The 92,930-nt window shown below is 69.6% G+C and carries 81 protein-coding genes; 30 read left to right on the top strand and 51 right to left on the bottom strand.

Features of this window, described 5'->3' with window-relative positions; genetic code table 11:
- Positions 1–1,347 precede the first annotated feature (1,347 nt).
- Positions 1,348–2,889 (top strand): Rossmann-fold NAD(P)-binding domain-containing protein, encoded by a 1,542-nt coding sequence (locus AW272_RS38940; RefSeq protein WP_066375984.1) that lies wholly within the window; start codon positions 1,348–1,350, stop codon positions 2,887–2,889.
- A gap of 141 nt (positions 2,890–3,030) precedes the next feature.
- Here AW272_RS38940 and AW272_RS38935 read toward each other — a convergent pair whose 3' ends face one another.
- Positions 3,031–3,531, bottom strand: a complete 501-nt coding sequence (locus AW272_RS38935; RefSeq protein WP_066375981.1) for a hypothetical protein — start codon at positions 3,529–3,531, stop codon at positions 3,031–3,033.
- A 198-nt stretch (positions 3,532–3,729) separates the two neighbouring features.
- On the opposite strand from AW272_RS38935, the gene AW272_RS38930 reads away from it, so the two are divergent.
- Both AW272_RS38930 and AW272_RS38925 read left to right on the top strand, forming a co-directional pair.
- Entirely contained in the window at positions 3,730–4,656 is a 927-nt protein-coding gene (locus tag AW272_RS38930; RefSeq protein ID WP_066375977.1) for an alpha/beta hydrolase, read from the top strand.
- Entirely contained in the window at positions 4,653–5,708 is a 1,056-nt protein-coding gene (locus tag AW272_RS38925; protein WP_083959145.1) for a lysylphosphatidylglycerol synthase transmembrane domain-containing protein, read from the top strand. Before AW272_RS38930 ends, AW272_RS38925 begins: the two co-directional genes overlap by 4 nt.
- A 141-nt stretch (positions 5,709–5,849) precedes the next feature.
- Here the strand turns inward: AW272_RS38925 and AW272_RS38920 are convergent, their stop codons facing one another.
- Entirely contained in the window at positions 5,850–6,065 is a 216-nt protein-coding gene (locus AW272_RS38920) for a 2TM domain-containing protein (protein WP_066375973.1), read from the bottom strand.
- A gap of 102 nt (positions 6,066–6,167) precedes the next feature.
- On the opposite strand from AW272_RS38920, the gene AW272_RS38915 reads away from it, so the two are divergent.
- Positions 6,168–8,303 carry an MMPL family transporter gene (locus AW272_RS38915; protein ID WP_066375972.1) on the top strand — a complete coding sequence of 712 codons (2,136 nt, stop codon included), beginning with the start codon at positions 6,168–6,170 and terminating at the stop codon, positions 8,301–8,303.
- A 4-nt stretch (positions 8,304–8,307) separates the two neighbouring features.
- Here the strand turns inward: AW272_RS38915 and AW272_RS38910 are convergent, their stop codons facing one another.
- The 3 genes from AW272_RS38910 to AW272_RS38900 all read right to left on the bottom strand — a co-directional run bounded on the left by AW272_RS38910 (position 8,308) and on the right by AW272_RS38900 (position 12,339).
- Positions 8,308–11,559 carry an ATP-binding protein gene (locus AW272_RS38910; protein WP_066375970.1) on the bottom strand — a complete coding sequence of 1,084 codons (3,252 nt, stop codon included), beginning with the start codon at positions 11,557–11,559 and terminating at the stop codon, positions 8,308–8,310.
- A gap of 113 nt (positions 11,560–11,672) precedes the next feature.
- Complete coding sequence (locus tag AW272_RS38905; RefSeq protein ID WP_066375965.1) at positions 11,673–11,897, bottom strand: helix-turn-helix transcriptional regulator; 225 nt, start codon at positions 11,895–11,897, stop codon at positions 11,673–11,675.
- A 13-nt stretch (positions 11,898–11,910) separates the two neighbouring features.
- Positions 11,911–12,339 carry a hypothetical protein gene (locus AW272_RS38900; RefSeq protein ID WP_066375958.1) on the bottom strand — a complete coding sequence of 143 codons (429 nt, stop codon included), beginning with the start codon at positions 12,337–12,339 and terminating at the stop codon, positions 11,911–11,913.
- Between the two features lie 975 nt (positions 12,340–13,314).
- Here AW272_RS38900 and AW272_RS44635 point away from each other — a divergent pair.
- Positions 13,315–14,208: a hypothetical protein gene (locus AW272_RS44635; protein WP_218011216.1), complete on the top strand. Its 894-nt coding sequence runs from the start codon at positions 13,315–13,317 to the stop codon at positions 14,206–14,208.
- A gap of 44 nt (positions 14,209–14,252) precedes the next feature.
- On the top strand, positions 14,253–14,468 hold the full coding sequence (locus AW272_RS44630; protein WP_218011215.1) for a hypothetical protein: 216 nt from the start codon (positions 14,253–14,255) through the stop codon (positions 14,466–14,468).
- Positions 14,469–14,609: 141 nt separating this feature from the next.
- Here AW272_RS44630 and AW272_RS38890 read toward each other — a convergent pair whose 3' ends face one another.
- On the bottom strand, positions 14,610–15,428 hold the full coding sequence (locus AW272_RS38890) for an NAD(P)-dependent oxidoreductase (protein ID WP_066375952.1): 819 nt from the start codon (positions 15,426–15,428) through the stop codon (positions 14,610–14,612).
- Between the two features lie 49 nt (positions 15,429–15,477).
- On the opposite strand from AW272_RS38890, the gene AW272_RS38885 reads away from it, so the two are divergent.
- Positions 15,478–15,849, top strand: coding sequence for a MerR family transcriptional regulator (locus tag AW272_RS38885; RefSeq protein ID WP_066375950.1), 372 nt, complete (start codon positions 15,478–15,480; stop codon positions 15,847–15,849).
- On the opposite strand, the gene AW272_RS38880 is transcribed toward AW272_RS38885, so the two are convergent.
- A complete protein-coding gene (locus tag AW272_RS38880) occupies positions 15,837–16,565 on the bottom strand; it encodes a GbsR/MarR family transcriptional regulator (protein WP_066375943.1) in 729 nt (242 codons plus the stop codon). The genes AW272_RS38885 and AW272_RS38880 overlap by 13 nt on opposite strands.
- Before the next feature lie 231 nt (positions 16,566–16,796).
- On the opposite strand from AW272_RS38880, the gene AW272_RS38875 reads away from it, so the two are divergent.
- Genes AW272_RS38875 through AW272_RS38865 form a run of 3 tightly spaced genes read left to right on the top strand, consistent with a single transcriptional unit; the run spans position 16,797 to position 19,101 of the window.
- Positions 16,797–17,408 (top strand): DUF4097 family beta strand repeat-containing protein, encoded by a 612-nt coding sequence (locus AW272_RS38875; RefSeq protein WP_066375941.1) that lies wholly within the window; start codon positions 16,797–16,799, stop codon positions 17,406–17,408.
- Positions 17,409–17,410: 2 nt separating this feature from the next.
- A complete protein-coding gene (locus AW272_RS38870; protein ID WP_066375939.1) occupies positions 17,411–18,337 on the top strand; it encodes an ATP-binding cassette domain-containing protein in 927 nt (308 codons plus the stop codon).
- Positions 18,334–19,101, top strand: a complete 768-nt coding sequence (locus tag AW272_RS38865; RefSeq protein WP_066375937.1) for an ABC transporter permease — start codon at positions 18,334–18,336, stop codon at positions 19,099–19,101. Before AW272_RS38870 ends, AW272_RS38865 begins: the two co-directional genes overlap by 4 nt.
- 57 nt (positions 19,102–19,158) lie before the next feature.
- Here the strand turns inward: AW272_RS38865 and AW272_RS38860 are convergent, their stop codons facing one another.
- The 3 genes from AW272_RS38860 to AW272_RS38845 form a co-directional block, all read right to left on the bottom strand.
- Positions 19,159–22,473: an NB-ARC domain-containing protein gene (locus AW272_RS38860; RefSeq protein WP_169807723.1), complete on the bottom strand. Its 3,315-nt coding sequence runs from the start codon at positions 22,471–22,473 to the stop codon at positions 19,159–19,161.
- 319 nt (positions 22,474–22,792) lie between these two features.
- Complete coding sequence (locus tag AW272_RS38850) at positions 22,793–24,160, bottom strand: protein kinase domain-containing protein (protein WP_066375929.1); 1,368 nt, start codon at positions 24,158–24,160, stop codon at positions 22,793–22,795.
- Between the two features lie 7 nt (positions 24,161–24,167).
- A complete protein-coding gene (locus tag AW272_RS38845) occupies positions 24,168–25,547 on the bottom strand; it encodes a DUF4407 domain-containing protein (protein ID WP_066375926.1) in 1,380 nt (459 codons plus the stop codon).
- A gap of 197 nt (positions 25,548–25,744) precedes the next feature.
- Here AW272_RS38845 and AW272_RS38840 point away from each other — a divergent pair, with 197 nt between their 5' ends.
- The 3 genes from AW272_RS38840 to AW272_RS38830 are packed head-to-tail and all read left to right on the top strand — an operon-like array spanning position 25,745 to position 30,464.
- A complete protein-coding gene (locus AW272_RS38840; RefSeq protein WP_157519291.1) occupies positions 25,745–27,163 on the top strand; it encodes a hypothetical protein in 1,419 nt (472 codons plus the stop codon).
- An 8-nt stretch (positions 27,164–27,171) separates the two neighbouring features.
- Entirely contained in the window at positions 27,172–28,137 is a 966-nt protein-coding gene (locus tag AW272_RS38835; RefSeq protein ID WP_066375921.1) for an ATP-binding protein, read from the top strand.
- On the top strand, positions 28,134–30,464 hold the full coding sequence (locus AW272_RS38830; protein ID WP_066375919.1) for a hypothetical protein: 2,331 nt from the start codon (positions 28,134–28,136) through the stop codon (positions 30,462–30,464). The genes AW272_RS38835 and AW272_RS38830 overlap by 4 nt, the downstream gene beginning before the upstream one ends.
- Here AW272_RS38830 and AW272_RS38825 read toward each other — a convergent pair whose 3' ends face one another.
- The 22 genes from AW272_RS38825 to AW272_RS44625 form a co-directional block, all read right to left on the bottom strand.
- Positions 30,465–31,112 carry a response regulator transcription factor gene (locus AW272_RS38825; RefSeq protein WP_066375912.1) on the bottom strand — a complete coding sequence of 216 codons (648 nt, stop codon included), beginning with the start codon at positions 31,110–31,112 and terminating at the stop codon, positions 30,465–30,467.
- Entirely contained in the window at positions 31,090–32,238 is a 1,149-nt protein-coding gene (locus tag AW272_RS38820; RefSeq protein ID WP_066375911.1) for a sensor histidine kinase, read from the bottom strand. Before AW272_RS38820 ends, AW272_RS38825 begins: the two co-directional genes overlap by 23 nt.
- 68 nt (positions 32,239–32,306) lie before the next feature.
- A complete protein-coding gene (locus AW272_RS38815) occupies positions 32,307–32,942 on the bottom strand; it encodes a response regulator transcription factor (protein WP_066375908.1) in 636 nt (211 codons plus the stop codon).
- Positions 32,939–34,123 carry a sensor histidine kinase gene (locus AW272_RS38810; protein WP_066375905.1) on the bottom strand — a complete coding sequence of 395 codons (1,185 nt, stop codon included), beginning with the start codon at positions 34,121–34,123 and terminating at the stop codon, positions 32,939–32,941. The genes AW272_RS38815 and AW272_RS38810 overlap by 4 nt, the downstream gene beginning before the upstream one ends.
- Positions 34,102–34,824, bottom strand: a complete 723-nt coding sequence (locus tag AW272_RS38805; RefSeq protein WP_066375902.1) for an ABC transporter permease — start codon at positions 34,822–34,824, stop codon at positions 34,102–34,104. Before AW272_RS38805 ends, AW272_RS38810 begins: the two co-directional genes overlap by 22 nt.
- Complete coding sequence (locus AW272_RS38800) at positions 34,821–35,738, bottom strand: ABC transporter ATP-binding protein (protein ID WP_066376010.1); 918 nt, start codon at positions 35,736–35,738, stop codon at positions 34,821–34,823. The genes AW272_RS38805 and AW272_RS38800 overlap by 4 nt, the downstream gene beginning before the upstream one ends.
- The gene (locus tag AW272_RS38795) at positions 35,738–36,031 is read right to left on the bottom strand and encodes a hypothetical protein (protein WP_066375896.1); all 294 of its coding nucleotides are present in this window, start codon (positions 36,029–36,031) and stop codon (positions 35,738–35,740) included. Before AW272_RS38795 ends, AW272_RS38800 begins: the two co-directional genes overlap by 1 nt.
- A gap of 114 nt (positions 36,032–36,145) precedes the next feature.
- Positions 36,146–36,457, bottom strand: coding sequence for a hypothetical protein (locus AW272_RS38790; RefSeq protein ID WP_066375893.1), 312 nt, complete (start codon positions 36,455–36,457; stop codon positions 36,146–36,148).
- A gap of 103 nt (positions 36,458–36,560) precedes the next feature.
- On the bottom strand, positions 36,561–37,883 hold the full coding sequence (locus AW272_RS38785; RefSeq protein WP_066375891.1) for a SagB/ThcOx family dehydrogenase: 1,323 nt from the start codon (positions 37,881–37,883) through the stop codon (positions 36,561–36,563).
- Positions 37,880–40,120 carry a TOMM precursor leader peptide-binding protein gene (locus AW272_RS38780; RefSeq protein WP_066375888.1) on the bottom strand — a complete coding sequence of 747 codons (2,241 nt, stop codon included), beginning with the start codon at positions 40,118–40,120 and terminating at the stop codon, positions 37,880–37,882. The genes AW272_RS38785 and AW272_RS38780 overlap by 4 nt, the downstream gene beginning before the upstream one ends.
- Positions 40,121–40,141: 21 nt before the next feature.
- Positions 40,142–43,276: a type 2 lanthipeptide synthetase LanM gene (lanM, locus tag AW272_RS38775; RefSeq protein ID WP_083959140.1), complete on the bottom strand. Its 3,135-nt coding sequence runs from the start codon at positions 43,274–43,276 to the stop codon at positions 40,142–40,144.
- Positions 43,276–45,795 (bottom strand): ATP-binding cassette domain-containing protein, encoded by a 2,520-nt coding sequence (locus AW272_RS38770; RefSeq protein ID WP_066375883.1) that lies wholly within the window; start codon positions 45,793–45,795, stop codon positions 43,276–43,278. The genes lanM and AW272_RS38770 overlap by 1 nt, the downstream gene beginning before the upstream one ends.
- The gene (locus AW272_RS38765) at positions 45,792–47,957 is read right to left on the bottom strand and encodes a cysteine peptidase family C39 domain-containing protein (protein ID WP_157519289.1); all 2,166 of its coding nucleotides are present in this window, start codon (positions 47,955–47,957) and stop codon (positions 45,792–45,794) included. Before AW272_RS38765 ends, AW272_RS38770 begins: the two co-directional genes overlap by 4 nt.
- Positions 47,950–48,663 (bottom strand): biotin/lipoyl-binding protein, encoded by a 714-nt coding sequence (locus AW272_RS38760; RefSeq protein WP_066375878.1) that lies wholly within the window; start codon positions 48,661–48,663, stop codon positions 47,950–47,952. The genes AW272_RS38765 and AW272_RS38760 overlap by 8 nt, the downstream gene beginning before the upstream one ends.
- On the bottom strand, positions 48,660–48,944 hold the full coding sequence (locus AW272_RS43680) for a hypothetical protein (protein WP_066375876.1): 285 nt from the start codon (positions 48,942–48,944) through the stop codon (positions 48,660–48,662). Before AW272_RS43680 ends, AW272_RS38760 begins: the two co-directional genes overlap by 4 nt.
- 94 nt (positions 48,945–49,038) lie before the next feature.
- Positions 49,039–49,326: a hypothetical protein gene (locus tag AW272_RS38750; RefSeq protein ID WP_066375873.1), complete on the bottom strand. Its 288-nt coding sequence runs from the start codon at positions 49,324–49,326 to the stop codon at positions 49,039–49,041.
- Between the two features lie 142 nt (positions 49,327–49,468).
- On the bottom strand, positions 49,469–50,218 hold the full coding sequence (locus AW272_RS38745) for a hypothetical protein (protein ID WP_157519287.1): 750 nt from the start codon (positions 50,216–50,218) through the stop codon (positions 49,469–49,471).
- 102 nt (positions 50,219–50,320) lie between these two features.
- Complete coding sequence (locus AW272_RS38740) at positions 50,321–50,635, bottom strand: thiocillin family RiPP (RefSeq protein WP_066375867.1); 315 nt, start codon at positions 50,633–50,635, stop codon at positions 50,321–50,323.
- A 228-nt stretch (positions 50,636–50,863) separates the two neighbouring features.
- On the bottom strand, positions 50,864–51,178 hold the full coding sequence (locus tag AW272_RS42880) for a thiocillin family RiPP (RefSeq protein ID WP_066375865.1): 315 nt from the start codon (positions 51,176–51,178) through the stop codon (positions 50,864–50,866).
- Between the two features lie 236 nt (positions 51,179–51,414).
- Entirely contained in the window at positions 51,415–51,705 is a 291-nt protein-coding gene (locus AW272_RS38730; protein WP_066375863.1) for a hypothetical protein, read from the bottom strand.
- Positions 51,706–51,934: 229 nt separating this feature from the next.
- Positions 51,935–52,243 (bottom strand): hypothetical protein, encoded by a 309-nt coding sequence (locus AW272_RS38725; RefSeq protein WP_066375857.1) that lies wholly within the window; start codon positions 52,241–52,243, stop codon positions 51,935–51,937.
- A gap of 354 nt (positions 52,244–52,597) precedes the next feature.
- The gene (locus tag AW272_RS44625) at positions 52,598–53,836 is read right to left on the bottom strand and encodes an ice-binding family protein (RefSeq protein WP_083959150.1); all 1,239 of its coding nucleotides are present in this window, start codon (positions 53,834–53,836) and stop codon (positions 52,598–52,600) included.
- Between the two features lie 406 nt (positions 53,837–54,242).
- Between AW272_RS44625 and AW272_RS38715 the strand changes: the two genes are divergently transcribed.
- Positions 54,243–55,061, top strand: coding sequence for a L,D-transpeptidase (locus AW272_RS38715; protein ID WP_245657946.1), 819 nt, complete (start codon positions 54,243–54,245; stop codon positions 55,059–55,061).
- 10 nt (positions 55,062–55,071) lie between these two features.
- Here AW272_RS38715 and AW272_RS38710 read toward each other — a convergent pair whose 3' ends face one another.
- The 4 genes from AW272_RS38710 to AW272_RS38695 form a co-directional block, all read right to left on the bottom strand.
- Positions 55,072–56,100 carry a hypothetical protein gene (locus AW272_RS38710; RefSeq protein ID WP_066375852.1) on the bottom strand — a complete coding sequence of 343 codons (1,029 nt, stop codon included), beginning with the start codon at positions 56,098–56,100 and terminating at the stop codon, positions 55,072–55,074.
- A 52-nt stretch (positions 56,101–56,152) separates the two neighbouring features.
- Positions 56,153–56,989, bottom strand: a complete 837-nt coding sequence (locus AW272_RS38705; protein WP_066375850.1) for a geranyl diphosphate 2-C-methyltransferase — start codon at positions 56,987–56,989, stop codon at positions 56,153–56,155.
- An 18-nt stretch (positions 56,990–57,007) separates the two neighbouring features.
- On the bottom strand, positions 57,008–58,171 hold the full coding sequence (locus AW272_RS38700) for a family 2 encapsulin nanocompartment cargo protein terpene cyclase (RefSeq protein ID WP_066375848.1): 1,164 nt from the start codon (positions 58,169–58,171) through the stop codon (positions 57,008–57,010).
- Positions 58,172–58,346: 175 nt separating this feature from the next.
- Positions 58,347–58,928: a TetR/AcrR family transcriptional regulator gene (locus AW272_RS38695; RefSeq protein WP_157519283.1), complete on the bottom strand. Its 582-nt coding sequence runs from the start codon at positions 58,926–58,928 to the stop codon at positions 58,347–58,349.
- A gap of 78 nt (positions 58,929–59,006) precedes the next feature.
- Between AW272_RS38695 and AW272_RS38690 the strand changes: the two genes are divergently transcribed.
- A complete protein-coding gene (locus AW272_RS38690) occupies positions 59,007–59,654 on the top strand; it encodes a DUF4386 family protein (protein WP_066375840.1) in 648 nt (215 codons plus the stop codon).
- Here AW272_RS38690 and AW272_RS38685 read toward each other — a convergent pair.
- The 7 genes from AW272_RS38685 to AW272_RS38655 all read right to left on the bottom strand — a co-directional run bounded on the left by AW272_RS38685 (position 59,597) and on the right by AW272_RS38655 (position 64,408).
- Positions 59,597–60,781 carry a HesA/MoeB/ThiF family protein gene (locus AW272_RS38685; RefSeq protein ID WP_066375838.1) on the bottom strand — a complete coding sequence of 395 codons (1,185 nt, stop codon included), beginning with the start codon at positions 60,779–60,781 and terminating at the stop codon, positions 59,597–59,599. The genes AW272_RS38690 and AW272_RS38685 overlap by 58 nt on opposite strands.
- Positions 60,778–61,053: a hypothetical protein gene (locus tag AW272_RS43675; RefSeq protein WP_066375837.1), complete on the bottom strand. Its 276-nt coding sequence runs from the start codon at positions 61,051–61,053 to the stop codon at positions 60,778–60,780. Before AW272_RS43675 ends, AW272_RS38685 begins: the two co-directional genes overlap by 4 nt.
- 4 nt (positions 61,054–61,057) lie before the next feature.
- Complete coding sequence (locus AW272_RS38675) at positions 61,058–62,008, bottom strand: Mov34/MPN/PAD-1 family protein (protein WP_066375834.1); 951 nt, start codon at positions 62,006–62,008, stop codon at positions 61,058–61,060.
- An 8-nt stretch (positions 62,009–62,016) separates the two neighbouring features.
- Entirely contained in the window at positions 62,017–62,634 is a 618-nt protein-coding gene (locus AW272_RS38670; protein WP_066375831.1) for a ubiquitin-conjugating enzyme family protein, read from the bottom strand.
- Entirely contained in the window at positions 62,625–62,900 is a 276-nt protein-coding gene (locus AW272_RS38665) for a hypothetical protein (RefSeq protein WP_066375829.1), read from the bottom strand. Before AW272_RS38665 ends, AW272_RS38670 begins: the two co-directional genes overlap by 10 nt.
- Positions 62,901–62,924: 24 nt before the next feature.
- On the bottom strand, positions 62,925–63,626 hold the full coding sequence (locus AW272_RS38660; protein WP_066375826.1) for a hypothetical protein: 702 nt from the start codon (positions 63,624–63,626) through the stop codon (positions 62,925–62,927).
- Between the two features lie 131 nt (positions 63,627–63,757).
- On the bottom strand, positions 63,758–64,408 hold the full coding sequence (locus AW272_RS38655) for a type 1 periplasmic-binding domain-containing protein (protein WP_218011214.1): 651 nt from the start codon (positions 64,406–64,408) through the stop codon (positions 63,758–63,760).
- 161 nt (positions 64,409–64,569) lie between these two features.
- Here AW272_RS38655 and AW272_RS38650 point away from each other — a divergent pair, with 161 nt between their 5' ends.
- The 5 genes from AW272_RS38650 (at position 64,570) to AW272_RS38630 (ending at position 70,160) form a co-directional block, all read left to right on the top strand.
- Positions 64,570–65,751 carry a HupE/UreJ family protein gene (locus AW272_RS38650; protein WP_066375818.1) on the top strand — a complete coding sequence of 394 codons (1,182 nt, stop codon included), beginning with the start codon at positions 64,570–64,572 and terminating at the stop codon, positions 65,749–65,751.
- 89 nt (positions 65,752–65,840) lie between these two features.
- Positions 65,841–67,784, top strand: a complete 1,944-nt coding sequence (locus AW272_RS38645) for a purple acid phosphatase family protein (protein WP_066375815.1) — start codon at positions 65,841–65,843, stop codon at positions 67,782–67,784.
- Positions 67,785–67,846: 62 nt separating this feature from the next.
- Positions 67,847–68,875, top strand: coding sequence for a COG1470 family protein (locus tag AW272_RS38640; RefSeq protein ID WP_066375809.1), 1,029 nt, complete (start codon positions 67,847–67,849; stop codon positions 68,873–68,875).
- 21 nt (positions 68,876–68,896) lie between these two features.
- Positions 68,897–69,172, top strand: coding sequence for a CATRA system-associated protein (locus tag AW272_RS38635; RefSeq protein WP_066375806.1), 276 nt, complete (start codon positions 68,897–68,899; stop codon positions 69,170–69,172).
- A 139-nt stretch (positions 69,173–69,311) separates the two neighbouring features.
- Positions 69,312–70,160: a CATRA conflict system CASPASE/TPR repeat-associated protein gene (locus AW272_RS38630; RefSeq protein WP_369408845.1), complete on the top strand. Its 849-nt coding sequence runs from the start codon at positions 69,312–69,314 to the stop codon at positions 70,158–70,160.
- On the opposite strand, the gene AW272_RS38625 is transcribed toward AW272_RS38630, so the two are convergent.
- A complete protein-coding gene (locus AW272_RS38625; RefSeq protein WP_157519281.1) occupies positions 70,148–72,910 on the bottom strand; it encodes a CHAT domain-containing protein in 2,763 nt (920 codons plus the stop codon). The two genes, AW272_RS38630 and AW272_RS38625, sit on opposite strands and share 13 nt — an antisense overlap.
- Before the next feature lie 89 nt (positions 72,911–72,999).
- Between AW272_RS38625 and AW272_RS38620 the strand changes: the two genes are divergently transcribed.
- Positions 73,000–73,620: a pyridoxamine 5'-phosphate oxidase family protein gene (locus AW272_RS38620; protein ID WP_218011213.1), complete on the top strand. Its 621-nt coding sequence runs from the start codon at positions 73,000–73,002 to the stop codon at positions 73,618–73,620.
- Positions 73,621–73,639: 19 nt separating this feature from the next.
- Complete coding sequence (locus tag AW272_RS38615) at positions 73,640–74,368, top strand: class I SAM-dependent methyltransferase (protein WP_066375798.1); 729 nt, start codon at positions 73,640–73,642, stop codon at positions 74,366–74,368.
- On the opposite strand, the gene AW272_RS38610 is transcribed toward AW272_RS38615, so the two are convergent.
- Positions 74,365–75,183 carry an MBL fold metallo-hydrolase gene (locus AW272_RS38610; RefSeq protein WP_066375796.1) on the bottom strand — a complete coding sequence of 273 codons (819 nt, stop codon included), beginning with the start codon at positions 75,181–75,183 and terminating at the stop codon, positions 74,365–74,367. The two genes, AW272_RS38615 and AW272_RS38610, sit on opposite strands and share 4 nt — an antisense overlap.
- On the bottom strand, positions 75,177–75,773 hold the full coding sequence (locus AW272_RS38605) for a dihydrofolate reductase family protein (RefSeq protein WP_066376001.1): 597 nt from the start codon (positions 75,771–75,773) through the stop codon (positions 75,177–75,179). Before AW272_RS38605 ends, AW272_RS38610 begins: the two co-directional genes overlap by 7 nt.
- A 75-nt stretch (positions 75,774–75,848) precedes the next feature.
- Between AW272_RS38605 and AW272_RS38600 the strand changes: the two genes are divergently transcribed.
- Positions 75,849–76,340, top strand: coding sequence for a winged helix-turn-helix transcriptional regulator (locus AW272_RS38600; RefSeq protein WP_066375794.1), 492 nt, complete (start codon positions 75,849–75,851; stop codon positions 76,338–76,340).
- A 68-nt stretch (positions 76,341–76,408) separates the two neighbouring features.
- Here AW272_RS38600 and AW272_RS38595 read toward each other — a convergent pair whose 3' ends face one another.
- The 4 genes from AW272_RS38595 to AW272_RS38580 form a co-directional block, all read right to left on the bottom strand.
- Positions 76,409–76,966, bottom strand: a complete 558-nt coding sequence (locus tag AW272_RS38595; protein ID WP_066375792.1) for a hypothetical protein — start codon at positions 76,964–76,966, stop codon at positions 76,409–76,411.
- 93 nt (positions 76,967–77,059) lie between these two features.
- Complete coding sequence (locus AW272_RS38590; RefSeq protein ID WP_169807722.1) at positions 77,060–82,756, bottom strand: ThuA domain-containing protein; 5,697 nt, start codon at positions 82,754–82,756, stop codon at positions 77,060–77,062.
- Between the two features lie 217 nt (positions 82,757–82,973).
- A complete protein-coding gene (locus AW272_RS38585; RefSeq protein WP_245657944.1) occupies positions 82,974–84,251 on the bottom strand; it encodes an ROK family transcriptional regulator in 1,278 nt (425 codons plus the stop codon).
- Between the two features lie 197 nt (positions 84,252–84,448).
- A complete protein-coding gene (locus AW272_RS38580; RefSeq protein WP_066375788.1) occupies positions 84,449–85,273 on the bottom strand; it encodes a helix-turn-helix transcriptional regulator in 825 nt (274 codons plus the stop codon).
- 96 nt (positions 85,274–85,369) lie between these two features.
- Here AW272_RS38580 and AW272_RS38575 point away from each other — a divergent pair, with 96 nt between their 5' ends.
- From AW272_RS38575 to AW272_RS38545, 7 genes are all read left to right on the top strand, one after another.
- Positions 85,370–86,725: an aldehyde dehydrogenase family protein gene (locus tag AW272_RS38575; protein WP_245657943.1), complete on the top strand. Its 1,356-nt coding sequence runs from the start codon at positions 85,370–85,372 to the stop codon at positions 86,723–86,725.
- Positions 86,726–86,758: 33 nt separating this feature from the next.
- The gene (locus AW272_RS38570) at positions 86,759–87,163 is read left to right on the top strand and encodes a MerR family transcriptional regulator (protein WP_083959137.1); all 405 of its coding nucleotides are present in this window, start codon (positions 86,759–86,761) and stop codon (positions 87,161–87,163) included.
- A complete protein-coding gene (locus AW272_RS38565; protein WP_066375786.1) occupies positions 87,160–88,134 on the top strand; it encodes an aldo/keto reductase in 975 nt (324 codons plus the stop codon). Before AW272_RS38570 ends, AW272_RS38565 begins: the two co-directional genes overlap by 4 nt.
- 69 nt (positions 88,135–88,203) lie before the next feature.
- Positions 88,204–89,031, top strand: coding sequence for a helix-turn-helix transcriptional regulator (locus AW272_RS38560; RefSeq protein WP_066375785.1), 828 nt, complete (start codon positions 88,204–88,206; stop codon positions 89,029–89,031).
- Positions 89,032–89,083: 52 nt separating this feature from the next.
- Positions 89,084–90,046 (top strand): quinone oxidoreductase family protein, encoded by a 963-nt coding sequence (locus AW272_RS38555; RefSeq protein WP_066375782.1) that lies wholly within the window; start codon positions 89,084–89,086, stop codon positions 90,044–90,046.
- Between the two features lie 106 nt (positions 90,047–90,152).
- Entirely contained in the window at positions 90,153–91,277 is a 1,125-nt protein-coding gene (locus AW272_RS38550) for a serine hydrolase domain-containing protein (protein ID WP_066375780.1), read from the top strand.
- 179 nt (positions 91,278–91,456) lie between these two features.
- Positions 91,457–92,527, top strand: coding sequence for a virulence RhuM family protein (locus tag AW272_RS38545; RefSeq protein ID WP_066375778.1), 1,071 nt, complete (start codon positions 91,457–91,459; stop codon positions 92,525–92,527).
- Between the two features lie 47 nt (positions 92,528–92,574).
- On the opposite strand, the gene AW272_RS41505 is transcribed toward AW272_RS38545, so the two are convergent.
- The coding region (locus tag AW272_RS41505; protein WP_174551892.1) for a cellulose binding domain-containing protein at positions 92,575–92,930 on the bottom strand (356 nt) is incomplete at its 5' end.

The raw sequence follows: 92,930 nt of genomic DNA, 5'->3' as shown, positions 1-92,930 counted from the left end.
CCCCGAAGAGTTCAACACCATCTACCGGCCATCGGCCGGTTCTCTGTTTTCCGCGTCCGCCCTGCTGTGCGGCGGAGATGCGGGGATCGCAAATGCGTGACCGGAGACCACCTGCCTATCTGTGGAACCGCGGTACCCGAGCGGCGAGACACAGCCTGCAACGGGCGATCCTGATGGCGTTCAACACTCCCTTCGTCTCTATCTCCGCGACCTACTGTCTGACTTCTGTCTGACTTCACCTGCGGCAGCGCGTCCACGATCAGGACCCCCAGCACCGCACTGGCCCCTCACGTCCGACCTTCTGCCTGACTGCTACTGCAACTTCACCTGCGGCAGCGCGTCCACGACCAGGGCCCCCAGCACTGCACCGGCCCCTGTCGTCCGACCTTCTGCCATAACGACTACTGCGACTTCACCTCTGGCAGCGCGTCCACGGCCGGGCCCCTTACTACTGCGTGGCCCGTCACGTCCGACCTTCTGCCGTCAATCCACTTCGTGTTGCTCCGGGCGGTTCCTCGTGATGCTCGTACTTCCGCCACCCGGTCGATCCGTCCTTGCGATGTGAGAAACATTAGCTCCGACGCCCGCGAATGTCTACTCCAGCGAGTACAGATTTTTGATGTCAGGTGCGGCAGTCTTCGAGCGGTGCCGTGACCAGCGGGAACGCCGCATCACTGCCACCGGCCGGGGCCGGCCCCGCTGCGGCGGAGGACCAACAAGGGCCCGCACGACATGTGGGCCCCTGGCGTTGGCAGCGATTCGTCGCGCGCCAGAGGCCGCCGCGGTGTGCCACGACTGCTCTATCGGTCTGGCTTGCCGCTATGGGTGAGGAGTTCGGGGAATCCATCCGCACCATCTCCACCAGCGTGAAGGTCTCCATCGGCGCCGTCTGTTCGCGTAAGGGCTGGGCGGCCATCGTCAGCTGGGCACTTCATCGCGCTGAGACTGAGACGCGGAACGAAGACGGAGACACTTACGGACTGCGGCAGCAGCTGCATGCGATCAGCGTGTCGGCACCAGGCAGGAGCGCGCCGAACGCTCCCGCCAGGCCCGTCGATGAGTGCGTTCTGCGGCGGGATACCACGGATGGCGATGATGGCGGAATCAGGCCGTGCTGGCTGGCGGCACGGCCCTGCCCGGGTGCGAAGGCGCCGAGATTCTCATCTCGGGTGGGTTCGGTCACGGCTCGTACCGGGGCCAGGTGGGCGAGGCTCACACGGGGATCCTTCAGTCGGAGGCCCACATCGCGGCTGAGCGTGGGCGGATCCGTGGAGCAGAGGATGTCGTCTACTGCCGATGGTGATGACCTGGCCTCCCTTGGAGATCGCTGGGTTAGCGTGGCCGTCCATGGAATGGGATGGTTCGGCGCCGGACATGGTCCGGTCGCATCTGGCGGGCTTTCCCGTGGTCTGTGCCGATGATGACGTCGCTGAGATCGTCGAGGGCCTGCTGGACAGGGTCGCGGCGGTGGCGGGTGTGGATCGTTCGCGTGGCGTCCGTCGGGCAGGGCCCGGGGAATGGGTCCTGAGCGGCGGCGACGGGACGGTCGTCCGGGTGTCGGCGGGGCGTCCGGCGGTGCCGCGGAGGTTTCCGGCGGCAACCCTGCTGCTGGGGGTCGTCATCGAGCCGGGACCGGCCATGACTGCCGGGCGTCGTGAGCGGCTCGCCGGAGCTCTGGAGGAGGTGGCCTTCACCCGCCGGGAGCTGGCACGGCTGGCAGAGGAGTTGCCGCTGCTGTCGGGGCTGCCGGAGGTCCTGCCGGAGAAGGTGTTCGAGGACACCGCGCTGATGGTCATGGGACATTTCATGAGCGACCTGGTCGTCCAGGTCGAGACGGCGCTGGCGCTGGGCGCGCGGGCCGAGACGCTCACGGTCATCGACAAGGGCTATGCCTACCGGCTGCGGCACCGCGTCACCGCGCACCTGCGCCGGCTCGGGGTGACCGTGTTCCCCGCCGGGCAGATCGTGGCGGCCGCCGAGTCGCATGCGCACCGGTCGAAGGCACACGGCTGCGGGCGGACGATCGCGGTCGACGACGGCGGCTACGTGCTTCCCGCGCTGCTGGACGAGCGGCCCGACCTGGTCGAGAGCTACGACGGCCTGGTCGAGCAGACGATGTCGGGGATCTACCGGCTGGAGAAGTACGGCGACCGGATCCCGGTGCCGATCCTGTCGGTCGCGCAGTCACGGCTGAAGGGCACGATCGAGTCCTACTGGATCGCCGAGGCGGCCGTCGCGAACCTGCTGCGGCTGATGCCGGGTGAGAAATGGGAAGGGCGTCCCGCGCTCGTCATCGGTTACGGCCAGATCGGGTCGGAGATCGCGCGGCTGTTGCAGCAGCGCCGGATGCGCGTCGCCTGCCATGACCGCGATCTGCTGCGCCTGGTCAGCGCCCACGAGAACGGCCACCACACCGGCCGGGACCTGTCCCGGCTGCTCGGCGAACACCGGCCGTGGCTCATCATCGGCGGCACCGGACGCACCAGCATGGGCCGGCCCGAGTTCGACGCGTTGCGCCGCGACTGCGTGCTGGCGAGTGTCACCAGCCGGACGATCGAGTTCGATGTGGACGCCCTGGCCGCCGCGGCCATCGGGATCGAGGATCTCGGGGTGCGGGGCAGGCGGTTTTCTCTGCCGCGGGGAATCGCCGTCGACCTGCTGGCCGACGGCTATCCGGTCAACTTCCATCACGCCGAGAGCATCCCGAACCGCCAGTCCGACCTTGTCATGGCCGGGCTCCTGATGGGCGCCGCCGCACTCGCGGAGCCACGGCACCCCTTCCGGCCGGGGCACAACGTCGCGCTCAGCGACCAGGTCCTGGAATCCAGCGGCCTGCTCGCCGAGTTCTACCGTCTCTACGGCCCTGACTCCGACCACGGCTCGCCGTGATTCTCCCGATCGTTCAGGAGGACTCGAAGAACGGCCACAGGGTTTCAAGGTGCTGGGGAAATTCCGTCAGGTCGGCTTCCACGGCGAAGCGGTGGTCGGCGTAATCGCCGCGGTGACGGGTGCCGCCGGACCGGCGGCGGATCAGGCGGACGCCTGTAACTTGCGGAGCTTGCGCATGATGTCTGCGGCGAACAGGACGGTCTCCTCTTCGCAGTGCCGGCGGATGAACAGGCCCAGCACGATCGTGCGTGCCAGGACCGCCAGCACGGGAGGCAGGATCACCTCGACGGAGCAGGCGAACGTGGACGACGTCGCCGAGGTCGGCGTGGTCGTGAGCGTCCATCGCACCGCGCCGATCACCGGGATGAGATGGAACAGATAGATGCGGCTCGCGGCCGAGTACATTTCGACGAACGACTTCTCCGCCCGCACGACCCGGTAGTGCTGGATGATGAGATTCCCGCCCACCGACTCGGTGTTGACCATGCCGCGGCCTTTTTCGTCGATGAAGGTGCCCGCACCGTGGTGGCCTCGTGCACAGGCCCGATATTCGTCGTCGGAAAGGCCGAAGAGCCAGCTTTCCAGGTCGATGTCCGGGGTGGGCGCGTCCACCGTCGCATATGCGGTGTGGCTGATGGTCATGGTGAGGCCCTTCGTCGACGAAGCCTGCGGCTGAAATCCATCGGCGATTTCCTTGGCGCTTCAACTCTTCGCCGATCTCAATTCTCAGAGGCTAGGTCGAGGCACTTGATTTCGAGTGAATCGGGTCGTCCAGTGGTCGTCAATTGCCCGGGATTTACATTGGCGCCAAAGACCCCCCTTCTCCGCGAGGTGGAACTCATGGCTCTGGACGAAGCCACGGCCCAATTCTTGAAGCAACTGGGCGAGACGGGCGTCAGCCCCCTGCACGAGCTGTCCCTGGCAGCGGCCCGCACCATGTACGCGCAGTTGCACAGCATCGCCGGCCAGGGCCCGCCCATGACCCGCGTCGAGGATGTCACCGTCGAATCGGAGGACGGCGCCTGGTTCCCGGCCCGCCTCCTGACCCCGACGCCGGCCCCGCACGGCGTGATCGTGTACTTCCACGGCGGCGGCTGGACCGTCGGCGGCATCGACGACGTCGAGGCCGTGGGCAGGCATCTGGCCGAGCGCACGAACTGCACCGTCGTCCTGGTGGGCTACCGGCTGGCCCCCGAACACCGCTTCCCGGCCGCGCCCCGCGACGCCTACGCCGCCCTGTGCTGGGCCGCCGCCGCGCTGCCCGGACAGCCGATCGTCGTGGCGGGCGACAGTGCGGGCGGCAATCTGTCGGCCGTCGTGGCCCGGCGTGCCAGGGACGAGGGCGGCCCGGCCATCGACCTGCAGGTGCTCATCTACCCGGCCACCGACTGCGACCTGGACAGGGCCTCCTACCACGACCCGGCCAACCAGCTGCTGCTCGATCGGCACGCGATGGTCTGGTTCTGGGACCACTACGTGCCCGATCCGGCCCAGCGGGCTGACCCGGACGCCTCTCCCCTGCGGGTCGCCGACCTGTCGGGGTTGCCGCCCGCCGTCTTCGTGCTCCCCGAGCACGACGTGCTGAGTGAGGAGGGCGAGGCCTACGCCGAACGGTTGCGCCAGGCGGGCGTGCCCGTCCAGCTCCAGCGCGCCGGCGGCCAGATGCACGCCTTCTTCCCCCTGGTCGCCGCGCTGCCCGGCAGCGCGGCAGCGCTCACCCGGGTCGCGGAGTCCATAGACGCGGCCCTGCACGCCCGTACGAGATGAGCAGTCCCGTTGTCCAAACCGTCGGCTACACGAGGACCCGCGTTCACTCACGACGCGCCTGGGTGCGGGGCTCGGCTGTGGCGGCGCTGCTGGCCCTGTTCGCCGTGGAACTGACCCTGGCCTGGCCGTCTCTGACAGCGGCCCTGGCACAACTCCAAACCCCCGACCTTCGCTGGCTCACCGTCGCGGTGGCCGCGGAGGTGGCCGCGATGAGCGCCTACGCCCAGATGCAGCGCCGCCTGCTGCGCTCGGCCGGGGTGAAGGCGCCGATCCGCCGGCACCTCGCCCTGGCCTATGCCGCCCACTCCCTCAGCGTCACCCTCCCGGGAGGCCCGGCGTTCTCCACCCAGCTCAACTACCAGCAGATGCGCCGCTTCGGCGCGACCCCCGCCATCGCCTCCTGGTGCATCGCCCTGTCGGCCATCCTGTCGGCCACCGCGCTGGCCATCCTCACCGCCGCCGGCGGGCTGGCCGCCAACGGCGCCCCCCAATGGCACACCGTCGCGGGCCTCGGTGTGGCCACCCTGCTCCTCCTCCTGGGGATCCGCCAGGTCACCCGGCGCCCCGAGGCGCTGGAGCCGGCCACCCGCGCCACACTCGCCCGGATCAACCGGCTGCGTCATCGCCCCGCCACTCAGGGCCTGGACGGGATACGCGGGTTCGTCGACCAACTGCGCCTGGCCCGCCTCACCCCCACGCACGCGGCGGCGGCAGTGGCCTACGCCGTCCTGAACTGGCTGCTGGACGCGGTCTGCCTGGGCGCGTGCGTGCTGGCGTTCGGAGGCAGCGTCGGCGTCACCGAACTGCTGCTCGCGTTCTGCGCCGGCATGGCCGCCGCCACCATCAGCCTCATCCCGGCCGGACTGGGCGTCATCGACAACGCCCTGGTCCTCGGCCTGCTGGCCGGTGGCACCGACACCACCACCGCGATCACGGCCGTCGTGCTCTACCGGATCATCAGCTTCGGTTTCATCATCGGCGTCGGCTGGATCTCGTGGCTGGTCATCCGCCGGAACACGACCGAACGCGCCCACTTCCCAGAAGTGCGGTGAACGCTGGGCTCCTGAACCCGTCAGGCTCCCACCACAGACCTAACGAAGAATGTGAACCTCTGCACGCCTTTGTAAAGCGCTCGATGAGGACGTCCGGGCCACCGCACGGGCCCGGACGCCGGAATGTGAGGCGCGGCCGGCTCAGCGGACGGCTTTCGATCGGGGCGGGGAATAGACCGCCCAGACGTGGAAGGCCACTCCGATTCCCCAGAAGACCAGTGACCACATGGGCCAGAAGAATTGCTCCGGGGTGTAGATCCACCACGTGATGATTTGGGCCACGTTGGACACGACGTAGAACAGCAGGTGGACCCGCAGGTCCCATTTCTTGGCGGCTTCGCTCTTCGTTGATCGCATATTCGGAGGCTAGGTCGGGGCACTTTATGACGAGTGACTTCGCTCGTCCAGTGGCCGTCAACTGACCCGGATCTACATTGACACCGGAAGAAAGGGGACGCGATGTTCGAACGATTAGGGCGGACGATGGTCCGCCGCCGGTGGTGGGTGGTCGGCCTGGCGCTGGCTTTCATGGCGTTCGGCGGGCTCTGGGGTACGCAGGTCTTCGGTTCGCTGACGAGCGAGGGATTCAACGACCCGGCCAGTGAGAGTTCCCGTGCGGTCGAGCGCGCCGAGGCGGCGCTGGGCCGGACCGGCAACGACGTGGTCGTGCTCTACACCGGTCGCGACATGACGGTCGACGACCCGGCGTTCCGCCAGGCCGTCACCGGCACGCTCGAAGCGCTCCCCGCCGACGTGGTGACCGGGACCGCCAGCTTCTGGAGCACTGACAGCCCGGCTCTGGTCAGCCAGGACCGGCACGCCACCTACGCGGTGCTGACCCTGGCCGGTGACGACGAGACCGAGCGCGGCGAATCGCTGGAGAAGATCAAGGACGATCTCGCCGCGCCCGGCCTGCAGACCCAGGTCGGCGGCATCACCGTGGTCAACCGCGACATCCGCGACCGGGTCGCGGCCGACATCGCCTTCGCCGAGACGATCTCCATCCCGGTGCTGCTCGTGCTCCTGGTGCTCGTCTTCGGCAGCGTGGCCGCGGCCAGTCTTTCGCTCGCGATCGGCGGCCTGGCCATTCTCGGGGCGTTCACCGCGCTGCGCGGGATGAGCTACCTGACCGACGTCTCGGTCTTCTCGATCAACGTGGTGACGATCCTCGGGCTGGGCCTGGCCATCGACTACGGCCTTTTCATGGTCGGCCGGTTCCGGGAGGAACTCGCCCGGGGGCTCGGCGTCGAGGACGCGGTCGCCCGCACGATGGCCACCGCCGGTCGTACCGTGGCGATCTCCGGCGTCACCGTCGCGGTCTCACTGGCCGGGCTGCTGATCTTCCCGATGACCTTCCTGCGTTCGATGGGGCTGGGCGGTCTGTCGGCCGTCGTGGTGGCCATGGTGGCGGCGCTGACCGTGCTGCCGGCCCTGCTCGGCATCCTCGGCCCCCGTGTGGAGGCACTCTCGGTACGTCGCCAGAAGCCACCCCAGGATCACGGGTTCTGGTACCGCCTCGCGCACAGCATCATGCGCCGGCCGATCGTCTACACGGTCGGGGTGCTGGCGATCCTGCTCCTGGCCGGTGCGCCGTTCCTGCGCGTGGAGTTCGGCGGCATCGACCCCCGGGTGCTCCCGGCGGGCACCGAGAGCCGGGTGGTCTCCGAAGCCGTCGACCGCGACTTCGTCCAGAACAGTCAGTTGCCGATCGAGGCGATCGTGACCTTCTCCGACCAGGCCGATCTGGAGCGTTACGTCACCGCGGTCCGCGACGTCGAGGGCGTGACCGGAGCCGAGATCACCGGGGTGTCCGGCGACGTGGCCCGGCTCACGACCTTCTATCTGGACGACCCCATCTCGGCCGAGGCGCGGAGTCTGGTGGACCGGATCCGGGCCGTGCCCGCGCCGCCGGGTGGCGAGGTGCTGGTGAGCGGTCTGACCGCGCGGCTGGACGACCAGCTGAAATCCGTCGGCGACCTGCTGCCCTGGATGGCGCTGATCATCATCGGCGCGACGTTCATCCTGCTGTTCCTCGCCTTCGGCTCGGTCGTGCTGCCGATCAAGGCGATCGTGATGAACATCCTGTCCCTCGGCGCCTCGTTCGGCGCCCTGGTCCTGATCTTCCAGGACGGCCATCTGTCCGGCCTGCTGAACTTCACCTCCACCGGCACCCTGGAAGCGACCCAGCCAATCTTGGTGCTCGCCGTCGTCTTCGGGCTGTCGATGGACTACGAGGTCTTCCTCATGTCCCGGATCCGTGAGGAGTACGACCGCACCGGCGACAACACCACAGCGGTCGCGGTCGGGCTGCAGCGCAGCGGCCGGGTCATCACCAGCGCCGCGCTGCTCATCCTGGTCGTGATCGGGCTGTTCTCCATCTCCGGGATCACGTTCATCAAGCTGATCGGCGTGGCGATGCTCATCGCCGTTCTGGTGGACGCGACCATCGTCCGCGCGCTGCTGGTCCCGGCCACGATGCGCCTTCTCGGGGAGGCGAACTGGTGGGCGCCCGCGCCCTTGCGGCGCTTCTACTCCCGCCACGGCCTCCACGAAAGCCAGGAGCCGGAAGGGGTGTCAGCGCCGGCCGCCGTGTAGCCGGCTACTGGTCGAGGTCGGCCAGGAACCGTTCGGCGCGGTGGGCGAAGAGGTGGGCCCCGCGTTCGTGGGATCGGGTGCGGGCCGCTTCGGCGGCGGCCCGTACGACGTCGGCGGGTTCGCCGCGAGCGTGCAGCAGGCGCGCGCGCAGCAGCAGGAGAAGTCCTTCGACATAGCGTTGGCCGAGGTCCTTGATGGCCTGCTCGGCCCGGTCGAGGGTGGCCGCGGCCTTGTCGGGCATCTCGGCTGCCAGCCACATCTCGGCGATCATCCCGTGGTGGTAGGCGAGGCCCCATCGCGGCGGATCGAGCAGGGTCGCGGCCAGGTGCTGTTCGGCCTTGGCCGCGTTGCCGGCCGGGTCGTCGCCGGTGAGGGCGCGGGCCCAATACCAGTCCAGCCGTATATAGGCTTCCTGCGCGACACCGGGAAGGTCGGCGCCGGCCGCGACCCACCGCTCGGTCGCGCGCATCGCCCAGGCCGCGTCACCGGCCATCGAGGCGGCCATGGTCTGGTAGCGGACCCAGCCGGACATCTCGAAAGGGTCCCCCTCGGCCTGGTACACCGTGCCGAGCAGGGATCGCGCCGTCTCGACATCGCCGTGCAGCGCGGTGATCACGGCCAGATATCCGACCCACTCGTCCGGGATCCGCCAACGTCCGAGGTCGCCGCGGCGTCGAACCGGGGCACCTCCGAGCTTGTCGGCGAGGTGGTGCAGGCTTTCCTGAGCGGGCCCTGGGTGCGGGTCGGCCGAGTTCGCGAGCAGCGAGGCGACGCCGTCCGCAGTGGTACGGCCCAGCCAGCTGAAACACTGATACGCCGCGCCGATGTCGCCGATGCACCATTGGTGCAGGCCCCAGGCCTGCCGGCCGTACGCCTGGATGATCGGGTCGGCGGACGCCCGGCCCTGCTCATACAGCCGGCGAGCCCACATCCCACGGTCTTTGTCGGTGTTGACGTGGGCCCCGGTCATCCGGACGTAGAGAAACTCGGCGGCGGCCGTCTCGCGGCCGAGTTTGCGGGCGAGATACGCGCCCCGTTCCAGCAGATCGAACGTCGAGCCGCCGAATCCCGGGGGCTCGACGGCGAGGAGGTTGAGCAGCGACAGGATGGACAGCTCCACCTCCGGCAGCCCTGCCGTCCGGGCGATCTGGATGGCCGCTTCCAGGTTCCGATAGGCGGCGGCGAACGCGAGTTTGGTCGCCGCGCGGCGACCGGCGCGCGCCAGTGCCTTCGCGGTGCGAGCCGGGTCGGCCAGGGGGCCGGCGGCCCGCAGGTGGTAGGCGAGGCGTTCGGCGACGGACTCGTCGTCCGTATGGATGTGTTCGAGGGCGTCGGCGACGCGGAGATGCAGCCGGACGGCCTGTTGCTGCCCGGTGGTCTCGGTGACCGACTCGCGGACCAGGTCGTGCGCGAAACGCCACGAGAACGGGTCTTCCGGCGTGGTCTCCAGCAGACCGAGCGCTCGCAGCGGTTCGAGACGTTCGAGGCAGTCCGCGACATTCACGCCGATCGTGCGGGCGAGCAGGCCGAGGTCCACGTCGCGGCCGATGACCGCGGCGATGTGCAGCAGGTCGTGAGCGCTGTCGTCGAGACCGGTCATCCGATCGCGGACGACGTCGCGCACGGTGACCGGCACCCCGGTCAGTGCTGATGCGTCGCCGTCGCCGAGCAGGCGGGACAGTTCCTGGACGTAGAACGGGTTGCCGGCGGTGCGGGCATGGATGCCGCGGGCGACTTCGGCTTCGGGGGCGTGGCCGGTTTCGCGGCGGATGAGCTCGGTCACCTCGGTCAGGGCGAGCGGGCCGAGCCGGAACCTGCGGTGGCCGGGCGCCCGGCTGGCCATGGCCAGAACTCGCGACAGATCGGAACCGGGTGTGGGTGCGCGATCGCGGAGCGCGCCGATGATCACCGTGCCGGTGGGTAATCGGCCCGCCAGATGGCCGAACAGCTGAAGTGAGGCGGCATCCGCCCACTGGAGGTCATCGACGATCAACAGCAGAGGCCGTTGCGCCGAGGCCTGCCCGACGACGGCGACGACCTGCTCGAACAGGCGGAACTGCGCGCCGCCGTCGGGAAGAACCGGCGCGGCGGAGTGGTCGTCTCGCGATTGGAGGAGGCTGCCGAGTTCACTGACGAGCCACTTCTCCCGGAACGGCACGGGCAGGCTGTCGAGGATCGGGCGGAGCGTCTGTTCCCAGGGCCACATCGACGGTGTTCCGTCGCCTTCAAGGCAGGAACCCCAGACGACCAGCGCGCCACGCCTGCTCGCTTCGGTGGCGATCTCCCGCACCAGGCGGGTCTTGCCCACACCCGGTTCACCTTCGACGATGCGCAGCGCTGGGCGGCCGGTGAACGCCATCTCGACGGACTGCCGCAGGAGGGCGAGTTCCTCGGCCCGGCCGACCAGCCCGGCCGCCGTTCGCGCCGACGCGCCCTCGCTCCCCTCCGCCGTCGACGGAGCCGCCGGAGATCGTGTCAGCACGCGCAGGTGTGCGGCCTGCAACTCCGGGCCGGGATCGATACCGAGCTCGTCGGCAAGGCGGGCGCGGACCTCGCGGAACACCGACAACGCCTCCGCCTGGCGTCCCGCCGCCCAGAGAACGGAGACGAGACCGGCCTGTACGGGTTCGTGGAACGGCGCCATCGAGGCGGCCAGCTGCAACGCCGGCAGCACCCCTGCCGGCCGGCGCAGCGACACCGCGAATTCGGCCGCTTCCGTGCACGCGGCGTAGAACTCGTCGTCGAGGCCGGCGAAGATCGGCAGGGCATTCGACCGGTGCGTGAATCCCTCGCCCGCGCGACCCCGCCAGAGACCGAGCGCTTCGACGTAGCGATCGAGCGCCGCTTCCTGGCTTCGCTGCGCCTTCGCGGTCTCGACGAGCTCCCGGAAGGTGAGAAGGTCGAGGGTGCCGGGGGTGGCGGTGAACAGGTAGGCGTCGCCGCCGCCGCGCTGGAGATAGGAGCCGTGGGTGCGGGCGGGGATCGCGGGTTCGAGCAGCCGCCGCAGTGCGCCGACGTATTTGTGGATGACGTTGAGCGCGCTGGAGGGGACCTCGTAGTCCCAGATCAGGTCGATCAGTTCGCTCGTGCTGATGGGCCTGCCCACCCGGGCCAGCAGCAAGGCGAGCAGATACGCCTGTTGCCGGGGACCGGCGTCCAGTTCGACACCGTCACGCCAGACCCGCAACGGGCCGAGGATCTGGAGGCGTAAGCGAGGGTGGTCGGCCGGCCGGATGGGATGAACGGGCAGGGCCACGCCGGACTCCCGGAGATACGACAGATCGCCAGCTTGCGAACTGCCGTGATCTTATCGCAGCGGTGCGAAACGTACCGGGCTCCAGAGTCGGTGCAGTCAGGTCGAAACGCTGTTCAGGATCGGGACGGGTCGTTCGCCGTGTCCGCGCGGTCGGGCAGGAAGATCTCCTCGATGGTCAGGCCGAAGACGTCGGCGATGGTGAACGCCAGGGGCAGGCTGGGGTCGTATCGCTCTGTCTCGATGGCGTTGATGGCCTGTCGGGAGACCTGGCACCGGTCGGCCAGGGCCGCCTGGCTCCACCGGCGGGCGGCTCGTAGTTCTCGTAGTCGGTTCTTCATGGGTGCAGTGCCCTCATTGGTGCAGACGGGTGCGCAGGTCGGCGATCACCAACCAGATTGCCACCCCGCCGATGAGGATCAGCTGGGTGAGCTGATGGAGCTGGATGACGCCCGTGGCGTCGAGCACGGTGGCCACTTGCAGTGCCACGAGGACCGCCGCGAAGGCGATGGCCATGCTTTCCAGCTGGATCTTGCGCAGGTATTCGTCTGAACGCCGAAACGCCCGCAGCAGGACCCAGGCCACGGCGAGCGCGAACGCGGCGGTGGCCGCGATCCACCAGGTCTCCTGAGTGGCGCTCTGGTTGGGATCACTGCCCAGCGCCAGGGCCACCGGGCCCAGAACGGCCACGGGCAGGCCGTCGATGAGGACGGCGCGGCGGGCCGCGCGCGTCACTTGATCCTGCTCTTTCACCATGCCACGAAGGTAAAGCAGACCTTCCATAACGTCAAGGTTGCTTGACTTAGTGGAAAGTGAACCTTACATTTTTGCCGTCTTGAACGCGAGGCAACCCCTGAGCCTGACCCGACGCTCACTGCTCGGCGCTGCCGCGATGGTGGCCGTCGCCCCGATCGCGATGGCCCCCGCGGCCACCGCCCGGCCTCGGGCTCACACCCGGCCAGGTCACGCGAGCCATCGGCGCCCTCGGGCCAGACCGCGCCATCCGGGCGCAACGCGACTACGTACACGCGTTCTTCGATCTTCATCTACGCCACCACGGCCAGTGCACCAAGCGACCGTAATATCCGATTTTGCGGTAATCGGGAATATTTCCACACACTTCACATCTGTTGCGCGGGTATCGGTGATCTTGGTGGCCCCATCAGGGGCTGATCACAATCAGGAGCCTCTCAGTGAGTTACCGAGACACGAGCACCAGGTCATCGTCGGCGAAGGGGGCCCTGTGGGCCGCCGTGGCGGCCACGCTGATGACTGGCGGTGTCCTGTCGATGGCGACGCCCGCGACGGGTGAAGCGCGCCACGCCACGAACCGGCCGATGAAGTCCCAGGCTCCGCGCACCGCCGACTGCCACGGCGAATACCACTGCGGACATCACTACAAGCCCAAGCCCCTGCCGTGCGTGACCTGCGTCCCCCTGCGCGGTCCGCAGGGTCCGCCCGGCCCGCCCGGCCCTGCAGGTGCGCCCGGTACGCCCGGTGTACCCGGAGCTCCCGGCTCGACGGGACCGCAGGGGCCCGCCGGTCCGCAGGGGTCCGCCGGTCCGCAGGGACAACAGGGATCGACGGGCGCGCTCGGACCGGCTGGTCCGGCGGGCTCGGCAGGCCCGCCCGGTGTGGGGGGCCCGGCAGGACCGGCCGGTACGGCCGGAGCGACGGGTCCGGCAGGTGCGACAGGACCCTCGGGTCCGGCCGGTTCGACCGGTCCCGCAGGGCCGGCAGGTCCGGCGGGACCGGCCGGTGAGGCAGGCCCTCCCGGCGCGACAGGCCCGGCAGGACCGGCCGGCACCCCCGGCACTCCCGGCGCGCCCGGCGCGCCCGGTGCGCCCGGTGCGCCCGGCGTCGAAGGCCCGGCGGGACCGGCTGGTACCGCAGGTGCGGCGGGCCCCGCAGGACCGATCGGCCCGGCAGGACCGGCCGGCACCCCCGGCACTCCCGGTGCGCCCGGCGCGCCCGGTGCGCCCGGTGCGCCCGGCGTCGAAGGACCGGCGGGACCTGCGGGTGCGACTGGTGCGGCAGGGCCGGAAGGCCCGGCGGGACCGGCTGGTACCGCAGGTGCGGCGGGCCCCGCAGGACCGATCGGCCCGGCAGGACCGGCCGGCACCCCCGGCACCCCCGGTGCGCCCGGTGCGCCCGGTGCGCCCGGCGCGCCCGGCGTCGAAGGACCGGCGGGACCCGCGGGTGCGACCGGTGCGGCAGGGCCGGAAGGCCCCGCGGGACCGGCCGGTGCGGCAGGTCCTCCTGGTGCGACGGGCCCGGCGGGACCGGCGGGTGCTACTGGTGCGGCCGGGCCGGAAGGTCCGGCGGGACCGGCTGGTGACGCCGGACCTCCCGGTGCGACGGGCCCGGCAGGTCCGGCCGGTACGCCGGGTGCGGCGGGCCCGGCGGGTGCCACAGGTGCGGCGGGCCCGGCGGGCGCCGCAGGTCCGGCTGGGGCGGCGGGCCCCGCAGGTCCGGCAGGCACGGCCGGTCCGGCCGGTGCGGCTGGTGCGGCAGGCCCGGCGGGTCCCGCAGGTCCTGCGGGGCCGACGGGTCCTGCGGGTCCGGCCGGTACGCCCGGCTCGACCATCAGCACGGCCTTCCTGGGCACCAACAAGTACATCGGCTACGCGCTCGCCAACGGCACCACGCTGATCCGTGACCCGCAGACCGTGCCGTTCTGGCACAACATCGACAGCGTGCCCGGGTATCCGGGCCTGGTGAACGGGGTCTCGCTGTCCGTGGAAGGCGACAACCTGCACGTCACCGTGCACAGCTCCACGGGCGAGGTCGCGCAGACGACGTGCCTGGTCAACCCGGTTCCGGGAACGGGCGGCAACCCTGCCTGGCCCGGCAACTGCGCGCCGTTCGTCAACCACACTCCGCCGCTCCGGCTGGCGAGCTTCCAACGATGAGACAAAGACCGGGCGATCAGGCTTGATCGCCCGGTGACTCACCTCAGAGGACGACCAGCGCCACCGGGAACAGACCTTGGTGGCGCTGCAGGGCCGTTTCCACCTGACAAAACGGCATACCAGCGAACCCGCGCGCGGTTCCTAGCGCAGGCGGCTGACCAGGGCGGCGTATCCCCGGGTGGGGTCGACGCCGGTCGTCAGGGACTTGAGGAACTCCGGCAGTTCGGCGCCGACGCCGAGGTGCCGGGACTCGTGGATGAGATGGTCCATGGCCGCCACGTGCACGTCGAGCGTGGAGTCGAGCGGCGGGAAGTCGCCGGCGTCGACCTGGTCGGCGTAGGCGGCCAGCCAGGACTTGATGGTGTCCACGCCCTTCTCGGCGAGCGGCACGTAACTGGCGGCGCTGACCCCGGCGGCCTGGAGGAGGGCCGTCCCGTGCAGGAAGCCGTTGAGCATGTTCCACATCAGGCTGAGGATCGCCATCTCGTGCAGCGCGGCCAGCGAGTGGTCCTCCCCCAGGAACGAGGGGGTGCCGATGGCCTTGAGCGTGGCCTCGTGACGTTCGTACGCCGCCCGGTCGCCGGAGTAGACGATGACCGCCTCGTCGGTGCCGATTCCGTCGGGGACGGCCAGGATCGCGCCGTCCAATCCCGCGGGCGCCCATTCGGCGGTCTCCCTGGCCTGCTCCGAAGTGCCGGAAGAGAGGTTGACCAGCGTGACGGCCTTTCCGAACTGCTCCCGGATCGCCGCGAAATCGGTGACGCAGACGACGACGAGTTCGCTCGCCTCCGTCGCCTCCTGAATGGTCGCGGCGCTCGCGGCGCCCAGTGCGACGAGGTCGTCGGCTTTGCTCCGGGTGCGATTCCAGACGGTGACGGAATGCCCGGCGGTGAGAAATGCCTTGGCAAGGGAGTGGCCCATCAGGCCCAGGCCGATCACGGTGACATCGGTGGTCTGCATGGAAGAATCGTCAAGCTTCACACCGGTATGAAGGTCAAGGGGGAACGCGATGTTAATCGGGGAACTCAGCCGCGAGACCGGGGTCAACACCCACCAGTTGCGTTATTACGAAGCTCAGGGCCTGCTGAAACCGTCACGGAGACCGGGCGGCTTCCGTGAATACGCCGCCGACGCGGTGCTGACGGTGGCCCAGATCCGGCGGTTGCTGAAAGCGGGCCTGTCGACGCAGGAGATCGCGTTCGTCATACCGTGCGCGACCGGCGCGCTGCCCGACCTCCTGCCGTGCCCCGAACTGCTCGATCTGCTGCGGGCCCGGCTCGGCGGCCTGGAAGAACACATCGAGGCGCTGACGGAAACGCGCGCCACGCTCCAGAACTACATCACGGCCACCGAACTCCAGCCTCCCTATCAGCCCTCCTGAGGCTCCTCGCGGTCGGTGAACAGAACCGCGTGCCACTGCTCGGCCGAGCGGACCAGATCGCGGGTCACGTGGTCCATGAAGCGGGCGACGGACTCGAGCCGCTGCCCGGCGGGGGTCGACCGGCCGAGCACCTCCACGCCCTCGCGGGCGACCTCGACCACACGGTCGTTGGCGCGCGCGCTGGCCAGCATGGACTGATACCAGAGGTCGAGGTCGACGACGTAGCGCTCGCGGCGGTTGTCCTGGCGGTCGCGGCGGACCAGGGCCTGGCTTTCGAGGAACGCGATCGACTTGGAGATGGACGCCGGGCTGACCTGGAGGCGCTGAACGAGTTCGGCGGCCGTCAGGGCGCCGCCGTCGCTGGCGTAGAGGCAGGCCAGGATCCGGGACATCATGCGGGGCAGCCCCGACTCGACGAACGAGGCCGTGAACGTCTCCTCGAAGTTCCGGACGGCGTCGGCGTCCCGGCCGTAGGCGTCCAGAGCCGCCACCGGAGCGGCAGCGGATGACCTTTTGCGGCGGTGGGAGCGCCGTTCGGTCGCGCGGTGCGCCATCTCGGCGCGGTAGGCCGTGGGACCTCCGTTGCGCATCACCTCGCGGGTGACCGTGGACGTGGGCCTGCCCAGCCCCCGCGCGATCTCCGCGTAGGCGAGCCCTTCGGCGAGCCCCACCGCGATCTGCTGGCGATCCTGCTGACTGAGTCTGCCTCCCGGCATCGGCCGCGCCCCTTCTCTCGATTCCCCGACGTTGCCGAGTATGCCCTTCACTCACATTCCATTGCAACACAGACCCTAACCGCATTGCGTTAATGCTCACGCCTATTGCAACAGTTTCACTGTCTTGACCTGCATAGATGCACATTTGGCGCAACGAAGCAGTTGAAGGAATCTCGAACGCAACATAGCCTTTCGTTTGTCGGAAACGAGCGAAGACACACGGAGCACACCATGCCGAAGTTCCCCACTCCCCAGACCATCACCGCCAAGATCGACGTCCCGATGGGCCTCGTCCGGATCATCGCCGGCGACCGCGCCGACACGATCGTGGACGTCCGGCCAAGTGATCCGGCCGGTTCGGCCGACGTGAAGGCCGCCGAGCAGACCAAGGTCGAGTTCGCCGGAGGCGTCCTTTCGATCAGCGCCCCCGAGGGCCGCCGCTTCGGCAGGAGCGGCTCGATCCAGGTGACCGTCGAACTGCCGGCCGGGTCGGTGATCGAGGGCAGCGGCATGGCCACCGACTTCCGTACCGAGGGACGGTTCGGCGGCACCAGGGTGCAGACCGCCAAGGGCGACATCTCGCTCGGCACCACCGACGGCCCGGTCATCGCCGACACCGCGCAGGGCGACATCCGCGTCCAGGAGGCGGTCAGCGGGCTCCACGACCTGAAGACCAGCGCCGGGCAGATCGAGATCGCGGTCGCCGAGGGCGTCTCGGCCGGGCTGCAGGCGACCACCGGTCACGGCTCCCTGCGCGACCACCGGAAGAAGTTCGACGGGAACCTCACCGTCGACATCCAGGCCATCACGTCCTACGGCGACATCATCGTTCGGAGCAACTGACCATGATCACGGCAACCGGCCTGCGCAAGTCCTACGGCGACAAGGTCGTCCTCGACGGCATCGACCTGTCCATCCCCGAAGGCACGATCTTCTCCCTGCTCGGCCCGAACGGCGCCGGCAAGACGACGACCGTCCAGATCCTGTCCACCCTCATCCCCGCCGACGGCGGCACGGCGACGATCGCCGGCCACGACCTGGCCCGCCGGACCGACGACGTCCGCGACGCCATCGGCGTCACCGGCCAGTATTCGGCCGTCGACAAGTTACTCACCGGCGAGGAGAACCTGCTCCTCATCGCCGACCTCAAGCACCTGTCCCGCCGCGACGGCCGGAAGAAGACCGCCGAACTGCTCGAACGGTTCGACCTGGTCGACGCCGCGAACAAGCCCGCCGGCGCCTACAGCGGCGGCATGCAGCGCCGCCTCGACATCGCGATGACCCTCGTCGGCGACCCCCGCCTGATCTTCCTGGACGAGCCCACCACCGGCCTCGACCCCCGCAGCCGGCGCGGCATGTGGCAGATGGTCCGCGAACTCGTCCGCGACGGCGTCACCATCTTCCTCACCACGCAGTACCTGGAGGAGGCCGACGAACTCGCCGACCGCATCGCCCTGCTCGACCACGGCAAGCTGATCGCCGAGGGCACCGCAGAGGAGCTCAAGCGGCTCATCCCCGGCGGCCACATCCTGCTCACGTTCACCGACACGGGTTCGCTCGACGCCGCCCGGTTCGCCCTCGGCGCCGGGGTGCCCGACCCCGACGCCCTCACGCTCCAGGTGCCGGGCGACGGCAGCGTCCGGTCCGTCCGCGACCTGCTCAACCGCCTCGACGAGCGCGGCGTCGCCGTCGCCGAGATGTCCGTCCACACCCCTGACCTGGACGACGTGTTCCTCACCCTGACCGGCCAGAAGACGGAGACCACCGCATGAGCACCCTGACCCTCGCCGCCCGCGACTCCTCCACCATGGTCCGGCGGCAGCTGAAGAGAATGATCCGCTATCCGTCGATGACCGTGATGCTGGTCGCGATGCCGGTCGTCTTCCTGCTCCTTTTCGTGTACGTCTTCGGCGGCACCCTGGGAGCCGGGATCGGCGGAGGACCTTATGTGAACTATGTGACCCCCGGCATCCTGCTGATGGCCGTTCTGTCGGCGGCGACGGGAACCGCGGTGTCGGTCGCGATGGACATGACCGAGGGCATCGTGGCCCGCTTCCGGACCATGCGGATCGCCCGGGGCTCGATCCTGGCCGGGCATGTCGTGGGCAGCGTGATCCAGCAGTTCCTCTGCATGGGAGTGGTGCTCGCGGTGGCGCTGGCCATCGGTTTCCGGCCGAACGCGACGCCGGTGGAGTGGGTGGCCGTGGCCGGGCTCATGGGGGTGTTCTCGCTGGCCATGACGTGGCTGTCGGTGGCGCTCGGGGTGAAGGCGCCCAACGTGGAGTCGGCCTCGAACGCGCCGATGCCGCTGATCCTGCTGCCGTTCCTGGGGAGCGGGTTCGTCCCGACCGACTCCATGCCCACGGTGCTGCGGTGGTTCGCCGAATACCAGCCCTTCACGCCGATCATGGAGACGCTGCGCGGGCTGCTCATGGGGCAGCCGATCGGCAACAGCGCGATCATCGCGGTGGCGTGGTGCGCGGGGATCGGGGTGCTCTCGTACATCTGGGCGAAGCGGCTCTTCAACCGCTCGTGAACCGGGATGCCAGGGATAACAGCGACCAGGTCTACGGACTTGGTCGCTGTTCCGCGTTCAGGGCCCGGATCGCCGGTCCCCCGCACCCGACAGGGTGAACGCGTAGAGACCTCGGGCGCCCCCGGCGACCAGCATGCGTGAAGATCCCCAGGAGATGTCGTACATCGCCCCACCGCACCGCACCACGGCCACGCAGTGGGCGTCCTCCCCCATCGTCCACAGCCGGATAGTCCTGTCTTCCGAGGCGGTGGCCAACCAGGCGCCGTCCGGTGAGATCGCCACCGCCTGGATGCGATCCGAGTGGCCGGTCAGTGGTCTCCGTATGACGCCGTCGGCGTTCCAGAACTGAACGGAATGGTCCTGCAGGAAGGCGGCGGCCAGACATGACCCGTCCTGTGCGATCGCGATCGCGGTGACCACGCCCGTATGCTGCCCCAGCACGTTTCCCTTCAGGGTTCCGTCGGTGTTCCACAGCCTCACCCCCTGACCCTGCATGTATGCGCTGGCCAGCCAATCTCCGTCGGGTGCGACGGCGACGGCCTGCACCCAGCCGTTGTAACCGGTCATCCTCCGCAGTTCGGTGCCGCGCCCGGCATCCCACATCCGCACGTGCACGTCGTCGGCGGCGCTCACCAGCCAGGTGCCGTTGGGGGCGATCGCGATCGCGTTGACCGAGCGGGTGTGTCCGTTCAGCACGAGCGGCTCCCGGTCTCCGCCGACCTGCCACAAACGCACCGTCCTGTCTCGTGAGGCGCTGGCCAGCCAGGTGCCGTCACGAGCGACCGCGACGGAGGTGACCGCCTGATCGTGACCTTCGAGCAGGGCCACCTGCCGGCCGTCCGTGACGTCCCACAGGCGTACCGTCCCATCGTCCGAGCCGCTGGCCAGCCACGTTCCGTCCGGTGCGGCGCTGACGCCGAAGACCGCCCCGATGTGTTCGCCGGCCGTGACGCCCGCCGTGGCTGTGGTGTCCCAGATGCACACGGTTCTGCCGGAGGCGCTGGCCAGGCGGGTGCCGTCGGGTGAGATCGCCAGCGCCGTCACGGCTTCGGTGTGGCCGCGGAAGACGCGTCCGGCTGTGCCTTCGGTGGGATACCACATGCGCACCGTGTCGTCCTCGGACGCGCTGGCGGCCCACGTGCCGTCCGGGGAGACGGCCACGGCGTTGACGATGTCGGTGTGGCCGCTGAGCACCCTGCTCTTGGAGCCTTCCGTATCGCTGACGCGCAGGGTCGCGTCCCTTGATCCGCTGACGATCTTCTTTCCGTCCGGGCTGACGGCCAGTGCGGTGGCCGCCTGATCGTGAGTGGCCAGTTCCACCATCGAAGTGCCGTTGGTGTGCCACAACCGCACTTTTCCGTCCATGGACGCGGTGGCGAACCAGGTACTGTCGGGCAAGATCGCGACGGCGTTGACCCAGCCGGCGTCCACCTTGATGGCGCCTCGCTGCCCGCCGTTCATGTCCCAGCCCCGGACCGTGCCGTCCTCGGACGAACTCGCGATCCACGTGCCGTCGGCGGCGATCGCCACCGCGGTCACGGAGTCGGTGTGGCCACTGCAGACGGCGCTCGCCGTGCCTTCCTCCCAGTTCCAGAGAATGATGGACCGGTCGGCGGAAGCGGTCGCCAGCAGTGTTCCCTCAGGGGCCCGCGCGATGGCGGTGACGGCTGCGGTGTGCTCCTTGAACTTCCTGATCGGGGTGCCCTTGTCGATGTCCCACACGTAGACGGTTCCGTCGCGGCAGCCCGTGACGAGCCGGCCACCATCCATGATCGCCACAGCGGTCACGGCGTCGTGATGGGCGGGCAGGGTGCGGATGGAGTCGGAGTCACGGCTCTCCGGGATGGGGAGCAGCGGCACCAGGTCGGGCCGGTCGGCGGCGGCCGTGCGCTCCACCTGCTCGCGGAAGCGGGAAAGGGCGCTGAGATGGGTGCGGCGGTTGCCTCGCGTCACCTCGCCGTCGCCCAGATCGCCGAAGAGGTGGCCGACCCGGGCGATCAGCGGGAGGATTTCGGCCGCTTCCTCGGCGGTGGAGAAGCCGAGGTCGGATTCCATCGCCCACGGGCCCGACCGGTCCAGGCGGGCGAGGACCCATTCGAGGTTCGTCACCAGTCCCGTGAGTTCGGTCTGCCGCTCGGCCTCGGCCAGGTGATAGGCGAGTTGGTCCCAGAGGAAGTGCTCCGGCGGCAACGACCACCACGAGGTGCCCGTCGAGTTCGGTTCGGTGAGCGCATCGCGGGAGGCGTCCACGAACGAACGGTTCAGCTGGATCCGCTGCTCCTTGCCGAGAACACTGGCCGAAAGGGAGAACAGCCGGATCGTCCTGCTGAGCGTGATCACCGGACGGTCTTCGATCCAGCGCAGCGTGAGCAGGGACAGATCGGTGAGTTCATCGCAGAGACGCTCCGACTCGGCCGGGGTCAGTCCGGCTGTGACGTGCCAGAGCTTGGCGGCCATTTCGAGCGGCACGTCCACATCCGGCGCGAAAATTCCCAGCTCGAGAAATCGTGTACGGGCGTCCTTGGACACTACGGCGAGGCTGTATTCGATGGTGGCCTTGACCGCGGTCGTGCGCATTCCGCTGTTGTTGATGTCCCAGGCGGTGACCCCGGCGTCGGCGAACTGGTCGATCACCTTCCGCGCGGCGCGGTTCACATTCGCCCCCCGCTCGACATCCGTCGCCAGACGACGGATGACCAAGCCCAGCAGCTGTGGCCACCTGTGAGTACTGTCCAGCAGTTTGTCCCGGAGCTCGTGGCTCAGCTTGGGGAATTCCCGGGAGAGCATCTTCTTGGCCACGTCAGAGGGCAGAGCACCGATCGGGATGCGCCTCATCCGCCGGGGTAACACTCTGGGCACCTGCGTGGTGACCAGGAGCCGGACCTTCTCCCCCAGAGCCAGAAAGGGCTCCAACTGGCTCTCGTTCCAGACGTCATCGACCATCACGAGCACTCGACCGCGATTCTCGAGCAATTCGCCGATAGAGCCGATCAAGTGTTCGACGCCGGACAACTGGCTGCCGTTCTGCAGCGACCCATCCTCTTCGGGTGGGTGAATGCTCACGAGCACTTCCGCGCCGTTTCGCCCGCGCGGCTGCCCGACCTCCACCCAGACGACTCCGCCCTTGAAATGCGCACGGATTCGCCGATCCATACCGATCGCCCTGGCGAGTGACGTCTTGCCGTAACCACCGGCGCCGTGGAAGCCGACGCCGGGAGAGACGTCCGTGGTGAGATGCCGGATCGCGTCATCGACTTCCGGACGCCACGTCCATTCTTCCGGTAGTCGCGGACCGGGAAACACTTTGACCTGTGGTCGCTCTCCACTCAACCGCGTGACGAGTAGCGCGAACAGGATTATGAGCAGAACCATGAAGGTTAACAGGGGCCATATCCACCAGCCCTCCAGCCAATCGGGCAACTGGTCGCCCGCAGCTTCCGTCAACAGTCCGACGACCGCTGTGAGCAGGGTCGATACCGCCAAGATCACGCCCGCAACGCGCCGACGACGAGCCATCCACCCCGCCTCAAAAGATGACGGCCCCCGCCCGACTCAACTTCAGCTGACTTTGGCGACTTTATCGGGTTATGCAAGTCTCGTGGGCGATATTTACCACGTTCCACTTATCAACGGTCCGAAAATTCAAACACAGTCGCCGTAACCCACTCGCCCATATTTACTGGATAATCTCCTATTTGTCCGTTCGGTCGATCTGGACGATACGAGCTCGGACCTCCGGACTGAGTCCTTTGAGCAGCCGGCCCGCCCGGCCGTCGGACGAGGCCTCGAGCAGACCGGCGACCACGGCGGGCACCACGTGTTCGAGCACGGCGCACGCCCTGGCCAGGGTCATCGCCTCCAGCAGGCGGGTGGCGGGGGCGGTGACGCCGAGCATGCCGACCAGCGTCCCGGCGGTGCGTTCGCTGGTGTGCGCGAGGAGACGCGCGCCCTGGGCCGGCGACAGGAGCCGGAGCACGGCGGCGGCGCCGTCGGGCCGCATGAGACCGAGCACCCGCCCCGCGCGGTCGGCGGGGAGGGACGTCAGTGTCGTGGCGGCCTGGTCGGGGCGGCTCGTCGCCAGGCCGTCGATCTCCTCGGCCGCTCTGCGCGGTTCCATCCGCGCGTAGGGAACGGACTCCGGGCCGGGACGAGCGACCTCCCTCGGCGTGACCGGGCTCCGTCGCGGCGGAGGATCGGCCGCTTTCGGGGCGGGCGTGACGCGATGGGGCACCTTGGGAGGCGCCTTGGCCGGCTTCGGGGCGGACGGGGCGAGGACCGCGTCCAGCCGGGCCGCCAGGCCGTGGGCGTCGATGCGGCGGCCCGGGTCTTTCTGAAGCACGGTGGTCAGGGCGTCGTACAGGGGACCGGGGCGGCGGGGCGCCGGCAGCGGGTCCTTCAGGATGGCGAAGAACGTGGCCGGGACGCCGCCACGGCGGAACGGCGAGTAACCCTCAAGCGCGTGGACGAACGTCACGCCGAACGACCACAGGTCGGCCGCCGGAGACTGGGCGCCGTCGTTGACGCGTTCGGGGGCCATGTATTCGACCGTGCCGAGCAGCAGGCCCGTGGCGGTGACGCCGCTCTCTCCGACGATGCGGGCGATGCCGAAGTCGACCAGGCAGACCTGCTGGTCGCGGGTGACCACGATGTTGGCGGGCTTGATGTCGCGGTGCAGCACGCCGACCCGGTGGACGGCCATCAGGCCGCCCAGCACCTGGCGGGCCAGCGCGGCCACCTCGTGCTCGGTGCGGCGGCCGGCCTCGATCCACTGCTCCAGCGTGGTGCCCTCGATGTAGGCCATGACGATCCACGGCGCGCCGTCGGCGTCGTCCAGGAACCAGTCGTAGACCGGGACCACCGCCGGGTGATGCACCGACGCCGCGGCCCGCGCCTCGCGCAGCGCCCGCTGGCGCTGGGTCTCGACGGCCTCCCTGCCGCCGGTCAGGGTGATCCGCTTGAGTGCCACCCGGCGGCCGAGCATGGTGTCCTGGGCCATCCAGACGGTGCCCATGCCGCCTGCGCCGAGCTGCCTGATCAGCTCGTATCTGTCTTTGATCATCCGGCTGTCAGTGGTCGTCGTCGGGGAGGAGCTCCACTCCCCCGGGGCGGTCCATGCTCGACAGTCTCGCGGCGCGGGTGTCGTTCATCCGGCGCAGCGCGTCGTCGTCGCCGCGCATGCCGCCCGTCCGGTCGGGGCGCTCTTCCACGCTGGTGCCGGTGGGGCCGCGTTCCCCGGAGGTGCCCGGCGATTTCCAGCCGTCGCCGGTGTCGGCAGGCCGGGACCAGACGCCCCAGACGTTCCACGAACCGCCAGGACCGGAGTCGCCGCCGTCGTTCCTCGGGCCGGACGGCGAGCCCTCGCTGAAGCTGCCCCGGGCGCTGCGGTATTCGTCTTTCTCGGCGAGGGCGAGCACCTTCTCGTAGTTGCCCGGCCGCATCATGAGCTTGATCGTCACCGGCAGGCACTCGATGAGCAGGAACAGCAGGAACAGTACGATCCGGGCCGTGCTGAGCGTGCGGTCTTCGCCGGTGACCTCGTCGAGCGCCTGCAGCCGGATCAGCAGGCCGTTGGTGACCAGGTTCTCGTCGTCGAAGGCGTTCTGCAGGTTCGACTGGCGCGCCACGGCCAGGTCGAGCTGCTTCTGCGCCTTCGGCAGCGCCTCCTGGGCGCTGGCGAGCCTGCTCCCCTTCGCCTCCGCGCCCGCGGCGGTGAGTTCCTTCTTACGGTTCTCGATCTGCTGGGTCAGGGCGGCGACGCGCGCCTGGCTGCGGTCGTAGGTCTTCTTGCTGCTCTGCGCGAGGGGGCCGTCGCCCTTCTTGGTGCAGCCCGCGCCGCCGTAGAGCTGGCACTGCCACTCCTTGTAGTGCTTTTCGGCCAGTTTCTCCTCGTTCGCACGGTCGACCTGAAGACCTTTGATCTTCGCGTCCTGCGCGACGTCGACCGGCACGTCCCCGCCGGACGAAATCACCTGCTGGAGCCGGGTCACATCCGCGCGGAGCTCCTCGACGCTCTTGCCCACGGCGCCCTGGGACTGATCGCGCAAGAATGCCTCGGCGCGCTCCTGCTTGATTTCTACGATTTGTGCATCGATTTCCGATTTGAAGATTTGGAGCACCAGTGGCGTGCTGACGACCGCGCCGAGGAGGACGGCCATGAGAAGGCGCGGGATCGCCAGCGCGAACCGGCGCGGGCTGTCGCTCCGCATCGTGGTGACCAGCCACCGGTCGAGGCTCAGGATCATCAAGCCCCAGATCAGGGCGGCCGGCACCGCCAGGAACACATTGACGTCGAGCGCGCTGACCAGGGCGAAACACATCGAGATCACGGCGATCACCGCGGTGGTCAGCACCGCGCCGCCGACACCCTCGAATTTCGCCGATTCGCCTTTGAGCCTCGCCAGGACGTCCGGTCGCGCTCCGGATAACGCGATCAGAAAGCGCCTCATGTTTTCCCCACCCGTGAAGCTTCACGTTCCGTGCTGGGTCTAGATCCTCGCAGTCACGACCAACCCCCGCTAGCCTAACTGCATTATCGCACTTCGCTTAAAACCGGGGAACTTCGCGCAATGATCTGACAGTCGGTCGAATCTTCGAGATACGTGATTCCGACACCATCCCAAATCCATTTATAGACACGCCGCAATTGACGACCCCATCGGAGGCGCACCCGGTGCCCAATCCCGACAACGATCTTCTCCGCAAGGCGCTCGCCAAGGCCGTGGCGGGGCTCACCGGGAGCGGCAGGCTGGATGTGGTGGAGGTGGCGGCCGACGGGGTCACCTCGTTCAAGATCATGCGGGACGACCACGGGGTCCCCCGCGGGCGACGGTGGCACACGCCCTGGAGCGACCTCGCCCAGGACCGCGAGGCCCTGCTCCGGGCGGCCGACGTCGACCCCGACGACGACACGGTGCTCGTCTGCTCCTCGCCCGGCAGCTCGCGCGCCGACCAGGCGTTCGAGTGGCTCCGCGCGACCCGTCCCGACGCGCCGACGCTGCGGGTGGACGATTCCATCGCCGCCCTGGTCACCGAGGTCCTCGGCGCCGATCCGCTGACGCGTTCCTACGATCTGGTCGTGTTACGCCCCCGTACCGACGGGACCCTGGAACTGGCGACGGTGCCGCTGTTCCCGGTGCAGGCCCGGCCCGGCGCGACCACCACGATGACGTTGCACTGCGAGCGGGGCGGCCCGAACGGCACCGCGTTCGCGGTGGTCACCTGGCAGGGGCACGATCCGCTACTGCTGTCGGTGCAGTCGGCGGCGCTGCCCCCGGGCTCCTACGAGATCACCGCCGAGCTCCGGCGGCCCGGCCGGGTGCGGTTCAGCGGCCTGCCCACGCTCTCGGGCGATCCACGCGGCTGGGCGGAGCTGATCGCGGAGGTGCCCGCCCGGCTGCCGTCACGGGCCACCGGGCCGGGACACCTGATCTGCGCGATCGAGGTCTGCGGGGCCGAACCGAAGGTGGCCGAGCGGGTCGGCCGGGCCCGTCAGGTGGTCTCGACGCTGTCGAACCTGCCGGGGCTGTCGGTCTCGGTGGTGGCGTACGGGGCGCACTCCTTCGACCGCTCGGTCAAGGACCATCGGGTGGAGGTGCGCGCCTGGCGCGTCGACGTCTCGACCGCCCAGAGCGTCCTCGACGAACTCGAAGAGCGCGGCCCGATCACCCAGGGCTACCCCTACCATCCGCATGCCGCCCAGCTCGAAGACATGCTGGCCGCCGTCGACCGCGGGCTCGCCGGCGACCCGGCGTCCCCCGTCGCGCTGCTGACCATCGGCGACCGGCCCCCGCATCCGCCGAAGATCGACAACTCCCGGGTGCTGCCCTGCCCCAGCCGGCACGACTGGCGGGCCGTCGTCGCGCATCTGGAGCAGTCGCGGAACGTCGTCTTCGGCGCCGTCGTCGACTACCAGGTCGGCGACAAGCTGCCGCGGGTGTGGCAGCTCCTGGGATCGGCGGCCCTGGCGAACTTCGACGCACTCGACATCCGAGGGCTCACCTCCGGTCTCGGGCTCACCTCCGACGCCGTTCCTGTCCCGTTCCCCCTGATCGACGTGGAGTGACTCGACCCATGCCCGAAACGCCCCGCCACCACATCGCCATGTGGGGCGCACCCGGCAGCGGCAAGACGACGCTGCTGGCCGCGCTGTCCGTCGCGCTGAACCGCCGCGACGACGACTGGAAGATCGTCGGGCAGAATCCGGAGTCCTCCGCGTACCTGACGGACATGACGAGCGCGCTCACCTCGGGCAAGGAGTTCCCCGAGGCCAGCACCGCCCTGGAGACCTACCAGTGGGCGTTGATCGGCCCGCCGCCGACGGGCCTGTTCCGGCGGCAGGCCAAGCGCGCCTCCACCATGATCGGGCTCACCATGGTCGACGCGCCGGGCGGCCATTTCGCGCCCAGCAAACGCACCGGCAGGACCGGCGGCGCGGAAGAGCGGCAGGAGGAGCTGATGGCCAACCTCACCCAGAGCCGCGGCATCGTGTTCCTCTTCGACCCGATCCGGGAGTTCGAGGTCGGCGACGCCTACGACCACCTCCACGGCCCGCTGAACCGGCTGGCCGAGAAGATGCTGGAGACCAACCAGTTCGAAGGCGGCAAGCTGCCGCACCACATCGCGGTCTGCATCACGAAGTTCGACGACCCCCGGGTCCTGCAGACCGCGCACAAGCAGCGGCTGATCGCCCCCGACCTGGACGACAAGCACCAGTTCCCCCGCGTCGGCGTCGAGGACGCGCGCGAACTCTTCCGCGAGCTGTCCAGGGTCTCGGCCACCGGCAGCGCGGAGATGGTGATGAACTCACTCGACAAGTTCTTCCACCGCGACCGCATCCGCTTCTACGTCACGTCGTCGATCGGGTTCTACGTCGACCAGCACTCGGAGACGTTCGACTGGAACGACTATCTGAACCTCGTCCCCGACGAGGCCGACAAGGCCGCCCTGCGCATCCGGGGACCCGTCTATCCGATCAACGTCGTGGAGCCGATGCTGTGGCTCGGTGAGCGCCTGGCCCGTCAGGGGCGTTCGCGATGACCGAGAGCCCCGCGACCGTCCACCACGTGACCGTCGACTACGAGTGGGCGCTGGAGGGCAAACCGCCGGGCAGCTACAACGACTACGAGGTGCTCAGCCACAGCGGAGGGCTCGATCTCGGCATCTTCGACGAGATCAGGAGCCGCTACGCCACCGGCGCCTCAGGAGACCGGCCCGAGGTGACGATCGCCTTCGCGGGCACCCGGCAGCCGGACGGGCAGGACGTCTACTACATCGTGCTCGCCCTGCAGAACGAGTGGTCGGGACACCGCGACGGCACCAACCGCAAGATCTTCTACACGCGGTGGTACTACGTCCCCTACGAACAGCTCGCCGGACATCGGGTGAGTTACGAGGCCCTGTACGACGCCTTCAAGGACCTCGGCGACACCCGGCCCACCACGATCGCGGTCCGGGCCTACGCCGACCTCCCCGAGAAGATGTACCGCGACGCGGTGAGCGCCGCCGGGCTGCTGATGACCGGCAAACACGTGTGCGTGGTCGGCGCCGACGAGGTGTCCATGCTCAAACGCCTGCGGTTCATCGACGAGGTCGCGGCGCTGCTGCCCTATGGGATGCGCACCCGGCTGACCGCCGCCACCTGGGTCAGCGCGACCGCCGACCACAAGATCAGGCTGTCGTTCGCCCCGCACGCCGCCGACGGGACCTACAAGGTCGTCTGGACCCACGGGGCGGAGCTCCCCGCCGGCGAGAGGGCGGCCGACGCCTACGTCAGACTGCTTCATGATCCCCGCGTCACTCCCGGAGAGCTCGTGGAGCGACTCGCACAGAAGATCGCCCAGCTCTCGTTCACCCCGAACGGGATCCTCAAGGCGCGCAACGTCCTGGAGGACTGCACCGAACCGGAGCGGATCCGGCGTGAACTCGTGGCGGCGGAACCACCCGTCGAAGAGGACGAACCTCCGCGGCTTCCGCCGTTGCCGTCTCCTTCCTCCCAGCCCACCCAGATCCTGCCCGCCGGGGGCGATGCCGGCTCTACGGTCGCGATGCGCAGCCCGCTCCTTCTCGAGAGACTCATCGGAAGCCTGAAGAACGCGGGAAGCGGCACCGAGGCGACCAGCCGGCTCGCCGCACTGCGGGAAGCCGTCGATCATGACGAGGCACGTCTGCAACTGCAGAAGGCCATGCTCAGGTTCTACTGCTTCAAGGACGCCATCGACTCAAGCGATCATCCCCGGAAGGATTACACGGCCCTGGCCGAGGCCGCCTTCACCGTCAACACGTGCAGAACCGAGACCGCCGACGCGCTCCTGCAGTCGGGGGACACCCCCAGGCCGGTCAAAAAGGTCATCAGGGGGATGCGCGACGAGCGGGCCTGGTGGCGGCCCGCTCTTCCCGGCAATGCGGCGAAACTGGTGTCGGGTCTGGCGGTGCTGGCCGTCGGCGGTGCGCTGTTCGCCTTCGCCGCGGCCGGTTTCTTCTCCGGTTCGGACGACCCCGCGTCACCGCCCGGCGAGACCGCGACGGCAGGCGTGCCCGCCGTCCCACCGACGGTCGTCGTCCAGGCCGACCAGGCCGACCGGTACCTCGCCGACATCTACGCCCGCCTGGTGCACAACCTGGGCCAGCCGGCCGAAGTACAGAACGTCGGCACCCTCGACCCGGCACAGCCGCAGATCGTGATCACTACGGACGTCGGGCGCTATCCCGGCTACCGCCCGCTGCTGAGCACGCAGTCGATCAGAATGACCCTGGTCGTCAACTCGGACAAGATCCAGAGCAGTGAGCTGGAGGACGCTCTGGAGAAGGGGACGAAATCCGTGGCCGTCCGGGAGGACTTCGCGGACGAGGCCCGATTGAAGGACCGCTTCACCGACATCGAGCTGGTGCGCATGCCGGAGGCCACGATCCTCGACGCCCTCAAGAAGGGCGATGTGTCCATCGCGATCATGCCGTCGGACCTCCCCGGAGTCACCTCCCCTGTGGAACAGTCGTCCCTGCTCGACGACGTGCTGCCGCCGCAACGGTCGATCCAGGTGCTCAGCTCGGGGCTGTCGACCGCGACCTGGACCAGCCTGGGCGGGGTCTCCGACACGCTGGCCGAGAAGTGGCGCGCGGGACCGGGCGGCCCGGATCGGCAGGAGAAGGCGCGGGAGTTCGCCGACTCGCTCGTGCCGCCGGTAGTCGTATCGGCGCAACCGGCGCCCTTGAAGGTCACGCCGGGATCAGCCGTCTACGAGCCCGTCAGTCTCAGCTCTTTCATCAACGGCGTCCTGCTTTTCGTGGCCGCGCTGATCATCCTCATCGCCGGGATGATCATCCTGTTCCGGTCCCCCTCCCGGGCCCCGGATGATCGCCGCCGCTGATCAGCGGCGGGCCGCCGGCGCCGCGACGCTGGGGCGGGGTCGCTCGATCCAGCCCGAGTCCACCGCGATCCGCACCGCGTCGGTCCGGTTGCGGGCCCCGGTCTTGGTGATGATGTTGGAGATGTAGTTCCGGACCGTCGCCGCCGACAGGTGCAGCTCGGCGGCGATCTCCCCCGTCGTCGCGCCCAGCCCGACCAGGCTCAGCACGTCGGCCTCCCGGTCCGTCAGCAGCGAAGCCGACGCGGTCATGGCCTTCACCGCCAGCGACGCGTCGATGACCCGCTCCCCTGCGGCGATCCGCCGGATGCTCTCCGCGAGCCGTTCCGTGGGCGCGTCCTTCAGGAGGAACCCGCTGGCGCCGGCGTCCATGGCCCGCTTCAGCAGCGACGTCTGGGCCAGTGCCGTCAGGATCAGCACCCGGCACGTCGGCACCGCCGCCCGCAGCCGGCACGTCGCCTCGATCCCGTCGGCTCCCGGCATCTCGATGTCGAGGACGGCCACGTCGGGCAGGTAGGCGAGCGCCTGGCCCACGACCTTGTCTCCCCGGTCGGTCTCGGCCACGACCTCGATGTCGCCCGTCAGGTTCAGCAGGACGGTGAGGGCTCCACGCACCACGCCGTGGTCTTCAGCCAGCAGAACGCGAATCAACGGTGATCACTCTTTCCTGATCGTGTACGGCGGGCAGCCACACCCGTAGTTCGAAACCGTCCGTGCCTGTCTCTTCCGCCTGGAGGTCGCCGTGCAGCCGGTCGACCCGGTGGCTGAGGCCGGTCAGGCCCGAGCCGTCGCCCTTGCCGGTGCGGCGGGCGCCGTCGTTGCGGATCAGCAGGCCGACGCGTCCGTCCTTGTTGTCCAGTTCGATCAGGCAGTTGCGGGCGGCGCTGTGCCTGACCACGTTCGTGGCCGCCTCGCGGACGATCCACGCCAGCGCGTCGCCGGTCACCGCGTCGATCTCGGTCATGCCCAGGCGCAGGTCGCAGTGGGCGCCGGTCAGCTCGATCAGGGCGACGGCGGCGGACAGTTCGGCTCCGAGGTCCAGTGAGCTGCGGGCGGCGATGACGTCGCCGATCTCCTCGCGGGCTTCGCTGGCGATGAGGATGGTGGCCTCGATCTCGTCGATGGCGCGTTTCCTGTCCTGGTCGAACAGGGCCAGGGCCACCTCGGTCTTGAGCCTGATCGACGCCAGGGTCTGGCCCAGCAGGTCGTGGAGTTCGCCCGCCATGCGGACGCGGTCTTCGTCGACGGCCATCTCGGCCAGGACGGCCCGGAGTTCACGCAGCTCCCGGATGAACCTGGCGTAGTGCACGATGCCCGCCGCGACCACCGAGGCGACGAGGACGGCGGCGCTGTGCTGCAGGGCGGCGGTGAAGGAGGGCTGGCCGAGGGCGTGGGTCAGCGGGAACTGGGCGACGGTGACCACGGTCAGGATGGCGACGGCGAGGCGGAAGCGCAGCAGGAGCAGGGCCGCGGTGCCGACGATGAGGGGCGTGTAGATCCAGGCCAGGCCGAGGAACAGGAACGAGCCGTAGACGACGGTCGCGAACAGCAGGAAGGTCCGGCCGGCACCCTTGCGGGGGCCGAACGCGGAGATGTGGGCGACGACGACCCTGGTGTAGACGGCGAGCAGGCCGACGAGCAGGACGCTCGACAGCAGGGCCCGGGGCAGATCGCCGACGATCAGGAACGCGATGGGAGTCAGGGCCCAGAGTGCTCCCGTGGGCGCGACGACGCCGATGGAAAGCCCTCTGATCTGCGCTTTGCTCTCCTGCGCCACGAGTGGTCTCCGCTACGTGTCCGGGGCGTCGAGTTTCCTACTGATCGTGACGCTTAAGGGGTTCGCGATCAACAGTCGGCCTTGTCCTTTAACCAGCCATTAGCACGGGCGATACGGACGGCCTCCTCGTCGCTGCGGGCGCCGGTCTTCAGGCGGGCGGCGGCGAGGTAGTTCCTGATCGTGTGGGCCGACAGTCCCAGGCTGCCGCGCAGGTCGCTGCTGCGGCCACCGGCCGACAGGGCCGACAGGACGGTGATCTCCCTGGCGGTGAGCGGGTTGGTGGTGATCTCGGCGTCGCCGTTGCCGCCGTCGTCGGCCAGGTCGAGGTCGATGTACCGTTCGCCCCGCGCCACGGCGCGGATGGCGTCGGTGAGGCGGTGGGCGGGGGCGTCCTTCACCAGGAAGCCCTTGACGCCCGCGGCCATGGCCCGCTCGAAGTTGCCGGGGGTGCCGACGCTGGTGAGGATCAGGACCGGCGGCGGCTGCTCCAGTTCCCTGATCAGGCCGGCCGCCTCCAGGCCGTCGATGCCGGGGAGGCCGATGTCGAGGAGGGCCACGTCGGGCTTGCTGTCGACGACGGCGGTGAGGATCTCGTCGCCCCGCGACACCTCCTCGATCACCCGGATGTCCCGCTCCTCCGACAGCAGGGCGATCAGGGCGCCTCTGATGAGATCGTGGTCCTCAGCGATAAGAACTTTGATCATTTCCGGTCTCCTGTGGCAGAGGTGAGAGTGGCCGCCACGGGGCGGCCGGGAACGTCCAGCGACAGCGTGAACCAGCCGTCTTCGAGGTGCCGGTCGCAGTTCCCGCCGACCTGCGAGAGTCGTTCGTCGAGTCCGGCCAGCCCGCTGCCGCCGACGGTCGCCTCGGCGGCCGCAGGCGCCGAGGGGCGCTCCGGACGTACACCGTCGTTGGAAACGGTGACCAGAATCCGGTCACCCTCCTCCTCGACGCCGAGGAGGCACACGGTGGCGTCGCTGTGCCGGAGCAGGTTGGTGGCCGCCTCGCGGACCGCCCAGGCCAGCGCCACGCGGACCTCCGTCGACAGGGACGCCGGCAGGGCGGCGAAGTCGCATTTGACGCCGGCGCTCTCCAGGACCTTGCGGACGCCGCTGAGTTCCTTCTCCAGTGACATCTCGCGGTAGCCCTTGACCACCGCGCGCACGTCGTGGAGGGAGCGCCGGGCGATGTCGTGGATCTCGGTCAGTTCGCGGTGCATCCGGGGCAGCTGATCGGCCGGGATGCGCATGGACAGTTCGGTGCGCATCGCGATCACCGAGAGGTTGTGCCCGAGCACGTCGTGCAGTTCGCGGGCGAAGCGCAGCCGCTCCTCGGTGATGGCGAACCTGGCCAGTTCCTCGCGGGTGCGCTGGAGCTCGCTCAGCAGCGTCGCGAAGATGGTCAGCCCGGCCAGCGCGGCCGCCGTGAGCATGCTCTGCAGACCGCTGAAGAGCACCCAGCTCGGGTTCTGGCCGGACGCCAGGACGATCTCCAGGACGAGCGCGGCGAAGAAGCCGATCCACGCCGCACGCCCGCGCAGGGTGACCGCGAACGCGTACGGAAGCATGAAACCGATGCTCAGCCACGACGGGCCCGCGGTGAACGGCATGGCCACCGTCAGCGCCGTCATCGTGCCCAGCACCAGCAGGTCGCGCCGGGCGGTGCGGCCGAGCACCGCGCGGACCCCGAGCCACAGGTAGCCGCCGGTCAGACCGGTGATGAGCAGGACACCGAGCGCGCCCCGGACTCCGGGGTAGCCGCGGAGCACCTCCGCCACGGGGATGACGGCGAAGACCGCCATGCCCACCGTGAAGACCGCCGCCGCGATGCGCGCGAACCGGACCGTGCCGGGGCCGACTTTGGTCAGCCTCTCTGAGGCTCCCATTTGAACCACCTCCTCGCCGCCAGCAGCGACAGAACCAGCCAGGCGACCAGGACGAGCCAGCCCGGCCACATCAGCACGAAGCCACCGAAGTAGGCCATGGTGATCCCCTCGGCCGCCCACCCGAAGGGCAGGAAAGCCGCGACGATCCCGGCCCACTCGGGGAAGTCGGAAAGCGGCAGGACCAGGCCGGACAGGCCCATGTTGAGCAGGTGGAACGGCAGGCTCACCGCGATGATGGAGCCCGTCGAGGGCACCCGCCCGCTCACCGCGACGCCCATCGCGGCGAACACCGCGAGCGCCAGGAGCACCGTCACCGCCAGCAGGAGCGGGTCGGCCGGCAGGGCGACGCCGTGCACCGCGTTCGCCACTCCGACGATGGCCACCAGCTGCACCAGGCCGATCGACACGACGGTGAGGATCTCGCCGCCGAAGATGGCCAGGTCGGGCAGTTCGGTGCCGCGCAGCCGCTTGAGGATCAGCAGCTGACGCTTCACCACGAACGACTCCAGCAGCGTCGCGAACCCCAGCAGCCCGGCCCCCGTCACGACGATGCCGACGATCAGCCGGTCGGGTTCCGGCACCGCCAGCGGCAGCAGCCAGGCGAACAGAACGGGGAACCCCAGGGCCACCCAGATCGACACGGGGGTGCGCCAGAAGAGCCGCTGGGTCAGCCTGAAGTGCGCGATCGTGTACGCGGTCATGCCCGCACCTCCTGCCCGCGCGTCTCGGCGACGTCCAGGAAGATCTCCTCGAGCGTGGCCTGGCGGACGTCGAGGCCGGTGACCCGGACGCCGCGCCGGGCCGCCCAGCCCAGCACGGTGTGGGCGGCCGTCTCGGGCTCGGCCGTGGCGATCAGGCACCTGCGGCCCGTCACGGTCAGCACGTCCGGCCCGCCGATCTCCAGGTCTTCGGTGGTCACGCCCTCGGGCAGCTCGAAGGCGACCCGGCCGGTGCCCCGGCCGAGGACCTCGGCCATGGTGCCGTGGACGACGACGCGGCCCTTGTCCATGATGGCCACCCGGGAGGCCAGTTCCTGGGCCTCCTCCAGGTAGTGGGTGGTGAGCAGCACCGTCGTCCCGTGGTCGGACAGGTCGGTGACCAGGTCGCGGATGCGGCGGCGGGCCTCGGGGTCGAGGCCGGTCGTCGGCTCGTCGAGGAACAGCAGCTTGGGACGGCCGAGCGTGGCCAGGGCGATGTCGAGTTTGCGGCGTTCGCCGCCGGACATCTGCTTGACGCGCGTCCTGGCCTGATCGGAGAGGCCGACCAGTTCGAGGGCCTCGTCCACCGATCGGGCGTTGGTGGTGAACCGGCGCCAGGCGGTCACGGTCTCGGCCGCCGTCAGGTCGCCGAACAGGCCGGACTCCTGGAGTACCAGGCCGATCCTGGACCGGAGGGGCCCGCGGTCGGCGGGGTCGTGGCCGAACACCTTCGCGATGCCGCCCGACGGCTTGAGGTAGCCCTCCAGGATCTCGATCGTGGTGGTCTTGCCTGCTCCGTTGGTGCCGAGCAGGGCGAACACCTCGCCCTTGCGGACCTCGAAGGAGATGCCGTCGACCGCGGTGAAGTCGCCGTAGCGCTTCTGGAGGCCCGCGACCTCGATCACCGTCTCGGTCATCACGTGCACGCGACGCAGGGAGAGATGCAACCGACCGTGCTGATGGTGGCGAGCGCGCCGTTCTCGGCACCGGCCGCGAACTCCATCTCGGTGATGTCGAACTCACCCCGGGGCCGCGCCGGCAGTGGCGGCGTGGCCAGTCCCTCGGGGTAGGTGATGCCGTATTCGCTGAGCACGACCCTGGGTTCGGCCTCGTAACGCGCCAGCAGCTCGCCGTCCGACCACGACACCGCGATCAGGCGGGCGAACTTCTTGCGGTCCTCATCTCCGAAGATGTACAGGTACTCGGCCATCAGGCACTCTCATTCCTTCGGTACGGGGTCTCTCACCTGCAACGATCCGGAACTTCCGTGGGCTGGGGCAGATGCGGATGACATCTCTCGTCCATGACGGACATCACAAACCGGTCAGTGGCCACCCGTGATCCAGGTCGCGCCCTGGGAGTAGCACGACGCGCAGGGCTCACCGATCGTCCCGGCCGTGACGCTCGCGGCCCCGGCCGCGCTCTCCAGGTCGGCGATCTCGAACTCGCCCTCGGGCTTGGCGGGCAACGGCGGCGTGGGCACACCGGCCGGGTAGTCGATGCCGTATTCACGGAGGACGACCCGGGGTTCTGTCTCGTAGCGCGCCTTGAGACCCCCGTCGGACCACGCCGCGGCGATCAGCCTGGCGAGCTTCTTGCGGTCCCCTTCTCCGAGGACATACATGCTCTCGGCCATCAGACGCTCCTCATTCGTCGGTACGTGGTCTCTCACCTGCCACGATCCGGAATTCGGGCGAGGGTCGGCAGATGCAGACGACACCAGTCACCAATGACGGACATCACAAGCCGGGCGAACCGCCGATGAGGAACTCCCCGACCGACGACTCCGTGGCCCAGTCGAGCCCGAACGTCCGGGCCGCCAGGTCGGCGTCGCCGGCGCCGAGGCCGCAGGGGGACAGGCCCATCGCGGTGGCCACGAGATAGAAGGTCTGGTAGAGCACGCCGACGTTCTTCAGCGACGCGGCGTAGGCCAGGCCCGCGTACTTCCACGACAGGCGCTGGAACCGCGAGGTGATGGTGACCAGGACGTCGGGCTGGGCGGTGTAGCCGGTCGACATGCCCGCGACGGTCAGCATCGCCCGCGCGTCCTCGGCCCTGGCGGGCAGCAGGACGAGCCGGTGGCCGAGCGGGTCGTAGTAGTAGACGCCGCCCGCAAGGCCCTCGCAGCGCTGGACGGTGAGGTAGAGCTCCAGCTCGTGGCAGGCGCCGCCGCCGGGGTAGGGGCGGCTGCTGGTCTCGTAGGGCGCGCCGGGCGCCGGAGGTCGGACCTCCCTGACCCTCGCCACCCGGTAGAGCAGCTCGCCGAGTTGCCGGACCGTGGGGGCGCCGGCGTAGGCGCGCACCGACCGGCGTCCTTCCAGGACCGTGGTGAACGGGGGGCTGTCCTCGTCGAGAGAGGGCCGGTGGAGCTCGGTGACCGGGCCCTCGGGGACCGGCTTGAGCGCCGGTTCCGGCGGCGTCTCGCCGAGGAAGCGGAAGGTGGCGCCGACCGGCTGGTCGTGCCGGCCGACCCGGGACCGGCTGTGGAAGAGCAGGTCGTGGAACTCCCAGGCGCGCAGCGCGGGGTGCTCGTCCTCGACGTCGCCGCCCGCCATCCCGGCCGCGACCAGGTGGGCGAGCGCCTCGGGGGCCTCCTTCACCATGACCCCGCGGGCCAGCGCCGCGATCAGGGGCATGGCCTCCTCGGTCAGGGTGACCCGGTGCCGCGACAGCGGCGACTCCAGGATCAGGCCCTCGCCGGTGCCCCGGACCAGCGCGAACCGGGAGAGGCGCACGGTGTCGTCCGGGGCGAGGCCGGGCAGCCGGAACGCCGCGTCGCGGGAGATCGGGGTGACCCGCAGCATCGGTTCGACCGTGTGCACCAGGACCGCGTGCAACCGGTCGAGCACCAGGTAGAGCAGGGCCGTCTCCTGGCTCGTCCCGCCCGCTTTGAGCAGGCGTTCGGCCAGGTCGTCCTCGTCGGTCAGGGTGCCGGGGAGCTCACCGATCAGGGCGGCGATGCGGGGGGTCAGGCCGCGCGCGGCCTGGGAGCCGAACGGGTGGGCGATGGTCAGCACGCCGTCGTGCCAGGTGACGACGGCGTCCGAGCGCAGGCCGATCACAGGAACATCGTGATGGGGTTCATCTGGTCCTCCGGGGTCGGCTCGGACAGCCAGCCGAGCTGGACGGGCACGTCGTAGAGGCGGCCGGGCGCCAGCCGGCGCCAGAAGTGGCGCATCCCCGGCACGATGACCTTGACCACGGGCAGGCCGATGTCGGGCCGGGTCTGGTCGAGGACGAGCATCTCCATCCCGCGCTCCTCCACCAGCGCTCGGGCCGCCGCGACGTCGTCGAGCAGGTCGCCGGTGGCGGGCCGGTCGTAGGCCGAGGCCTTCACCTGCGGTCCGGCGGGCACGAGGTAGGGGTGACCCTCCAGGCGGGCGTTCTTCCACCAGTTGACCTGGTCGCCCTCGTGGAAGCGGTAGCGGGTGTTTCCGTCCGGGCCGACGTCGATGACGGCGGGGACGAACTGGTTCATCTCGGTGAGCGCCCGCTGGACGGCGATGCGCGCGTCGAAGTGGGCGCCGAAGGCCATCATGATGTCCTCGGTCGGCCCGCCGACGCGGCGGCTGATCGAGACGGCCACCGGCACGCCCAGGTCGGTGGTCAGGTCGAGGACCTGGATGTCGCGGCCGAGACCGGCGTACACCTCCTGGAACTCGCTCATCCAGGGGTCGCCGAAGCTGTCGAGGTCGAAGGCGGGCCGGCGGGCCCGGTTGTACCACCACAGGGCCACCGCGTCGCGTTCGACGACCTCCATGAAGCCCTGGACGACGGCGTCCTCCAGGGAGGAGCCGGCCGCGTTGCCGTTGGAGTCGGCCCAGGCGTAGTTGGGTCCGCCTGAGTCCCGTTCCTGGTGGTAGTAGTACAGATAGCCGGTGGGCAGGTATTTGTGCCGCTGTTCGGTGAGCGACCAGACCGGGGTCCAGTCGATCACGGCGTCCTCGTCGAGGGGGTCGTTGACGAAGTCGTAGCTGGCCCTCGCCTTCCGCTCGTCCCTGGTGCGATATTGCTCGTCGCTGTAGAGCGAGCAGGCGTTGGGGTGCAGCGCGGCCGTCCCCAGTTCGCGCAGGCTGGCGGCGCGGCGGGACTCGTCGCCCTGGAACATGCCCGAGTAGCGCTCCATCGCCTCGCAGATGGCGCTGACCTTGGCCTGGAGGTCGGTGGTGCCCTTTCCGGCGCTCTGGCTGCGCAGGCCGGTGCGCAGTCCCGCGAGGTTGCGGACCTGCCGGGAGAAGTTGTGCCCGGCCACGTAGGTCTTGACGAAGGGCGTGCCGGTGTCGATCCTGATGAGTTCCTTGACGACGCCGGTGATGGGGCTGACCAGGTGGTTGTACTGCTCGAAGGTGTCTTCGGGGTGCCTGGCGCGGTGCCCGCCCTCGGCGGTGAACGACTTCGGCCGGGACACCAGCTCGACCGGCCCTTCGACCTGCGCGGCCATCAGCCCGGGGTCGCCGCATTCGGGGCACTGCGGCCGGGGGCGCAGGGTGTGCCGCTCGGTGCCGAGCCGCTGGGTGTCGAGGGTGATCACGTCGCGCTGCCGCCCGTCGCGCGCTCCGGCCAGCCACTTCACCACCTCGGTCGCGACCAGGCGCAGGCCCGCGTCCCGGGTCAGCGGCAGGTCGGCGGTGGGCATGGCCAGCGGCCGGGCGCTGCGCAGGCGGCCCTCCAGGTAGGAGATCGACTGGCGGTGCCCTTCGAGCCGCTGGGTCAGGCAGCGCCAGCAGCCGCTCTCACCGGGCTGGAAGACGGGCCCGACCCACAGGACCGGGCCGACGGGACGGGCCAGCAGCCACGGCCGGCCCTCCTTCAGGTGTGTCCGGTTGATCTCGGCGAGCTCGTCGCGCAGGTAGTCGTCGGTGAGCACGACGGTGAGCGCGCCCTCGCCGGGTTCCACGCCCTCGGCGGCCAGCAGTTCCCGCAGGAGTTCGCCGGAGACGTCGCCCACGGTGACCACCTCGGCCCGCCCGGTCCGTACGCCCTCGGCCGCCGCCTCCCCCTGGAGCCCGGTCATCTCCCAGTAGGCGGCCGTCCCCCGGTCCAGGTCCTGGGTGACGTCGACCAGCAGGCCGCGCTCCTGGAGCTGGTGGAGTGCGAAGTAGACGTGCTCCGGGGGGATCTCCGACTCCACCGCGGCGACGATGTCGGAGACGGTGTGCTTGCCGTCGAGGAGGCCCGCCACCGCCTCGATCGAACGGCCGGTGAGCAGGTGCAGGTCACGCTCGGAGACTAAGAAGACCCCTTCGCCCTCGATGACCTCCACGCGGAAGTGCCGGCGAAAGCCTGGCCTGGCGTCCATGGCGGTGTTCCTTTCGATGCGTCAGTGCACGAGCCGGAGGGAGGCGACCTGGTCGTCGGCCAGCCGCAGCAGGGTGAGCCCCGCGGCGGCCAGGCCGTTCACGGCGGACAGGGAGAGGTTGTCGGCGCGCCGCCGGTCGGCGAACCAGCGGCCGGTGTGGTCGCGGCGGGCCAGCAGTTCGGCGGCCAGGTCCCTGGCGGTCCGCGCGAGACCCTGGTCGCCGGTCAGGCGGGCGGTGTGGATCGCCGTCTCGGCGTCCACCACGAGCCCGGCGCAGGAGCGTCTCGGGCTGGGGGCGCATTGGCGGACGACGCGCTCGCGCAGCTCGGCCGGGACCTCGCCGGTGAGGGCGTGGGCGGTGGCGACCGCGGCGAGCAGCGAGCCGGGGGTGTCGAGGGCGAAGCGGTGCGCCGACAGCGCCTCTGCCGGGGCCTCCCCGAGCGCGGCGGTGCTGCTCGCCAGCGCCCAGACGAGTCCGTCGGCGCCGATGGGCAGCCCGGCGAGAGCGGGCACGTCCGGCGGGTAGGGCAGCCGTCCCTTCATCGGCAGCTCGGCGAGCAGTTCCCCGTGCAGCCGCGCGGCGAGCGCGTCGGCGCCGGGCACCGCCGTGACCGACGCCTCCCGCAGTTTGTGTACGGCCAGCAGCAGGCCCGCCCGCCCGAACACCGGCTCGCCCGACGTCGTCCCGGACAGGTTCGACTCGGCCAGCGGGAGCAGCTCGGCCGCCCGCTCCACCAGCCGGGTGTCGCCCAGCGCCTCGCCGCAGCGGCTCAGCGCGTAGATGGCCGAGCCGATGCCGACGAACGCGCCAACGGGCGAGAGCCCGCCGCACATCCGGCGGTAGAAGGCCGACTGGGTGGACAGCGTGGCGAACTCGAACGAGGCGTCCAGCGCCTCCTGCGCGGCGGTCCAGTGGCCGGGGGCACCGGTGTTGGCGTACAGCTCGGCGAGGAAGACGGCCAGTCCCGCGGTGCCGGTGAGCAGGTCGCCGTGCAGGGGTTCGACCTGGTCGAGGCCGTGGGCGGGGTAGGTGACCACGCCCATCCAGGCCGACCGGTCACCCCCGACGGGCACGGCGGCGGCCAGCACCTCGTTCGCGAGGTCGCCCGCGCGGGCGAGCAGTTCCTCGACCGACGGTTCGTCGCCCCGGCCGGACAGCTCGTAGGCGTGCAGGCCGATCTCGCGGAGCGTCTTCGGGCGGGGGGCGGCGGCGGGGAAGCTGACGGGCAGGTCGGCCGCGCCGGTGATGTCGAGGCAGGTCTGCAGGACGGCCAGGTGCTCGGCCAGCGGGAAGCCCGCCAGGTCGGCGACCCGGTCCTGGAGGCGCTGCCAGGCCGTACCGGAGAAGTGGCCGGGGATCTCGACGCCGTCGGGGGTGAACGCCGAGTCGGAGGCCGGCTTGGACAGGAAGAGCGGGATGTCCATCCGGCGGAACGCGTCGATCTCCTGCTCGATGATCTCCAGGATGTCGGTGCGGCCGGGGTCGACCCGGAGCGTCCCCATGGCGCTGCGGAACAGGTGGGCCAGGCAGATCTCCCTGGCCACGCCGTCGACCAGCGCACCCGGGCCGACGCTGGTGCGCAGCATGTCGCCGCAGTCGAAGGTGCTGCGCCAGATGTAGCGGACCGGCGCCTCCTGAAGGAGGGCCAGTGGCCCGGACACGTCGGCCAGCAGTTCCTGGTTGGACTCCAGGCACACCTGCATCTGCCGGTAGCCCTCGGCCACCTCGTCGGCGTAGTCGCGGGGGTCGGCCAGCTCGCCCGCGCCCCAGGTCGGCCGGTATGGCGGCTCCTCCCACCCGGCCGGGAACCCGGTGCTGTTCTTGGCGATCTGTTCCCGCAGCGCGGCCAGGCAGCCGACGTCCTGGGCCTGCACGCCGCCCGCGATCATCCGAGGGAAGGAGACCACGGCGGTCTTCACCACCGTGTCCTCGACCTGCCCCCACAGCGACTCGATCCGCTCGCCGATGACCGACGGCTGGCTGATCCGGCCCTGCAGCACGTTCTCCAGGTCGATGAAGGCCGGTGTCTCGCCGATCGCGACGAGGTTGTCGGCCCACAGGTCGCGGCACTCCAGGAACTGGGCCAGCCGGGCGAACATGCCGAGGCGGGTGTAGAAGCGGCGGACGCTGGCCTCGTCGGTGCCGGGTTCGGCGACGACGTACTCCTCCCAGCCGTAGCCGTCGCGCAGCAGGACCTCGCGGGTGTGCAGGGCGAGCGGCAGGCCGTGGTTGTTGAGCAGGGTGCAGACGTCCATCACCCCGGCGACCGAGCGCAGGTCCTTCGGCTTGTAGACGACCCGCTCGCCCGAGCCGAAGGTGAGCAGGGTGACCACCCGGCCGTGGTTGTGCAGGTCGCCCGAGTCGCCGGAGTAGCCGGTGACCGGGCCGGGCGCGGCCCAGCCCCACAGGGTCCGGCGCAGCCGCGGCAGGTCGGCGCGGAGCCGGTCGAACAGCTCGTGGACGACCCGCCGCCACTGCAGGCAGGTCGTGCCCATGACGTAGGCGAGGCCGGGCAGCGTCTCCAGCCGGTCGAGCCAGCCCGACTGGCTGACGTCCATGCCGGGGCTCTGCAGCCACGACGACATGTCGTTGGACGTGCCGGCGAGCTGGGCCTCGAACGCGAACCCGGCCCAGCACGCCTGCGTCAGCCGCTCGATGAGCTGGCCCGCGATGTCCTCGCGCGCCTCGGCCGTCACGGGCACGCCGCGGACCGACCCGTCCTTGACGTCCACGAGCCGGTTCATGGCGCGCCGAAACGCCACGAACGGGGCACCGGGACGTCCGGCCGCCGGGTCGGCCGCGGCCGTGGGCGGCTGGGCCAGCAAGAAGTCGACCAGGGCGTATCCCCAGTCGGGCAGCCGGCGCGGGTCGGCGAGCTGGACGTCGACCAGCCCGGCGCCGAGGTCGCGGCCCGACTTGTTGCGGTGGTGCAGGACCGCCCGCTTCGCGGCCTCGTCGTCGCCCACCGCCGCCTTGAGCCAGCGCTGGGTGCGCTCGGACGCCTGCCGCCGGTTCCGCCCCGCGACGGGGACGAAATACTCCCCCGCCACCCGTTCGTGGAAGGGCGCCGCCGCGGCGACCACCGCCATCAGCCGGGCGTCTCCGCCGGGTACCGAGAGCAGCCCTTCATGTTGGGGAACCGTGACCGGCATCATCAGACCTCCTGTCGGCGGACCATCCGGGCGAACAGCTCGTTGTCCTCCATCAGCTCCTCAAAGGTGCCGTTGGCGACGACCCTGCCCTGGTCCAGTACGTAGATCCGATCCGCCGATCTGATGGTGCTCAGCCGGTGCGCGATCACGATCCGGGTGATGTCGAGTTCGGCGATCCGGCGGCTGACCAGCGCCTGCGTGACGTTGTCGAGCGCGCTGGTGGCCTCGTCGAGGATGAGGACCCGGGGGCGTTTCACCAGCGCCCTGGCGATGAGCAGCCGCTGGAGTTCACCGCCGGAGAAGGACGCGTTGTCCTCGCTGATGATCGTCTGCATGCCCATGGGCAGCCGGGCGATGTCGCCGTCGAGGTCGGCCAGCCGGGCCGCGCGCCAGGCGTCCTCCTCCTTGGCGCCCGGCACGTCGCCGATGATGTTCTCCAGCACCGAACCGCGCAGCACGCGGGCCTGCTGCATCACCACGCCCACCTGGGTGCGGACCCGGCGCAGGTCGAGGTCGCGCAGGTCACCGCCGTCGTAGAGGATCTGTCCTGTACGTGGCGGCTCGAAGCCCAGCAGCAGCCGCACCAGCGTCGACTTGCCCGCGCCCGAGTGGCCGGTGACCGCGACGAACTCGCCCGGCCGGAACACCATCGAGACCTCTTCGAGGATCTGCTTGGCGGTGCCCGGATAGGCGAAGGACACGTCGTGCATGCGGACCAGGCCGACCAGTTCGCCCGGGTCCTTGGCCCCCGGCGGCGTCTCCGGCGCCCGCTCCAGCAGCGGCTTGAGCCGCTCGAACCTCGGCAGCAGCGCGAAGGCCGCCTCCACCGCCCGGCTCACCTGGCCGAGCGCCAGCACGAACTGGCCGAGCGCGACGGCCGCGATCACGAACGAGGCGGCCGGCACCCCCAGCGACAGCGCGGTGAAGGCGAGCAGGAGCAGCAGCAGCGGTTGCGCCGAGGCGCCGATCGCGGCCGACACGGCCCGCTCGCGCCGGGCCGAGGCGGCGGCGCCCTGCTGGGCGGAGAAGGCCCGCGACCACAGGCCGAAGACCTGCGCCTCGCGGCCCGAGACGTGGATCTTGTCGATGGCGCTGAGGCAGGCGTACAGGAGTGAGTAGATCTTGCCGTACTCCTCGTGCATGACCAGCTCGTGCTTCTGCTGGCGGACCGCGAGCGCGGCCAGCACGGCAAGCAGCAGCAGCACCCCGACGAGCACGACCAGCGCGAGCCGCCAGTCGACGGTCACCAGGATCAGCAGGCCGAGCAGCGAGAACACCCCGCCCAGCAGCGAGTTGACCGCCGCCTCGCCGAGCGCCTTGCGCATGTCGGCGACGGCGTTGGCGCGGTGGACCAGGTTCCCGGTGCTGTACTGCGAGTAGAACGGCAGGTCGAGGGAGACGAGATGGCTCCAGATCGCCGGTTCGAGCCGCTCCTGGAGACGGCCCTGGACGCGTACGAGCACCGCGTTCCGCACCGCGAGGAGCATGGTGCTGGCGGCCACCGCGCCCGCGATGACGACCGCGATCCAGATCATGGCCGGTTGGTCGGCCGGGTTCTGCGCCGCCGTCAGCAGGACGAACGTGAGCATAGGCACGCCGAGCGCGAGCAGCGCCGCGCCGCCGCCGGCGGCCAGCAGCCAGCCGAGTTCCCGGCCCGCGCCGCGCAGCCCGTATTTGAGCAGGGCGAGCGGCGAGGTGATGCCCTCGTCGAGCGGCGGGTAGAGCTGCCAGGCGCCCCGGTCGAGGGTGGCGGCCACCTCGTCGGTGACGCGGCGCACCTCCCCGGACGGGTCGGAGATCTTGTAGCCGCCCTTGTGGGGCAGCAGCGCGACGGGCCGTCCGCCGTCCTTGAGGAAGCCGACCAGCGGGACGGTGGCGTTGCGCCACCACTGGTCGTCCAGGAGCACCTTCCGGTGCCGGACCCTGGCGAGATCGAGCGCGGCGCCCATCGGGTCGACCGACGCCGGGTCGATCTCCTGCGCGGCGAACCCGCAGTGCGCGCCGAGCGCCTTGACGACCTCCATGGCCCGGTCGGCGGCGTTGCGCGGGCTGCCGGGCACCGGCGCCACACCCGCCGCGGCGGCGATGTCGGCGAAGGACCGGTGCAGCATGTCGCTCGAGGCCTGGGCGCGGGCCGCGCGCCAGTTGTCGCGGTCGGCCTCCTCCGCCTCGGCCAGCATGAGCACCCGGGTCAGGGTGCCCCGGTGGACGTCGCGGAGGTTGGGCAGCTCCGCGCCGACGGGGCCGTTGAGGCGGCGTACCCAGGAGGAGACCGCGTCCGGATCCCGCTTGACGCGGCGGACCGAGGTGCCCTCGGCGGGGGCCGCCATGATGGTGTAGCCGCCGGGCAGGTCGGTGGCGGCGAACCCGTGCATGAGCTGGCCGCTCTCCACCCGGACGACGCGGTGGCGGGGGCCCTGGCCGTCGACGGGCGACAGCATGACGTCGACGGAGCCGCTGACCACGGTCCAGCAGGCGTAGGGGTCGATCAGCTCGATCTCGCTGACGGGATATCCACTCATGAGGCTTCCTCGACGAGCGTGCGGTAGTGGCCGGGCACCGCGATGAGCTCGGCGTGCGTGCCACGCTGGACGACCTTGCCCCGGTCGAGCACGAGGATCAGATCACTGTCGCGGACGGTGCTGAGCCGGTGCGCGACCACCAGGCTGGTACAGCCTCTGGCCTGCACGTTCGCGTCGACGAACGCCTCGGTCTCGGCGTCGAGCGCGCTGGTCGCCTCGTCGAGCACCAGCACCGACGGCGACAGCACGAACGCCCTGGCGATCTCCAGGCGCTGCCGTTCACCACCCGACAGGTTGCGGCCCCGCTCCTGGATCCAGCCGCCCGACAGGCCGCCGCGGCGGGCGACGACATCGGCGAGGCCGGCGTCGGCGAGCGCCCGGTGCAGCCGGTACTGCGGGATCGTCGGGTCCCAGAGCGTGAGGTTGTCGGCCACGGTGCCCTCGAAGACCTGCAGGTTCTGCTCGACATAGCCGATCGAGGTGGTGAGCGTCTCCCTGGGCCAGTGCTCCCGGGGGATGCCGTCCAGGAGGATCTGGCCCGACCACGGCTTGACCGCGCCGGTGAGCAGGCGGGCGACCGTGGATTTGCCGCTGCCGGTACGGCCGACCACAGCGACCCGCTGACCGGGTTCGACCCGGAACGACAGGCCGCTGATGACCGGCCCGCGCTGGCGGTCGTAGCCGAAGGCGACGTCGCAGAACTCGACCGCGCCGCGCAGGCCGCCGTCGGTCTCGGGGAGGCCGGGCAGGGCGGCGTACTGCGGGTCGGGTTCGGCGCTGATGGCGTCGTCGTACATGCTGGTCTGCGCGACCATGATCTGGGCCTCGGCGCCGATGCCGACCAGGGCGGTGACCGGCACCAGGAAGGCGCCGACGAGGAGCTGGGCGGCGATGACGGTCGCCAGGGTGACCTCGCCGTTGGCCATCAGCACCGCGCCGGTGATCACGATGGTGGCCCCGGCGAGCGAGCCGAGCGCGGCGGGCACCGCGAGCAGCGCCTGCGTCACCCGCATGAGGTCCTGGGTGGCCGACAGCGCCTTCGCCGACAGGCCCGCCCATTTGGCGAAGAACCAGCCCTCGGCCCCGTCGGCCTTCAGCGACTCGGCCATCGAGATCCCGTTGAAGGCCATGCTGTCGCGCCGGTGCTCGTCGAAGAGCAGCTTCTGCTGGTGCGGGGCGGCGGCCCGGCTGACCGCGCGCATCGCCAGCAGGTTGACCGCCGCCAGCCCCGCGGCGACCAGGGCGAAGGCCGGGTGGAAGGCGTAGAGGATCGCCGAGTGCAGCCCGATCGTCAGGACGGCCGCCACGGCCGCGGCGGCCCGGTCCGACAGCAGGACGGCGAGGCCGGCCCCGAAGGAGGTCTTCATCACCAGGCCGCCGGTCATCCGCCGGTGGAAGAAGTCACCCGGCAGGCGCAGCAGCCGCCACATGTACCGGCCCGACAGGTCGGCCGCCATCGCCGTCTGCACCGCGCCGAGCAGCCGCTGCTGCAACCAGGTCCCGGCCACGGTGAACCCGGCGCAGGCGAGCAGGCCGAGCAGCACGGGCGCCGACCAGGCGGTCTGCCCCGCGATGAACACCTCGCTCAGCAGCAGCCGGGTGAGCAGCGCCGTCGCGACGGCGGGCAGGGCGAGCATGAAGGCCATCACGGCGATGGCGAGCAGCGTGGCGAGGTAGGGCCGCACCTTCGCCAGCGCGGAGCGCACCAGGGGGAAGCGTTTCCCGCCCGCCGTGAATCCCTTGCCGGGGCGCGGCACCAGCACGATCCCGCTGAACCGCTTCTTGAACTCCGGCCGGGTCAGCCGGATGCGACCCACGGCGGGGTCGTTGATGTACGCCCACTTCTTGCGCATCCCCTCCAGCACCACGAAGTGCCGCTGGTCGACGAAGATCATCGAGGGGACGGGGTAGTTCTCCAGCTCGTCGGCGTCCAGGCGGAAACCGCTGATGTCGAAGCCGTACTCCTCGGCCGCCTTCTTGAGCCCCGCCCCGGACAGGCCGTCGCGCCCGACGCCGGAGCGTTCCCTGATCTCGTGCAGCGGGACGCGCAGGCCGTGATACGCGAACACCATGCTGAGGCAGGCGGGCCCGCAGTCGGCGTCCTCCATCTGCGGCCGGCGCTCGGTACGTACCGGGCGCGTCCTGGTCGCCGTTTTAGCCACGACCGGCCTCCTTGAAGAGCGCGTCCACGGGACGGACGACGGCCACGGTGATCTCCCCGGCGACCGGGGTGAGCGTGGCGCCGGGCCAGGCGGGACGGTCGAGGTCGACGGTCACCAGGTAACGTCCGTCGGCCTTCAGCGTGTCGCCGTAGAGGGGGCGCAGCCGGTCGGTCGAGGTGGGGTAGGCGTCGACGGCGCTGACCTTACCCGTCCCCGCGCCGGTGACGGCGACGGTCTGGCCCTCGGTGAGCGAACCGATGCGCTCGGGGCCGACGGTGAGCACCGCGCGCAGCGGCCCGGTGCCGGGGTCGACGACCGCGACGACGGCTCCGGCGGCCAGGGCGGTGCCGGGGGCGGCGGTGCGGATGACCCGGCCGCTCGATGTGCCGGTGACGACGCGTCTGGCGCCCTGGGCGTCGGAGAGCACCGCCAGGGGCGTGCCCGCCGTCACCTCCTGCCCGGCGGTGACGAACACCTCGGCCAGGCTGCCGGACACGGGGGCGGCGACCGGCACGGGCCCGGTGCCCGTCACCAGCACGCCGGAGGCGAAGACGACGTCGCGGACCTGCCCGAGCCAGGCCCAGCCCGCTCCGCAGCCCGCGACGAGGATGAGGGCGACCGCGGCGAGCCACGCCTTGGTCCGTACCGTGGAGACGAGCTCGTCGATCCGCTCGCCTCCGGACGTCTCGACCGCGGTCGTCGTCATCGGGCCGTCACGCCCATCGTGTAGAAGCAGAAGCTGCTGAGGCAGGGCGGCGGGGCCGTCGGGGCCTCGCTGAACGTCTCGACGACCACCTCGGCGGCGGGCCGCGCGGGGAGTGCCGGAGCCAGGGCCCCGTCGGCGAGGTGGATGTCGTATTCGGCCAGGACGGCGGCGGGCTCGCGCTCGTAGCGGAGCCGGAAGCCGGCGTCGGACCAGGAACGGGCGGTCAGTCGGCCGAATCCTCGGCGCTGGGCGGTGTCCCAGCCGATCAGGTCTACAGTCATCACAGGTCTCCCCGCAGCGTGGTATGAGATGCTTCAATGGCGGGGTGGTGGGCATCTGGACTGCCCACCACCCGGCGCCCAAGTGATGAGAAGGTCAGCTGTTCTGACGGGAGAAACACCCCGTGGGACAGCTCACCGTGCCGATCGTGCTGACGGCGGAACCCGCCGACGCTTCGAGACTCTCCAGGTCGATGGCGTTCTCCGGCCGCTCGGGCAGCTCGGGGAGTGGAAGGTCGCTGGGCCAGTCGATGCCCACGGTCGCGAGCGCGGCGCGGGGGTCCCGCTCGAAGTCCTGCCTGAGCACCTCGTCTGACCAGGTGCGGGCGAAGAACCGGGCGAGCTGGGTGCGGAGTTCGGGGGGCAGCGTCGAATCTTCCGGCATGATGTCACCTCGTTTGGCGGCTCCGGCCCGAACGCCCTCGCGCCCGTTTCCGGAGGTTGGAAGGGACCGCCTGTGCCATCAGTTTTGCTATCGGCCTGGACGGTAACCAGAAACGACCATCACGGACATCTAGTGATATTCATCATGTACGGGGAGTGCGATGGGAGAACTCGCGCATCTCCTGTTGCGCTTCGAGGGCGACGTCCAGCATCCGGCGGAGCTGTTTCTTGACGGTCTCGGCCTCACCCTCGGCGTTGCCGAGCACCGTGAAGCCCTGCCTGGCGATGGTGTCGAGCCGGCTGCCGAGGATCTTCTCCAGCTCCCCCATGGCCCGCACCCGCTGGGCCGCCACCTCGACCGCGACGAGCTCGGCCCTGGTCTCGTAGAGGACCCGCGCGGTCTCCGCGAAGTGCGTGAGCGCCGCCAGCGGGACGGATGTCACCGCGACGCTCAGAATCCACGACATGGCCACCGCGGGCTCGTCGCCGAAGGAGAGCGATTTGAGCAGCTCCGCGATCAGCACCACCACGAACGCGGGCACGGCGTGCCGGGCCAGGAAGCCCAGCGCCGTCGCGGCGAGGAACACGCCCGTCGCCGCCCACCACTCGCCGAGGAGCGGCAGCGGCAGGTAGACCAGGACGGTCATCCCGCCCACGACCCACCACCGGCGGCGTCCGCGCACGCCCAGGAAACTGGCCCAGATGTAGAGGGCGACCACGGCCACGCCGAGGACCACGGCCGGGATCGCGCGAACAGGCGGGAGCTGCATGTAGTGGGCGAAGGTCTGGGCCATCAGGAACAGGGCGAACGCAACAATGGCGGCCCGCCCGACCCGCACCTCGAGGGGTGCGCGAAGGGGCGTCCGCGGTCCGGAATATCCCGGTTCACTCACAAACGGATCATGACAACCCGTTCGGGGGAAGGCAACGGGTCACTTTCGGCGGCCTTCCCGGGGGCGCGGCGAACCGCGCCCCCGGGGATCGGGTCGATGTGATCAGGCGGAGCCGTAGGTGCCGGCGGTGCCCAGGCAGCCGCCCAGGGTGCCGATCGTGCCCGCGGTGCCGGCCGTGCCCTCGGCCTGCGCACCGGCCGCCATCTCCAGCTCCTCGACGCTGAACTCACCCTCCGGACGCGCGGGCAGCGGCGGGGTCGGGATGCCCTCGGGAATGACGACGCCGTATTCGGCGAGCACCGCGCGGGGCTCCGCCTCGAAACGCGCCTTGACCTCTTCGTCCGACCACGCGGCGGCGATCAGACGGCCGAACTGCTTGCGGTCCTCGTCACCAAGAATGTAAATGCTGTCAGCCATCGGAGAACTCCTTCTGCCTCGGCAGCGGGCATCTGGACTGCTCGCCGCCTTCCGTCACATGTTTAGATTCGCCTTTTTCAGCGGACGTCACCAGAATCGATTGACACCACCCATGCGTGATAAACATCACAACAATTCGATGACACGGCCGGTAGAAAAGAAAAATGCCCCGCCGGCGCGATGGAATCGCGCCGCCCGGGGCATTTCACGTCGAAGGTCGTGACGAGGTTACGCGGAGCCGTAGGTGCCGGCGGTGCCCAGGCAGCCGCCCAGGGTGCCGATCGTGCCCGCGGTGCCGGCGGTGCCCTCGGCCTGCGCACCGGCCGCCATCTCCAGCTCCTCGACGCTGAACTCACCCTCCGGACGCGCGGGCAGCGGCGGGGTCGGGATGCCCTCGGGAATGACGACGCCGTATTCGGCGAGCACCGCGCGGGGCTCCGCCTCGAAACGCGCCTTGACCTCTTCGTCCGACCACGCGGCGGCGATCAGACGGCCGAACTGCTTGCGGTCCTCGTCACCAAGAATGTAAATGCTGTTAGCCATCGGAGAACTCCTTCTGCCTGGGTGCATAAGATCCGGCGGGAGTGGCAGCGGACATCTGGACTGCTCGCTGCCCCTTGTTCACGAATTAAGATTCGCATCGGCCCACCGGCGCCACCAGAAACAACTAACACGGCCTCATGTGATAATCGTCATCTTCTGTCCGTGACGTTTCCGCGGCAAAACAAATGCCCCGGAGGGCGCGTACGCACCTTCGGGGCAGCCGGCTTTCGAGGACGTCAGGACTCGCTGAGGTGGGCGGTGCTGGCGGCGGTGAAACAGAAGCAGTACGGCGCCGGAAACCACCAGTCGGCCGAGATCTCGAGATCCTCGACGGCGAGCACGTCGTCGGGGCGGGCGAGCAGCGGCGGGATGGGCGCGCCTTCGGGGATGACCAGGCCGTATTCGGCGAGTGTGGCGCGGGGGTCCTGTGCGAAGCGGGCCTCGACCGCGCCGTCCGACCAGGCGGCGGCGATCAGGCGGGCGAACTTCAGGCGATCTGTCTCACTGAGTACGTGCACGTCACCCATGAGGGCGCTCCTCTTCTGCCTGGGGCGTGGCCGACTGGACTGCTCGCCACGTGACTCAGATTCGGCAGATTCGTCATGCGTCGCCAGATACGACTGACACCAATCAGCCGTGACGACTGTCATGGGCGACCAGTGACACCGGCGATCAGGGCAGGGCGGCGGTGTGGCCCGGACCGGCCGTCGGCATCCCGACGGGGACGCCCTGGTCCGGGTGCGTCGCGGTAGGTTTCTACGGCGTGGTCGGGATGGCGCGCGGCGGGCACCACGACGGGTTGGTCCAGTTCCACCACTGGTCACCGTTGTAGGCGTTCCAGCGGCAGCTGTAGGTCCCATTGGCGCCGTAGTGACAGATGATCTGGCCCTGGCCCTGCACCCACGACTGGATCCAGCGGGTGGTGTTGGTGCTGTCGACCACGGTCCACGGGCACATGTACGGGGTGGTCGGGTTCGCCTGGGCCGGGCCGGTGAACAGGATGAACGGGACAGAGGCCGCGGCTGCGACCGTTCCCAGTGCGGCGGCGATACGCTTTCGGATCAACGATTGTCCTTTCCTTGCGCTTTGCTGAAATCTCTGGACGTCGTCAACGTAACAGGATGACGACATCACGCAAGGACTGGATGTTGTAAGGAAATCTTGCTAACGTCCGTCGGCCTTCACACCGCCCGGAAGGTGGACGTAGAAGCGGGCGCCGCGCTGGTCTACGTGACCTGCGGCTGATCGCCTAGCCTCCGCCAGCCCTCTGGTCACACCTGGATCTTGCGGCGGGACTCGGCTCGCATGACGTCTCCAGGCCTACCTGTACCGACCTGCTGTCATCTGGTGAACGAAAGACCTGTCCCGGGCTTCGGTCGAAGCTCGGGACAGGCCTGGTCCCCTCAGTGGGGGAATTCGTCAGCCGGTCGTCCGGAAGCCGCCCTTGGACGGCACGGGAGCGGGGGCGAACGGAACATCGCCGTGGGCGTTCCCCGGGTTCAGGTAGTCACCCAGGTGACCGTTCTCGCCGGGATACCCGCGGTCACCGACATTCCCCCGGTCGCCATAGTCGCCGAAGTCACCACGGTTGCCCTCATCGCCGAAGTCACCCTCGTCGCCGGGCCCGCCTTCATCACCGAAGTCGCCCTCATCACCGAGATCGCCCTCGTCGCCCTCATCGCCCTCATCGCCCTCATCGCCCTCGTCGTCGTCGCCGTTGTCATCCGGAGGGGTCGGCGTGAACGTCGGGGTCGGGGTCGGCGTGGGAGTCGGCGTGGGCGTGGGCGTGGGCGTGGGCGTCGGGGTCGGTGTGGGCGTCGGGGTCGGTGTGGGCGTGGGTGTCGGAGTCGGCGTGGGCGTCGGCGTCGGAGTCGGAGTCGGCGTGGGCGTCGGAGTCGGCGTAGGAGTCGGCGTCGGCGTCGGCGTCGGCGTCGGCGTCGGCGTAGGAGTCGGCGTCGGCGTCGGCGTCGGCGTGGGAGTCGGCGTCGGCGTCGGCGTCGGAGTGGGAGAAGGCGTCGGGGCGCAGATGGTCCTGGTGATGACGTTGTTGTCGAGCGTGACGGCGCCGTTGCGGGCCAGGGCGCGGCCCAGGATCGTGGCGCCGGTGGTCACGGTGATCGACGTCAGGGCCAGGATGTTGCCGATGAAGCTGGAGTTGGTGCCCAGCGTCGCCGAGCTGCCCACCTGCCAGAACACGTTGCAGGCCTGGGCCCCGTTGATGAGGTTGACGCTGGAGGCCGACGCGGTGGTGAGCGTCGAGCCGATCTGGAAGATCCAGACGGACGACGGGTCACCCTGGCCGTCGAGGGTGAGCGTTCCGGTCAGGCCGGCCGAGGTCTGGGCGTTGTAGACGCCCGCGACGAGGGTCTGCCCGCCGAGGTCACCGACGATGGGGGCGTCCGGAGCCCGCCCGGCGGCGTCGTTGTAGGCGGTGACCAGGTCGTTCTGAGCTTGGAGCGCGACGGCGTCGGCGGCGTGCTGGGCTCCAATGACGATGCCGGGCGGAAAACCGACGATCGCCGCGCCGGGGCTCACGCCCAGGTCCCCGGTGATCACGCTGGGGCCCGTGTTGGTGACCGTCTGGCCGCCCAGCACGGCGAAGGCGAGCGTCGTGCCCAGGCCCACCGGAGCCGGAGCGGCGTCCGCGGAACGCGGCATGGTGAAGAGCACGAGCAAAGGCGCGAGTACGGCGATCGCCACCACCCAGAGGAGTCCCGGTCGGCCTTGCAAGCGCCCGTGAGCAAATATGGCTTTCACGCGAAATATCTCTCTTGTCGGCAAGATGCCACGAATCGGCGTCACATTGGCATTTGGGACGTTATGGAGTAACCCGTACCAAAAGAACGCCTCATGGGGTAATGGACAAGTGAAAGCTTACGTATCGACAGAAAGACCATCGAGCAAGAACCATCTGACCGGATCCGAAAAACTGATCAATTCTCGGCCATGGGCAGGGAAACCCCGTGAAAGAAATGGAGACGCCCCCACGCCCGGCGTCGTCTTCGTCGGTACGCGGCCTAAACTCGGCCTCCGAATTCGGCTCCAGTGCCAGCGGGAGTGCTCCTTGCACGACAGATCCAGATTCAGCCGGCTGGGAAACGTGATCGCCGGGCTGACCGTGACGTTCGCCGTCGGCGCCTGCGGCACGACGGTCCCGGCTCCTCCGGCCGCCGTCCCTGAGACACCACGCGTCGTCCAGCCGGACCCGGTTCCGACGGAGCGGATGGCCGCGCTGCCGCTCGCGACGACGTACACGACCCTTCAGGGCGCGCCGCCGGATCCCGCGCCGTCCGATCCCACCAGCGGGCTGGTGCTGCACCCGACCACCACGCAGGTCGTGTACGCCCACCCGGGCGGCCCGCCCGTGGGGAAGCTGCCCGTGACCCAGCTCAAGAGCCCGACCTGGGTGCCGGTGATCGCGACGCAACCGGGATGGGAGCAGGTGCTGCTGCCGAGCCGCCCGAACGGGTCGGCCGGATGGGTCTACGTCGGTGGCGGCGGGGTGGAGAAGGCGCGCAGCCCCTATCGGGTGGAGGTCGAGACGGCCACGCGCACCCTGACCGTCTACCGATCCGGCCGGAGAGTGGGGTCGTGGAAGGTGGCCGTGGGCGCGCCGGAGACGCCCACTCCCACCGGCAGGACCTTCGTCCTCGCGTCGGTGTCGCCGACCTATTCGGGCTACGGCTCCCTCGTGCTCCCCCTGGGAACGCATTCGACCACCCTGGACACCTTCGCCGACGGGCCGGCGACCGTCGCCATGCACGGCTGGCAGGACCAGGAGATCTTCGGCCTGCCGGTCAGCCACGGGTGCATCCGGCTACCCGACGCCGCCCTGCGGGTGATGTCCCGCGTCCCTCTGGGCACCGCCGTCGTCATCTCCTGACGGAGCCCGCTCACGCCTCCCGGAGGTGCCGCCACGCGAGTTCCAGCACGGCCGCACCCGCGGCCTGCATGGGTTCGCGGGTGACATAGCGGCGCACTGACTCCTCGTCGAACGGGACGCCCTTCGTCGCCTGGCCCTCGTCGTTCGAGCTGGTCATGGCGCCGAAGAGGGCGTCGAAGGTGCGCGCCTCGATGACGGTGACGGCGAGGATGTCGGTGGCGAAGCTGAGCGGGTCGACGCCGATGCCCAGGACGAGAGAGCGCAGGTCGCCGCGCTCGCGGGCGTCGGTCAGCCGGCGGTAGAGCGGCCAGGTCTCGTAGTCGAACTCCGGGCCGTAGTGCTCCGGGCGGCCGAGAAACTCCTCGGCGTATTCACGGACCACGCATTTCCACAGGTCGAAGTCGGCCTTCTCGGCCTCGGGGGTCTCCGCCGAGGCCTGGAACACGCCGACGGGCATGACCTGGAAGAGCCCGCCACCGTGGGCGACCAGCGCGGGGTCACGCCAGTGGAGCACGAACGTCGTCTCGCCCGTCTCCCTGTCGTGGCGCAGGGTCAGCATCGAGATCGCGGGATGCGCGGGCCGGGCCCGCAGATCGGTCGGATCGATGACCAGACGACGGATCGGCAGGTCGGGGCCGGGCTCGCCGTTGAGGTCTGCGGCGGCGAACTCGTGGGCGGCGGCCTCGCCCAGGTTGACCGCGTCGAAGTACATGCCGCGGGTGAAGGTCAGTTCCGGCCACGTCACGTCGAGCAGCCGGTAGCAGGTCCGGTTCTCGAAGAGCTTCGGCTTGTCGAAGGCGGTCATCGCCTCGGCGTAGGTCATGTCGCCGGGGACGTCCAGGCAGGGCGCGACCGGTTCGTCGGTCCAGCGCAGCACGACCCGGTGCAGGTCGAGGGGCTCGGCCAGGGCCCACGTCTCCCGGGTCAGCAGGCGGGTCGACCCCACCCGCGCGAGGTCGGGGTAATGAAGGTCGGCCCGCTGCGCCAACCCGTGGCGGTTCTCGTTGAGGTGTCGGCGGACCCGGCGCCACTCGTTCATCCGGGCAACACTAAGGGCTCCGGCAGGGGGATCCGGAGCCCTTCGGCGCGGGTCAGACTCGGTCGGCGGCGATCAGCAGGTATTGGAAACTGCCGTTGCGGTAGGCGTCCAGGAAGGCCTGCTCGATGCCCGTCACCAGGTGAGACTTGGCCCGGAGCTCCCAGTAGGGGATGGTCGCCGCCGTGAGGTCGACCACACTCACGGGGACCAGGCGGTTGTTGGCCATCTCTCTGAAGTATTGACTTCGCGGATGGATGTCGCAGATGTAGTGGGCGTTGATCTGGCTGATCGCCTTCGACGGCAGGCCGTAGGCGTCGTTGTAGCAGCCGGTGATGGTGACGTAGCGGCCCCCGCGCGCCAGCAGGCGCGAGTGTTCCTTGAACAGCAGGGCCAGTTCGACGTACATGGTGCTCTCGTTGTTCCAGATCGCCTGGTAGGCGCCCGTATCGAAGCGGGTGTCGAGCATGTTGCGCAGGTGGAAGCGCACCCGGTCGTCGACGCCGCGGACCTTCGCCTGTTCGTTGGCGAACTCGACCTGTGATTCGGAGATGGAGATGCCGTCGACGTGGCAGCCGTAGCGGAGATTGGCGACCAGGGACGAGCCGCCGCGGCCCGAGCCGGCGTCGAGGAGGCGGTGGTGGGGCTTGATCTGACCGAGGTGGCTCAGCAGGAAGTCGGACTGGGCCGACTCCAGCCGGTGGAGCTCCCTGGTCATGCGTTCTTCGCGGGTCTCCCTCGGCCCCTCCAGGACCGAATCGTCGACGTCACCGATGCCGTAGTGGTGGTGGTAGATGCCGTCGACCTCGCCCAGCCGGAGATTGACCGGGTTCTTCTCGGTGTTCCAATAATCAGCCACGGAGCGCTGGTAATCGCTTTGGGTGATGGTCACCGAACGAAATTCCTTTCGCTATCTGTAGCGTTCGCTTGAGCCGTGCCATTCGAGACATCCGGCCATCCAGGCCTGGGCGCCGCGCAGGAACCGCTGGAGTTCCGTGGAGGGGACGGCGGCCAGGGATCTCTGGCTGGCCTCGAAGCCCCGGACGAAGTCGTTGTGGAGGGCAACGGCACGTTCGGTCGCTTCGCGGATCGAGCACTTCTCCTCTGCGGCGATGAGCAGCACCACATTGGAGTCGGGCAGTTCGTCGGCGGCCTCCCTTTCCACCGAGAAGAGGTCGTTGACCAGGACGCTGGCGGTGCCGGCCTGCATGAGCGCCGTGTGGAACCGCCGGTCGTAGAAGAGGTTGGCGGGCAGCTCGTATTCGCCGACGACGTCGATGAGCGTCATGGACGTGTAGAAGCTGTCGTGCTGCCGGGCGGCCAGGTAACGCCACACCGGCGGCAGGGTTTCGAGGTAACGCCAGGCGGCGGAGGCGGTCCAGCTGACGAACATCTGGAACGTCGTGTTGCAGGCCCGCATGACCTGCGACGGCGTGGCGTGGCGGGTGAGGTGGGCGGTGGCCGACCGCAGCGAGACCAGGACCGGGTCGGCGCTGATGGCTTCTTCCAGCTCGGCCGTGTAGTGACCGGCCGGTGGTGGCGGGTCCATCGCCGACATGACCAGGGCCAGGCGCGGGGGCAGCTCGGTCGGGGTGGCGCCGAGATCGGTCTCGTCGGCGTAGTAGTCGTCGGCGGCCCACCAGCCGGTGTTCATCTGGGCGGCGATCAGCAGCAGGTCGGGGTCGTCGGTGTCGGCGTGGGCCAGCATGACCATGCGGCCATAGCCGGTGTTCCGGAACGCGTCGATGCGGCCCTCGTGGAGGCCGACGCCTTCGGCCCATTCGACCAGGCGGCGGTTGACCTCTTCACCGAGAGGCTCGTCGACGCGCACCGTCTCCGGAATGTAGAGAGGCGGATAACTTCCGTCGCCCCATTCTCTTTCGCGATAGGGCAGCGGGGTCAGGCCGTAACGGCGGACGACCAGACCGGGATCGAGCGAGGGTGTCGGCTCCTGATGGCCGTCGGTGACCGCGGGAGTCTCAGCCGTTTCCATGACGGGGAGCCGGAGAGCGGTGGTGCCCAGACCGGTCGGACCGGGCAGCCGGCCCCATGGAGTTTCGCCGAACTCGGGCATCAAGGCCCCTCCTGGAATTCTTTTTCGGTACGTCTTCCGTCAACAGAAGAATGCATAATTCGACCCCCGAAAAAGAAAGCCACCGCCCCGTCCCCGCGCCAATACTAAAGGCCACCCCACGGTCACGCAATGGTGGATCAATGTGCCCTCAATATGCCGACATTGACCAATATTGTCAGCTCAATCCGGACAGAACCCGACCCAATCCCCACTGGAACTGCTCGGCCGAGTTGTAGGCGAGAATGACGTCGATCTGCCCGGACGTCAGAGGGAATTCCGCCGGGTCGAGCTCGAATGACGGCGTCGAGCCGGTCACTCGATCGGCGGCCTCCAGCGCGATGGCGCCCAGCACGTACACCATCACGGTGTAAGTGGCACGGGCGTCCGGCAGCACCCTCAGCAACGACTCCCCCACCCGCAGGGCCATCGGCCCGTTGAAGGCCGCGCCGAGGATGGCCGGCACGGCGGCGGGATGGGCGAGCAGGACCTCGCGCAGCGCGAGCGCGTAGTTCTCGATCCGCCGATGCGGCGGCTCGGCGGGGTCGTCGAGCAGCGACAGATCGGCCTCGGCGAGCAGGCGGTCGGCGATGGCGGTCACGATGGCGGCGCGGTCGGGGAAGTAGGTGTAGAGCGCGCCGGGGGTGAGGCCGACCCGGGCGGCCAGGGCGCGCATGGTGAGCGCGCCCTCGTCGATCAGCTCCAGGGCCGCGTCGAGAACGGCGTCGGGTTGCACGGAGCGCCGGGGTCCTCGCGTCACAGGCAGACCCTAGCCTCTTCCCAAAAAACTCTGAACGATGTTTACTTTAAACATCGTTCAGAGATTGAGGTGCGGAAAATGAGATCGATCCTTGTCGCGGGTGTCGTCGCGGCCAACCTGGCCTTCATCGGCCTCGGCATCGTGTTCGGCTACCCCGACGTGCTGGCCGAGCCGCCGGCCGAGATCCTCGCCCGGTTCACCGCCGACCAGACGGCCGTCACCGCGCTGTTCCTGCTGCTCGCCTTCGGCGCCGGCACGATGGTCCCGGTCGCGGTCCTGCTCGGCCGCCGCCTCCCCGACAGCCCGGCCGCCGCGCTGTCGGTGCAGGTCGGCGTGCTGGCCGGGCTGGTGCAGGTCATCGGCCTGCTGCGCTGGCCGTTCGCGGTGCCCGCGCTGACGCACGCGGACCCCGCCGTGTTCGAAGTGCTGCACAGCTATCTCGGTACGGGTCTGGGCGAGACCCTCGGCTACCTGCTCACCGGGTCGTGGACGCTGCTCGTCCTGGTCGCCATGAAGGGCCCGCGCTGGTTCACCGCGCTCGGTGCCGTGTCGGCCGCGGCGATCCTGTCGGGGCTGCTCATCCCCCTCGACGTGCCGGGCGCCGACCTGGCCAACTTCGTCGGCTACCTGGGCTGGAGCGCGTGGATGGTGTGGCTGGCGTTCACGGTTCAGCCGCCGACGCGGGAGAACGTGCTCACGGGGTCTCCGGGGATCTCCAGCAGATAGCGTTCCCCGCCGGCCGGCACGATGGCGACGTATCCCCCCGGATTCATGCCGAGATCGGCCAGCAGGGTGGCCGCCACGTCGGGGTCGGGGGGCGCGGCGATCGGGATCATCGAGGTGAGCCCGGGATGGAGGTTCGGCGTCGACGGCCACGGGCCGTCGCAGGCGGCGCACCGGGGAGACCGCGCCCACGACGACTCCACCGCCCTGACCTGGCACACCGCACCACACCGGGTGCAGAAGGCGGTGCGGACGAGGGGTTCCGACGGCGTGATCCAGCCGTCGGGGGTCTGGCGGCGGACGATCTCCAGCAGGTCGGACACCGTGTGCGGGTCCGCCGACCCGGGCGACACCGCACGCACCGGCAGGGGGTCGTGCTCCCCCGGGCAGTCGGGGTTCACCGCCAGGTTGACCCGGTCGAAGGTGGCGCGGCGGATGTCGCCGTAGAAGCGCAGGCCGTAGGCGTTGTGATCGTCGTGCAGGACGTTCATCACCTGCTCGACCATCATCCCGGCCAGCACGGCGGCCGTGGACTGGATCGCCGGGACGATCTGGTGGCGGGCCGCCTCGCGCGCGTACTCCCGGCACGACATCGAGGAGAACGTGACGGGGTTGAAGCAGCGGTAGCAGTTCGCCCCGGCTTCGCCGGAGAACGCGGAGTAGTTGTACTCCGGGCCGGAGAACCCGCCTTCCAGCATCGGCTTCCCGTGCAGCCTCGCCCGCTCCGCCAGCCACGCTCGCGCGCCGATGCCGTCGACGGCGGAGACGACGACGTCGGCCCAGCGGACGCAGCCGTCACCGGCCCGCTGCACGGTCGACTCGCTGAAGAGCGGTTCCGGGGTGTCGGCGGTGCTGATCGCGGACACCCGATGGGCGACGCAGGCGGCCTTGCGCCCGCCGAAACGGGCCCGCTCCCCGGCGTTGGGGAAGAAGGGCGACCGGGTCGCGTTGTGGTCTTCGAACTCGTCGAAGTCGACCAGCAGGAACCGGCCCACCCCGCTCAGCGCCAGCGTCTGGACGATGTTCTGGCCCAGCGCCCCCATGCCGACCACCAGCACCCGGGCCAGGGCGAGCCGGCCGGGGTCGTAGCCCGCCAGCCGGGACCTCGAATGAAGCGCGTTGTCCGTCATGTGATCTTCCTGTGCCTGTCGCAGGTGCAATCGGCGGCCGTACGGCCGGTCAGGTGGCATATCGCGTCGCGCTTGACCCATGTGGTGGCGTTGGCGAAGCCGTCGCCCACCGGCTGTTCCTGTTCGGAGGCGCCGGGAGCCGGGGTGCGGCCATGCCATTCGACGACGTCGAACTCGGGACTCGCGACACCTTTCCCGCGCGGGCGGCGGCCACCGGTGATCACCAGACCGACGATGATCACGATCACGACGATGATGAGGAGGAGCTCCATCGGTCTACCGTCCGATCAAAACCGTCTGCCCGATGTCGTACTCTCCGCGTTCACCGCGGGCCCGCAGCCGGACCGTGTGCGCGCCGGCGGGGAGCACGAACGTGATGTCGCGGGTGGTGCCGATCAGGTAGTCCCCCAGAAACCACTCGGGCCGGGACAGCGCCCCCAGGTCGGCGGAGCACGTGGCGGCCGTCGCGCTGCTCTGGACGACGCACCGCCAGGCCACATCGCTCCGGGGTTCGCCGGAACGCAGGATCGCCAGGAGATGCAGCAGTTCCACGACCAGAATCAGCACCCCCAAAGCGGCGGCGAGGGCGAGGAGCGGCCGGAACCTCTTCGGCGCGGGCGGTGGTGCGAGCCGTGCCACGGGCCGCTGCTCGACGGCCCGCTGTGTCTTCGGGGCCGGTCCCTCCCGCACGTCGGCGGGGTCGGAGTCGATCTCCCCCCGGGAGTCCGGGCCGACGTACACGCGGGCCCAGGGAGAGCCCTTCGCGAAGACCAGGAGGCCGATGTGGGTGGGGTTGGTCCACATGGACTGGTTGGCGCGGTCGACGGAACTGTACGAACTCGGCACGTGGTGCGAGTGCCACCAGCCCGTCACGTCGGCGGTGGGGTCGCGGCGCGCCAGTTCGCGCCGCAGTCTCTCCGTGCCCTCGGGGGTGAGGTGGAAGGTGCTGTGACCACCCGCGACGGGGGGTGCCACGGCCATCGCCGTCACGAGCAGGTAGGAGCCGTGGTCGTCGCGGAACGTCCGGCCCGCGAGCAGTCCCCCGGTCTCCAGCGGCGCCGCCTCCCGGGCGAGCCGCCGCAGGCTCGCGGCGACGTCGGGGGCGACGTACACACTGAGACCCGGGTCGACCGTGAAGCGGAGGTGCCCCGAGTAGTCGGCCCGGGGGCGGAACGGCGCGTCGAACCTACGCCCCACGATCTCGAAGTCGTTTCCGTCACCGGCCATGACGCTCCCTACCCGTCCAGCCGGCGGTGTTCGACGATCTCGAACGCGGAGATGGGCTCGGCCGGGGCGCCCAGCAACCACGTGGGCAGCGCCGGATATTGGAGTTCGGGGTCCAGCGGCCGGCCCCGGTAGTGCTCGGCGTGGTGGTCGATCGCCTCGGGGTTCCAGCCCACGTAGCCGCCGCCTCTGCCCTTCTCGTCCCAGTTGAGCAGCCGGGCGATGTGGATGACCAGGTCGCCGAGGGTCACGTGGCCCTTGCGTGCGGTCCAGAACTCCGCCCCGATGCAGATCGGGCTGCCTTTCTGGAAGTGCGGCGACCACGGCACGGGGTCGGAGACGACCCAGGTGAGCGGCTCGGTGAGCGGGTAGTCGCGCACGTCGAGATCGACCCCGAAGACGGTCTCCGGCCGGAACTCCCCCGCGCCGATGAGCGTGGGCACCCGCAGGGTCATCTGATATTTGCTGACCTCGCCGGCGTCCTCGGCCCGGGTGACCGGGTCGCGGGAGTCCTGCAGGTCGGCGGAGGTGCGGTAGGCCTGGAAGTCGAAGAGGGGGCCGCGCATGCCGGAGACGACCCGGTGGTCGAACCGGCGCCGCTCGACCAGTTCCGCGGCTCTCAGTCCCATGACGCACCGCTTGTCGAGTGCATGACGCGGATGTTGCCGCCGTCGAAGACCCCGGCCGCGCCGAGCGTCTGGCCGTCGTTCATCTGCAGTGACGACCGGGTGTCCATGAGCTTGTACTGCCCCGACTGCCCGGGAGGAGGAATGAACCCCGCGTTGATCATCTGGGCCACGAGCCAGGTCGTCGTGGAACCGCGGGGCACTTTGACAGAAAGAATCTGAGTCGCATCCGTCGGGTGGATGAGGTTCACCAGGATCTTGTCTTCCATCGTTCTTCCAATGAGAGAGAGTTCTCAGGCGGGGAGTGCGACGCCGGGGGCGTATGGCTTCTGTCCGGTCCAGGCGACAATGCCGAATTCGCCGTCTCCGTCGGTGTGCTCAGGACATCTCCGGCTGTTGGTACGTGTTTCCTGAACAGGCTCGGCGCATCTCCGGCCGGATTCATCGCGGAAATCACACATCGGCGCGCTCAGGATTTCGATCGACGGCTCGAACGGCTTCTGAACGGCGGGGAGAAGAGCGGGCTCCGGCGCCCGGGTGAGCATGGGCATCTGGTGGGTCAGCACGGCGCCGTCGATCGCCGCCCGCTCCGCCTCGTCGACCGCACGCCCTCTGATGAGGAACTTCTCCGGCCCGTCGGAGAGGATCCTGATCTCGTGGTGGGCGACGGCCACCAGCATGAGCGCGCTGGTCTCCGACGTCTCCTCGAAGAACAGAGCGGTGACCTGGTAGACGCCTCTTTCCAGCCGCAGCCGCAACCGGTCTCCGTATTTCATGGGGACGCTGAACCGCCACGTCTCCCCCCGGACGAGGCCGACCATCACCATCAACGGCTGCTGATCCTTGGCCGCCACGAATGTGGCGTCCATTTCACCGCGCACGGGGCTCGACGAGAGGTCGATGGGCTCGGAAGGGTTGCCGAAATAGCGGTTCCGCAGTTGTTCGACCCCAAGGTCGATCATCGTCTCGAGGAGCTTGAGTATGAGCCACTCCATGCTTACTCCCCTCGAATCAATGGGATTGTTCTGAGGCCAAAAGAATAACTTTGGCCCCGAGCCACCCACAGGGGAGTTAACCCTCCACCTTCATTCGGCACTTAAGCCCGGTTACGGGCCGGCCGAGTCGATCAGAGCCACACGACGATCCCCGTCAGCCCGTTGAGCACGGCCGCCACGCCCGCCCTGATCGCCGCCGCGCAGCGTTCCGGGGTGAACGACGCCGGGTCATACGCGGACGACGCGCCCAGCCCTTCGCCCCGGAACGACGCCCCCTGCCAGTCGACCGACGTCACGTTGTGGGTGGGTTCGGCCAGCTCCGCGCCGACGACGAGGAACTGCTGCGACAGGTGGCTCGCGGTCACCAGGGCGAGCGGGTCGACGAGGTCGTTGCCCGCGCTGATGATGAGGTCGGGCTTCATGTCCAGGGCCCTCGTGATGCCGGGCACCAGGTCGTGCGGGTCTTCGACGGCGACGGTGCGCAGGTCGGCGTCCACCTCGCCGGCCCAGCTCTCGACGGCCGCGACCAGGTTCTTCGTGGGGGCGTCGGCGCCGTGGGTGACCAGGACGACGCGGTAGTCCGCCGACGGGTGGACGTCGTCCCAGGAGCCCGAAGACGGGGTGATGGTCGCCTCCGGGTGGGGCGAGCTCGAGATGAAACCCGGGCCCAGCGCGCCGACCGCGCTGGGCACGGGGTGGGGGCCGGACCAGTCGGCGCCGCAACCGGCGGACAACAACGCGGACAACAACAGGGCGGTCACGAGGGCCGCGATGCGGAGCAAGGTGATCGACCTCCGGATGTTACGGGTGGTGCGCGTACATCCTGCTATCCCGTTTCGACCGATTTGTAGTTGTCAGGGTGCTTCTGCGGTTATTTAGCGATCCGTTCGACTTCTGTTCACACGTGGCGAGGAACGTGCTCTCTCGCAACGTAAGGAGTCACATGTCCCACCTAGCCCGCCGGATCGCCCTCGGGGTCGTCGCGGCGGCCATCACCCTGCTGAGCTGCGCCGTTCCGGCCGCCGCGCACGGGTTCACCTCGACGGCCTACGTCGACGTCACCGCCGGGGAGGCGGGCCACGTCCTGACGAAACTGGAGCTCGAGTACGACCTGTACGTCGTCTCCACCGCCGACACCGAGAAGAACGACGACCTGTTCAAGGCCGGCACCGCCGCCTTCGACGCCCGCGACACCGAGGCCCAGGGCGCCGCGCTCAACGCGTACGCCGACTCGGCCGTCGCCTACGTCACCAAGCGCTTCGCGGTCACCGCCGAGGGCGCGCCCTGTTCACCGGTGAAGTCGGGAGACCTCACGATCGGGATCCGCGAGGACGTGCCGTACGCGACCCTGCTCCTGGACTGGACCTGCCCCGAGGCGGGCGAGCACGAGGTGCGGAGCACGCTGTTCCCCGACGCGGAGACCTTCGTCAAGGACACCAAGACGATCGTCGTCTACGACCTCGGCGGGATCTCCGGCAGCGCGGCGCTCGACGCGGCGAACCCCTCGTTCTCCACGGTCCTGCCCTGGTACGAGCGGTTCTACGAGTTCTTCCTGCTGGGCGCCGAGCATCTGCTGTTCGGCCTCGACCACGTGCTGTTCCTGCTGGCCCTGATCGCCGGGTCGCGGCGGCTGCGTGAGGTCGTGCTGGTCGCGACGAGCTTCACGCTGGCCCACTCCGTGACCTTCCTGCTGGCGGCGCTCGGCCTCGTGAGTGTGCCCGCGAGCATCGTGGAGCCGATCATCGCCCTGTCCATCGCCGTCGTGGCGGCATGGCACCTGTGGCAGCTCCGCCGCCCGGCCGCGCTCGGCGATCACCTGGACCGTTCCGGGTGGACGCGCCTCGGCGTGGTCTTCCTGTTCGGGCTCGTGCACGGGCTCGGGTTCGCCGGCGCGCTCGGCATCCAGGAGGCCTGGTCGTGGACGCTGCTGTGGTCGCTGCTGGTGTTCAACGTCGGCATCGAGGCAGTTCAGCTGGGTCTCATCGCGTTGATCTTCCCGTTGATCAGCCTGCTGCGGCGCCGCTCGCCGATGGCCGGGCACTGGGTCACGGGGCTCGTCGCCGCGGGTGTGGCCGTCATGGGGATCGTCTGGTTCGTCGAGCGGACCTTCTGGAACAGTCCATAACCGCGCAAGGTGACCGACATGAGTGGTTAACCGGACACCGACACCATTCTTGCCGCTTGTGCAATATTTTGCGACATAAGGAACAAGCAATGACATTAGTAACACGCGTGGCCACTGGCGCCACCGCGGCACTCCTGGGCCTCGCTGTGGCCCTGAGCAGCGCCACGGTGCCCGCGGCCGCGGCGGACGCCGCCACGCTCACCGGCATCGTGCTGGGCGTCGGCGCGGACCAGGCCCAGCGGACCGTGACCTGGTACTCCTCGGCCGACGCTGCGCAGAAGGTGCAGGTCGTGCCGACCGAGCAGGTCGTCAGCGGCGAGTTCCCGGCCAACGCCCCCACCTTCGACGCCGTCGGCGGGGCCAACATTTCCGGTGGCACGTTCAACCGCCACGCCACCATCACCAACCTCCAGGAGTCGACCGCCTACTCCTACCGGGTCGGCTCCGACGGCAACTGGTCGCCCGCGTACGCGTTCAAGACGCAGAAGTTCGAGGGCGACTACGACTTCCTGTTCTTCGGCGACCCGCAGATCGGCTCCTCCGGCGACACGTCGAAGGACCAGGCCGGCTGGGTCGACACCGTGAACGTCGCGACCGCCGCCAACCCCGACGCCGAGATCCTCGTCTCGGGCGGCGACCAGGTCGAGACCGCCGGCACCGAGACGCAGTGGGACGCGTTCCTCGCGCCCGACGGCCTGCGCCAGTACCCGTGGGTGGCCACCATCGGCAACCACGACGTCGGCAGCAAGGCGTACGAGCAGCACTTCACCGTTCCCAACACGGACCGGTCGGGCCCGCTCTACGGCAACGGCAACCCCGCGTCGAACACCTCCGGCGGCAACTACTGGTTCGTCTACAAGGACGTCCTGTTCATCGACATCAACAGCAACAGCTACGCCACCTCGCAGGGTGGCGGCGGTGACGCGGCCCACGTCCAGTACGTGACCGACGTCATCAACCAGCACGGCGCCGAGGCGAAGTGGAAGGTGCTCGTCTTCCACCACGCGATCTACTCGCCCGCCGCGCACGCCCAGGATGGAGACGCCAAGGTGCGGCGGGTCGACTTCCCGACCGCATTCTCCAACCTCGGTGTCGACCTGGTGCTGCAGGGCCACGACCACAGCTACTCGCGGTCGTACCTGATCAAGAACAGCGAGAAGGCCAACCCCGACGAGCAGCCCGGCGCGGCCGACGTCGTCGCCGGTCCCGGCGGTGTCCTGTACATCACCTCGAACTCCGCCTCGGGTTCGAAGTACTACGACATCTCCGCCCCGAAGACCGACCAGCCCAGCTCCGGCGCCGGCAACGGCCCCGACCCGCTCGACGCGTCGAAGTACTGGTACAACTCGGTCCAGAACCAGGAGCACGTCCGGACCTACGTCAAGGTCGGCGTCCGCGCGGACAAGCTCGTCGTGGAGAACCTCCGCAGCGGCACCTGCGCGGCCCCGAACGCGGCCGTGGAGAAGGGCGTGTCCTGCGACAACGACCCCGCCGCCAAGCCGGTCGGCTCGACCGTCGACAAGGTCACCGTCCACCCCTACAACGGTGAGGGCCAGGCCCTCGCGGTCACCGTGCCGAACGCCGCCCCGGGTGAGTTCGGCTGGACCATCGACGGCTACAACGGCCTGGTCAACCTCGGCACCGCCGAGGACAAGGACGGCGACCACTTCGAGGCCGCCGGCTCGATCAACCCGATCGTCGTCTCCGACAACCGCCGTTCGCAGGCCCCCTGGTCGGTCTCGGCCAGCGTCGGCGACTTCGCCGACGCCGGCAAGACCTTCTCGGGTTCGTACCTGGGCTGGGCTCCGAAGGTCGTCGAGGCGGGCGCCGGCGCCAAGGCCGGCAACCCGGTCGTGTCCGGTTTCGACGACAAGGGCCAGGGCCTCGCGAAGTCGCGCGGCCTCGGCTCGGCCGACCAGGGTCACCCGAAGGGCGTCGCCAAGCTCGGCGCCGACCTGACCCTGAAGATCCCCGGCGACGTGGAGAACGGTGGCTACCGCGCCACCCTGACCATCACCGCGCTGTCCAGCTAGTCACCTGTGCGCGGGGTGGGCGCCCGGACGGGCGTCCACCCCGTTTTTTCGAAGGATCCGAGATGCGCCTGTTCCGTACCGCCCTGGCTCTGCTCTCCGCCTGCGCCGTCATCGGGCTCCCGGCCGCCCCCGCGCTCGCCGACGACGGCGACGTCGCCTGGACGGTCCGGACCGACGCGGGCAGCTTCGGCGCCGACCGCTCCAGCTTCACCTACTCGATCAACCCCGGCGCCCGCCTGGACGACGCCCTCGTCGTCGCGAACCGGGGCACCGCCCCCCTGACTCTCGGCGTGTACGCCTCCGACGGCTTCACCACCGACATGGGCGGGCTCGACCTGCTGTCCAAGGACAAGAAGTCGGTCGGCATCGGCTCCTGGGTCCACGCCGGACGCGACTCCGTCACGATCGCCCCCGGCGCCACCGCGAAGGTGCCGTTCGCCGTGAGCGTCCCCGGCAACGCCCCGCCCGGCGACTACGTGGGCGGCATCCTGACCTCCCTGACCCAGGCGTCCACCGCCGAGGGCATCAACGTCGACCGCCGTCTCGGCATCCGCATCAAGTTGCGCGTCAGCGGCGAACTCAAGCCGACCCTGACCGTCGAGGACCTGAAGATGGACTACGACGGGACGTTCAACCCCTTCGGCTCCGGCGACGCGACCATCAGCTACACGATCCACAACACCGGCAACGCCGTGCTGTCGGCGAAGCAGACCATGTCGGTCGCCGGCCCGTTCGGCTGGACGTCGACCGACGCCGGCGACCTGGCCGCGCCGCCGGAACTGCTGCCGGGCGAGAGCTGGCAGATGAAGGTGCCCGTCCACGGAGTCGCCCCCGCCTTCCGGCTGGCCGCCACGACCGTCCTCATGCCGCTGCTCACCGACGCCTCCGGCGCGACCACCTCACTGGATCCTGTCCTGGTCACGGCCGACGCGTGGGCGCTGCCGTGGACGCAGCTCGCGCTCCTGGCGCTGCTGATCGCGATCGTCGTGGGCTGGTTCACGCTGATGCGGGGACGGAAGTCGCGGCGCAGGGAACGCGAGGACGCCCGCGTGAAGGAAGCGGTCGAGGCGGCGCTGCGAAACGCCGGGTAGCCCGGCGGCGATCGAAAGACTGTGACCGACGCACTCGACGACTTACTCGACCTCGTCACCGACATCGATCAGTGGCGGGTGACCCCGGAGCACTGGGAGACGATCGGCGGCCTCCTCGAACTGGCCGCCGCCTCGCTGACCGAGCCCGCCGCGCTGCGCCCGCTGCTGGAGGAACTGGAGAACGCGGGCCAGGACCGGATCACCAGGATCGGCGCCTCCCCGATCGTCCCGCCGCCCCCGCCGGTGCGGGACCGGCTGAACCAGCTCGTCCACGCGCTCTCCGGCCCGAAGAAGTGAGCGCCGTGGAACAGCAGTTCGTGGTCCATCTGTACGCCCCCTTCGAGGCCGCCCCGGCGCTTCGACGCGGCGGTTCCTCGTCGCGTTCGACGACGACCCGGTCGCCAGCGCCTTCACCTGGAGCCGGGGGACCCCGGAGATCCCGCCGCTGGCCCGCTATCTCCTGCACGCCGCCAAGATGCGCTACGAACTGGGCGTCTGGCTCCGCGACGGCGGCGGCAGGCGCGTTCCGCCGAGCCCCGGACGCTCGGCCGATCTGCGGGACATGCGGCACACCGTGGAGATCGCCGCCGACAACATGACGCGGGCGTTCGACGTGACCGGTGTGATGCTGGGGGGCGGGCCGTTCGCCGACGACGCGGCGCTGGCCAGGTCGCTGCTCGAACGCCTCGACGACGATATGCGCTACCTGACGACCTCGGCCGACCGCGCCGAAGACGATCGCGCCGAAGACGGGAGCCGGGACGTCTTCGTCGTGCACGGGCGCGACCTCCAGGCCCGCGACGCCGTGTTCACGCTGCTGCGGGCGCTCGACCTGCGTCCGCTGGAGTGGGAGACGCTGGTCGCGTGGGCGGGCGGGGAGCCGTGGCCCTACATCGGCGACGTGCTGCGCGAGACGATGCCCCGCGTCCAGGCGGTCGTAGTGCTGATGACGCCGGACGACCTCGTCCACCTGCATCCCGACTTCGGGCCCGAACGGCAGGTCTCGCAGTCTCGCCCCAATGTGCTCGTCGAGCTGGGCATGGCCTACGCGCTGCGGCCGAAGAACCTCGTCGTCCTCACGTTCGGCTCACAGCGGCCGATCAGCGACATCGACGGCCGCAACTTCGTGACCGTCTCCGACGACCCGCTGTTCCGGACCCGGCTGGCGCACCGGCTCAAGCTCGCGGGCTGTCCCGTCGACCAGTCGGGCGGCGACTGGCTGAGCGCGGGCGACTTCGGGAAGCAGGACTCCTACCGGCGGGGCGTCGGCCATCACCTGCCGTGATGGACGAACGCCGCCCACAGCGCCGGGGAGTTCGGGAAGTCGGCGCGGAGGCTCTCCACGGCGGCGTGCAGCGCGAACGGCACCCGGTCCAGGTCGAGGCCGTCGGCCAGGATCCGCCCGTAGACCTGGTCGGCGACCTTGGCCGCGATCCGGTCCTTCACCGCCCACAGACTGCCGATGACCTGGGGATATCCGGCGACCTGGAACGCCCCGGCCAGGTGCACGGCCTCGTCGGCCAAGCCGAATCGGGTGCTGCCGGTCTCGCAGGCCGACAGGTAGGCGAGCCCGGCGCCGGTGAGGTCGAGCCGGGCGATCTCACCGACCGTCAGCCGGGCGGCGGCCAGCTCGATGCCGCTGTCCCACGGGGACACGGGATCGGCCATGGCGTGACTGGCGACGTGGATCACCGGGCTGGTGGGCATGGCGCTGAGGATGGCGTCGGCTTGAGAGGGCGTACCGACCGGGATTCCGGCTTTCTCCAGATGGCCGGTGACGCTCGCGAGCTCCCGCACCACCGCGGGAAGCGGCGCGTGGCCGTCGGCCGCGGGGACGGCGACGATGAGCGCGCCGCCCGGCTCAGGGCGGCGGGTCCGTGAGTGCCCGAGCGCCCGCACCGTCGCCGTGTACGACGAGACCACCCTGCTCTGGACACTCGGGCCGCCGCTCTGGTGCCGACCGGCGGCGTGCAGCGGCAACGAGGCCAGCGCCCCGACCGGGCACCACCACAGCCGCGATCCCGGCGCCGGGTCGAGCGCGGTCAGCACGGGTTCGGCGACCGTGTCCCAGAGCCAATCCAGCAGGCCGTGCAGGAAGCCGTTGTCGGGCTTGAGCTGCCCGCCGAGGCGCTGCGCCCACATCGCGGCCTGGTCGTGGGAGAGCTTGGGCAGCGGGACGTGCCTCACCCCGCCTGCGGTCAGGATGAGGGCGTCGCTCCGCCACGCCGAGGCGCTGACCAGGACGATCGGCCCTTCGGCGGCCTGGGCGAGCAGCCGGTCGACGTCCGGCAGGGCGAGGAAGGTCCTGTCGTCCTGCCGGATCCGGGCGACGAGATCGCCGAACTCCGTGGAGAGCTTGAGGCGCTCCGCCGCCGAGTCGAGCAGCGGGAGATGACCGGGCTTCTCCTCCGTCTCGGCCGTCAGCAGGTCGCGCAGCCGCAGGAACTCCTCCGCGGTCTGGTCATCCAGGTTCCGCAGGTCGGTCCGCATCTGGAGGGCCTCGCCGAGCAGCAGCACCCGGGACTGTTCGAGGTAGGTCAGCGCGCGGCCCGGCTCACCCGCGTCGAGCGCCGTCGCCGCGGCCTCGGCGGCGAGCCCGCCGTGCCTGCCGAGCGCGCGGACCCGGCCCTCCTGCGCCAGCCGCCACGACGCGACGACCGGGAACAGCGCGACCGCCCTGTCCATCGCGCCGAGCGCTTCGACGTAGTCGCCGAGCCCGGCGTGCGCGTAGGCCAGCGCGCGGGCCGCCTCGATCCGGTGCTGCGGCGCGGACGCCTCGTCACCGACGCCCGTTTCGAGGAGGCCCACCGCCTCCCGCGCGTCGGCCTCGGTCTCCCGGGCGAGCAGCGCGCACCCGGTCCGGAACGCGATCTCCGCGTCGGTGGAGAGCCTGACGGCCTCGCGGCCCACGTCCACCGCCTCGTCCACGGCCTGCTGTTGCAGCAACGCCCAGGACAGGGAGGAGAGCCGGCGCGCGTCGCCGGGACCGAGCGCCACCATCCGCCGCGCGACCTCGACGATCTCCCGCCGCACCCCCGGATCCCCGCCGAGCGCGTCGTCGTAGCGGGACAGGCAGTGCCGCAGCGAGTCGAGGTGGAGGACCAGGCTGGGCTCGTCACCCGGCTGCTCCACCGCGCGCCTCGCGACGTGGACGGCCTCCTCCAGCGCTTCGATCGTGTTCTTCGCCCGCAGGACGACGCTGAGCGTGTTGAGCACCCGGCTGTTCCCCGGCATCAGGGCGACCGCCTCGCGCCCCGTCGCGGCGGCCTCATCGAGCAGGCGGGCTTCGCCGGTGTGGTCGTACAGAGCGAAAAGAGCCTCGGTCATCCTGGCCAGACAGTCGGCCCGCGCCGGATGCCCGTCGGGCAGCGCCTCGAAGGCCTCCTGGAGGGTGATGACCGACTCCCTCAGCAGGTCAGGGCTCTGCAGCGCGCCCAGATGGGCGGCGAGGTTACTCAGGTGGGCGGCCCGCTCGGGAGCGCCCTGAGGGGTGGCGACGACACAGGCCCTGCCGTATTCGAGGGCCTTTCTCAGTTTCCGTACGTCGGACTCGCGCTTCCCCAGCTCGAACATCGCGGCGGCCACGACGTTCAGGTAGGCGGGCAGCCTGGGGTCCTCCGGCGAGGTCGCGGCCAGGGCCTTCTCCGCGGCGTCGAGGGCCGTGCGGACATCCTCCAGATCACCGCGCTCCATGAGCGAGGTGGCCCAGCTGATCAGATAAAGAGGCTCGTCCGGTACGTCGTCAACCACCGACGCCAGCAGCGCGCAGTTGAGAACACTCATGATCGCCGGCAGAACAGCCGGGGAGGCGGTCGGATCCCATGTCCCCGCTTCACCCTCACTGGTGAGGCGATGCTTCTCGTAGAGCGCTTCGGCGTAGGCCTCCGTGAGAGACCCGCGCCACGGCTCGTCCTCGTGACTCTGGGCGAAGGCGTCGAGGAACGCTCCAAGGGCGTCGTCGAGGCGCAGATCGTCTCGCGCGGTGGCACCGGCGGCCGTCAACCGGCCGCTCTCGATCAATCGCTCTACCGACATTGCTCGATTCTGTCGGGTGCCGATATTTCGGCGCTTGTCACCCGAGTAACGGACACCTGCGGCCGGCTGGTTAGGTTTACCTTAGTTCCATGGAAATGCGCAGGGTGGAGACCGAGGAGCAGCTGCGGGAGATCGTCAAGGAGCCGCCGCGGACCGCGTGGGACAAGGACATCGCCCGCATCGACGAGCACGCGCGCACGATCATCGCGCACTCCCCCTTCGTCCTGCTGGCCACCGCCGACGCCGACGGCACCTGTGACGTCTCGCCGCGGGGCGATCCCGCCGGGTCGGTGCTCGTGCTCGACGACCGGCACCTCGTGCTGGCCGATCGGCCGGGGAACCACCGGGTCGACAGTCTGCGGAACGTGCTGCGCAATCCGCACGTCGGGCTGCTGTTCATCGTGCCCGGCATGAACGAGACGCTGCGGGTGAACGACACGGCGGCGCTCGTGTCGGACGGGCCGTTCTTCGACGACCTGGTCGTGCAGGGGAAGCGGCCCCGGCTGGCGGTGGTGGTCGAGGTGACCGAGCTGTACATGCACTGCGCGAAGGCGTTCCTGCGATCGTCCCTGTGGCAGCCGGACACCTGGCCCGACCGCAAGAGCCTGCCCTCGCTGGGGCGGATCGCCAAGGACCAGATGGGGCTCAAGGTCCCGGCGAAGGTGATCGACGCGGGGCTGGCCCTGGACGCCAGGACCAACCGCTACTAGGCCGCATAGGTTCGTCTCCATGGTTGACGCAGCTTTCGGGCATCCGCGCCTCGCCGCCATCTACGACCAGCTCGATCCGGACCGGGGCGATCTCGACGCGTATCTCGCGATGGCGGAGGAGTTCGGCGCGCGGTCCGTGCTGGACATCGGGTGCGGGACGGGCGTGTTCGCGCTGCTGCTCGCCGAGCGCGGGATCGCGGTCACCGGGATCGATCCCGCGCGGGCGTCCGTCGACGTCGCGCGCGGCAAGCCGGGCGCGGAGCGGGTGCGCTGGCTCGACGGCGACGCGGGGGACCTGCCGCCCCTGCGGGTCGACCTGGTGACGATGACCGGGAACGTCGCCCAGGCGATCACCGATCCGCAGGCGTGGCGCGGGACGCTGCGCGGCGCGTACGAGGCGCTGCGGCCCGGCGGGCGGCTCGTCTTCGAGACGCGCGACCCGGCGCGGCGGGTGTGGGAGGAATGGGCGGGGTGGACGCGCGAGACCACGTACCGCATGACGGATGTTCCGGGCGTCGGCCACGTCGAGACCTGGGCCGAGCTGACGGACGTGAGCCTGCCGCTGGTGAGCTTCCGGGGGACGCACGTGTTCGCGGACGGGGACGTGCTGATCTCGGAATCGACACTTCGCTTCCGCGAGCGTACGGAGATCGAGCGGGACCTGCACGAGCACGGATTCATCGTCGAGGCCGTACGCGACGCACCCGACCGGCCGGGCGGGGAGTTCGTGTTCGTGGCGCGACGCTAGTCGCTTCGCCGGGCGGGGCGTTCTCGCTGCCCTTCGTGGACGTCGCTCACCCATTCCCAGCCGGGCTTGGCCGACGGGCCGACCCGGGGGTCGTCGACATCCCGGCCGTCGCGCAGGGCGTGCACGTATGCCCGGTCCTGGTCGATCCGTGTCTTCAGCTCGGCTGATCCGCCCACGGAACCGTGGCCAGGGATGACGACCTCGACGTCGCCCGCCACGCCCTCGAACAGCAGCAGCGCGGCGAGGTAGTCGTCGAACGGGTCGGCGGTGTCGTCCGACTCGAACATCGGGATCAGGACGTCGGACAGCATGTCGCCGGCGACGAGGACCCCGCGTTCCTCGATCAGCAGCGCCGCGTGGCCGGGGGCGTGCGCCTCATGCTCGATGACCCGGACCCGGGGGCCGTCCCAGGGAACCTGCGTGGTTCCGGCGGGCAGGCCGGTGATGAGGCCGAGCAGGTCGAGCGGCACCTGTCCGGCGATCTCCGTTTCGAGCAGGTGGTCGGCGATGCGGGCCTTCGCGTCCGGGTCCGACAGCTCGGCCCGGATGGCGGCCGCGCAGCGCGCCGTGCCGTAGCGGGGGGCCTCGCCGAACCGGGCGTCCCAGAGCACGTGGTCCCAGTGCGGGTGCGTCGAGAAGCCCGCCACCACGGCCTGCCCCAAGTCCGCCAGGTCGCCGACGAGGCAGTCGAGTTCGGAAGCGGTCACCCCCGGGTCGATGAGCAGCACACCGGCCGGGCCAAGCACCACGACGGCGTTGCTCTGCACGAACTCGCTCTCGTGGACCAGCACACCTTCCGCCACCCGCGTCAGCACGAGCCCGCCTCCTTCGTGTCCAGGATGGCGTAACGGTGCATCGTGACGCCGTGTTCGAACGATCGCTGTTCGAGCAGTTCGAGGTCGATCGGCCGGTCGTAGTCGTCGAACAGCGGTCTGCCGAAGCCGAGGTAGGAGGGGTGGGTGGTGAGCAGCAGTTCGTCGAGCAGTCCGGCCCGGAGAAGCTGGGTGGCGAGCGCCGCGCCGCCGACCGCGATGGCGCCGTCGGTCTCGGCCCTGAGCGCGGCGAGCCGCTCGATCGCGTCGTCTCCGCCGATGATCTGAGTGTTGTGGGCGGCGCTGTGGCGGGTGCGGGAGACGAGCACCTTGGGCATGGCGGTCCAGATCTCGCCGTATTCACGCATGAAATCCGGCAGCGAGGCGTCCGCGGGCGCGCGTGGCCAGTATTCCTCCATGGTCTCGTACATGACCCGGCCGTGGACTATCAGGGCGAGCTCCCGCGTCCGGGCGTTGAACTCGCGGTGCAGTTCCTCGCTGAGGCGCAGCCACTCGCCCGCGCCGTTGTCTCCCGGGACCTGTTCGATCCGCAGATCGAGGGACACGTTCATCGGATACACGAAGTGGCCCATCATCTCCCCTTCCGTATAGTGGTTGCGATTTGCAACCACTATATTGGGGGCGAAACACCTGTCAAGGAGGGAATCGTGGAACCACGGTCCGGGTGCCCGATCAACGCCGCCGTCGAAGTGCTCGGAGATCGCTGGTCCCTGCTCGTCCTGCGCGACGTCATCTTCGGCGACCGGCGTCACTTCCGGGCGCTGCTCAACGGGTCGATCGAGGGCATCGCCTCCAACATCCTCGCCGACCGGCTCGTGCGGCTCGTCGAGGCGGGGATCCTCACCCGCGGCACCGCGGCGCGGGGGCAGCGCGCCCGCTACAGCCTGACCGAAGCCGGCATCCAGACGCTCCCGATCATCTACGCCCTGGGCAACTGGGGCCTCGACTGGCTTCCCGGCAGCGAGGAGCTCCGGAGCCGGCAGCGGCTCATGCGCGACGAAGGTCCGGCGTTCGTCGAGGAGCTCATGGACGAACTCCGCACCCGCCACCTCGGCGCCCCGGCGAAACCGCACGGAGGACCGGGCCCGCTCGAACGCCTCGACGCCGCCCATGCCGCGGGCGTCCAGACGGAGCCGTAGGCGCCGACCGGGGAAAAGAAACAGCCATCCGGTGATCCGGATGGCTGTCTCCCAGCGATGCGACGGGGTCAGACCCCGGAGCTTCGCCTGCTGCGGACCAGCACGAAGAACAGGACGACCGCGGCCACCACGGCGATGCCGACGATGCCGATCTGGGCCAGCGGCAAGCCCTCGGAGGCGGACTCCTCGGTCGCCACGGCTCGTTCGGCCATCTTCGCCGTCGTCAGGGGTGCGGTCGTGGGCACGTTGGCCACCTCGCCCGACGTCAGCGTCGTGGACGCCTGCGCCTTGCTCGGCTTCGTCGCCTTCACGGTGACTTTCCACTTGCCGTCCGGCAGGGGCTCGGCCGGGTTGTAGAGGTTCTGGCCCTCCGGGGCCGACATCAGGGCCACCGGGCCGAAGGTGCGGCCGTCGGGGCTCTCCGCGAACAGGGTCGCGGCCAGGACGTCGGTGACCGGGGTGCCGTCCTTCTTCCACGTCACCAGGACGTTGACGCTGCGGGCGCCGTCGCCGGCCACCTCGAGCTTGATCGGGCCGTCCGCGGCGGCCGTGGCCTGCTGCGCGCCGAGCAGCAGGCCGAGACCGGCCAGCACGACGGCCAGGGCGTACCTCAGTGCCTTGTTCATTCGTGGGGGTCCGTTCCTTGAAACAAAGGCGGGTGCCCCGCGCGCACAATGGCGCGCGGGGCACCCGTTATGGGTTGTACTGCGGTTTCCCGGTTAGACCGGGTTGCCGCCGTTCTCAACGATCAGCGCGTTGGCGTCACGGATGAGCGTGGCCTTCACGACGACGTTGGTGACATTCTTCGGGTCGTTGACCGCCTCGATGAAGCGCGTGAGCTTCTTGACGATCTTCTTCTGGTCGCGCTCGCGCTCCTTGTTCTCCGACACCATGACCTTGTTGATGTCGTCCTGCAGCTTCGCGGCGGCGGTGGCCGAAAGCTGGCCGGCTGCCTTGAAGCGGGAGATGAGGGCCGAGATCTCGTCGGTCGAGGTGACCGTCTTGAACTTGACCGAGGAGGTGAACGTGCCACCCGAGTTGGTGGTGACGGTCACGGTGAGCGTGTGCTCGCCGAGGCCCAGACGGTAGAGCTCCTGAACCGAACCGGACGTGACCGGCTGGCCGTCCAGGGTGCCGACGACCGTCTTGATGCCGGTGCCCGCGACTTCCCAGGCGATGGTGACGTCGGTGCTGTCACCGTACGAGGCGCCCTCGGACACGCCCGAGATCAGGATCGTGGGCTCCGTGGGAGTCTCCTCGATCTTGATCGTGGCGGCCTTGGCCGTCTCGACGTTGCCGGCCTTGTCGGTGGCGCGGTACTGCAGGGTGTGGTCGCCGACACCGGTGACGTTGACCGCCGCGGTGTAGGCGGTCCAGGCGCCGCCGTCGAGTGCGTACTCGATCTTGTCGACACCCGAGGTGGCGTCGGTCGCCGCGAGAGCCACCGGAACCGAGCCCTGACCCACCGGGAGGAAGTCCGCGGTGGTGACGGGAGCGGTGACGTCGAGCTTCAGCGCGAGCGACTTGGTCGCCTCGGTGTTGGCGGACTTGTCCACCGACCGGTAGTTCACGGTGTGGTTGCCGTCGCCGGCGACCGAGAACGCGGTGGTGTACGTGGTCCAGGCGCCGCCGTCGATCTGGTACTCGGTCTTGTCGACGCCGCTGCCACCCGAGTTGTCGGTGGCGGCCAGGTTGACCAGAACCGCCGAGGTGAACCAGCCGCTGGCGGCCGGAGCCGTCGGGGTGGTCGTGGCGGTGGTGGTCGGAGCGGTCGTGTCGACCACGCCGGCCTTGGTCAGCTTGAAGTAGTCGAACTTGACCGTCTTCGCAGCCTGCTGGTTGGTGCCGATGGTGTAGACACCGATCTTCGGAGAACCGACCGCCGCGTTGGTGACGGTCGCCGACATGTCGGTCCAGGTGGTGCCGTTGGTCGAGTACGAACCGGCGAAGGTGGTGCCGGTCTTCTTCAGGCGCAGCCAGACCACACCGGTGCCCGGGTTGGCGTTGGGCTGCGGGTTGGTGACCGTGCCGGCGACCTCGCTACGCAGCTCGACGCCACGCACCACGGTCGCACCGGGCGCGTTGGTGGTGAGCAGGTCGAACTTCACGTAGTTGTCGTCGTCGGTGTACACCATCAGGCCGCCCTGCTGGTACTGCTCACTCAGCGTCGAGGCGTCGACCTTCGTCTCCAGGGTCCAGTCACCCGAGGGCGCGGTCTGGAGGATGAAGTTCTTCGGACCCGAGTTGCCGGTGCCGTAGATGTCACCGGTGGTGGTGTCGAGCTCCAGGTTGCCGCCGGTCACCCGGGCGGTCGCGGAGTCGGGACGCACGATCGCGTTCCAGCGGCACGGGTCGATCGTGGTGCCGTTGAAGTCGTCGTTCGGGTCGGTCGAACCGGTGGCGGTGTCGTCCGGGGTGATGCTGAACCAGTCGAACTTGGCGTCGACAACGGTGCGCTGGCCGGTGCTCGCGAACGAGATGAGACCGATGCGCGGGTTGGTGATGCCGGCCAGCTGCTTGGTCTCGGACATCGCCGTGAAGGTGGTGCCGTCGGCCGAGTAGGAGGCGTTCAGGTTGCTGCCGTTGCTGGAGAACCTGACGTAGTACGTGTCAGGGAAGGCGTCTCCGAGGTTGGAGGTGTTGCTCGCCGTGACCTCGTTGGGCGCGCCGGCCTCTTCGCGGATGAACTGGAAGATGCGCTGCGCGTGGTCCGGGGTCGCGACTGCGGCCCGACCCTGGATGACCATCTTGGCGTAGTTGTCGTCGTCGCCGTACACGACCAGACCGGCCTGCTGGTACTGCTGGTCGGCGCGCATAGTGACCTTGGCGGTCGCGGTCCAGGCACCCGGGGGGAGGGGCTGGAGCACGATGTTGCTCACCGGCGTGGTGTTCCCGGTGTTGTAGATCTCGGTCGCCGAGGTCGGGATGACCAGCGCGCCGTCCGCCACTCGCAGGTCCTGGTTCTCACGGAGAACCGACCAGCGGTTGCGGTCGAGCGTGGTGCCCAGGAAGTCGTCCGAGCGGCCCGAGAAGCAGGTCACGTTCGGCGAGTCGACCTTGACGTTGACCGTCGCGGCGGCCGAGGAGCCCTTGGCGTCGGTCACCGTGACGGTGGCGACGTAGGTGCCCGGGGCGTTGTAGGTGTAGCTCGCGTTCGCGGTGGTGGCCTCCGCGGCGCCGGTGACGCCGAAGTTCCACTTGTACGTCAGCGGGGTGTTGCCGTCGGGGTCGGACGCGGTGGAGGTGAAGTCCACCTTCAGCGGCGCGGTGCCCGTGACGGGAGTGCCCGAGGCGGTGATCGTCGGGCGCTGGTTGTCGGTGACACCCTTGCCGACGAAGTCGACCCAGTTGAAGTTGAGCAGGTAGTCGCCGTTACCGGCGGTGGCCGGCTTGCGGACGATGAAGTACAGCGGCCCGGAGGTCGCCGGGACGTTGGTCAGCGGGACCGAGACGTCCTTGAAGGTCTGCCAGCCACCCGTGGGGGTGATGTCGACCGAACCGACCAGCGTGCCCGTGTTGGGGTTGCCGGTCTTGACCTGCACCGTGCCGCCGGGGCCGGCGGAGGAGACGCGCAGGCTCACCGAGTCGATGCCCGACAGGTTCACCGGGTTGTAGGCCCAGAAGTCACCGTCGTTGGTGAAACCGATGTTCAGGTTCCCGCCCTGCGGGTCGGTGGTCGTCTCGGTCGCGACGCCTGCGGCGTCGGTTCCGGTGCCGCCCTCGACCCGGCCGGTCTCGGTGAAGTGCTCGGCCTGCTTGCGCTTCGGCTGGAGGATGATCTCCGAACGGCCGGTCAGCGAACCGGCGCCACCCTGGCCACCCTGGTCGGCGTAGGTCGCCTCGAGGATGTAGTACAGGTTGTCGTTGATGCCGTGGCCGCTGTCGGACAGCGTCTGGATGGTGCCCGAGCAACCGGTCTTCTGGTCGAGCGGGTGACCGTGGCTGTCGTGGCCGAGGTAGGCCTGCAGCTGCACCTTGGTGCAGTCGATGGTGCCGTCCTCGGCGTCGGTGGCGGTGATGGTGTACTTCACCTGGTCACCGAACTCGAAGAACCCACCCTGCGGGGGCAGCGTGATGTTCACGACCGGGCGGGTGTTACCGACCACGATCGGGACGTTGGCGTGAGCGGCGACACCCTCGGCGTTCTTCACCGTGAGGACCGCGCTGTAGTTGCCGGACTGGGTGTAGGTGTACGACGGGTTGGCGACGGTCGAGTCGACCGTGCCGTCGTCGTTGAAGTCCCACTCCAGGGTGATGGGGTTGCCATCGGGGTCGCGCGAACCCTCGCTGGAGAAGTTGACGGTCAGCGGAGCCGGGCCGTCGGTCTTGTCAGCGGTGATCTTGGCGACCGGCGGGCGGGCGCCCTTGACGTACTCGATGCGGTAGATGCCGGAGTCGGCGTTGTCGCCGCCGAAGCCCGAGCCCCACTCGACCAGGTACATGGCACCGTCGTAACCGAACTTGATGTCCATGGGACGGATGAAGCCCATGTCACGCAGGATTCGGTTGATCTTGATCTGCTGGGTGCCGGCCTCGTTCAGCTGGAACGAGAACAGCGTGTTGTTGTTCCACTCACCGAAGATGGCCTTGCCATCCCAGTAAGCCGGCCACTTGACGGGCGAGGTCGAGGCCTCGTCGTAGCGGTAGACCGGACCGGCCATCGGCGCGCCGCCGCTGAGCTCGGGGAAGTTGTTCTGGTCGACCGCACTGGTGTACCAGATCGACGCGGCCTTGGCGGCCGGCGGGTTGGTCAGACCGGTGTTGTTCGGCGAGTCGTTGACCGGGTTGGTGCAGCTGAACGCCGAACCGGAGGTCCTGGTCGCGAAGTTGTAGTCGATGTAGGGCGTGTTGTTGCCCACACACTGCGGCCAGCCGTAGTTACCGGGGGTCGACAGCGCGTTCCACTCGACCGTGCCACGCGGGCCACGGGTGGCACTCGCGGAACCGGAGTCGGGTCCGTAGTCGGCGACCATGACGTTGCCGGTCTTCGGGTCGATGCCGATGCGGAACGGGTTACGGAAGCCCATGCCGTAGATCTCGGGCTTGGTCTTCTCGGTGCCCGGGGCGAACAGGTTGCCCGCGGGGATCGTGTAGGTGCCGTCGGCCTGCGGGGTGATGCGGAGCACCTTGCCGCTCAGGTCGTTGGTGTTGCCCGAGCTGCGCTGCGCGTCCCAGGCGGAACGGCCGCTCTGCTCGTCGATCGGCGAGAAACCGTCCGAGGCGAAGGGGTTGGTGTTGTCACCGGTGCCCAGCCACAGGTCGCCCGTCTTGTGGTCCATGAGCATGCCGCCGCCGTGGTGGCAGCACTCGGCCCGCTGGACGGGGACGTTCAGGATGACCTTCTCCGACGCGAAGTCGATGGCGTCGCCCACGATGGTGAAGCGGCTCAGCCGGTCGACGTTGCCACCGGTGGACGGCGAGTAGTACAGGTACATCCAGTTGGTGGTGGCGAAGTCCTTGTCCAGCACCATGCCGAGCAGACCCGACTCGTTCGCGGTGAAGACGTTCATCTTGCCGGCGGTGACGGTGCCACCAGACGGCTTGATGATCTTGACGTCGCCCAGGCGGTCGATGTAGAAGACCCGCCCGTCCTTGGCGATGTCGGTCATCATCGGGTTCGACGTGTTGGTGTCGAGCGCGACCTTCTCGTAGCTCCCGCTCAGGGAGGCGGAGCAGTCGGCCTTCTCGACGCCGGCGGCGGTACGGATACCACCGAGCAGCATCTTCGTGAAGTTGGCCTCGACGTAGCTCTCCTTGGTGTGACCAAGGCCGGTGTACCAGGAACGGCCACCGTCATAGTCCTGACACCAGGAGATCGGGTGGTCGATGCCCTGCGTCGAGCCGGTGTACGACTTCTGGTTCATCGACTGCAGGACGTGAACCGCGTTGCGCGGGTTGGCCTGGAAGTCGTACCACTCGTCGACGCGGGTCCACGAGGTGGACAGGTGCTTGGTCGACGGGTGGGCGAGGTCCTCGGTGACGACCGTCGCCTGCTGCGTGGCGGGGTGCGACTTGAAGTACGCGCCCACCAGCTTGCGGTACCAGTCCCAGCTGTAACCACCGTCGGAGGCGGCGTGGATGCCCACGAAGCCGCCGCCGGCCTTGATGTAGCGCTCGAAGGCGGCCTTCTGGTCCACCGTGCTCACCGGGTCGCCGGTGGTCGAGTTGAAGATGACGGCCTTGTACTGCGCCAGGTTGGCGTCAGTGAACAGGGCGCTGTCCTCGGTCACGTCGACCGCGAAGTTGTTCTCGGTGCCGAGCTTTTGAATGGCCGCGATGCCGTCCGGGATCGCGTCATGGCGGAAGCCCGTCGTCTTGGAGAAGACGAGAACCTTGAACTCCGGGTCCGCGGCCGCGTTGGCGGGAGCGGCGGAGAAGGCCAGGACGGGCATCGGGAGCATGATCGCTGCCGACATGACCGCCACGGTCCGCCGTAGGGAATTTTTACTAAAAGGCAGGATCTCGGAGAGCCTGGCCCACGTTCGAGAACGTGGTGACATAGGGGAATCCCTTTCCTGACTGGGGATGTCAGGCAAAGCGCGCGCCGCCGCGCTGGTGCCACTTGTTACATGGGGAGTGCGGTACTGCAACTGCTGGAGGGTGCCACCTCCAGGCTCTTGGGGGCCGGCGCCGTCAGTGAGGCGCCAGCCGGGGAATCGGATCAGGGATCATGGTCGGATGGTCGATGAGCCGATTGACGACCGTGCTCGCGGCGCCGCGAGAGGCGGCGCCGAAGCCCAGGTCGGAGGCGACGAACCGGCACTGGCTGGCTGATCGGGCCACGACCAGCCGTTCCAGTTCGGCCTGCGCGTAGGGCAGCAGCCATTCGGCGAGCGTGGCGAAGTAACCGCCGACGACGATGACACGCGGGTTGAACAGGTTGGCGAGGATCGAGCCGCCGAGCCCGAGCCATTTGCCCACCTGTGCCACCGCCTCCGCCATGCGGAGGTCGCCCGCTGCCAGTCCTCTGGCGATCTCGATCGCCCGCTCCTCCGGGTCGGAGGCCGGGAGAGAGGTCTCCGGAAGCGCTGCCCGCATGAGCGCGGCCAGCCCCACCTTGGTCTCCAGGCAGCCGTATCTCCCGCAACCACAGCGGGTGCCGCCAGGATCGACCGGCAGGTGGCCGACCTCGCCGGAGAAGCCGTCCGCACCGCGGAGCAGCTTTCCGTCGAGCACGATGCCGCCGCCCACGCCGACCTCGCCCGTCAGGTAGACGAGGTGAGACGTGCCGGCGGCGACACCGGAAGTGTGTTCGGCCAGGGCCGCGAGATTCGCGTCGTTGTCGACCGTGACGGGGACCCGCCACGGTCCGAGAGCCGCCGACAGCCGCGCGGCCAGGGGAAGATCGTTCCAGCCCAGGTTCGGGGCGAGGGTGACGATGCCATTCGTCACGTCGACCAGACCAGGAACCGCCACGCTCAACCCGGCGGGCGCGGCCTCGGCCGTCTTCATCGCCTCGACGGCCTCCAGAGCCACTCGGCCGAGCTGGCGAAGGGAGACGTCGGGCCCGCCGGCGATGGCGTCGAAGGCGATCCGCCGTTCGACGAGCACCCGGCCGCTGAGATCGGACCCGTGCACAGAGATGTAATCAACATTGATCTCCAAACCCAGCGCGCCGACGTGGGCGCCGTGCAACGTGACGGGCCGCCGGGGGCGGCCGATCGCGCCGGCGTGTTCGGTTCCGGTCTCCCGGACGAGCCGCCGATCGAGCAGTTCCGCCACCAGAGTGGAGACCGTGGCCCGGTGAAGGCCGGTCGCCTCCGCGATGTCCGCCCGGGACTGCGACGGGTGATCACGAAGGTGGCGCAGGACTAACGAGAGGTTGGTCTGCCGGAGCATCGGTGCGCTCGTCGGCAGGCCCGAAGTCAGGGCGGTGCCGGCCGCGTGGGTCATGCGGTGGTCGTGCGTCACGCGGGTCACCGCCTTTGATTTGTCTCTGCAATCAATTAATGAGGTTTGTAACACGCACGTGTCTGGAGCGCACGGTGTGAGCGGATAACAAGTTCACATCGACACATAAGCGCAGGTTAAAGGCTTGTGCGGCGCGTAACTGGACCGTTACAAAGCGGCGCGCCCGGCGTGGCGGGACGCGTCAACCTTTAATTTGGCTACCCGTGCAAACCAATCGATCTGAGCTTCCCGGCGGTTTCTGAGCCGGATGGGGCTGTGTAGACGAGCAGCGACTGGCTCTGATCGGGGTCGGTCAGCGTCTGGCAGTGCAGCTCGAGCAGCCCCGCCTCGGGGTGCCGGAACCGCTTCCGCGCGCACGACGGCCCGGCCACCGGATGCTCCCGCCAGAGCCCGGCGAACTCCGGGCTGCGCTCCAGCAGCGCCCGCACGATCTCCCCCGCCCGGGAGCGATCACCGTCGCGGGTGTAGATCCGGTGCAGGTCCGCGGCGAGCTCGCGGCTGTGGGTGGCGTGATCGTCGTCGGGGTGGATTCCGCGTACGGCCGGATCGGCGAACCACCGGTAGTGCAGGCTGGCCGAGAGCCCGTCGTGGGCGAGGCCGTCGCCGAGGAGTTCGCGCGCCAGCGGGGTCTGCCGCAGGGTCTCGCCGAGATCGCTGACGACGAGCGCGGCCGCGTCGTCGGGCAGGTTGTCGAAGATCCGTTCCATGCCCGGATTAACCTGCTTTGAGGGCTTTATGCGCAATGGGACGGCGTACCCGCCCAGCCGGAACAGATGGTCCCGCTCCTGGTCGGTCAGCCGCAGCGCGCGGGCGATGGCGGCCAGCATCTGCTCGGACGGCTGCGGCCCGCGCTGCTGCTCGATGCGGCTGTAGTAGTCGGTCGACATGGCCGACAGGGCCGCGACCTCCTCGCGGCGCAGCCCGCCCGTGCGGCGGCGCGACCCGCGCGGCAGGCCGACGTCCTCGGGCTGCACGGCCGCGCGCCGGGAGCGCAGGAATTCAGCGAGACGGGCCCGTTGCATGATGGCTTCAACACCGGCCTGGGCTGGGCCGATTCCTCTCAGGCACGGATTCTTCGTCCCTGGATGCGGTTCGCGGACGACGGCAGATTCGATGCCATGAGCATCAACGTCTACAACCCCGCCACCGGCGACATCGTCGGTGAGATCCCCTCAGGCACGGCGGCCGACGTCGACCGCGCCGTGGCCACCGCCCGCGCGGCCCTCCCCGGCTGGGCCGCCACCGACCCCCTGGAGCGGGCGGCCGTCGTGGGCCGCATCGGGGCCGGCATCGCCTCCCGTACCGAGGAGCTCGCCGCTCTGATCACCGCCGAGATGGGCGCCCCGATCAGCCTGTCGCGCACCGCGCAGATCCAGTTCCCGGTGGCCGTCGCCCAGTCGTTCGCCGCCCTGGCCGAGACCTTCGCCTGGACCGAGGAGCTCGGCACCTCGCTGATCGTCCGCGAGCCGATCGGCGTCGTCGGCGCCATCACACCGTGGAACTTCCCGCTCCAGCAGATCGTCTCGAAACTCGCTCCGGCGCTGGTCGCGGGCGACACGGTGGTCTGGAAGCCGTCCGAGATCGCGCCGCTCACCGCCCGCGTCCTGCTGGAGGTGGCGCTGGAGGCCGGCCTTCCGGCCGGGGTCCTCAATGTCGTGTACGGCACCGGCGAGGTCGTCGGCGAAGCCATCTCCGCCCACCCCGGCATCGACATGATCTCCTTCACCGGCTCCACCCGGGCCGGTCGCCGCATCGGCGCGGTCGCCGCCGCGACGGTCAAGCGGGTCGCGCTGGAACTGGGCGGCAAGGGCGCCAACGTGATCATCTCCGGGGCTGACCTGGACGTGGCCGTGCCGACCGGAGTGGCGATGGCCTTCACCAACGGCGGCCAGGTCTGCGGCTCGTGGCCGCGCCTGCTGGTGCCCTTCGAGCTCCAGGACGAGATCGTCGCCCGTGCGGTGGCCGTCGCCGAGGGCTACACGGTCGGTGATCCCCTGCAGGAGACGACGATGATCGGCCCGATGGCGTCGGAGGAGCACCGCGAGAAGGTGCACGGCTACATCGAGCGCGGCATCGCCGACGGCGCCCGCCTGGTCTTCGGCGGCACCGGACGGCCGTTCGAGAAGGGCGCCTACGTGCGTCCGACGATCTTCGCCGACGTCGACCCCGCGTCGGCGATCGCCCAGGACGAGATCTTCGGACCGGTCCTGACGATCATTCCGTACCGGGACCTGGACGAGGCCGTCACCATCGCCAACGGCACCGCCTACGGCCTGACGAGCGGCGTCTTCGGCCCTGACGAGCCCGCACGGGCGGTGGCCCGGCGGATCCGGGCCGGCCAGGTCGACGTCAACGGCGGCCACTGGAACCCGCTCGCCCCCTTCGGCGGTTACGGCCAATCGGGCAACGGCCGCGAGTTCGGCCGCTACGGATTGGAGGAGTTCCTGGAGGTCAAGTCGATCCAGCTGGGTTGACCTGTAGCGCGCTACAGGTGGCAGTGTGAAGACATGAGCGAGGTGCTGTTGCCCCAGGTCAGCGTGGAGATCCCGCCCGATGGCCTGTCGATCGGCCAGGCGTCCGAGGCGACCGGAGTCGGCGTCGAGGCCCTGCGCTACTACGAACGAGAAGGCCTCCTCCTGGACCCGGCGCCCCGCGACGCGAGCGGGCGCCGGCGCTACCGGGAGCGCGACCTGGCGTGGATAGCGGGCCTCGTCATGCTCCGCGAGACGGGCATGTCCATCGCCGACATCCGGGTGATGGCCGACCTCAGCCGACGCGAGGGCACCGAGGCCGGACGCCTGGAGGTGCTGACCCGGCACCGCGAACGGGTCATCGCCGAGATGCGGCGCACCCAGCGTCACCTGGCGGCGATCGAGCAGAAGATCGCCCACTACAGAAAGTCACTCCAGTGAAGAACGTCAACCTCGGACGGCACGGTTTCCAGATCTCCCCGCAGGGTCTGGGCGCCATGGGAATGAGCGCCTTCTACGGCACCACCGACGAGACCGAGGCCGTGGCCACCCTCAACCGGGCCGTCGACCTCGGGGTCACCCACATCGACACGGCGGAGGCCTACGGTCCGTACGAGAACGAGAAGCTCATCGCCCGCGCGCTGGGCACCCGCCGCGACGAGTTCACCATCGCCACGAAGTTCGGCCTCGACTTCGACAACGGCGCGGCGATGGACGGCGGGCCGGAGCACGTCCGCCGGGCCGCCGACAGGTCGCTGCGGCACCTCGACGTCGACGTGATCGACCTCTACTACCTGCACCGGGTCGACCCGGCGGTCCCCATCGAGGAGACCGTCGGCGCGATGGCCGAGCTGGTCACGGCGGGCAAGGTGCGCTACCTGGGCCTGTCGGAGGCCGGCCCGGCGACGATCCGCCGGGCGCACGCCGTCCACCCCATCACGGCCGTGCAGTCGGAGCTGTCGCTGTTCGCCCAGGACCTCCTGGTCAACGGCGTGAAGGAGACCCTCGACGAGCTGGGCATCGGCCTGGTGGCCTTCTCTCCCATCGGCCGGGGCCTGCTGACCGGCGCGATCCGCAGCACCGACGACCTCGACCCCGGCGACGCCCGCCGCGGCCTCCCCTGGTTCGAGCCCGGGACCATCGAGGCCAACCGGCCGCTCGTCGACCGGATCGGCGCCGTCGCCGCGGCCCGGGGCGCGACCCCGGCGCAGATCGCCCTCGCCTGGGTCGCCGCGCAGGGCGCGGTCGCCATCCCCGGCACGAAGCGGCGCCGCTACCTGGAGGAGAACGCCGCGGCCATGGAGATCACCCTCACCGGCGAGGAGCTCGCCCGGCTCGCCGAAGCCGTGCCGCCCGGAGCCGTCACCGGCGCCAGGGACACACCCCACGGCCTGGCCATGAACAACCTGTAATCCCCGGGGGGCTCCACCAGTACCTGTCTCACCGGTCCGTCGCAGGATCGGCATGCATAGCCTGAACTCATGGCTGTGGGTGAGTTCCTCCGAGCCCGCCGCGCCCGGATCTCCCCGGACGCGGTCGGGCTCCCTCTCGATGTACGGCCGCGCCGGGTGCCGGGGCTGCGCCGCGAAGAGGTCGCGTCGCTCGCGGGGGTGAGCGTCGACTACTACGTCAAGCTGGAGCGCGGCCACACCCGAGGCGTCTCCCGCTCGGTGTGGGAGGCGCTGGCCCGCGCCCTGCGGCTCGACGAGACCGAGCGCGCCCACCTCTACGACCTGATCGCCGCCGAGACCGGCCAGATCCTGCGCCGCGAGCCCCTGCCGAGGCAGCGGGTCAGCCCGAGACTGCTGAACCTGGTCAACTCACTCGATCAGGTCCCCGCGATGGTGCAGGGCCGGTGCATGGACGTGCTGGCCGCCAATGACCTCTTCAAGGCCCTGTACGTCGGCTTCACCGGCCGCAACATGGCCCGCTTCATCCTGCTCGACCCGGCCGCGAAGGCCCTCTACCCCGACTGGCCCCAGGTCGCCCGCAGCGTCGTCGCCATCCTGCGCCTCTACGCCGGATCCCATCTCGACGACCCCGGGCTCACCACGCTGATCGAGGACCTCTCGCGGGGCAGCGACCTGTTCCGCCAGGTGTGGGGCGAGCACAGCGTCGACCGACACGCCGACGGCAGGAAGCGCTTCCGCCACCCCGTCGTCGGCGAGCTGACCCTGAACTACGAGACGTTCCTCGCGGCCGGCGACCCGGAACAGTCGGTCGTGCTGTTCCACGCCGACCCGGGCTCGCCGTCGGCCGACGCGCTACGGCTGCTCGGCTCCTGGCACGCCTCGACCACCAAGGCCTGATTCCCCTTCGCCCCGGGCTGTCTTCGGCATGCCCTTTTCCGGAGAGATCATCATGAGAAGCATCCGCGTGACCCGCTACGGCGGCCCTGAAGTGCTCGACCTGGTCGACCTGCCCGACCCCGTGCCGGGCCCCGGCCAGGTGGCCATCGACGTGACGCACGCCGCCGTCGGCCTCATCGACGTGCTGATCCGGCGCGGCGACCTCGCCGCCTACGACATGCCGATGGAGCCGCCGTACACCCCCGGGATCGAGGTGGCGGGCACGGTACGCGCCGTCGGCGCGGACGTGACCGCGCTGGCCCCGGGCGACCGCGTCGCGACCCTGTCGATCGCCTCCGGCGGCGGCTACGCCGAGGTGATGATCGCCCCCGCGGCGGCCACCTTCCGCCTCCCGGACGGCGTCGACCCCGTCCAGGCGGTCGCGGCGCTCCCCAACGCGACCACCGCAGTGCTGGCCCTGACCAGGGCCATCGCGTTGCCGGAGGGTGCCCGGGTGCTGGTACTCGGCGCGACCGGCGCGCTGGCCTCGGTCTTCCCCGCCATCGCCCGCCGCCTCGGCGCGGCCGAGGTCGTCGGAACCGTGCGATCCGCCGGCCGGATCGTCGAGGCCGAGCGGCTCGGCTTCGACCGGGGAGCGCTCTTCGACTCGCTGGACGGCGAGGAGTTCGACGTCATCGTCGACCCGGTCGGCGGGGCCCTCCGGGGGAAGGCGATGAGCCTGCTCGCCGACATGGGCCGCCTGATCGCGGTGGGCGGCGCCGACAGCTCGGGCCACTCCGTCGACACCAACGAGCTGTGGTTCGGCAACCGGGGCGTGGTCGGCTTCGCCGTCGGCAACTTCCTCGTCAGGACCCCGGCCCTGGCCGCCCCGGCCGCCGCCGAGGCGCTGGCGGCGCTCGCCGGCGGCTCGATCAAGCTGGACGTCTCCACCTACCCCCTCGCGGAGGCCTCCGACGCCCACACGCGGTTGGAGGCCGGCGGCGTCTCGGGGCGCCTGATCCTGACTCCGAGGTAGGGCCACCGGTACCAAGGACCTTCCAGGACGCGGGATCGATGCGAGGGGGTATCGAGCGAAAGGCTGGATATGTCCGCACAACGACGATCCAGCAGGGAGCAACCTGATGTCATCTCTCTCGAAGGGCGCCGTGGCCGTGGTGACCGCGTTCACCCTGACCGCGGCCACCACCGCCGCCGCGTCAGCCGCGCCGAAGCAGGACACCGTCCAGCGTGAACTCGACACCCTCGTCGGCGCCGACTTCCCCGGCGCCCTCGCCTCGGCGCAGGGCCGCGACGGGAAGGTCCGTAACTACGTCGCCGGAGTAGGCGACCTCAAGACCGGCGCGAAGGTCCCGGTCGACGGCCGGGTCCGCATCGGCAGCAACACCAAGCCCTACGTCGCGGTCGTCGTCATGCAGCTCGTCGGCGAGAGCAGAATCGACCTGGACGCGACGGTCGAGACCTACCTGCCGGGCCTGATCCGCCGCAACGGCAACGACGGCCGGAAGATCACCGTCCGTCAGCTCCTCAACCACACGAGCGGCCTGCCCAACTACACCCGCTGGATCAAGCCGATCACCGAATTACGCGACGTCTACCTGAGCCCCCGCGACCTGCTCGACCTCGGCCTGAGCCACAAGCGGGCCTTCGCCCCCGGCGAGAAGTGGGAGTACAGCAACACCGGCTACGTCGTGCTGGGCCTGCTCGTGGAGAAGGTGACCGGAAGGCCCATCCACGAGGAGGTCACCAACCGGATCATCAAGCCCCTCGGCCTTCACGACACCTACTGGCCCGGCCTGGGCGAGCGAGGCATCCGGGGCAGGCACCCGCGCGGCTACCACTTCGCCAAGCCCGGCGCCGACCCGATCGACGTCACCTCACTCGACCCGTCGTGGGGCTGGGCCGCCGGACAGCTCATCGCCACCCCGAGCGACCTGAACCGCTTCTACCGCGCCCTGCTCGACGGCGCACTGGTCAAGCCCGCCCAGCTGACCGAGATGAAGAAGACGGTCAAGCCGGAGGGCTTCGTCCCCGGCTGGACGTACGGCCTCGGCATCGTCAAGATCCCCCTGAGCTGCGGCGGGACCGCATGGGGCCACGGCGGCGACATCGACGGCTACGAAACCCGCAACGGCGCCACCGAAGACGGCCGAGCCGTGACCCTCGCGGTCACCGCCCTCCCCACCAGCGAGAAAGCGGTCATGCGCCCCATCGAGGCCTTGGACCGCACGATCTGCGCCCAGAACTGACCCACGAACGGAAGGACCCCGGCCTACGTGGGCCGGGGTCCTCCGTCGTTCACGTCAGATCGCATGCGAAGACGAATACAGGACAAAGCTAGCTAAACTTAGAATCCTGTGGATCACAGTGATACCGAATGAGGCGAAAGCCGAGCCCGAGGTACAGATAGTTTGGTAGAGGATGTCGCATGGAAAACAGCAGCGGTGATTTTATCCTCTATAAGACCGAAGACGGCCGCGCTCAAATTCAGCTCCGCGCCACCAACGGCACGGTCTGGCTGACACAGGCGCAGATGGCCGAACTCTTCGACACCAGTGTGCCCAATGTCAATCAGCGGATTGCCCATATTCTTGATGACGGCGAACTCACCGAGGCAAGTACTAATTCTCAGTTAATAGTTCGCCAGGAGGGCCCCCGAGAAGTGCGCCGTGAGGTGCGGATCTACAACCTCGACATGGTCCTCGCCGTCGGATATCGGGTCCGGTCACCGCGCGGAGTTCAGTTCCGGCAGTGGGCGACCACCACCCTCCGCGAATATCTCGTCAAGGGATTCGTCCTCAACGACGAACGTCTCAAGGATCCCGGCGGCTTCGACTACTTCGACGAACTACTGGAGCGGATCCGCGACATCCGCGCTTCCGAAAAGCGGTTCTACCAGAAGGTCCGCGATCTGTTCGCGGCGACCAGCGCCGACTACGACAAGACCTCTGATCTGGCCCGAACGTTCTTCGCCGGCATTCAGAACAAGCTCGTTCACGCCGTCACCGGACACACCGCCGCCGAGCTGATCGTCGCGCGGGCCGACGCGGGCAAGCCCAACATGGGGCTCACCACGTGGAAAGGCGATCGGGTCCGCAAACAGGACGTGACGGTGTCGAAGAACTACCTGTCTTCCGACGAGATCACCACGCTGAACATGCTGACCACCCAGTTCCTCGATTTCGCGGAACTACGGGCCCGCCGCAGGCGGCAGATCACCATGGCCGAGTGGGTGACCGCCACCGACCAGTTCATCGCCGTCAACGACATGGACGTGCTGTCAGGCGCCGGCCGGGTCTCCAGCGACGAGGCCGTCACGGTCGCCGGTGACCGGTTCACCGACTTCGACACTCAGCGGCGGGCGCTGGAGGCGGCGCGGGCGGAAGCGGCGGCCGAAGAGGAGATTCGCGAGCTCCTCGCCGAACAGAATCCCGATCTGCTGACCGAGCTCGAACAGGCCGAACACGACCTCGACCGGCACCGCCCCACCCAGGAGTAAGGGTGCTCCCGCCCACCACGATGGGCGGGCGGGAGCACCTCAGACCGTCAGACCGCCGTGCAGGTCAGGGTCGGTGCGGTGCCCGCGGTGCCGGACGCCAGGAGGCCGAATGTGGCCGAGCCGCCAGGGGACAGCGAGCCGTTGTAGTTCACGTTCTTGGCCGTCACGGCGCCGCCGCTGCTGGTCAGCGTCGTGCTCCACGACGAGTTGACCGTCTGGCCGCCGGTGTACGTCCAGTTCACCGTCCACCCGCTGATCGCCTGTGATCCGGGCACGACCCTCACGTCAGCCTGGAAGCCGCCGCTCCACTGCGACGCGATCGAGTACGTCGCCGTGCAGGACCGAGCACCGGACGTGGGCGTCGGAGTCGGGGTGGGAGTGGGCGTGGGGGTCGGGGTGGGAG

It is taken from the genome of Herbidospora mongoliensis, from assembly GCF_001570545.1.
GTDB classification, from domain to species: Bacteria; Actinomycetota; Actinomycetes; order Streptosporangiales; family Streptosporangiaceae; genus Herbidospora; species Herbidospora mongoliensis.
This window is presented reverse-complemented; position numbering and strand designations above follow the sequence as displayed.

What these genes read in the sequence shown, in the direction of transcription:
- AW272_RS38940 (WP_066375984.1), top strand. Translation starts at nt 1,348, where the DNA reads ATGGAATGGGATGGTTCGGCGCCGGACATGGTCCGGTCGCATCTGGCG.
- AW272_RS38935 (WP_066375981.1), bottom strand. Translation starts at nt 3,531, where the DNA reads ATGACCATCAGCCACACCGCATATGCGACGGTGGACGCGCCCACCCCG.
- AW272_RS38930 (WP_066375977.1), top strand. Translation starts at nt 3,730, where the DNA reads ATGGCTCTGGACGAAGCCACGGCCCAATTCTTGAAGCAACTGGGCGAG.
- AW272_RS38925 (WP_083959145.1), top strand. Translation starts at nt 4,653, where the DNA reads ATGAGCAGTCCCGTTGTCCAAACCGTCGGCTACACGAGGACCCGCGTT.
- AW272_RS38920 (WP_066375973.1), bottom strand. Translation starts at nt 6,065, where the DNA reads ATGCGATCAACGAAGAGCGAAGCCGCCAAGAAATGGGACCTGCGGGTC.
- AW272_RS38915 (WP_066375972.1), top strand. Translation starts at nt 6,168, where the DNA reads ATGTTCGAACGATTAGGGCGGACGATGGTCCGCCGCCGGTGGTGGGTG.
- AW272_RS38905 (WP_066375965.1), bottom strand. Translation starts at nt 11,897, where the DNA reads ATGAAGAACCGACTACGAGAACTACGAGCCGCCCGCCGGTGGAGCCAG.
- AW272_RS38900 (WP_066375958.1), bottom strand. Translation starts at nt 12,339, where the DNA reads ATGGAAGGTCTGCTTTACCTTCGTGGCATGGTGAAAGAGCAGGATCAA.
- AW272_RS38890 (WP_066375952.1), bottom strand. Translation starts at nt 15,428, where the DNA reads ATGCAGACCACCGATGTCACCGTGATCGGCCTGGGCCTGATGGGCCAC.
- AW272_RS38885 (WP_066375950.1), top strand. Translation starts at nt 15,478, where the DNA reads ATGTTAATCGGGGAACTCAGCCGCGAGACCGGGGTCAACACCCACCAG.
- AW272_RS38880 (WP_066375943.1), bottom strand. Translation starts at nt 16,565, where the DNA reads ATGCCGGGAGGCAGACTCAGTCAGCAGGATCGCCAGCAGATCGCGGTG.
- AW272_RS38875 (WP_066375941.1), top strand. Translation starts at nt 16,797, where the DNA reads ATGCCGAAGTTCCCCACTCCCCAGACCATCACCGCCAAGATCGACGTC.
- AW272_RS38870 (WP_066375939.1), top strand. Translation starts at nt 17,411, where the DNA reads ATGATCACGGCAACCGGCCTGCGCAAGTCCTACGGCGACAAGGTCGTC.
- AW272_RS38865 (WP_066375937.1), top strand. Translation starts at nt 18,334, where the DNA reads ATGAGCACCCTGACCCTCGCCGCCCGCGACTCCTCCACCATGGTCCGG.
- AW272_RS38860 (WP_169807723.1), bottom strand. Translation starts at nt 22,473, where the DNA reads ATGGTTCTGCTCATAATCCTGTTCGCGCTACTCGTCACGCGGTTGAGT.
- AW272_RS38850 (WP_066375929.1), bottom strand. Translation starts at nt 24,160, where the DNA reads ATGATCAAAGACAGATACGAGCTGATCAGGCAGCTCGGCGCAGGCGGC.
- AW272_RS38845 (WP_066375926.1), bottom strand. Translation starts at nt 25,547, where the DNA reads ATGAGGCGCTTTCTGATCGCGTTATCCGGAGCGCGACCGGACGTCCTG.
- AW272_RS38835 (WP_066375921.1), top strand. Translation starts at nt 27,172, where the DNA reads ATGCCCGAAACGCCCCGCCACCACATCGCCATGTGGGGCGCACCCGGC.
- AW272_RS38830 (WP_066375919.1), top strand. Translation starts at nt 28,134, where the DNA reads ATGACCGAGAGCCCCGCGACCGTCCACCACGTGACCGTCGACTACGAG.
- AW272_RS38815 (WP_066375908.1), bottom strand. Translation starts at nt 32,942, where the DNA reads ATGATCAAAGTTCTTATCGCTGAGGACCACGATCTCATCAGAGGCGCC.
- AW272_RS38810 (WP_066375905.1), bottom strand. Translation starts at nt 34,123, where the DNA reads ATGGGAGCCTCAGAGAGGCTGACCAAAGTCGGCCCCGGCACGGTCCGG.
- AW272_RS38805 (WP_066375902.1), bottom strand. Translation starts at nt 34,824, where the DNA reads ATGACCGCGTACACGATCGCGCACTTCAGGCTGACCCAGCGGCTCTTC.
- AW272_RS38800 (WP_066376010.1), bottom strand. Translation starts at nt 35,738, where the DNA reads ATGACCGAGACGGTGATCGAGGTCGCGGGCCTCCAGAAGCGCTACGGC.
- AW272_RS38795 (WP_066375896.1), bottom strand. Translation starts at nt 36,031, where the DNA reads ATGGCCGAGTACCTGTACATCTTCGGAGATGAGGACCGCAAGAAGTTC.
- AW272_RS38790 (WP_066375893.1), bottom strand. Translation starts at nt 36,457, where the DNA reads ATGGCCGAGAGCATGTATGTCCTCGGAGAAGGGGACCGCAAGAAGCTC.
- AW272_RS38780 (WP_066375888.1), bottom strand. Translation starts at nt 40,120, where the DNA reads ATGGACGCCAGGCCAGGCTTTCGCCGGCACTTCCGCGTGGAGGTCATC.
- lanM (WP_083959140.1), bottom strand. Translation starts at nt 43,276, where the DNA reads ATGATGCCGGTCACGGTTCCCCAACATGAAGGGCTGCTCTCGGTACCC.
- AW272_RS38770 (WP_066375883.1), bottom strand. Translation starts at nt 45,795, where the DNA reads ATGAGTGGATATCCCGTCAGCGAGATCGAGCTGATCGACCCCTACGCC.
- AW272_RS38760 (WP_066375878.1), bottom strand. Translation starts at nt 48,663, where the DNA reads ATGACGACGACCGCGGTCGAGACGTCCGGAGGCGAGCGGATCGACGAG.
- AW272_RS43680 (WP_066375876.1), bottom strand. Translation starts at nt 48,944, where the DNA reads ATGACTGTAGACCTGATCGGCTGGGACACCGCCCAGCGCCGAGGATTC.
- AW272_RS38750 (WP_066375873.1), bottom strand. Translation starts at nt 49,326, where the DNA reads ATGCCGGAAGATTCGACGCTGCCCCCCGAACTCCGCACCCAGCTCGCC.
- AW272_RS38740 (WP_066375867.1), bottom strand. Translation starts at nt 50,635, where the DNA reads ATGGCTGACAGCATTTACATTCTTGGTGACGAGGACCGCAAGCAGTTC.
- AW272_RS42880 (WP_066375865.1), bottom strand. Translation starts at nt 51,178, where the DNA reads ATGGCTAACAGCATTTACATTCTTGGTGACGAGGACCGCAAGCAGTTC.
- AW272_RS38730 (WP_066375863.1), bottom strand. Translation starts at nt 51,705, where the DNA reads ATGGGTGACGTGCACGTACTCAGTGAGACAGATCGCCTGAAGTTCGCC.
- AW272_RS44625 (WP_083959150.1), bottom strand. Translation starts at nt 53,836, where the DNA reads ATGCCGCGTTCCGCGGACGCCGCTCCGGCTCCGGTGGGCCTGGGCACG.
- AW272_RS38710 (WP_066375852.1), bottom strand. Translation starts at nt 56,100, where the DNA reads ATGAACGAGTGGCGCCGGGTCCGCCGACACCTCAACGAGAACCGCCAC.
- AW272_RS38700 (WP_066375848.1), bottom strand. Translation starts at nt 58,171, where the DNA reads ATGCCCGAGTTCGGCGAAACTCCATGGGGCCGGCTGCCCGGTCCGACC.
- AW272_RS38690 (WP_066375840.1), top strand. Translation starts at nt 59,007, where the DNA reads ATGAGATCGATCCTTGTCGCGGGTGTCGTCGCGGCCAACCTGGCCTTC.
- AW272_RS38685 (WP_066375838.1), bottom strand. Translation starts at nt 60,781, where the DNA reads ATGACGGACAACGCGCTTCATTCGAGGTCCCGGCTGGCGGGCTACGAC.
- AW272_RS43675 (WP_066375837.1), bottom strand. Translation starts at nt 61,053, where the DNA reads ATGGAGCTCCTCCTCATCATCGTCGTGATCGTGATCATCGTCGGTCTG.
- AW272_RS38675 (WP_066375834.1), bottom strand. Translation starts at nt 62,008, where the DNA reads ATGGCCGGTGACGGAAACGACTTCGAGATCGTGGGGCGTAGGTTCGAC.
- AW272_RS38670 (WP_066375831.1), bottom strand. Translation starts at nt 62,634, where the DNA reads ATGGGACTGAGAGCCGCGGAACTGGTCGAGCGGCGCCGGTTCGACCAC.
- AW272_RS38665 (WP_066375829.1), bottom strand. Translation starts at nt 62,900, where the DNA reads ATGGAAGACAAGATCCTGGTGAACCTCATCCACCCGACGGATGCGACT.
- AW272_RS38660 (WP_066375826.1), bottom strand. Translation starts at nt 63,626, where the DNA reads ATGGAGTGGCTCATACTCAAGCTCCTCGAGACGATGATCGACCTTGGG.
- AW272_RS38650 (WP_066375818.1), top strand. Translation starts at nt 64,570, where the DNA reads ATGTCCCACCTAGCCCGCCGGATCGCCCTCGGGGTCGTCGCGGCGGCC.
- AW272_RS38645 (WP_066375815.1), top strand. Translation starts at nt 65,841, where the DNA reads ATGACATTAGTAACACGCGTGGCCACTGGCGCCACCGCGGCACTCCTG.
- AW272_RS38640 (WP_066375809.1), top strand. Translation starts at nt 67,847, where the DNA reads ATGCGCCTGTTCCGTACCGCCCTGGCTCTGCTCTCCGCCTGCGCCGTC.
- AW272_RS38625 (WP_157519281.1), bottom strand. Translation starts at nt 72,910, where the DNA reads ATGTCGGTAGAGCGATTGATCGAGAGCGGCCGGTTGACGGCCGCCGGT.
- AW272_RS38620 (WP_218011213.1), top strand. Translation starts at nt 73,000, where the DNA reads ATGGAAATGCGCAGGGTGGAGACCGAGGAGCAGCTGCGGGAGATCGTC.
- AW272_RS38615 (WP_066375798.1), top strand. Translation starts at nt 73,640, where the DNA reads ATGGTTGACGCAGCTTTCGGGCATCCGCGCCTCGCCGCCATCTACGAC.
- AW272_RS38605 (WP_066376001.1), bottom strand. Translation starts at nt 75,773, where the DNA reads ATGGGCCACTTCGTGTATCCGATGAACGTGTCCCTCGATCTGCGGATC.
- AW272_RS38595 (WP_066375792.1), bottom strand. Translation starts at nt 76,966, where the DNA reads ATGAACAAGGCACTGAGGTACGCCCTGGCCGTCGTGCTGGCCGGTCTC.
- AW272_RS38590 (WP_169807722.1), bottom strand. Translation starts at nt 82,756, where the DNA reads ATGTCGGCAGCGATCATGCTCCCGATGCCCGTCCTGGCCTTCTCCGCC.
- AW272_RS38580 (WP_066375788.1), bottom strand. Translation starts at nt 85,273, where the DNA reads ATGCAACGGGCCCGTCTCGCTGAATTCCTGCGCTCCCGGCGCGCGGCC.
- AW272_RS38575 (WP_245657943.1), top strand. Translation starts at nt 85,370, where the DNA reads ATGAGCATCAACGTCTACAACCCCGCCACCGGCGACATCGTCGGTGAG.
- AW272_RS38570 (WP_083959137.1), top strand. Translation starts at nt 86,759, where the DNA reads ATGAGCGAGGTGCTGTTGCCCCAGGTCAGCGTGGAGATCCCGCCCGAT.
- AW272_RS38560 (WP_066375785.1), top strand. Translation starts at nt 88,204, where the DNA reads ATGGCTGTGGGTGAGTTCCTCCGAGCCCGCCGCGCCCGGATCTCCCCG.
- AW272_RS38555 (WP_066375782.1), top strand. Translation starts at nt 89,084, where the DNA reads ATGAGAAGCATCCGCGTGACCCGCTACGGCGGCCCTGAAGTGCTCGAC.
- AW272_RS38550 (WP_066375780.1), top strand. Translation starts at nt 90,153, where the DNA reads ATGTCATCTCTCTCGAAGGGCGCCGTGGCCGTGGTGACCGCGTTCACC.
- AW272_RS38545 (WP_066375778.1), top strand. Translation starts at nt 91,457, where the DNA reads ATGGAAAACAGCAGCGGTGATTTTATCCTCTATAAGACCGAAGACGGC.